We start from the raw sequence: 114,981 nt of genomic DNA, 5'->3' as shown, positions 1-114,981 counted from the left end.
TTCCACTGCGCCAGCATCAACTCGGACTTGCGCACCAGGGTCATCAGGATCAACTGGAAGGCGATCTTGAACTGGCGGCGGATGTTGGAGGTCTGCATGGCGCGCAGGAACTGCCGGATCTCGTCCGGCGTCAGCGCCCGGTCGCGGGCTGCTGCGCGGTAGACGTGCCGCATCGGCAGGGCCATGACCGGGTTGGCCTGGATCAGGCCGCAGGTCAGTGCGTAGTCGAACATGCGCTTGAGCAGGCCGCGCACCTGGCCGGCGGCGGCATCGAAGCCTTGTTCCTTCTTGCGCCAGATGACGCTGCGTACGTCCTCGGCGGTGATGTCCCGGATCGGCTTGCTGCCGATATGCGGCAGGATGTCCTTTTACAGGTAGCGGCGGGGCATGGTCACGTTCTTGCGGTCGCGTGACTGGATGTCCTTGAAGAAGCGTTCGGCGAAGTCGGCCACGGTGGCGTCTTCTGCGCCTGCCACCTTCTTCTGCTGCTTCTTCTTTGCCGGTGACTCTCCCATCGCCACCTGGTGGGCTGCCTCGTCCCGCTTCAGGCGTGCGTTCTTCAGCGTCAGCGCGGGGTACTTACCCAGCGTCAGCTTCTCGTACTTGCCATTCAGCCGGTAGCGGTAGCGCCAGACGACGCCCCCGGTCGGGAAGACCTCCACATACAGCCCCCTGTCATCGGTAACCGTATAGGTCTTGTCCCTGGGCTTGAGTGCCTTGAGCACGGTATCGGTCAGTGCCATCTCATTCTCCGCATGTCCAAGTAGAGGGATGGAGAGCATATATCCCACTACTTGGTGTCAAACTTGGACATATCAGTGAGTGGCTTCGACTGTATCACCGAATTCGTCAGTAGACAAAGATTCCTTTATATACGCTGATTTAAAGCCAATCTGAAGACGTCAGTGGATGTCATTGGACACCATCTCACTTCCCGATGCAGAAGCTCGAGAAGATCTGACCCAGCAACTCGTCGGCGCTCATCTTGCCGGTGATCTCGCCCAGTGCTGCATGCGCCAAGCGCAGTTCTTCGGCGGCCAGTTCGAGTTGTTCGAAGCCCAGTTCCAGGTCGGCGGCATCGGCGTGTTGTTCGGCGCGGCGCAGCGCTTCCACATGGCGGGTGCGTGCGGAGAATTCACCATCCGCGCTGTCGCTTGCATCGCCAAGTGCCAAGTCGCGTAGCCGGGTGTGTAATTGCTCCAGCCCGTGCCCGGTGATGGCCGAAACCGCAATCGCATCGCTGCCCAACGGCGTGCTGTCGGCCAGCAGATCGCATTTGTTGTGGATCCACAGCTGGCGTGGCACGGCATCGATGGCATCGCCGATCGCCTCATGCGCAGCCTGCGGGTCGCGCGCATCCAGCACCACCAGTGCCAGATCGGCACGTTCGAGCTCGGCGCGCGCGCGGCGCATGCCTTCGCGCTCGATCGCATCGCCGCCGTCGCGCAGGCCGGCGGTATCGACCAGGGTCAGTTCGAAGCCATCGAGCTGGATGGCTTCATGCAGGGTGTCGCGGGTGGTGCCGGCGACATCGGTGACGATCGCACGGTCGCTGCCGGCCAATGCATTGAGCAGCGAACTCTTGCCGGCATTGGGTGGGCCGATCAGCACCGCATGCAGGCCATCGCGCAACTTGCGTCCGCGTTCTGCGTCACGCAGCAGCTGCGCCAGCACTGTCCGCGCCTGTCGGAGCCCGTCGCGTACCTGCGAGCCACCCAGGGTATCGAGCGGCTCGTCGGCGAAATCGATCGCCGCCTCCACATGCACGCGCAGTCGCGTCAGCTGCTCGCTCACCGCCTCGATGCGGCGCGAAAACACGCCATCCAGCGAACGCCGCGCGGCACGTGCGGCACGCACGTCGCCAGCGGCGATCAGGTCGGCGATCGCCTCGGCCTGGGCCAGGTCGAGCTTGCCGTTGAGGAAGGCGCGCTCACTGAACTCACCCGCTCGTGCCTGGCGTGCGCCCAGCGCAACGCAGCGCGCGACCAACTGACGCAACAACACTGGGCTGCCATGGCCCTGCAGCTCCACCACGTCTTCACCGGTAAAACTGCGTGGCGCCTTGAACCACAGGGCGATGCCATCGTCGATGACCTGGCCCTGCGCGTCACGAAAGCGCGCGTACTGCGCCTGCCGTGGTTGCATCGGCGCAATGCCCAGTCCCGCCGCGATCTGCATCGCCTGCGGCCCGGACAGGCGCACGATTCCTACGCCACCGGCTCCGGCGGCACTGGCGATGGCAACGATGGTGGACGTGGAAGACGACATGGGCACTGCTCTGACGTGGATTGAAGAAGACGGCCGCGGTGACGCATCGACCGCGCGGCCGGCGGCGGCCTCCAGCCGATGCGCGTCCTTGGCGTATCACGCCTCCATCCCAGGGCGCGTTCTGCTGACAAGCTTCGCTGCAATGCGTCAGCCGTATGGAATCACAGCGCCTGCAGCTGGGTACGCGCCTGCTCTGCACCGCTGCCTTGCGGCTGCAGTTCCAGATAGGTGGAGTACGCCGTGCGCGCCTTCTCGCGATCGCCGGCCTTGGCATGGGCATCGCCAAGATTGAGATAGGCCACTGCACGCGAGGGGTCGATCTTCACGGTGTTTTCCAGCCAACGCGCCGCTTCGGCATAACGTTGCTGACGGTAGTACACAAAGCCCAGGTTGTTGGCAGCCAGCGCGAAGTCCGGACGCAGCTTCAATGCCTCGGCAAATTGTTCGGCGGCGTCGGCATAGCGTTTTTCCTTGTACAGCTGCAGGCCTCGTTCGTTGGCCAGCTGCGCGCGCTGGCGGTCGCTGCTCTTCACCGCCGTCGGCAGCACCAGCCTGGCTTCGCCGCCTTGCAGCGTCTTCACCGTGACCGGCGCCGCAGGGGCAGCGGTACCGGCCGGGGCCGGCGCGGGACGTGCAGCATCCACGCGCCCGTTGAGCGCAATCGCATCGGCCGACAGCTGCGCGGTATCGGCAGTGAGAAATTCTTCGCCGCTGGGCACCTTGAACACGAACTCGCCGCCCTGCGAACCCGGCAGACTGCCGAACGCCGGTGTCTGCGCCGAGACTGCCGACACTGACGGTGCCACATACGCCGCCAGCTCGGTGCCGGTGATCAGGCCATCGCCATTGAGATCGCCCTTGCCGGCCAATGCCTGCAACAACACCCAGGTAAACACCGAATGCCCATTCGGCCCGCTATCGGCCACTTGTTGATCGGCACCGCCGGCGGTCAACATCTGGCGTGCGGTACGCCGCGCGTTCTCGCGCAGATACGCGCTGGAACTTGGCCCGCCGCGTGTCAATCCCTGCCCGCTGTAACACGCATCCATCACGAACAAGACGTGCTTGGCCTGCAGGCTTTCGGCAATGTTCTGCAGATCGCTCATCGCGATTGCATCGCTGGCCAGATGCTCTGGATGCGAATCGACCGGAATGATGTAGCCCAGGTCGCGCCCGGAGGCGAGCCGGCGCGTGGCGCCATGCCCGGCAAAGAACACGAACACGCGGTCGTTGGTCTGCGCGCGGCCTTCACCAAGGCGGTCGTGGAACGCGGCAAGGATGTTGTTGCGCGTGGCCTGCGCGTTCTTGAGCACGATCACCTGCGAAGACGGAAACCCCAACGGCCCGGTCAAGGTGCTGGCGATCGCCTGCGCATCGTTGGCCGCATATTCCAGCTTGGGCCAGAGCGCGTAATCGTCGATGCCGATCACGATCGCCCAGGATTTCGCGTAGCCGGTGGTCACCGTGGCATCGACCACCGCGCTGGGCGCACGCGCCACGGAAAATTCGCGGCCATTCCAGCCGGCAAACTGGTAACCATCAGCGATAAGACGATCCAGAATCTGCGGCAGCGCTTTGACTGCGCGGTCGTGGATGTCATGGAACAACACGATGCCGCGCTGCTCCTTGTTCACCTGGTCGAGCACGCGCTGCACGATCGATTCCGGCACCGGGTCGGCCCAGTCCAGCGAATCGATGTTCCACATGATCGATTTCAAACCCGCTTCGCCCAGCAGCTGCAAGCCCTCTGCATTACGTGCGCCATACGGAAACCGGAACAGCGGCGCGCGCTTGTCGTCCACCGCACGCAGCAAGGTGTCGGTATCCAGCACCTGGCTGCGCAGCGCATCGCCGGTGGTCTTGGACAACTGCGCATGGGTCAGGCTGTGGTTGCCCACGGCATAGCCTTCTTCCATCAGCGTGTGGCTGATCTTGGACAGCGGCGCGAGTTTGGGTGTGCCAGCAGCATCCAGGCTGCCGAGATTGCGCCCTACTTCGAAGAACACCCCGGGCACGTCGTAGCGTTTGAGAATCGCTACGATCTCTTCGGTATAGGCTTTGTGCGGACCATCGTCGAAGGTCAGCACCACCGTCTTGGGCGGCAGGTCGCGGCCGAACACTTCGCTCTCGTTGTCGCGCGCCGAGAATGGATACGGCTCCACCACGCCATGGTCGCGCAGGATTTTTTCGCGTGTGTAGAGCGTGCGCAGATGCGCCACGTAGTCGTCCCACTTCTCGCGCTTGGGCGCGATGGCGCGGCTGCGGTCGAAGCGGCTGAAGATCTGCGTCAGCTCGGTGTTGTAGCTGCGCTCGATCTCATCCAGCGCTTCCAGATCCTCACCGATGCGCTGGTGCAGTTTCACCGCCGGCAATGCAGAGTCGCGACCGATGCGCGCATGCAGATCGCGCAGCACTTCGCGAAACGCCAGGCGGTCGGCATCGTACAGATCCGGCGCCGATTCCACTTCGTCCAGCACCGTGGCAATGGTGGTCAAGCGGGTTGGGTCCTTGGATGCCAGAACCGTGTCGACGCGTGCGGCGATGCGTTCGCGCTGTTCCAGATTTTCATGGAACAACTGCTGCCCCACGCTGCTGGACGTGGCGCGATCGCGCGGGCTTTGCTTGGCCTCATCGGCCAGCAGCACGATGATGCGGCGATGCCGATCCAGCTGCTCGCGCAGCTGCGCAATCAGTGCGCGTGCGTCGTCGTTGTCGGTTTCGGCTGGCGCGCCATTGGCGGCAGGCGCAGCGGTGCTGGCAGCAGACGCTGCCTCGCCGGCGGTCTGCTTGCCGCAGCCGGCCATCGCCAGCATTCCGGCACAACCGGCGCACAGCAACAGGCGATACAGCGGCGATGACATCACGACGGCGTCCTTGGCGTTGAAGACAACAGGGCAGACAGCAACTGCGGCGGCATGCAGAAAGCCCGCCTTGCGGCGGGCTCTGTGCAACTGCGCTTACTTGGCGTTGGCCTGGATGATCTTGCTCGGCTTCTCGCCGTGCTGGCGGATCATCCACCACTGGATCAGCAGACCCAGGCCGCCGTTGACCACCCAGTACAGCACCAGGCCGGCCGGCATGAAGGCCATCATGACGCCGAACACCAGCGGCATGAACTGCATCATCTTGGCCTGCATCGGGTCCATACCCGGGGTCGGGGTCAGCTTCTGCGTCGCCCACATGATGGCGATGTTGAGCACCGGCAGGATGAAATACGGGTCGCGCGCGGTCAGGTCCTGGATCCAGCCCAGCCACGGCGCCTGGCGCAATTCCACCGATTCCACCAGCACCCAGTACAGCGCGAAGAAGATCGGCATCTGGATCAGCAGCGGCAGGCAGCCGCCCATCGGGTTGATCTTTTCCTTCTTGAACAGCTCCATCGTCGCCTGCTGGTACTTGACGCGATCGTCGCCGTAACGCTCCTTGAGCTGCGCCAGGCGCGGCTGGAAGCGGCGCATCTTGGCACCGGATTTGTACTGCGCGGCCGACAGCGGATACAGCGCCAGACGCAGCAGCACCACCAGGCCGATGATGGCCCAGCCCCAGTTGTGCAGGAAGCTGTGCAGATGGCTCAGCACCCAGAACAGACCCTGGCCGATGATGGCCATGATCGAGAAGCGGCTGTAGTCGACCACACGGTCCAAGCCCTTCACGTCTTCCTTGGCGATCAGGCTGACCAGCTTCGGGCCCACCCACAGGCGCGCTTCGGTGCTGGCGGTCTGGCCCGGCGCCACGGTGAACGCCGGGCCACGCAGTTCGGCCACGTCACGTGGACCGTCCTGATTGAGCACGTACAGCGAGGCTTGATCCTTCTGCGGAATCCACGCGGTGAAGAAGTGGTGCTGCAGCAGCGCCACCCAGCCGCCGGTGATCTGGCGATTCAGGCCACCGTCGTCCATGTAGTCCTTGAACGCACGACGCTCGTAGCCTTCCTGTGGGCTGTACCAGGTCGCCCCGTTGAAGCTGAAGGAATCCGGGTTGGTCATGCCGCGGCTGAGGATGGTCGGCACCCGGCCCAGCTTGCGGAATACGTAGCCGTTCCACGGCGCGCCGCTCTTGTTGATCACCTCGTCCTTGATCGAGATCGCGTAGCGACCGCGCTCCAAAGTGAAGGTGCGGCGGATCGACACGCCGTTGGGGCCATTCCAGATAAACGGCACCACCAGGGTGTTCTGGCCCTTGGCCAGTTCGAATGCGGTGCCCGGCTGCTCGGCACGGAAGCCGCCCACGCCCGGTACCGGCGAATGCTCGCTGGCCCAACCGCTGGTGGCGTTATAGGGGTGCGCGGCATCTTCGGTCAGCAGGCTGACCGGCGCGGTGCCGTCCTTGGTCTGCGGGAACTGCAGCAGTTCGGCATCGAGCACGCTGCGGCCATCCAGCTTCAGGCGCAGTACGTCCGAGGTCAGGGTGATGACCGGCGCAGGGCCGGCAGCGGTCGGCATCGCGGCAGTCGTGCTGGTCGCCGGTACAGCGGCCGGCACGCCCGCCTGCGGAAGGGCCTGGGCCGCCGGCACATTGGCCGACGGTGCCGCAGCATCCAGATCGCGCGCAGCCGGTACCGATTGCGTGGCGACTGCGGGAGGTGCATTCGCCGCCGCCTTGTCCTTGCCCCACTCCATCCACAGCAGCGCCGCGACCATCAGCCAGGCAAAAATCAGGAAAACGCGGGTCTGGTTCATCGGGCAGCAACTCGCTCAGTCGGAACTACAGTTCCGGCTCTATCGGGGAAAGGGAGGATGGGTGCATCGTCCTGGCGGGCGGCATTGTGCCGGGCGCGGCAGGCAGGGGCAATGCGCCGGCACGGCGCAGCAGACGCACAAAGGCGTCGCGAATCTGTGGATTGGTCGCCTTGGCGGCTGCCGAACGCGCGACAATCACGTAGTCGCCGCCGGCCAGCTCGGGCAGCAGGTGGCGCATCGCATCGCGCAGGACGCGCTTGATGCGGTTACGACCGACCGCACGGGTATCGACCTTGCGCGACACGGCCATCCCCAGGCGCGGCGGCGTATCGCCAGTGCGCCAATGCAGGCTGAGCAGCGGATCGGAGGTCCGACGCGCGGTGTCGAAGACAACCGTATATTGCGCACGCGTACGAACCCGCGCAGAGCGCGGAAATCGCCTGCACGGGTTCGATACGTTCACGGGTGGGACTGCCTCGGCCGCAGCGAGCGGCGCGGCAATCAAGCGCTCAGGCGCTTGCGGCCCTTGGCGCGGCGGCGAGCCAGGATCTTGCGGCCGTCGGCGGTTGCCATACGTGCGCGGAAGCCATGGTCGCGTGCTCGCTTCAGGTTGCTGGGTTGGAAAGTACGCTTGGTGGCCATGGGGCCCTCTGCATGAATGGAAACGGTGAACCGGCAATTTTATAGGACCGCATCGGGCCGGGTCAACTCCCGTGGTGCTTTGACCATCGCGAACAGACCTGCATCCTGTGGATGGACCTGTGAATAAGTCTGGGAAAAGCCGGCCTGCGGTGCTAGTCTGGTCCATCCTCTTTTCACTTCCGGGCTGCGTGCACGGCGCCTTGCTGCGCGCCGCAGCCAGCAACAGATGATCACACTTTGATGGATGCTTGGCCCCGCTGTCTGGAACGTCTCGAAGCCGAATTCCCGCCCGAAGATGTCCACACCTGGTTGAAACCCCTGCAAGCCGAAGATCGCGGCGACAGCATCGTGCTGTACGCCCCGAACGCCTTCATCGTCGACCAGGTCCGCGAACGCTACCTGCCACGCATCCGCGAGCTGCTGGCCTATTTCGCCGGCAACGGCGAGGTGGCACTGGCGGTGGGGTCGCGGCCGCGTGCGCCGGAACCGTTGCCCGCACCGTCAGCGGCGCCCAGTGCGCCGATCGCCGCGCCGATCGTGCCGTTCGCGGGCAACCTGGACTCACACTACACCTTCGCCAATTTCGTCGAAGGCCGCAGCAACCAGCTCGGCCTGGCAGCGGCGATCCAGGCTGCGCAGAAACCCGGCGACCGTGCGCACAACCCGCTGCTGCTGTACGGCAGCACCGGTCTGGGCAAGACCCACCTGATGTTTGCCGCCGGCAACGCGCTGCGCCAGGCCAATCCGGCCGCCAAGGTGATGTACCTGCGCTCGGAGCAGTTCTTCAGCGCGATGATCCGGGCGTTGCAGGACAAGGCGATGGACCAGTTCAAGCGCCAGTTCCAGCAGATCGATGCGCTGCTGATCGACGACATCCAGTTCTTTGCCGGCAAGGACCGCACGCAGGAGGAGTTCTTCCACACCTTCAACGCGCTGTTCGATGGCCGCCAGCAGATCATCCTGACCTGCGATCGCTACCCGCGCGAAGTCGAGGGCCTGGAGCCGCGGCTCAAGTCGCGTCTGGCCTGGGGCCTGTCGGTGGCGATCGACCCCCCGGATTTCGAGACCCGCGCCGCCATCGTGCTGGCCAAGGCACGCGAACGCGGCGCCGATATTCCGGATGACGTGGCGTTCCTGATTGCCAAGAAGATGCGCTCCAACGTGCGCGACCTGGAAGGCGCGCTCAACACGCTGGTGGCACGCGCCAACTTCACCGGACGCGCCATCACGGTGGAATTTGCCCAGGAAACCCTGCGCGACCTGCTGCGCGCGCAGCAACAGGCGATCGGCATCCCCAACATCCAGAAGACCGTGGCCGACTACTACGGTCTGCAGATGAAGGACCTGCTGTCCAAGCGCCGTACCCGCTCGCTGGCGCGCCCGCGTCAGGTGGCGATGGCGCTGGCCAAGGAACTCACCGAACACAGCCTGCCCGAGATCGGCGATGCCTTTGCCGGCCGCGACCACACCACCGTGCTGCATGCCTGCCGGCAGATCCGCACCCTGATGGAGGCCGACGGCAAGCTGCGCGAGGACTGGGAAAAGCTGATCCGCAAGCTCAGCGAGTGAGGGTTTGCTGCGCTTTTCGCCATGTTTGGAAAAAAGCGTGGATGAGTTGGGGTCAAATGCGGGAGAATCTGTGGATAACGTTGCGCCGCGGTTCGTACGAAAAACTATCCACAGGTTTTACCTCGACCCCAGGGGCAGTAGTCCAATGGCTTTCGGGTGCTGAAGTTCTTTTAGAAACAAGGCGTTAGGATGGTTATCCGCTAAAAACGGCTCTACCATCACCACCAAGCTTTTGATTTATCCATTATCTTTAAAGCATAGGGGCACGGAACCACATGCGTTTTACACTGCAGCGCGAAGCCTTCCTCAAACCGTTGGCCCAAGTGGTCAATGTGGTCGAACGCCGTCAAACCTTGCCGGTCCTGGCAAACCTGCTGGTGCAGGTGAAGGATGGCCAGGTCTCGTTGACCGGTACGGACCTGGAAGTGGAAATGATCTCGCGCACGATGGTGGAAGACGCGCAGGATGGTGAAACCACGATCCCGGCGCGCAAGCTGTTCGACATCCTGCGTGCCCTGCCCGACGGCAGCCGCGCCACCATCTCGCAGACCGGCGACAAGGTGACGGTGCAGGCAGGACGCAGCCGGTTCACGCTGGCCACCCTTCCCGCCAACGACTTCCCGTCGGTCGACGAAGTCGAAGCCACCGAGCGCGTCGCCGTGCCGGAAGCGGGCTTGAAGGAGTTGATCGAGCGCACTGCGTTCGCGATGGCGCAGCAGGATGTGCGTTATTACCTCAACGGCCTGCTGTTCGACCTGCGCGATGGCTTGCTGCGTTGCGTAGCCACCGACGGACACAGGCTGGCCCTGTGCGAAACCGAGCTGGAAAATTCCGGCGGTGCCAAGCGCCAGATCATCGTGCCGCGCAAGGGCGTGACCGAGCTGCTGCGCTTGCTGGAGGCGGCTGATCGCGAGGTAGAGCTGGAAGTCGGTCGGAGCCATATCCGCGTCAAGCGCGGCGATGTCACTTTCACCTCCAAGCTGATCGACGGGCGCTTCCCGGATTACGAGGCAGTGATTCCGATTGGCGCCGATCGCGAGGTCAAGGTGGATCGCGAAGCCCTGCGTGCCGCGCTACAGCGTGCGGCAATTCTGTCGAACGAGAAGTATCGCGGCGTGCGCGTGGAAGTGTCGCCGGGTCAGCTGAAGATCAGCGCCCACAACCCCGAACAGGAAGAAGCCCAGGAAGAAATCGAGGCAGACACCAAGGTCGATGACCTGGCCATCGGCTTCAACGTGAATTACCTGCTGGATGCGCTGTCCGCGCTGCGCGACGAGCACGTCGTCATCCAGCTGCGCGATGCAAACTCGTCTGCACTGGTGCGTGAGGCCAGCAGCGAGAAGTCGCGTCATGTCGTAATGCCCTTGCGTCTCTGACGTTGCGTTCCACGTGGAACACGGAAGCCCGGCGAGATCCGGGCTTTTTTGTGGGCGGGGCTTCAAAAAAAGGGATTCTTGAAGACAAAGCCGAGCTCGGACAACGGAAGACGTCCTGAGATCGATCGTATCTGCAGTCATGCATTGATGCATCCAGACAGCAGTAACTTGATGTCTGAAGATTAGATTTCCCGGCAGCGACCAATAGTGAAGTCGTTTGACAAGTGCAGTTATCGCCTGCACCCATTCGATCGCATCACACGACGGCCAATCTGCACCCAAGAGAATAGAAAACCGAGACAAGTCTCCGTTGCTAACTTGCCTGGGCAAATGATTAGCCAACATGAAACGACGGGCGGAGGGGTTGATCGGGCCCAACCAAGTCTCACAAGCATGGGAGACAGGGCCTCCGACCCCGTGTCAGCTGACACGGGGGCATTGGATTGAGGATCCACCCGCGGTCTGCCTGGCCGTCTCAAGAAGTGGTCAGGGTTGACTTATGCACATCTGCATTTGCTTTTAAATCTATAAATAACTTAAGAGCTTTGTGGTGTTGGTAGGAACAAATTTCACCTAAAAGTAGGTCAAGTAGCTGTTTTTCAACCACTTTTAGGTCACGAAACCCTGTGCTTCAAGCCCGATTTTCGGCCTGATAGCTTGTGGACAACTACTGTGAGGGTCTCTGGCTGTTTTTTTGTCCCCAGGTTATCCCCGGCCCATCCCCTGACAATCGCCAGCCCTGGCTGCGCGTAACCTGTCCAATCACGTATCCTCCGCTGCGACCGGAAGCGCCGGATCACAGCCCGGAGTACACCGATCGATGCACATAGTGCGCTTGTCCATCCACCGACTTCGTCGATTCGAGACGGTTGAGCTCTACCCTGCCAGCTCGCTGAACCTGTTGACTGGCGACAACGGTGCAGGCAAGACCAGCGTGCTCGAGGCACTTCACCTGATGGCCTACGGCCGTAGCTTCCGTGGCCGGGTACGCGATGGATTGATCCAGCAGGGCGCCAGCGATCTGGAGGTTTTCGTCGAATGGCGCGAGGACAGCGGCACGGCACAGGACCGCACGCGGCGTGCAGGCCTTCGCCATAGCGGACAGGAATGGACCGGTCGGCTCGACGGGGAGGATGTTGCCCAGCTCGGCACCCTCTGCGCTGCGCTTGCCGTGGTGACGTTCGAGCCGGGGAGCCATGTCCTGATCAGCGGTGGCGGCGAACCGCGTCGGCGTTTTCTGGATTGGGGGTTGTTCCACGTGGAACCTGACTTCCTTTCGCTATGGCGCCGCTACGCGCGTGCACTCAAGCAGCGCAACGCCCTGCTCAAACAGGGGGCGCAGCCTCGAATGCTGGACGCCTGGGACCATGAGCTTGCCGAGTCCGGAGAAACACTCACCTCCAGGCGACTGCGCTACCTCGAACGACTGCAGGAACGCCTGATTCCGGTCGTGACTGCCATCGCCCCGTCTCTCGACCTGTCTGCGCTGAACTTCTCTCCGGGGTGGAAACGTCACGAGGTGTCACTGGCAGATGCCCTGCTGCTGGCGCGCGAGCGCGATCGCCAGAACGGCTATACCTCGCAAGGGCCACACCGCGCCGACTGGGCGCCGCACTTCAATGTGCTTCCCGGCAAGGATGCGCTGTCGCGCGGCCAGGCCAAGCTGACTGCCCTGGCTTGCCTGCTTGCTCAGGCGGAAGACTTTGCCCAGGAACGTAGGGAATGGCCGGTGATCGCGCTGGACGACCTTGGGTCGGAGCTGGATCGACACCATCAGGCCAGGGTGCTGCAGAGACTGGCGCAGGCCCCGGCACAGGTACTGATCACGGCAACGGAGACGCCGCCAGGGCTGGCTGAGGCCGGGGGGGTATTGCACCGGTTCCACGTGGAACACGGTGCGCTCCTCCAGCACGCGGCCCTGCAGTGAGCCAACGGCCGATGCGGGCCGACTGGTATAATTTCCGGGCTATCCCCCTTTTCCCACGGTGCAAAGCGGCTCTTGCCGTCCGCGCCCGTGTTGTGGAGCCAACGGCACGCGCATGACCGACGAACAGAACACCCCGACGACCCCCAATGGCACTTACGACTCCAGCAAGATCACCGTGCTGCGAGGCCTGGAAGCCGTCCGCAAGCGGCCCGGCATGTACATCGGCGATGTCCACGACGGCACCGGTTTGCACCACATGGTCTTCGAGGTGGTCGACAACTCGGTCGACGAAGCCCTGGCCGGCCACGCCGACGATATCGTGGTGAAAATCCTGGTCGATGGCTCGGTGTCGGTGTCCGACAACGGCCGCGGCGTGCCGGTCGACATCCACAAGGAAGAAGGCGTCTCCGCGGCCGAGGTGATCCTCACCGTGCTCCATGCCGGCGGCAAGTTCGACGACAACAGCTACAAGGTGTCCGGCGGCCTGCACGGCGTCGGCGTGTCGGTGGTCAATGCGCTGTCCGAGCGCCTGTGGCTGGATATCTGGCGCGATGGCTTCCACTACCAGCAGGAATACGCGCTGGGCGAGCCGCAGTACCCGCTCAAGCAGCTGGAAGCCTCGACCAAACGCGGTACCACGCTGCGCTTCAAGCCCGCGGTGGAGATCTTCAGCGACGTCGAGTTCCATTACGACATCCTGGCCCGCCGCCTGCGCGAACTGTCCTTCCTCAACTCCGGCGTCAAGATCACCCTGATCGATGAGCGTGGTGAAGGTCGACGCGACGATTTCCACTATGAGGGCGGTATCCGCAGTTTCGTGGAGCATCTGGCCCAGCTCAAGACCCCGCTGCACCCGAACGTGATCTCGGTAACCGGCGAGCACAACGGCATCGTGGTCGACGTCGCCCTGCAATGGACCGACGCCTACCAGGAAACCATGTACTGCTTCACCAACAACATTCCGCAGAAGGACGGCGGCACTCACCTGGCCGGCTTCCGCGGTGCGCTGACCCGTGTGTTGAGCAACTACATCGAGCAGAACGGCATCGCCAAGCAGGCCAAGGTCTCGCTGACCGGCGACGACATGCGCGAAGGCATGATCGCGGTGCTGTCGGTGAAGGTGCCCGACCCCAGCTTCTCGTCGCAGACCAAGGAAAAGCTGGTCAGCTCGGACGTGCGCCCGGCGGTGGAAAACGCCTTTGGTGCACGTCTGCAGGAGTTCCTGCAGGAGAACCCGAACGAAGCCAAGGCCATCACGGGCAAGATCGTCGACGCTGCGCGCGCGCGCGAAGCCGCCCGAAAGGCGCGCGACCTGACCCGCCGCAAGGGCGCGCTGGACATCGCCGGCCTGCCCGGCAAGCTCGCCGACTGCCAGGAAAAGGATCCGGCGCTGTCGGAACTGTTCATCGTCGAGGGTGACTCGGCAGGCGGCTCGGCCAAGCAGGGCCGCAACCGCAAGAACCAGGCGGTGCTGCCGCTGCGCGGCAAGATCCTCAACGTCGAACGCGCCCGCTTCGACCGCATGCTGGCCTCCGACCAGGTCGGCACGCTGATCACTGCGCTGGGCACCGGCATCGGCCGCGATGAGTACAACCCGGACAAGCTGCGTTACCACCGCATCATCCTGATGACCGACGCCGACGTCGACGGTTCGCACATCCGTACCCTGCTGTTGACGTTCTTCTACCGGCAGATGCCGGAGCTGATCGAGCGCGGCTACATCTACATCGGCCTGCCGCCGCTGTACAAGCTCAAGCAGGGCAAGAGCGAGCTGTACCTGAAGGACGATGCCGCGCTCAATGCCTATCTGGCCAGCAGCGCGGTCGAAGGTGCGGTGCTGATTCCGGCGGCCGATGAGCCGCCGATCACCGGCGAGGCGCTGGAAAAACTGCTGCTGCTGTTCGCCGGTGCCAACGATGCGATCGCCCGCAATGCGCATCGCTACGATCCGGCCCTGCTCACCGCGCTGATCGACCTGCCGCCGCTGGACGTGGCCCAGCTGCAGGCCGAAGGCGACGTCCATCCCAGCCTGGATGCGCTGCAGGCCGTGCTCAATCGCGGCACCCTGGGCACGGCGCGCTACCAGCTGCGCTTCGATCCGGCCACAGACAACACTGCGGCAACGCTGGTGGCGATCCGTCGCCATATGGGCGAGGAATTCACCCAGGTGTTGCCGATGGGTGCGTTCGAGAGCGGCGAGCTGCGTCCGCTGCGCGAGGTGGCGCTGGCGCTGCACGGTCTGGTCCGCGAGGGCGCGCAGATCGTGCGCGGCAACAAGTCCCACCCAATCACCAGCTTCGGCCAGGCGCAGGCCTGGCTGCTGGAAGAGGCCAAGAAGGGCCGCCAGGTGCAGCGCTTCAAGGGCCTGGGCGAAATGAACGCCGAGCAGCTGTGGGAAACTACGGTCAACCCCGATACGCGCCGGCTGTTGCAGGTGCGCATCGAGGATGCGGTGGCCGCCGACCAGATCTTCAGCACCCTGATGGGCGATGTGGTGGAACCACGCCGCGACTTCATCGAGGACAACGCGCTGAAGGTCTCCAACTTGGATATCTGAGCCGCCGTGGTCGTAGCGGCGCAGCGCTACGGTGCTGCGTCGGCTAGGCGGCGTTCGCAGGATGACGATGCGCACAGATCTCCCCCCTTCCCCGACGCCGTCCGGCGCCGCAGACAGGCCGCCGCTGCTGCCGGTGTTGCTCGGGTTCGGCATCGATGCGCTGATCGCCATCGGCCTGTTGCTGAGCCTGAGCGTGGCCGGTTTCGCGTTATGGGGCGCGTTCCGCGGCATTGCCCATGTGCAGGCAGCCAAGGCGCAGGGCCTGACGCCCTCGCCGGCCGAGGTCATGGCGGCGATCGGCCAGCCTGGAGTGATGGCGCAATTGCTCACCGCACTGCTCAGCACGGCCACGCCGGCGGTGTTGCTGTATTACTGGCGCCGCCGCGCCAGCGCGAGCGAGCAGGCAGCCTCGCGCGCAGCGGTGCGCCAGACCTCTACCTGGGGCTGGACAGCATTGATCGCAGCGGCGGTTTTCCTGGTCAGCAACCTGGTCAGCGTGGCGGCCTCGGCACTGGGCATCAAGCCGGTGCCGACCAACCTGCCGCTGATGGAAGAAGCCATCAAGCAATGGCCACTGGCGCTGACGGTCTTTGCAGTGCTGATCGCACCGGCGTACGAAGAACTGCTGTTCCGGCGGGTGCTGTTCGGCCGCCTGCTGGCCGCCGGTCACCCCTGGCTGGGCGTCGTGCTCAGTGGCGTGTTGTTCGCGCTGGTGCATGAAGTGCCGGGTATCAGCGGCAATGGCCCGGCGGCCATCGCCCAGCTGTGGCTGGTCTACGGCAGCATGGGCGCGGCATTTGCGTGGTTGTACTGGCGCACCGGTACCTTGTGGGCGCCCATCGCCGCCCACGGCATCAACAATGCCACGGCCTTAGCTGCGCTGTATTTCTTCGGCTTCGGCTGAGCGTGGCGAACCAAATGGCCGCGCCACCGGTCTGCGGGCGCGTCGGGGTCCGGACATCCTCAGGACGGGTCATCGCTCCGGATCCCGTGAGTCGTCTACCCCATTTCGACAATCGCCCACGACGATCTCGCCGCCGCCGGTCAGCCCATCGCCTTAGCCGTTATCCAACCGTCCTGTGCTGGCGTTGGCCGGCACGGAAGCACAGCCTACATGCGCCGTTCTGGCGCGTCAGCGGTATGCGCTGGGCTCTTGTTGACTATGTCTTTACGGGCATTCCAGCGCGCTTGACGAAAAGTTAAGACGAGCCTGCCAAAATGGCCCCAGGGTTACAGGGGGATCGAATGAAAGCCAAGCTGTTGATCGTTGTTGCCGTCCTCGCATTGACGGCGTGCGCCACCACGACCTCGCCAACCGGCCGTCGCCAGGTCGTGGGAGGCGTGTCGCAGGAACAGCTTGACCAGTTAGGCGCGCAGTCGTTCGCGCAGACCAAGGCCAAGGAGAAGGTCAGCACCGATGGCAGGCAGAACGCCTATGTCCAGTGCGTGGTCGATGCGCTGGTGGCGCAACTGCCGCCCCAGTGGCGTGAGACCAAATGGGAAACCGCGCTGTTCGTTGATGACGAAGCCAACGCATTCGCCCTGCCCGGCGGCAAGGTCGGGGTCAACACCGGCATCTTCACCGTGGCCAAGACCCAGGACCAGCTGGCAGCCGTGCTCGGGCATGAAATAGGCCACGTCATTTCGCGGCATCACGAAGAACGCATCACCCGCCAGCTCGGCGCGCAGACCGGGCTGGGGATCATCGGTGCCCTGGCCGGTGCGGCGTACGGCGACGGTGCGGCCAGTGCGGTCAATCAGGTCGGCGGCATGACGGCGCAGACAGTGTTCCTATTACCCGGCTCGCGCACCCAGGAAAGCGAGGCTGACGTCGTCGGGCAGCGGCTGATGGCGCAGGCCGGCTTCGATCCGGCCCAGGCGGTCAACCTGTGGCAGAACATGATGGCGGCCAGCGGCAATCGTCAGCCGCAATGGCTGTCCACGCACCCCGATCCGGCCAACCGCATCCGCGAGCTGCAGGTCGACGTCAACCAGCTCAAGCCCGTCTACCAGCAGGCGCAGCAAGCCGGGCGCAGGCCGAAGTGCGGCTGATCGCCCGACCCGGGCGGGCGGCTCGGCAGCACCTACAGTACCGGCGGGCGCGACTCGCTCTCCGTGGGTCGGCTCACGTCGCTGCAACCACGCGCTCACTGCCGATGACGTGGCGTTAGTGCTCCTAAGCAAGTGCCGTTCATCCTGTTTTCCGCACCACAACATGGAAACCGTTTTCGGGAACTGGGACTTTCTGCTAAGTTTGCCGGCTCAGATTTTTCGTACAGCTTCCATTCCGCTTTTCGCACCGCCCGACGGCGGCTCGTCCGAGGTGAAACATGAAACTGCTCAACCGCAAGCAAGCCCTGTTGTCCCTGTTCATCGCAGCGTCCCTGGGCGGGGCTGTCATCACCGATGCGGTCGCGCAGTCGGACCGCTCCTCCGAGCGCGCCAACCGTAAGTCCAAGAACAGCGGCAAGGCTGAAGAGCTGTATCCGCAGTCCACCCGCCAGGCGCCGACGATCAAGCCGTCGTCCAAGCTGAGCAGCAAGCTGCAGAAGCTGATCGAGACCTTCAACAAGGGTGAAGACTATGCTGCTGTCCGCAGCCAGGCTGACGAAATCCTCGCCAATGGCGCTGCTAACGAAGCTGACAAGGCGCTGGCCGCACAGCTGGCCGCGCAGGCTGCCTACAACCTGGACGACACTGCGGGCGCCAAGACCTACCTGCAGCAGGCCATCGGCCTGAATGCGCTGGACAACAATGGCCAGTTCCAGTCGATGCTGATGCTGGCCCAGCTGCAGATGCAGGACGACCAGCAGGCCGAGGGTCTGGCCACGCTGGACAAGTATCTGGACGAGAGCAAGTCGCAGCGTCCGGAAGACCTGATCCTCAAGGGTCAGGCGCTGTACCAGGCCGAGCGCTACAAGGAGGCGATTCCGGTGTTGAAGCAGGCCATCGCCGCCTCGCCCGAGCCGAAGGACACCTGGAACCAGCTGCTGATGGCGTCCTATGCCGAAGCCGGCCAGACCGGTGAAGCGGTCGCCGCAGCCGAAGCACTCGCCGCCAAGACGCCGAACGACAAGAAGGCCCAGCTCAATCTGGCCAGCATGTACATGCAGGCCGACCAGATGGACAAGGCCGCGGGCGTGATGGACAAGCTGCGTGCCGCCGGGCAGTTGACCGAAGAGAAGGAATACAAGCAGTTGTATTCCATTTACGCCAACACCGAGAACAAGGAAAAGGACGTCATCGCGGTGATCAATGAGGGTATGCAAAAAGGCATCCTCAAGCCTGATTATCAGACATACCTCGCGCTGGCCCAGTCGTATTACTACAGCGAGGACGTGCCGAAGGCGATCGAGAACTGGCAGAAGGCCGCACCGCTTTCCAAGGACGGCGAGACCTATCTGAATCTGGCCAAGGTGCTGCATTCGGAAGGTCGCATCCCGGAGGCCAAGCAGGCCGCGCAGCAGGCAATCGCCAAGGGCGTCAAAAAACCCGAAGACGCCAAGAAGATCATCAACCTGAAGTAAAAAAGAAAATAAACCCCCGAAATCCCTGTGTTTTTAGTGGTTACAGGACTCGGGATTGGTATAAGCTTGGGAGTTCCTGCGGTGTCAAAGCCGTCCGAAAACCTGGGGATCATCACAGTGATCCGGGCCCCCACTGAAAGAGCCATTGGCGCATGACGGAACAACTCGTTATCCACAGGCATGACTATGATGCCGGGAACCAGGGTCTGAGCTGGGCCCGCATTATCGGTATTGCTTTTGTAATTGCCCTGCACCTCACTGCACTGATGATGTTGCTGATCCCTGCAGTGGCGCCGAAGGCTCCGGCAGAGAAGGAGCGCACCACCATGGTGACCCTGGTGGATGCACCGCCTCCTCCCCCGCCGCCGCCGCCGCCGCCGCCGCCGGAAGACAAGCCGCCACCGCCGGTCAAGAATCTGTCGCCGCCGAAGCCGTCACCGGTTCCGCCGCCGCCGGAAGCACCGGTCGTCGATGTTCCCGAACCGCGTCCGAGCGATATCGTCACGCCGCCGAGCCCGCCGTCTCCGCCGCAACCGCCGAGTGACATCGGCGCCAGTGTCGATATCTCGTCCAAGAACATGAACCCGCCGAAGTACCCGCCGGCAGCATTCCGTGCCGGTGTACAAGGTGAGGTCATCCTGATCGTGGATGTGGATGCCAGCGGCAACGTGACCAACGTGTCGGTCGAAAAGTCCAGCCGCAACCGCGACCTTGACCGTGCCGCGATGGACGCAGCACGCAAGTGGAAGTTCAACGCCTCCACCGTCAACGGGCAGAAAGCCGCCGGACGCGTCCGCGTCCCGGTCAACTTTGCTCTGAACTGATCCCACGGGCCGGCTTCGGCTGGCCCAGGATCCTGTCTTCCTTTCGCTCCACCCTTCATCACCACACACAACAAAGGTAAGCGTCATGCTGCAGGAATTTTTTATCGCCGCCGCTGCAGGGGGCTCCAATCCGTCGGCCGCTCTGTCGCAGATGGGCTTCGAGCACTTGATCACCGAAATGACCTCCAGCCCCGGCGACTTCGCCGTGTCCTGGGTCGTGTTGATCACCCTGATCGCCATGTCCGCTGCCTCCTGGTACTGGACCGTCATCAACATCTTCCGCGCCACCCGCCTGAAGAGCGCGGCTGACCGCGTGACCACCGCGTTCTGGGATGCCCCGAATGCACAGGACGCCATCCGCGCCATGGAAGAACAGCCGGCTTCCGAGCCGTTCTCTAAGATCGCACTGGATGCTGCCCAGGCAGCTGCGCACCACCAGCGCGCCGAAGGCAACACCGGTGGCCTGGGCGAGAGCCTGAGCCGTTCGGAGTTCGTCGACCGCGCCCTGCGTCAGGCCGTGACCCGCGAAAGCACCAAGCTGCAGTCGGGCATGACCTTGCTGGCCACCGTCGGTGCGACCGCGCCGTTCGTCGGTCTGCTCGGTACGGTGTGGGGCATCTACGGCGCACTGATCAAGATCGGTGCAACCGGTTCGGCCTCCATCGACGCCGTTGCCGGCCCGGTGGGTGAAGCGCTGATCATGACCGCGATCGGTCTGTTCGTCGCCATCCCGGCGGTGTTCGCGTTCAACTTCTTCTCCAAGGTCAACAGCTCGGTGATCGCCAAGTTCGACACCTTTGCCCACGACCTGCACGACTTCTTCGCCACCGGTTCGCGCGTTCGCTAATCCGGTTGTAAAGAACGCCTTCGCAACGATTTAGACGGAGCCCGTTATGGCCTTCAGTAGTGGAAACAGCGGCGGCCCAATGGCCGACATCAATGTGACGCCCCTTGTGGACGTCATGTTGGTGCTGCTGATCATCTTCATCATTACGGCACCGCTGATGTCCCACAAGGTCAAGGTGGAGCTGCCAGAGGCCAACTTGATCCAGAAGGAAGATGCGGAGAAACGCGCCGCGCCGATCACCCTGGCCGTCAAGGAAGACGGGTCGCTGTACTGGAACGACGAGCCGATCTCCAAGGAAGCCCTGGAGTCGCGCCTGTCCACCGCCGCGCAGCAGACCCCGCAGCCGCCGCTCAACCTGCGCGGCGACCGCACGACCAAAATGCGTACGATCAACGAGATCACCAAGATCGCGCAGGGTCAGGGTATGTTGGACGTCGGTTTCGTTGCAACCAAAGTCAAGGGGCAATAAGCCATGGCATTTAGTACTGGTGGCGGCCGTGGGCCGATGGCCGACATCAACGTCACGCCCCTGGTGGACGTGATGCTGGTGTTGCTGATCATCTTCATCGTCACTGCGCCGATCATGACCTACCCGATCGCCGTGGATCTGCCGCAGCGGGTGCTCAACCCGCCACCGCAGACGACCGAGCCGCCGCCGCCGATCGAGCTGCGTATCGACGCCAGCAACCAGGTGTTCTGGAACAACAGCCCGACGCCGGTGGATCAGCTGCAGCAGAAGATGGAAGAAGTGGTCCAGGCCGATCCGACCAATCAGCCCGAACTGCGCATCGATGCAAGTCAGGATGCGGAGTACGAAGTGATGGCGAAGGTGCTGGCCGCTGCGAAGAACGCGCAGATGAAGAAAATCGGCTTCATGCAGCAGTAAAAACGTATCTGCAAGACCGCAACACAACAGTCATGACGCGACTGCAACGCCACCGGAAACGGTGGCGTTTTTTTATGCGTGTCATCTGGGCGATCGGGCTGCGATATCGGTGGCCGCCATGCGATGGATGGCGGGGACGAAGCAGAAGTGGTTGTGGGTGGGCGGCCTATCGCGCGCGGTGGGCTCGTTGCACATCAGTCCGATGCCACTGCCATATCAAAGCAGGCGATGACTCTTGCCCCATGTGTTCAGAGATAATGGCGAGCTCGTGCGGACTGCCTGCGACGGCAAATCAACAGAGACCTGTTGCGATCGCAGGAGACGAAGCCAACCCAACCTGCCTTCGACACGCATACAAGCCGATGTGCGAATTGCTGGTTGGGCACGGTGGGTCTTCATCGCAGACCGCTGTGGCCCAAGACCTCGCATTGCCATCTGCCCCTTTCTGCAAGCATGGATCTTCTATGCGGACATCGACGCGTGCCGCATGCCGGAACGCGCAAGTGGCGGGTGCCCGTCTTTCCGCTGGTGAGTTGCGGGAAACCACGGTGTATCTGTTCGACCACGGACTGGCAATCCAAACTCACCTTACCGATACACGCCACCACAAGCGGACGTGTCCGCACTCGTGGGCGCCCCTCCAGCCCCCTTCCCTATTGCTGCAGCAAGCGTATGCTCGGTCGTGCAGCACCCACGATCACAGAACCGGAGGCAGTCATGGCTTTCAGTACGACAGGGAATCGGGGACCGTTGGCGGAGATCATGACCGACACGATGCGCGAGACGGCGGGCAATCAGCCTGAGCTGCGTATCGCTGCCAACCAGGATGCCGAGTACGCGGTCCTTGCCGAGGTGCTTGCCGCTGCCAAGAACGCACAGGTGCAACGCATCGCGTTTGTGCAATGAACTTGCACGGATGGCGCAGGCAGTTACCGCGATACCTGGATCATTGACTGCTTACGCTGCGGTGGTTTCAGCCACCGCAGCGCTTTCTGGGCTGCATCGCTGCGTTGTTCATCACCCGCCGTGCCCCATGCCTGTAAATCAACACGTAGTGGATCGGTCGCGCGACCGGCACCTATGTGGCCACTCTGTTTGACAATTCGCCGCTTCTAGTACGTTGTCGAATTGACCAAATACATAGTCCGTACGCGGTCGTCATAGAATCTTTCGGAGCGTTCGTATTTGCTCGCTCACGCTACGCGGCTGGCTGGTCACCGCTCAAAACGCCGGTACCGGGCATGGCGAACAAGACGGCGAATGTGCCCGATTGCGAATCCAAGACGACTTTGCTCACTTCGGAGCGTGGCGATCAACCCCTCAGGTGGATGTGAGCTGCGCACAGCAACCAGGCGCACAGAAGCACTTAAAGAGCACGGGTACAGGCCACGATCGCCCGGCCGCGACACAAGTGTTTTGTCAGCCACTTTCAGGCAATAGCGCAAACCATCAACCAGTGCAGCCCAGGCGTTATGCCTGCGCGCTTGCCCTGCGTAGCAGCTGCACATACGCGCGCACCGTGGCATCCAGTCCCTGGTACAGCGCCTCGCCGATCAAGGCGTGGCCGATCGAGACCTCCAGCACGCCCGGCACGGTGGCGAGAAACTCGCCGAGGTTGGCTTGCGATAGATCGTGCCCGGCATTGATCCCCAGGCCATGCCCTGCGGCGCGACGCGCGGCGTCCGCGAACTCGGCCAACGCATCGGCTGGCTGTCCGTCGGCATGCGCTTGTGCATAGGGACCGGTGTACAACTCGATGCGGTCCGCACCCAGCGCCGCCGCCTGGCCGATCTGCGCATTGCCGGCATCGATGAACAGGCTGACGCGGCTGCCCAGCGCCTTGAATGCGGCGATCAATTCGCCAAGCAGGGCGGTGTCCTGTGCGAAATCGAAGCCGTGGTCGGAGGTGAGCTGGCCGTCGCCGTCGGGCACCAACGTCACCTGCTCCGGACGCGTGGCACGGCACAGCTCCAGCAAACCCGGGTAACCGGGACGCTGTGGCGCGAACGGATTGCCCTCGATATTGAATTCGACCCCGCGCTCGCGGGTCAGCGCACCCAGCGCCAGCACGTCGTCGGCGCGGATATGCCGCTGGTCCGGACGCGGATGGACGGTGATGCCGTGCGCACCGGCAGCGATGCAGGCCCGTGCGGCCTCCACCACGTCCGGGTCGTGGCCACCGCGCGAGTTGCGCAGCACCGCGATCTTGTTGACGTTGACGCTGAGCCGGGTGGTCATGGGCGCGCTCAGGCCTGCGGCTCGCCGTCGCGCGCCGCGGCCAGCGCCGCCGCCTTGCGGGCTTCGGCCACTTCGCGCAGGCGGCGCAGCTCGGCCGGGTCGATCATGCTGCTGGTGTCGCGCTGGGTATCGCCCATGCGCGAGGCAAACCAGCCGCGCGTCCACAGCAGCAACAGCACCAGCGCCACCAGCAGCGAGACTACCAGCAACCACACGTGCGGCGTGCTGAAGGCCAGCACCAGCGCACCCAGTGCCATAAGCAGAAACAGCCAGTGCATGACGAGCTCCCCGTTGAGTGGCGGCAGTGTAGCGCTGCGCCTGGTCTGGTTCCACGTGGGCCGGCGTGGGCTCACAGCAGCGGCGACAACAGCCGTGCGAAGGCTTCGGGCAGGCGCGAGCGCCACAACGGGCGCAGGCGCACGAAACGGACTTCCTGCGCGTGTTGCAGATCGGTGCCGATCATGCCGGCCAGCTCGGCGGCCACCGCCTGGTCGCGGAACAGCATCGATAACTCGAAATTGAGGCGGAAGCTGCGGCTGTCGAAATTGGCGCTGCCGACGACGCAGACCTCGTCGTCGGCCAGCAGCGCCTTGGTATGCAGCATGCGCGGACCGTATTCGTAGATGCGTACGCCGGCTTCCAGCAGCTCGTCGAAATACGAGCGTGCCGCGTAGGTGACCAGGCGCGAATCGCTGACCCGCGGCACCAGCAGGCGCACGTCCAGCCCGCCCAGGGCGGCCGAGGTCAATGCCATCCGGGCCGCCTCGCCGGGCACGAAGTAGGGGGTGACCAGCCAGACGCGGTGCTTGGCCTCATGGATGGCGGCCACCATCAGCCGGTGAATCGCCTCCCACGACGAATCCGGCCCGGACACCAGCACCTGCGCATCGACCGTGCCCTGCGCGCGGGTCGGCACATCCTCCGGCCACAGCTGCTGGCCGTGGAAGGCGGGGCGGCCCTGGCCGGTGGCATACAGCCAGTCTTCCAGGAACACCAGCTGCAGGCTGCGCACCACGTGGCCCTGCAGGCGGACATGCAGGTCGCGGTAGGCATCGGCACGCACCTGCTCGTTCTCCTCGTCGGTGACGTTGATGCCGCCGGTGAAGCCGACCCGGCCGTCGACCACCAGCAGCTTGCGGTGGGTGCGCAGGTTGAGCCAGGGCCGCTTGAATGGCTTGAGGAACTGGGACGGATGGAACCAGGCAGTTTCCACGCCGGCCTCGCGCAGCGTGCGCAGGGCGCGCCGGGTCATCGCCGAGGAGCCGATCGCATCCAGCAGCAGCCGCACCTTGACCCCGGCGCGGGCGCGCTCCATCAGCGCATCGCAGATCGCGGTGCCGCTGTGGTCGGGCTGGAAGATGTAGTACTCCAGATGGATATGGTCCCGTGCGCTCCGGATCGCTTCGATGATGGCGGCGTAGGTGGCAGCGCCGTCCACCAGCCAGTGCACCTCGGTGGCGCTGCTGGGCGCCAGCCCGGTGGTGGACTGGGCGATCTTGGCCAGCTCGGTGCAGTCGGCATCCGGCGGACACACGCTGCTGTAGCTCTCCATGCCCGAACGCGAGCGCCCGCGCCGCAGCCGCTGCCGCTTCACCTTCTGCGGGCCCAGCCAGTAGTAGATCAGCAACCCCAGATACGGCAGCGCCGCCAGCGACAGCACCCAGCTCAGCGTGGCCACCGGCTCGCGCTTCTGCAGCACGATCCAGCCGGCGATCCACAGCAGATACAACACGTAGGCGGCGAGGAGGAGCGCTTCGAGGTGGGGAAGGTTGGCCAGCCAATCCCACGCGCCCTGAGCAAATGCGAGCATGCGCGGATTCTACGGGCCGCACGCGCCGCTGCGATGACCGCGTGGCCAACGCGGCGGCGCGGCAGCGGTCTGAAAGCTTCATCGGGTTGAATGCGCGGTCGCGGCGGATGAGACGGCGCGGCCGTACGATGACGCGATGGCAAGTGCGATCAAGGGCCGTGGTGCGACCGGCCATCTGCCCGGGCGATTCGAGGTCACCACCCAGCAGGCGGTGGACGATGGCTGGTACACCGACGACAGCGAAGAGTTCGCCGCCCCGTCGTTGCGCACCCAGGTGACCGACGAAACCGCGCGCAGCATCATCAGCCGCAACCAATCGCCGGATATCGGGTTCTCGCAATCGGTCAATCCGTATCGCGGTTGCGAACACGGCTGCAGTTATTGCTTCGCGCGGCCCTCGCACGCGTATCTCAATCTCTCGCCGGGGCTGGATTTCGAAACCAGGTTGTTTGCCAAGACCAATGCGCCGGAACTGTTGCGTCGCGAGTTGGCGCGGCCGGGTTATGTGCCCAGCCCGATCGCACTGGGCATCAACACCGATGCGTATCAGCCGATCGAGCGCAAGCGGGCCCTGACGCGCCGGCTGATCGAGGTGCTATGGGAGACACGGCACCCGTTTACGCTGATCACCAAGAATGCGCTGGTGACGCGCGACCTGGACCTGCTCGCGCCGCTGGCACGCGAGGGTCTGGTCAGCGTGCATTTTTCGGTGACCACTCTCGACCCGCATCTGTCGGCAAGGCTCGAACCACGCGCCTCCGCCCCGCATGCACGCCTGCGCGCGATGCGTGCCCTGCACGCTGCCGGTGTGCCGGTCGGGGTCATGGCGGCGCCGGTGATCCCCTGGATCAACGACCACGAACTGGAAGCGATCTTGCAGGCCGCCGCCGAGGCCGGCGCACGCAGCGCCGGTTATGTACTGCTGCGTTTGCCGCACGAAGTGGCACCGTTGTTTCGCGACTGGTTGCAGACCCATCACCCGCAGCGCGCCGAGCACGTGATGAGCACGATCCAGCAACTGCGCGGTGGCAAGGATTACGACAGTGCCTTCGGCACCCGCCTGCGCGGCCAGGGGGTGTATGCGGACCTGTTGGCGCGCCGCTTCGCCCTCGCCCATCGCCGCGCCGGCTTCGATGCACGCACCATGGCACCGCTGGACTGCAGCGCGTTCCGCCGCCCGGCCCCACCGGCCAAGCCGGTGCCTGCGTCGCCGCAGGGGGTGCTGTTTTAGGTCGGGGAATAGTGAATCGGGAGTGGGGAATCGCAACAGCAACAGCAACGCGCTGCCCTTGCGTTTCCCTATTCTCCATTCCCGATTCCCGATTCCCCGCCGTATAGCGCCTGCGCCGATTGAAACAGAATCCAGCTGGTGGCAATGAACTTGTCGCCGCCGACCGGGCGGTTGCCGCGGTGGGTGTGGGTGAAGGCGGTGGGAGCGATCAGCAGGCTGCTGGTGCGTGGGCGGGCCTTGCGTTGCTGGAACAGGAATTCGGTTTCGCCCTGCTCGAATTCCTCGTTGAGATACAGCGTCCACAACAAATGCCGGTGCAGCGTGTCGGCGCTGGCATCGCGCGGATACAGCTCGCAATGCCAGTACGGGTAGCCACCCTGATCGGCGGTGTACCACTGCAGATTGATCGCGCCCGGGCGCAGGCAGGTGCGCGCCAGATCGCCCAGCGCCTGGTCGCTCATCTGCACGATGTCCTCGGCCACCAGACGATGCGGCGTGCCGTCGGCGGTGGTGACCTGCAGCATCAGCGGTGAGATCAGCGCCTGCGGATACTGCCGCAGATAGGTGAGCACGCCGTCGAACACGGCCTGTTGCAGGCGGCTTTCCACCGCAGCCCATTCGGCCACGCCACTGATGCGCAGGTCGCGGCTATGCTTGAGGTCGGGAAACACGCCGCCACCGATGCGGCCCGGATGCAGCTGCTGGCTGTCGCGCATGCGTTGCACGATGGCCGAGCAATCGCTGGCCGGGATGGCGTTGTCGGTGATCTGGATGAAGTCGGGTTGGCTCATGCGCACGACCATAGCAATCTGGCGCGCCGCCTGCAGCGTTCGCCATGTATGGCGAATGGGTTGGATCAGCGCGCGAGGTTGTAGACATCACCAGTGCATGGCGACGTGGCAAAACACCGCGCACGGTGGTGACGGCGCTGACACGCGTTGTGTGCCTGCCTGGCGTGTTGCCGGTTGGGCGTGCTGCGTGTCGGGCGTGCGAAGCAGCACAGAAAAACCCCGCCGGAGCGGGGTTTTCGTCAAACAACGTGTGCGGCGGCGATCAGAACTTGTAATTGATCGACGCGGCCAGCACGTCACCCTTCACGTTGTAGCTGCCGGCCAGGCGGTCGCCGGTGGCGCTGCGGGTGTCGCTGGTCGGGTCGCTGGTGAACAGGTGGGTGTAACCGAAGTTGTATTCGGCCTGCTGCGACGGACGCCAGCTCAGACCCAGCGACACCCACTTGCGGCTCGCATCGGGCACGCGCACGTCGCGGTGCTCGGAGGTGGTCGGGGTCTGGTCGTAGGCCAGGCCACCACGCAGGGTCAGCGTGTCGCTCATGCGGTAGTCGGCACCGATCGAGGCGAAGGTGGTGTCGCGGTAGGAGAAGTCCAGCACGCTGTCGGGCTGGTTGGAGGCAAAGTCCACCGTCACCTGGTCGAACTTGCTCCAGGCGGTGCGGGTGACGTCGGCCATGATCGACCACTGCTCGTTCACGTTGTGGGTGAAGCTGGCGGTGGCGCTGGCCGGCAGCTTGACGGTGGCGCGGCCCTTGGTGTCGACAAAGGTGCCCGGCGCGGCCACGCCCAACACGGCGGCAGCACTGCCCGGCACGGTGAAGTCGGCATCGCCATCGGTGATCTTGTGCTCCACTTCCGAGCGGTAGCTGAAGCCGATGTGGGTGTTCTCGTCGATGCTGAACAAGCCACCCAGGGTGAAGCCCACTTCGGTGCTGTCGCCCTTGATGCGCGAATAGCCATCGGCGCTGCCCGGCGCGAAGCCCGGCACGCGGCGCGCGGCCAGCACGCTGCCGAAGTCGACCGCGTTGGCCAGGTCGATATCCAGGCGCTCGGCGAACACCGAAGCGCCGAACGACACGTACGGGTTCACGTCGTAGGAGAACGCGACGTTGAAGTCGATCGCCTGCAGCTCGGTCTTGGTGCCGTGGTAGCGGCCAACCCAGTCGCGGTCGTATTCGGTCTTGAAGCCGAACGGCACGGTCAGCGACGTGCCCAGGTGCATGTTGTCGTTCTCGCCGAACGGCACGTGGAAGTACATCGCCGGGACCGGCGCGATCATGCCGGCATCGCCGCCATTGCCGCCGGAGACCGGCGCGCCGTTGGCGTAGTTGGCGACTTCGGGATCGAACTTGGCCGAGAAGCTGATGGCGCTGACGTCGGCCTGAAACAGGCGACCGTCCAGCTGGCGCATGCCGGCCGGGTTGTTGGCGATGATCGAGGCGTCATCCGGGGCGCTGCCCGAACCTGCGAACGCACGGCCGAGGCCCTTGGCGCTGTTTTCCTTCAGCTGGAATGCGGCGCCGTGCGCCTGGCCAACGGCCAGCACACCGGCGATACCAACGGCCAGCAGGGTGGCGCGGCTGAGAGTGGAAGCGGTAGACATAAGTTGTAGCTCTCCGGATAAAGAGTGCAATGGTCGGTTCAGCGCCCGCGCCCAGCACCAATCCAGTGCCTGGAGCGCGCCGGAGACCCCCCCCGACATACGACGCCGTACGCAGTATACCCACCCCGATTAACCGAACAATAACGACCTCGGTCCTGAACGCGCGGCTGGGTTGGGGCTGGGTTCAGGCCCGTGGACCGGCTATTGTGCCTGTCCGATGTTCGTCTCCCTCCCCTCCCGCAAGAAACCCGCCCGGCGCTGGGCGGTGCCGTTGCTGTTCGCCACGGTGTGGCTGGCCTACCTGTGGTCGATCAGCCGGCCGGGCGAGGCGCGCAATACGCTGTGGCTGGACTGGGGCGCGCTGTCCAGCGGCGTGTCCAATCTGGGCGACTGGTGGGCGACCCTGCGCGACGGCAGCGTGCTGCGGCTGTTCACCGCGCTGTTCCTGCACGCCGATTGGTCGCACCTGCTCGGCAACCTGGTGTTCCTGCTGATCTTCGGGTTGCCGGCCGAACGCATCCTGGGGCCCTGGCGACTGTTGCTGCTGTTTCTGGTGGGCGGCGCGGCATCCAACCTGGCGGCGATCTTCGCCATCGGCACGCCGGACCGGGTGATCATCGGTGCCTCGGGCGCGGTGTCCGCCTTGATCGGCACCTACCTGGCACTGTTTCCCGGTGCCAAGCTCGGAGTGGTGCTGCCGCTGGGGGTGTTTCTGGAATTCATCCGGGTGCCGGCGCCGCTGCTGATCGGCGCGTGGGCACTGCTGCAGGTGGTGTTCGCCTATATCGGCCCGGCCTTCGGCATGGTGGCGTGGTCGGCGCATATCGCCGGCTTCGTGTTCGGCATCGTCTATGGGCTGTATGTGCGCGCGGCGATCGCCCGGCGTCTGCGCAAGCGGCACGGGTTCTAGCGCGGCGCGCGCTGCGTCCATTGCACTGGCGCGCCTATAATCGGCGCATGGCCAAGCCTTTGTACAAAGTCACCTTCCTCAATCACGGCAAGGTGTATGAGCTCTACGCACGCGAAGTGACCGGCAGCCATCTGTGGGGCTTCAACCAGATCGGCGAGCTGGTGTTCGATGTGCACGATGGACTGGTGGTAGACCCCACCGAAGAACGCTTGCGCGAGGAGTTCGGCAATACCCGAACCCTGCACCTGCCGATGCAGAGCATCGTGCGCATCGAAGAGGTGGAAAAGAAGGGCCAGTCGGTGATCCGCGATGCGGCCACCGGCGACAAGGTGGTTACCCCCTTCCCGTTGCCGGGCAAGCCACGCTGATGCGCATCGTGGTGCCCGACGATTACCAGGGCGCCGTGCGTCAGCTGCACTGCCTGCAGCGCCTGCAGGGACATGACGTACAGGTCCTCGGCGCGCTGGCCACCGATCCCAACGCATGGGCCGAGCGTCTGGTCGAAGCCGATGCGCTGGTGCTGATCCGCGAGCGCACGCGCGTGGATGCCACGCTGCTGCGGCGGCTGCCACGGCTCAGGTTGATCAGCCAGACCGGGCGCGTCGGCGCGCATGTGGACGTGGCCGCCTGCACGCAATTCGGCGTGGCGGTGGCCGAAGGCGTCGGCTCGCCGGTGGCGCCGGCCGAACTGACCTGGGCCTTGATCCTGTCGGCCAGCCGGCGCCTGGGCGAGTACCAGCGCGCGCTGCACCAGGGCCGCTGGCAGGCGCTGGGCGATCCCGGCCTGGGCCGCGTACTGCATGGGCGCACGTTGGGCATCTGGAGTTACGGGCGCATCGGCCAGCGCATGGCGCAATTCGGGCGCGCATTCGGCATGCAGGTGCTGGTGTGGGGCGGCGAAGAATCGTGCGCGCAGGCGGCGCGCGATGGGTTCGCCATCGCCGACAGCCGCGAGGCTTTGTTCGAACGCAGCGATGTGCTGTCGCTGCATCGCCGGCTGACCGCGCAGACCCGCCACCAGGTCACCGCGCAGGATCTGGCGCGCATGCGCCCCGATGCCTTGCTGGTCAACACCAGCCGCGCCGAACTGATCGCTCCCGGCGCCATGCTGGCCGCGCTGGATGCGGGCCGGCCGGCACAGGCGGCGGTGGATGTATTCGAACGCGAGCCGGTGCTGGATCCGCGTGACCCGCTGCTGCAGCATCCGCGCGTGCTGGCGACGCAGCATCTGGGCTACGTGGAGAGCGACAGCTATGCGCTGTACTTCGAAGCGGCGTTCGACAATGTGCTGGCATTTGCCGCCGGTGCGCCGCGCAACCTGGTCAATCCCGAGGCGTTGGCGATTACGCGATAGCGCGTGGTTGACGCGGCGATCGTGCGATTGGGGAGGCTTGTCGCGACCGGGGTCGCTCCTACGAACGCCTCGGGGTCCAAACCCGCCGGCGCTGTGGCCGGATTACTTGGCCGGTTCGGCCGGCGCAGGCGCGGCCGGTTCCACCGGCGGCGCGGGCTTGGGCTTGTCGGCTGCTGCCGGGCGCGCGGGCGCCGGCCTGGGCTCGGCTGCGGTCTTGGCGGCCTTGGCCTTCTGCGCTGCCTGTGCCTTGGCCTTGAGCGCGGCCTGCGCCTTGGCCGCCGAGCCGGGCTGCTTGAGCTCGGCCAGCGCGGAGGCGATCGGGCCATCGCCCGGCAGCACGTCGCCGGCTGCATAGCCCTCCTCGCCTTCGGCATCGCCACGCAGATGGCCCGGCAGCGTGGCTTCGCTGAAGTCGGCCAGGCTGGCCGGCACGTCGGCATCGCCGGGCTGCGGTTCGGGGGTGAGCAGCACTTCCGGCACGATGCCGCTGGCCTGGATCGACTTGCCACTGGGCGTGTAATAGCGCGCGGTGGTGAGCTTGACCGAGTCGCCGTTGTCCAGCGGCAGCACGGTCTGCACCGAGCCCTTGCCGAAGGTGCGGCTGCCGATGATGCGCGCGCGCTGGTTGTCGCGCAGCGCGCCGGCCAGCACTTCCGAGGCACTGGCTGAGCCGGCGTCCACCAGCACCACCACCGGCGCGCCGCCGAGCAGATCGCCCGGGGTGGCGTCGAACTTGGCATCGCTGATGGAGATGCGCCCGCGCGTACTGACGATGTTGCCCTTGTCGAGCAGGTCGTCGGCCACCTGCACCGCCGAGGTCAGCAGGCCGCCCGGATTGCTGCGCAGATCCAGCACCAGACCGCGCAGCTTGCCGCCGGCCTGCAGCTGCTTGAGGTTCTTCTGGAAATCCGCGCCGGTGTCGGCCTGGAAGGTGCTGATGCGGATGTAGCCATAGCCCGGTTCCAGCAGCTTGCTGCGCACGCTGGCCACGCGGATGGTCTGGCGTTGCAGGGTCACATCGAACGGCTTGGGCGCCTTGTCGCGCACGATGGTCAAGGTGACTTTGCTGCCGGATTCGCCGCGCAGCGGTTCCATCGCCTTGCTGGCGTCGATCGGCTTGCCGTCGATGGCCACGATGACGTCGCCGGCGCGGATGCCGGCACGTGCGGCCGGGGTGTCGTCGATCGGCGCGATCACCCTGAGCGTGTTGTCCTGCTGCTGCAGCAATTCCACGCCGATGCCGTCGTAGGCGCCGCTGGCCTGCTCGTCGAAGGCTTCGGCGTCTTCCTTGTCGAAATAGGTGCTGTGCGGGTCCAAGTCCGAGAGCAGGCCGCGCACGGCGGCATGCATCAGCTTCTTGTCCTCGACCGGGTCGACGTAGGCCTGCTTGACCGCGTTGTACACCGCCACGAAGCGGCGGATCTCGTCCAGCGGCACCTTGGAGACGGCGGCTTCGTTGGCTTCCGGATCGTCCGCGGTGGCCTGGGCGGCGGCGGGGCCGGCCTTTTGTGCCCAACCGGGCGACGCGAACAGGGCCAGCGACAGGGCAACGGACAGGACGGCTACGCGCATGAAGCACTCCGACGAAGAGATAAGGCGCCCCGCAGCGCGGGGCTCAGGGATTATGCGCGAAGCAGCGGTAAATCCGCGTTGAATCGCGGGCGCTGCGCTCAGCGGCGTTGCAGCCAGCTGGATGGATCCACCGGTTGCCCATTGCGACGCAATTCGAAGTACAGCGCCGGCACGCCCTGCCCGCCCGAGCTGCCGACCTTGGCCACCGCCTCGCCGCGCTTGATCGCCGCGCCGGCATCGCGTAGCAAGGTGTCGTTGTGCGCATACAGGCTCATGTAGCCGTTGCCGTGGTCCACGATCAGAATCATGCCGTAGCCGGTCATCCAGTCGGAAAACACCACCGTGCCATCGGCCACTGCGGTGACGGTGGTGCCCTTGGGCGCACCGATCAACACGCCCTTGCTGGTGTGGCCATCGGGCAAGGTGGCGTTGAAGCGGGCCAGCAGATTGCCCGACACCGGCCAGCCGAGCCCTCCCACCTTGGGCGCTGGCGCGCTGGCCACGACCTTGGGCGGCGTCTTGCCGGCACGCTCGGGGCGCTCGGACTTGCCGCGTTTGGCCTGCGCGGCGGCTTCGGCGGCGGCGCGTTTGGCCGCGGCGCGTCGTTCGGCTTCGGCCTTGGCGGCAGCGGCACGCAGATTGGCGAGCAGCTGCTCCAGCGCCTTGGCGTCCTGGCCCAGGGCCTTTTCGCGTTCGGCGCGCTGTTTGTAGCGGTCATCCAATTGCGCGACGGTGGCGGCCTGTTGCGAGCGATCCTTCTGCAGGGCCGCTGCCTGCGCCTTCTGCTGTGCGCGTGCGGCATCCAGCGCCTGGCGCCGACTGGCGATGTCCTGTTCCACCTTGGCCAATACGTCCAGCTGGGTGGTCAGGGCCTGGATCTGCTGCGCGCGCGCGTTCTGCACATAGCGGTGGTCGGCCAGCATGCGCGTGGCATCGCCCACGGTGTCCTGCGACAGCAATACCTTCAGCGGCGCGTTGCGACCAACCTGGTCGGCGGCGCGCAGCAACGCGGCCAGCTGCGCGCGCTGGCCCTGCAGGCCACGCTGCAGGCGCGCGCGGTCTTGCTGCAGCGTGGACAGGTGCTGCTGCTGCGTCTGCATCGCCGCTTCGGTTTCGCTGAGCGCGCGCGCGGTTCTGGCAACCTTTTCGTCGGCTTGGCGCAGCTGTTGGGCGGCGGTGCCGCGCTTGCCTTCCAGGTCGCGTCGATCGGCGCTGATGGTCTTGAGTTCATCGCGCAGCTGCCGCAGTTTGCGCTCGGTCTCGCGCTGGCTTTGCGCCGCCACGCCGGTGCTGCCCAGCAGCGAGCACGCCAACGCGGCAGCGGCCAGCCACGCGCGGCCACGGCCGGTGGCGAAGGCAAATGGCGGGCGTGGCAGCAGTGCGGACGAGGAGGCCAACGAACGATCCAGTGACTTCAGGCAGGTGCGCGATTGTAGCCACCCATGGTGTGATCGCCGCCACGTCCCAGACTGCCGCCACTGCGCGAGGTTCAGCATGAAGCCCCACGTTCTTCTTCTGACATTGTCCCTGGCCTGCGCGAGCGCCTGGGCCGACGACGACATCAGCAAGGTCAATGGCCGCATCAGTGCCGAAGCCGGCAAGGCGTATGGCGGCCTGGAGACCGTCAACGGGTCCATCGAGGTCGGCGCCGGTGCGCAGACCAAGGACGTGGAAACCGTCAACGGCGGCATCCAGATCGGCAACGGCGCACGCACCGGCGGTGTGTCCACGGTCAACGGCGCGATCTCCCTGGGCCAGAAAGTGACCGTGTCCGGCGGGTTGGAAACCGTCAACGGCAGCGTGCTGGTGGAGCGCGGCAGCCAGGTCAGTGGCGGCGTGGAAACCGTCAACGGCAGTGTCGGCCTGGTAGAAACCGAGCTCGGCAAAGGCATCGAGACGGTCAATGGCGACATCACCGTCGGGGTGGGCTCGCACGTGCATGGCGGCATCACGGTGACCAAGCCGAGCTTCGGTTTTTCGTTCAAGCCGGCGCGCAAGCCGCGCGTGGTGATCGGCCCCAAGGCGGTGATCGACGGCCCGTTGCGTTTCGAACGCGAGGTGGACCTGTACGTGCACCGCAGCGCCAAGACCGGTGCGGTCAGCGGAGCCACCGCCCGCAGCTTCGACAGCGACGTGGCGCCCAAGGACTGACGCTCACCGCACGGACGCACTAAGATCGGAACTCCGTTGCACGAGGAGTTCCGATGCCCCGCAGGATCCTGTTGTGCCTGGCTGCGACCCTGGCCGTGGCCGGTTGCAAGCGCGAATCGGCCCAGGCGCCGGCCACCCCGGTGACGCAGACGCCAGCCGATGGCGCGCCCAACGCTCCGGGCAGCCGGCATGCGTTCTCGCCGGAGCTGACCAGCGGCGACTTCGCCGAGTTGGTCAAGACGCTGGCCTCGGATGCGTTCGAAGGTCGCGGCCCGGGCACGCCCGGCGAGGAAAAGACCGTCACCTACATCCGCGACCAGATGCAGCGTATCGGCTTGCAGCCGGGCAATGGCGATAGCTGGTTCCAGGACGTGCCGATGGTGGAAACCACCGCCGATGCCGCCACCGCGCCCAGCCTGCGCAGCGGCGAGCAGACCCGCATCCTCGCCTTCGGCACCGACATCGTGGTGGGCACGCGCACCGGCCAGCCGGAGGTCAAGCTGGACAACAGCGAGCTGGTGTTCGTCGGCTACGGCGTGGATGCGCCCGAGCAGCAGTGGAACGATTACGCTGGCCAGGACTGGAAGGGCAAGACGGTGGTGATGTTCGTCAACGACCCCGGCTTCCACAGCAATGACCCCAAGCTGTTCGACGGCAAGCGCATGACCTACTACGGGCGCTGGACCTACAAGTTCGAGGAGGCCGCGCGCAAGGGTGCGGCCGCGGCGTTGATCGTGCACGACACCCCTGGCGCCAGCTATGGGTGGGATGTGGTCAAGAATTCCTGGTCCGGCCCGCAATACGATCTGCCGGCCAAGGACGACCCGGATCCGCGCGTGCCGGTGCAGGGCTGGATCAGCGCCGACACCGCCAAGCAGCTGTTTGCCAATGCCGGGCTGGACCTGGCGCAGGCGTACAAGTATGCCGGCAAGCGCGGCTTCAAGCCGGTGCCGTTGAAGGCCAGCTGGTCGGTGGACCTGAAGAGCAGCATTGCCGAAAAGACCTCGCGCAACGTGGTCGGCGTGCTGCCGGGCACCAGTCATGCCGACGAGGCGGTGCTGTACATGGCGCACTGGGATCACCTGGGCAAGCACCCGGGCGAGCGCGGCGACAACATCTACAACGGCGCCGTGGACAACGCCACCGGCGTGGCCGGCATCCTGGAAATCGCCGACGCGTTCGCGCATCAGGACCCCAAGCCGGAGCGGTCGGTGGTGTTCGTGGCGGTGACCCTGGAAGAATCCGGCCTGCTCGGCTCCAAGTACTACGTCGCCAACCCGAGCTTCCCGCTGGACAAGATCGCCGCGGTGATCAACATCGATGCGATGTCGGTGGCCGGCCGCGCGCGCGACATGACCGTGGTGGGCATGGGCAGTTCGGAGCTGGAAGACATCCTCAAGCCGATCGCCGCGATCCAGGGCCGCACCCTGCATGCCGAGGCCACCCCGGAAAGCGGCGCGTATTTCCGCTCGGATCACTTCAACTTCGCCAAGGCCGGCGTGCCGGCGCTGTATGCCGACGGCGGGGAAGACCTGCGCGAAGGCGGTACCGCGGCCGGGCGTGCGGCGGCCGAGGACTACGGCCGCCATCGCTACCATGCACCCGGCGACCAATACGATGCGGCCACCTGGAAACTGGACGGCACCATCGAAGACCTGCAGGCGATGTATGGCGTGGGCAAGGAAGTGGCGGTGGGTGGACGCTGGCCGAACTGGTACGCCGGCAATCCGTTCAGGGCCGCGCGCGACCGCATGATGGCCGGCAAACCAGCCGCGAATATGACCACGGCGCAGGCGCAGCCGGCCGACGGCGAGTCCGGCGCAACCAATGGCAAGGCTGTGGAAACGAAGAAGGCCTCATCCGCGCGCTGACGCTTGCGGCTGCGCCGCCACTGTGGCGGCGCAGCCCCGAAACGAGTTCGCGCGGCGGGCGATGAGATGTGGATGCGTCACGCAACGGGCCTCCGGTTGGAGGCCCTTTGCGTTGCTGGGGTGGTGTGACCACAGCCGCGCATGAATCAAGCGCATCGCGGCAGGTCGATCGCAGTACCTGAGCGTTAGCAATGATGCTTCACGCACTCGGCGTCCGGGCACGATCCCGTGGCGCTCAATCGCCGTCGACGCTGACCACATGGCCATCGTCCGGATCGACATGCAGCTCGACCCTCTGTCCGTTGCGCTTGGCATCGGCCTTCCATAATCCGTCCTTGAACTTGAGGTCGTGCACGTCGCTATAGCCGCCGGTGGACAGCGCTGCGCGCACATCGGCCTCGCTCAAGCGCGAGGTGGTCTGATCGCCGTACACGCGGCCGGTCACCGGATCGATGTGCACGTCCACATCCTTGCCGTCGCCACTGCGCGCATCGGCAGTCCACACGCCATGCTCGAACGCGACGTCGTGCACCTTGGTGTAGCCCTTGGCGGTCAGCATGCTGGTGACGTCGGTGGAGGTCAGCGCCTTTGCCGGCTTGGCTGCGTCCTGTGCGAATGCGCCGTGAGAGACCAGCGTCAACGCGCCGATCACTGCGGTGGTCATCATGCGATGTGCCATGAGAGGCTCCTGCTGTTGAAGTGGAGCCATGCTGGCCGCGCCAGTATCGTCAAAGGGTGAAGAAATCGCCGGGGCGGCAACCAGAGTTCAGCTAACTGAAGGCGCCGTGCACCCGGCGGCCGCTGTCCATCGGGGATTCGCCCTGTACGTCGCGGCACGTTGTCACACCAGTGGATGCACTGAGTATCACCAGATGCCAACAAGCCGCCTTTCGGCGGCTTGTTCAATGCACTCGGCGGGACGCTCTCAGCGGGTTTTTGCAGCGGCAAGTGCACGTGTCGCGCGCGTGGCCTGCGGTGACAGGATGGTCATCTGTGGCTTGTCGGTGCCGTCTTTGTTCGGATGCACGTTGTAGGCATACGACAGGTTCCACCATGAACCCGCCGCCCAACATGTCCAGCCCATCCACACATCGGCATTGCTTTCCATATAGCTCAGCATGCCTTGCAGCGCGGTATTGCAGACCGCGTTGTGCGCCGTGCCGAACTCACCGAGAAAGCCACGCTTGCGATTGATGCGCAGCCATTCGGTGAAGTTGCGCAGGCGCTCCGCGCCGATGGTGGCGCTGACGCAAACGCTGCTGGTACCGCTGGAATCGGCATCCAGATACTGATGCACCTCGAACGCGTAGCGGTTGAGCGGGTCGTTGATCGATGCCAGCGCGGTGGCGTTGGACTGACCATCGCTGGTGGGCGAATACCAGCTGTGCGCACCGGTCCACAGCGCGCCGGGCACCAGGATCAGATTGTTGGCACCGGTCCTGCGGATTGCATCGATGGCGGCCTGCGCAGTTGCGGCCCATTCGCTGGAGGAGATGTTGTTGGGCTCATTCATTAGCCCGAAAATCACCGCATTGTCGCTATTGAATGCCAATGCAAGGCGACGCCAGAGATCGGTAAACGTGGCGACCGGGACTTCCGGTCCGCCGATCCTGTAGCCGTAGTACTTGGCATAGTTATGGATATCGATCACCAGATACATACCGGAGGCCTTGGCACGCGCCACCGCCTGTTGCAGCAATGCCAGCTGCGCAGGATCCAGCTCGCCACGCGCACTGGGCTGCAGGCGCTCCCAGAGGATGGGCAGGCGGATGGTGTTCATGCCAACGCCGGCGAAATAGATGTAATCGCTCGCCGAGGCGTACATGTAATCCTTGTTGAGCACGCCGGGTTTTTTCGAGGATGCGAATTCGGCACCGGAGAGATTGACGCCGGCATAGGTGAGCGCGCGCGTCTGTGCGTGGGCGGGCGACTGCCCGGCCAGCGACAGCACGCACAAGACGCATGCGGCGAGATGGCGCAGTAAAAAAGAAAGACGTGACATGACGCAACTCCTGGACAGGGAAGATGCATCGCCGCCCCGTTGGCGTGCGATCGGCGCAAGCTGCGCTGCATCTGCCCGTTGCAATGCATCACGTGTGCCAAAGGGCACTACGGTGATGAACTGCCTCAGAAGTACAATCCACCGCACACTTACGGCGGTTGAGCACGTTCATCTGGGCCTATCACGTCTTTCTCAAAAGCTGCGTGATTCCAGCGACATGCCGAATGCGCCGACCTGCTGGCGTCGCCGGTCACTGTGCCGATTAAGTGGCGCCATTCCGGTGGCGTATCGGTCGCGCACTCCTAAAAAAAAGCGATGCCGTCGCACGACGGCATCGCGGGGACATCTGGAGTTGTGTGGATCAGCGCGTGATACGGCGCGCGTGCGCACTCAGAATGGACAGCTGCGGTTTGTCGCGTCCGTTTGCATCGGGCTGTAGCGTGAATGGGTAGTCCGCGCGCGACCACGCACCGGCCGCCCACACGCTGGAGCCCACCCAGACATCGCGATTGGCTTCCAGGTAGCGCAGCATGTTGTCCAGTGCACGCATGCACGTGGGGTTGCTGGAGGCGCCGAATTCACCGAGAAACCCACGCTTGCGCTGGCTACGCAGCCAGCCGGTGAAACTGCGCAGACGTTCCGAGCCGATGGTGGCACTGACGCATCCGGCGCTGGTGCCGCTGGAATCGGTATCCAGGTACTGGTGCACTTCGATGGCGTAGCGGTTGAGCGGATCTCGAAGAGTGGCTAGCGCAACGGCATTGGATTGACCGGCAATGGTGGAGTACCAACTATGTGCGCCGGACCAGAGCGCGCCGGGCACGAGGATGAGGTTGTTGGCACCGGTGGCGCGAATGCTGTCGATCGACGCCTGCGCGGCGGCGGCCCAGTTTTGCGGAGCGATGTCGTAGGGCTCGTTCATCAGCCCGAACATCACCGCGTTATCGCTCTTGAAGGCTGCGGCCAGGCGCCGCCAGAGATCGGTGAAGGTCTTGATCGGCACGCGCGAGGTCCCGATCTTGTGGCCGTAATACTTCGCGTAGTTATGGATATCCAGGATCAACACCATCCTGGCAGCCTTGGCATTGGCCACTGCCTGCCGAATCAATGCCAGCTGCGCGGTATCGAGTTCGCCCTGGGCCTTGGGTTGCAGGCGTTCCCATGCGATGGGCAAACGCACCACGTTCATGCCGGTATCGGCGAAGTGCTGGTACTCGCTGGCGGCGGGATAGCGATAGTCGACATTGATGATGCCAGGGAGTTTGGCCGAGGCGATTTCTGCGCCGGAAAGATTGATGCCTGCATAGCGCAGTGCACCGCTTTGGGCCTGCGCCTGCGGAAGCGCGGCCACGAACAACAGCAACAGCGCACAGCACGGCAGCTGGCGCGGCCAGGTGGGGGAGGGGAACATGGGAGACTCCTGAAGCATCTGCGGGGAAGCTGCGTTGCAGCTGCCTTTCGCTCGGCAACACAACGCATCGCCATCAGCGTACGCGCATATGTCAGGCACAACTACGCATGCGAGGTGTCACTGGATCAAGTTGTGCCCGTCTTCGCAGTCCGGATTGGCCGTGGTCGATGCAATACGTGTATCGCAAACGACGGACATGTGGATATTGTCTGCTGCAACTGTCGCGTCGCGCATTGCATGCAATGCACTGCAGGTGATCGCTGGCTTTGGTAAGTGCCAGCCGGTGGGCCTGCACGTCAGCACGCGAGCGCACCAGCAAGGAGGGCGAAGGGACGCTGCAATGCACTGCGCGCACGACATCTCTGAAAGAATGGCGGTGCGGCCTGATGCCTGCAGGCGGCGTGGGTGCGGATCCTGCCACGCATGCCTACGCCTGCCCATGAATGCAGTGCAGCTGATCCGGTACACCGATGGTAAGTGTGGGACCGACAACATTGCGGTCATCGGCAGAGGTGGAATGCAATTGTTGCGATACCCGAGCGAGAACGGGTTCGCCTGTCCCGGTGTAGTGCCGATGAAAATAACAGCGGCGCGCTAACGATGTGCCTGAGCGCCGAAGCGTTGAAAGGTTACCCAGCGTGTGTTGCCGCGCGACGACAGCTGCATCGGTGATCTGGTGTGCCAAGGCCGCGCCATGAAACGCCTGCATAGCAGGGTTGCCGGCAAATACCACGGTGCGGGCAATCGCCACAGTATTGCCCGCATCGTGCCTGCAACTTCATGGATGTCAGTTCTTGCCGGCGCGCCGCGCGTACTTGCTCAGGATGCGCATCTGCGGCTTGTCGCTGCCATCCTTGCCCGGCTGCACGGTGAAGGGGTAGTCGGGCTTCCACCATGCGCCGGCAGCCCACCAGGTCCAGCCCAGCCACACGTCGCTGTTCTTTTCCATGTAGCTCAGCATGCCTTCCAGCGCCTTGTTGCAGACCGGATTGTCGGCAGTGGCGAATTCGCCCAAGAAGCCCTTCTGCTTGTTCTCGCGCAGCCAGGCGGTGAAGCCACGCAGTTTCTCCTCGCCCACGCTGTCGCTGGTGCATACCGGCTTGGTGCCGCTGTAGTCGCTGTCCAGATACTGGTGCGCTTCGAATGCCAGATGGTTGCCGGGATCCTTGAGTACCTGCAGCGCCTTGGCGTTGGAGACCCCGTAGCTGCTGCTGCGCCAGCTGTGCGCGCCGGTATAGGCGGTGCCGGGCACCAGGATCAGGTTGTTCGCGCCGGTCTTGCGGATGGCGTTGATCGCCGCCTGTGCGGCGTTGGCCCACTCCGGCGCGGAGATGCCATTGGGCTCGTTCATCAGCCCGAAGACCACCGCCTTTTCGTCCTTGAACTCCAGCGCCAGCCGGCGCCACAGGTCCGCCAGGGCAGTGGCCGGCGCCTCGTCGGTGCCGATGCGCTTGCCGTTGTACTTGGCGTAGTTGTGCAGATCCAGGATCAGGAACTGCTTGTTGGCCTTGGCAGCTGCCAGCGACTTTTTGATCAGGCCGAGCTGGGTCGCATCCAGATCGCCGTTGAGCTCGGGCTGCAGACGCTCCCACAGGAACGGCAGCCGCATCGTATTCATGCCCTTGCCGGCGAAATAGCTGAAGTCCGAGGCGGCAGGGTAGGTGTAGTCCTTGAACAACACGCCAGGTCTCTTGCGCGCGTTGAATTCTGCGCCGGACAGATTGACGCCGACGTATTTCAAACCGGCAGAGGCCTTGTGCGGGTCGCCCGGCTCCTTGGCGTAGGCCAGCGGTACCGCTGCAAGCAGGGAAAGCGCCAGCGCCGCAGTACGCAGGCGGGCAAGCTGTGGGGGAGTGCGGAACATGGAAGCCTCCTTCGGCATCGACGTGGTGGCCGCGGGGGAGGGTACGGCCGGAGGGGATGGTGCAGGGCGACAGGTGACCCGACGAGACTAGAAGTTCTCGCGTTAGCGCGCCATTCACGCGTGCAACACCGCGTTGATCGCGCAAAAACACCTGCATGGCGCATGCTGTGCCAACGGTAGCGTTCGCAAGAGGACAGGGGAGACGCGCTGTCGCACGAGCGCGACGCGTCGCTGTCTTGAGCTACCAGGCCTGTTTTCCCGTCGTTCGCACCTCATGCGCACGGCCCAATGCCCCCGGAGTCTCCCATGAGCCAAGCCCACGCCTTTGCCGCCCAGGCCGCCGACCAGCCGCTTGTCCCGTTCGTGCTCGAACGGCGCCCGCCCGGCCCCAACGACGTGCAGATCAACATCGCCTACTGCGGTGTCTGCCACTCGGACCTGCACACCGCGCGCAACGAATGGCACAACACCCGGTATCCGTCCGTCCCAGGCCACGAGATCGTCGGCCGCGTGACCGCCGTCGGCACTGCGGTGACCGGCTTCAAGGTCGGCAACCTGGCCGGTGTCGGCTGCATGGTCGACAGCTGCCGCAGCTGCGCCTCCTGCCAGGAAGGCGAGGAGCAGTACTGCGAAGCCGGCTTCACTGGCACCTATAACGGCCCGATGTTCGGTGGCGGCGCGAATACCTATGGCGGCTACTCCGACCATATCGTGGTCGATCAGAAATACGTGCTGCGTATTTCGCACACCGACAACCTGGCCGCGGTGGCGCCGCTGCTGTGCGCCGGCATCACCACCTATTCGCCGCTGGCGCACTGGAAGGTGGGCCCGGGTCAGAAGGTGGGGGTGGTCGGTCTCGGCGGCCTGGGCCATATGGCGGTGAAGATCGCCAAGGCGATGGGCGCCACCGTGGTGCTGTTCACCACCTCCGAAAGCAAGCGCGCCGATGCGCTGCGCCTGGGCGCCAGCGAAGTGGTGATCTCCAAGGACGAAGCGCAGATGGCCGCGCAGTACAACACCCTGGATTTCATCCTCAACACGGTGGCCGCACCGCACAACCTGGACCCGTTCCTCAACGCGCTCAAGCGTGATGGCGCCATGGTGCTGGTCGGCGTACCCGAGCAGTCGCATCCGTCGCCGGCCGTGTTCAACCTGGTGATGAAGCGTCGCACCCTGGCCGGCTCGCTGATCGGCGGTATCCGCCAGACCCAGGAAATGCTGGATTTCTGCGCCAAGCACAATATCGTGTCGGACATCGAAACCATCCGCGCCGACCAGATCAACGAGGCCTACGAGCGCATGCTCAAGAGCGACGTGAAGTACCGCTTCGTGATCGATATGGCGACGTTGTTGGATAAGGCGGCCTGATGCGTTATTGCTGAGCAGTCCAGCAAGAGTCCTGCCAGATCCCGGGCAACGGAACCTCACGATTTGAGGTGCGCGGCTCGCTGAACGACCATTGACGAAGCGGCTTCATACCGAACTGTCTGTTGCAGGTATCCAGCCGCGCGTTGGGATGGCGCAGCCGCAGCGATAGTTTGTGCCGGCACGATGGTACTTGCTTTCCAGTCATCGAGTTGCGCGCCTCACGCCGCAGCCGGTTCCTGGACCTGCGCGTTCACCCCGAGCAGCTGCACGATGCTGCCGGCCGCGTCGCGGCCTTCGGCCACTGCGGTGACCACCAGGTCGGCGCCGCGTACGCAGTCGCCGCCGGCGAACAGGCGCGGGTTGCTGGTCTGGTAGGGCAGGCGGCCATTGCCGTCGGCCGGGGCGACGATGCGGCCGTTGCTGCCGGCTTCCACGCCCTGCGAGGACAACCAGTCGGGCAGGGTGGGCGAGAAGCCGAAGGCGATGATCACCACGTCCGCCTCCAGCAGCGATTCGCTGCCTTCCACCGGCACCGCGTTGCGGCGGCCGCTGGCATCGGGCTCGCCTAATTTGGTTTCCACCACGGTCACGCCGATGGCTTCGTCGTCGGCGCCGGATTCGATCGACAGCGGCTGGCGGTTGAACAAAAAGCGCACGCCTTCTTCGCGGGCGTTGGCGACTTCGCGTGCGGAGCCGGGCATGCTCGCTTCGTCGCGGCGATAGGCGCAGGTGACCTTGGCCGCGCCCAGGCGAATGGCGCTGCGCACGCAGTCCATGCCGGTGTCGCCACCGCCCAGCACCACCACGCGCTTGCCGTTGAGATCGGGCAGGGCGAGCTGGTCTTCCCAGCCGGCGATCGGCCGGCCGTGCGGGTCGTTGCCGCTGACGATGCGGCTGTTCTGCACCAGGAACGGCAGGGCCGGCAGCACGTTCTTGAGGTCCTGCCCGGGCAGGCCGCCGTCGGTGTAGCGATAGGCGCCGGTGCCCAGGAACACCGCGTCGTATTCGCCCAGCAACTGCTCGATGCTGATGTCGCGACCGATCTCCACGCCCAGGCGGAACTGCACGCCCATGCCTTCGAGGATGTCGCGGCGCTTGCCGATCACCGACTTGTCCAGCTTGAAGCTGGGGATGCCGAACTGCAGCAGCCCGCCGATCTGCTCGTAACGGTCGTAGACCACCGCTTCGATGCCGGCACGTGCCAGGCGATCGGCACATGCCAGACCTGCAGGGCCTGCGCCGATCACCGCCACGCGGTGGCCGCTCGGCTGCACGTTGCCCAGGTCCGGGCGCCAGCCCATCTTGAAGGCGGTATCGACAATGTATTTCTCCACCGCACCGATGGTGACCGCGCCGAATTCCTCCAGCGTGCAGCTGCCTTCGCACAGGCGGTCCTGCGGACACACCCGCCCGCACACTTCCGGCAGCGGGTTGGTGGAGTGGCACAGCGCAGCGGCTTCTTCGAGGCGGTTTTCCTGCACCAGCTGCAGCCACTGCGGGATGGCGTTGTGCACCGGGCATTTCCAGCTGCAATACGGGTTGCCGCAGTCCAGGCAACGGCCGGACTGGTACTGCGCATCGGCCTTGTCGAACTTGCCGTACAGCTCGCCCCAGTCGCCGGACGTACGCAGTTCCACCGGAATGCGCGTGGGCATGGTCCGGGGCAGGTCGAGGAATTGGAAGGCTTGCTTGCGGCTCATAGGGCTGGGATTCGGGAGTTGGGATTGGGGATTCGCAACAGCGGGCGACGGGGGGCGGACGCGGTGCGAATCTCGAACAAACAATCACGACGCTGGAAGGCCGGGAGTGGAGATTCGGGAATCGGGATTCGCATAGCTTGAGCGAATCCCCAATCCCGACTCCCCAATCCCGTCACTCAGGCGGCACGCCTGAGCGACTCTGTCAGCGACTCGATGCTGGCGGCCTTGGGTTTGACCAGCCAGAACTTGCCGATGTAGTCGCGGAACTCGTCCAGGATCTGCTGCGCCCAGATGCTGCCGGTGAGCTCGCGGTGGCGGCTGATCAGGGTATGCAGGTGCTGGCGATGGTTCTCGAACCCTTCCGCGGAGACACGGTGGATGTCGATCAGTTCGTGGTTGTAGCGGTCCACGAAGTCGCGTTCGATATCCAACACGTAGGCCAGGCCGCCGGTGAAGCCGGCGCCGAAGTTCAGGCCCACCTTGCCCAGCACCAGCACCACGCCGTCGGTCATGTATTCGCAGCAGTGGTCGCCGGCGCCTTCCACCACAGCCAGCGCGCCGGAGTTGCGCACCGCAAAGCGTTCGCCCGCGCGGCCAGCGGCGAACAGTTCGCCGCCGGTGGCGCCGTACAGGCAGGTGTTACCCACAATGGGGGTGCTGCGGGCCTCGAAGCGCGCACCGCGCGGCGGACGCACCACCAACCGGCCGCCGGCCATGCCCTTGCCGACGTAGTCGTTGGCTTCGCCTTCCAGTTCCAGCTGCAGGCCGCCGGCGTTGAACGCGCCGAAACTCTGCCCGGCGGTGCCGCGGAAGCGCAGGTTCAACGGCGCATCGCTCATGCCGTGGTTGCCGTGCGCGCGTGCGATGGCACCGGACAGGCGCGCACCGATCGAGCGGTCGGTGTTGTGGATCAGGAAGCGATGGTCGCCGCCGGTCTTGTGGGCGATGGCACCGGCCAGCAAGCCGTCCATCTGCGTGGCCAGGCTGTCCGGCGATTCGTACAGGCGCTGGGCGGCGCAATGGCTGCCGTCGTAGCGGGCATGCGTCAGCAGGCGCGACAGGTCGACCTTGACCCCGGCACGCGGCGAGACGTCCAGCTGTTCGAGCAGGTCGGTACGGCCGACGATGTCGTCCAGCGAACGCACGCCCAGATACGCCAGCCACTGGCGCACCTCTTCGGCCAGCAGGCGGAAGAAATGCTCCACGCGCTCCGGCAGGCCGGTGAAGTAGCCGGCACGCAGGCGCTCGTCCTGGGTGGCCACGCCGGTGGCGCAGTTGTTGAGGTGGCAGATGCGCAGATACTTGCAGCCCAGCACGATCATCGGCGCGGTGCCGAAGCCGAAGCTGTCGGCGCCCAGCAGCGCGGCCTTGACCACGTCCAGGCCGGTCTTCAGGCCGCCGTCGGTCTGCAGGATGGTGCGCTCGCGCAGGTCGTTGGCCACCAGCGCCTGGTGCGACTCGGCCACGCCCAGTTCCCACGGCACGCCGGCATAACGGATCGAGCTGACCGGGCTGGCGCCGGTGCCGCCGTCGTGGCCGGACACGGTGATCAGATCGGCGCCGGCCTTGACCACGCCGGCGGCAATGGTGCCGACACCGGCATGGGCCACCAGCTTCACCGACACCAGCGCGGTCGGATTGACCTGCTTGAGATCGTAGATCAGCTGGGCCAGATCCTCGATCGAATAGATGTCGTGGTGCGGCGGCGGGCTGATCAGGCCGATGCCGGGCTTGGCGTAGCGCAGCCGCGCGATCAGCTCGTTGACCTTGTGGCCGGGCAGCTGTCCGCCTTCGCCGGGCTTGGCGCCCTGGGCGACCTTGATCTGCAGCACTTCGGCGTTGACCAGATATTCCGGCGTCACACCGAAGCGGCCGGAGGCCACCTGCTTGATCTTGGAGCGTTTCTCGGTGCCATAGCGGGCCGGGTCTTCGCCGCCTTCGCCGGAATTGCTGCGCCCGCCCAGGCGGTTCATCGCAATGGCCAGCGCTTCGTGCGCCTCGGGCGACAACGCGCCCAGGCTGATCGCGGCGGTGTCGAAGCGACGCAGCACATCTTCGGCCGGGGCTACCTCGTCCAGCGGGGTCGGGGTGTCGGCGCGCTTGAGCTGGACCAGATCGCGCAGCGTGGAGGCCGGGCGCGCATGCACCGCATCGACGTACTTCTGCCAGTCGCCGGCATCGCCGGTGCGGGTGGCGCGCTGCAGCGTCATGACCACGTCGGGGTTGTACATGTGGTACTCGCCGCCGTGCACGTACTTGAGCAGCCCGCCCACTTCCGGCTTGAGCTGGTCGTTCCAGGCGCGTGCGGTGAGCTCGCGCGCCTCGGTATCCAGGCGCGACAGGCCCACGCCGCCGATGCGCGCGGGTGTCTCGGCAAAGCACAGCTCCACCACGTCCGGGTCCAGCCCGACGATCTCGAACAACTGCGCGCCGCGGTAGCTGGCGATGGTGCAGATGCCCATCTTGGAAATGATCTTGGACAGGCCCTTGTAGATGCCCTTGCGGTAGCGGCGGCCGATCTGCGACTGCTCGCCGCCCTTGCTCAGCTGCAGGATGCCGCGCCTGCCCAGGTCGAACAGGGTCTGGTAGGCCAGATACGGATACACCGCCGTGGCGCCGAAGCCAAGCAGGCAGGCCATGTGGTGCGCATCGCGCGCGGTGCCGGTTTCGATGATCAGGTTGACGTCGCAGCGCAGGCCCACCTTGCACAGGTGGTGATGCACCGCGCCGGTGGCCAGCAGCGCATGCGCCATCGGCCGGTCCGGCACCGGGTAACGGTCCGACAGCAGCAGCATCACCGCGCCGTCGCGGGCGGCGGCTTCCACCTCCTGGCAGATGCGTTCCAGCCCGGCCTTGAGGCCTTCTTCCACGCTGTAGGACAGGTCGATCAGGCGGTTGCGCGCGACGTACTGCTCCATCTTCAGCAGCTGACGCAGCTTGCGCTGGCTGAGCACCGGCGAGTTGAGGATGACGTGGTTCACCGTCTCCGCACCGGCATGGAAGATGTTGGTCTCCTTGCCGAGCTGGGTGGTGAGCGACATCGCGATGCCTTCGCGCAGCGGGTCGATCGGCGGGTTGGTGACCTGCGCGAAGGCCTGGCGGAAGTAGTCGTACAACGGCCGGGTCTGGCGGCTGAGCACCGCCATCGGGGTGTCGTCGCCCATCGAGCCGGTGGCTTCCTGCTCGGTCTCGGCCAGCGGGCGCAGGATCTGCTCCACTTCCTCGGTGCTGAGCTGGAACAGCTTGTGGTAGCTGCGCAGGGTCTGCTCGCTGAAGGGTTCTTCCACCAGCGAGGGGTCGATCAGTTCGGTCTGCAGGTAGGTCACGCCCTGCTGCAGCCATTGCTTGTACGGGGCGCGTGCGCGGTTGATGCGGTCGATCGCGTCCGAGTCCAGCAGGTCGCCGCGCTTGAGATCGATGGCCATCATCTCGCCCGGGCCCAGCTTGCCCTTGCGGGTGATGCGCTCGGCCGGCAGCTCCCATACGCCGGCTTCGGAGGCCACCAGGAAGTGGCGGTCGGAGGTCAGCATCCAGCGCGCCGGGCGCAGGCCGTTGCGGTCGAGCATGCAGGCGGCATAGCGGCTGTCGCAAGCGACGATGCCGGCCGGGCCGTCCCACGGCTCGGTGTTGAGGCCGTAGAACTCGTAGAACGCGGCCAGGTCGGCGTCCTTGAACTCCAGCGACTGGGTCGCCGGCGGCACCAGGATGCGCAATGCCTGCAGCAGATCCATGCCGCCGGCGATCAGCAGCTCCAGCATGTTGTCCAGGCTCTGCGAATCGGAGCCGTGCATGGAGATCACCGGGTCGAACTGCGCGATATCGAAGCGCGGGGTCTGCCACACCTTGCTGCGCGCCTGCGCCCAGCGGCGGTTACCCTCGATGGTGTTGATTTCGCCGTTATGGGCGAGCAACCGGAACGGGTGCGCCAGCGGCCAGCGCGGCAGCGTGTTGGTGGAAAAGCGCTGGTGAAAGACGATCGCGCTGGAGGACAGGTTGCTGCGCTGCAGGTCCGGATAGAACGTGCTCAGCTTGTCCGGCAGCACCATGCCCTTGTAGCTGATGCCATTGGGCGAGAGCGTGGTGACATAGAAGTCCTGCACGCCCTGCAGCTGCTGCTCGGCGCGGCGGCGCGCCAGGAACAGCGCCAGGGTGAAGGCGTCTTCGGTCTGCTCCGCACCGGCATCGACGAACACCTGTTCGATGCGCGGCAACGTATCGCGCGCCAGCTGGCCGCACACGCTGTCGTCGGTGGGCACCACGCGCCAGCCGCGGAAGTGCACGCCGGCGCTGTGCAGCTGGGTTTCCAGTTCGGCGCGACAGCGCGCGGCATCGCTTTCGTCCAGCGGCAGGAACACCACACCGGCCGCGTAGCGCGTCCCCAGCGCAATGCCGGCATCGCGCGCCAGCCCGCGCAGGAATGCATCGGGTTTGCGAATCAATAAGCCGCAGCCATCGCCGGTGAGCCCGTCGGCGGCCACGCCGCCACGGTGGGTCATGCGCGAGAGCGCTGCAATCGCGGTATCGACCAGCGAACGGGAAGGCTGGTCGTCCAGCTGGGCGACCATGCCAAAGCCACAGGCGTCGCGTTCGTCGCGCACGCTGTTGTAGAGACCGTCGTCGTTGAGCCCTTGGCGAGTGCGGGGGGCCATGTCTGCCTCTTAGCGATCTTGGAAGAGCGGCGACGACGTTGCAGCGCTCGATCCGTGGAGCGTTTCGAAGAGGTCACCGGATGATCGACTAGACCACAGTTGATGCGGTGCCGCAATACACCGTTACAGCTGCAACGAGAACCGCGCAAATCCCTTGCGGCAGCTGGCTTGGCGCAGCTCCTGCAAGCGCTGCCAAGCGCTGCTCAGCCGCAGCGCACCGAGGTGACGAGGTTCTTGGCATCCACTTCCAGATTCAGCCGCTCGCCGTTGAATTCCATGGTCACCATCTGACCAGGCTTGAGTACGCGCACCGACTTGGCGCCGGCATCGCTGCGCGCCTGTTCGCTCACTGCATCGGTCACCGGCTGGCCCACCAGCGACTGCACCTGAGTGGCGTCGCAGTTGCCGATCGGCGGCGCGTCGGGGGCCGCGTCGGGTGCAGGCGCGGAGGCCTGTTCGGCCGCGTGCTGGGCCTTGGCTGCGACGGCTTCCTGCTCGTCGGGTTGTGGCTTGTTGCAGGCGCTCAACGCAGCCAGTACGACCAGGGTGCAAGTCAGACGGGCAATAGGCAGGACAGCGCGCATCGACGACTCCAGCAAAGGGGGAGGCCCAAGCATAAGCACAATTTGCACAACCGGCATGGCTTGCGCACACGCCGTTGTCATTGCGTTGACGTGGCCTAGTCCTGCCCGGCCCAACAATCGACCGACCACCTTCGATGTGCATGCAATGAAAGCCAAACGCGTCCTTCGCAATGCCGCCGTCGCGGCCAGTACTGCCGGCAAGCTCGCGGCTGTCGCCACCGGTGCAGCGGTGGCCACGGCCGCGGTCGCCACCGCTGCCGCCGTTGCACAGGCCAAGGTCACCGCGCGCGCCGCAGGGCTGACCTACGTCAACGACCAGCAACCCGGCATCAGCCGGCGCAGGGCCGGCAAGAGCTTCAGCTACCGCAGTGCGGATGGGCAGCGCATTGCCGATGCCGATACCTTGCAGCGCATCCGTGCGCTGGCCATTCCACCGGCCTATACCGAGGTGTGGATCTGCGCCAAGCCCAACGGCCATCTGCAGGCCACCGGGCGCGATGCGCGACGGCGCAAGCAGTACCGCTATCACGTCGACTGGGCGCAGGTGCGCGGCGAAGGCAAGTTCGAGCGCGTGATCGCCTTCGGCACCGCATTGCCGAAACTGCGCCGCCGCCTGCGTCGCGACCTGGGTTTACCGGACTTCCCGCGCGAAAAGGTCCTGGGCATCGTGGTGGCGTTGCTGGCCGACACCCTGGTGCGCGTGGGCAATGCCGAGTACGCGCGCAGCAACCGTTCGTACGGGTTGACCACGCTACGCAACCGGCACATGGAATTTCTCAAGGGCGGCCGCGCCCGGCTGAAATTCCGCGGCAAGAGCGGGCAGGAGCACGACATCGAGGTGGACGACAAGCAGCTGGTCAAGCTGATTCGGCAGTGCCAACAACTGCCGGGGCAATCGTTGTTCCAATACCGTGACGACGATGGCCAGCTGCAGCCGGTGGACTCGGGCGAGGTCAACGACTACCTACGCGAGGCGATGGGCGAGGACTTCACGGCCAAGGATTTCCGTACCTGGGGCGGCACGTTGGCCGCATTGCAACGCCTGGCCCGGCTGCCGTTACCCGAGCGCAGCAGCGAACGTGCGCTCAAGCAGGTGCAGAACGACGTCATCCGCGAGGTGGCCGACGCCCTGGGCAATACGCCCTCGGTGTGCCGCAAGGCCTATATCGACCCCTGCGTGTTCGAGGGCTGGCGTGCCGGCGAACTGCAGGCGATGGCCACCGGCGTGCGCGGCGAGCGCCAGTGGGAGGCAGCCACGCTGAAGTTCCTCACTGCCTCGCGTGCCAAGCTAAAGACGACCACCAAGAGCAATTCGAAACGCAAGTGAATGGGCTGGATCGGGAACCGAAAAGCCGCGATGCTTTTCGAATCCCGAATCCCGAATCCCGAATCCCGAATCCCGAATCCCGAATCCCGAATCCCGAATCCCGAATCCCGATTCTTAGCCGCAATACACCGCAGTGATGTTGTTGTTCGGCCCGGTCTCGATGGTGAGGTGTTCGCCGCCGCTGGCACTGGCACCCTGCGCCGGATCGGCCAGCCCGCTGGCGGTGGTGCCGCCGGTGGCGCGTTCGCCCGGACGCACGCTCACCTGCAGGCTGTCGCTGTCCACACGCGCGCGCTCCACGGTCTGCCTGGCCGCAGCCAGGCCCACGATGCCGCGCACGCTGTCGATATGGCATTGGCCGGAGATCACGCCGTCGATCGGCTGCACCTGTGCCACCTGATTGGAGGCGCAGGCCGACAACAATACGGTAGCTGCAAGAGAAACAACAAGACGGATCACAAGGCGCTCCCAAGGTGAAGATCCAGTGCAGCGTGCGTGGAGTGACGTCGCCGTGGCATGAAGATTGCCTAATTTTGCGGCGTCGCCTGGATCGTTGACGGCGGGTAGGCCTGAATCATCCACAGCGGGTAGACTGAGTCGGTCGCCACGAGGAGCATGGAATGGGTCGATGCCAGTCGCTGTATCCCGATACCGGCAGGCAGCTGATGGCACTGTGTGCCCCAGCCACCTGCAATGTCGTCCTCCCGCGGTCCTGATCGCCGCCACGCGTCGTGCGCATCATCCTGGCTACCGAATCGATTCGTCACCCGCTCACCGGCGTAGGACGTTATACGCAGGAGCTTGCCGTGCATCTGGCGCGCTTGCCGCAGATCGAGTCGTTGCAGTACCTGCACGGGCGACGCTTGGTGCAGCAACGCCCCGACCCAGGATCGGCATCCACGGTGACACCGTGGATGCGCGATCGTTTCTCGCGCATCGAGGTTGCCACGGATGCCTACCGACGTCTCAATAACCTGGCCAAGGCGCGTGCCCTGCGCGGGCAGAAGGCGTTGTTTCATGGGTGCAACTACTACGTCCCTGCGTATGCAGGTCCGAGCATCGCGACGTTCCACGACATTTCGGTCTATCGCTGGCCGCAGTGTCACCGTGCCGACCGGGTGCGCTACATGCGCAAGGAGCTGGCGCTGGCGGTGCGACGCGCACAGCTGATCGTGACGGTGTCCGAGTTCTCGCGGCAGGAGATCGCCGCACATTTCCGGTTGCCGCTCGAGCGTGTTCGCGCGATTCCATTGGCGGCAGATGCGGCATTCCGCCCGCATGCCCCGGCCGAGCTGGCTGCGCCGCTGCAAGCACTGGGCCTGGAGACCGATGCGTACTGCTTATGCGTGAGTACCATCGAACCGCGGAAGAACATCGACATCCTGCTGACAGCATATGCTGCCTTGCCCGCCGCATTGCGCGTTCGCTACCCGTTGGTGATCGCTGGCCACAGCGGCTGGTCGAGCGAGTCTCTGCATGCGCGCATGCAACGTGCCGAACAGGCCGGTTGGCTGCGCTATCTCGGTTATGTCCCACAAGACAGCTTGCCGGCGCTGGTGGCCGGTGCGCGCCTGTTCGTGTTTCCCTCGCTCTACGAAGGCTTCGGTCTTCCGGTACTGGAGGCAATGGCCAGCGGCACGCCGGTCCTTTGTTCGTCCGCGTCGGCATTACCGGAAGTGGCTGCCGATGCCGCGGCACTGTTCGATCCTGCAGACAGCACTGCCTTGGCCCAATTGCTGGCGAGAGGTATCGACGATGCGGTCTGGCGCCAGGCCGCGAGTCGGGCCGGGCTGCAGCGCGCCGCCCAGTTCAGCTGGCAGCGTTGCGCTGCAGCGACGGCCGACGTCTACCGACACGTGTTGGCCGCTTGAGCCCCGCATCCTCTCCGCTGCGGGTGCTGCACGTCTACAAGACCAGCTTGCCCGAGACGATGGGCGGAACCGAACAGGTCATACGCACGCTCGCCATGCAATCGCACCGGTATGCCGTGCACAGCGAAGTGGCGACTCTCTGTGCCGATGACCGTCTGGCGGGGATCAGCGCGCAGGGGCCCTACACGTTGCATCGCTTTCAACGCGACTTCGAAGTGGCCTCGATGCCGGTGTCGATGCGCTTGCTGCGGCACTTCGCGCGCCTGGCCCGGCGCTTCGACCTGATCCACTACCATTATCCTTGGCCGTTCATGGATCTGCTGCACCTGGCGGGCGCAGCCCGAACGCCCTCGGTGCTGACGTATCACTCCGACATCGTGCGGCAACGACACCTGCTGCGCCTGTATCGGCCGCTGCAACGACGATTTCTCGACCGCGTTGACCATATCGTTGCGACGTCGCCGAATTACCGCGCCACCAGCCCGGTCCTGGCCGGTTATCAGCCCAAGCTGAGCGTGATACCGATCGGACTGGACCAATCCAGCCACCACACTCCGGACACCGAACGCGCGCAGCGCTGGCGCACGCGGCTGGGCCCGCGGTTTTTTCTGTTCGTCGGCGTCCTGCGTTATTACAAGGGTCTGCAATACCTGCTGCAGGCCGTTCGCGAGACGCAGATCCCGGTGGCCATCGTTGGAGACGGGCCGGAAGGCGCACGTTTGCGCCAGCAGGCGCGGCAACTCGGCTTGACCGATGTCCACTTTCTGGGCGTGCTTGACGAGGCCGACAAGCATGCCTTGCTGTCGCTTTGCGAAGGGCTGGTGTTTCCCTCGCATCTGCGTTCGGAAGCGTTCGGAATTACCTTGCTGGAGGCGGCGATGCATGCCAAACCGATGATTTCCTGTGAAATCGGCACAGGAACCAGTTTTGTGAATGTCGCTGGGCAGACCGGCCTGGTGGTGGCGCCGGCCGATCCGGTGGCCTTACGCGATGCAATGCGTTATCTATGGAACCATCCGCAGGTGGCCAGCGCGTTGGGGCGGGAGGCGTTGAGCCGCTATCGGCAGCACTTTACCGGTGCGGCGATGGTGCACTCCTATGCTGCGCTCTATCGGCAGGTGCACGCTTCCGCCGGTTAGGCCGTCATGTTGAAGAACGCCAAGGATGAAGGGAGAGGGATGCTGATCAATTCATGCGCATGCTGGCTAGTCCACCGCAGGGCCGCGACAGCCGGATGAGCTCGCTCGACCCACTGCTGCCACGTGCCGCCGCTGCCCCCAGGCTATCCAATGATCTGCTGGGGTCGGTTGCCGCCCTGGTGAAAGTCGCCGACATGGTCGTTGTGGCAGGCAGCGGGCTGCTCGCCTATGCCCTGCGTGTCGATCAACTGGCGTTGCCGGAGGCCCCTCGCTACACCTATGCGCTGCTCGCCGCAGCGGCGCTCACGCTGCTGGTGTTCGGGCGCCTGTCGCTCTATCGCCAAGGACCGCAGCTGGCGCCGACGATGGTAGCGGGGCGCGTGTTGACGGGGTGGGCGATCGTGCTGAGCGTGTTGATGTCGATCAGCTTTCTGAGCGCAACCGGCGCGGCTTTCTCGCGTTTACTGGGCGGGATGCGGCGGTGTCGGTCTGCTGGGCGTGCGACAAGCCATGAAGGGGACGCTTGCCTGGTTGTATCGCCACAACATCGGGCGGCGGCGTATCGCCCTGCTCGGTCCGCCCGAGCGCACCGCCGAGCTGGCGACGAGGATCCAGCAGCAGCCGTGCACCGGGATTGAATTGCTCCAGGTACCGTCTGACCTTGCGCTCGGCAGCATGGCTGGATTGTCGTGCTGGCTGGAAGCCCGGCATGTCCGAGACGTGTGGGTCACCTGGCCGATGCGCGAAGAGGCGCGGCTTCGTCAGAGCATCGCCCAACTGGATGCGTGCTGCGTGGACGCACGCTGGATTCCGGATCTGTCCGCGGTTTATCCGGGTCAGTCGTGCCTGGAAGACGTGACCGGCCTGCCGATGATGTCACTGTCGGTACGTCCGCTGACGGGTATGTCGCGCATGCTGAAGGAGGCGACCGACCGCGTGTTGGCCACGGCGGTCGTGCTGACCAGCGCCCCGCTCATGCTGGCCCTGGCCGCGGGCGTCAGGCTTTCCGGCCCCGGACCGGTGCTGTTCCGGCAGATGCGGCATGGATGGGACGGGCGCCCGTTCCAATTATGGAAGTTTCGCAGCATGCAGGTGCACGATGCGGCAAGCGCAGCGCCGCAGACCTGCCGGGGAGACCCTCGGGTCACCCGCTTCGGAGCGTTTCTGCGGCGCACCAGCCTCGACGAATTGCCGCAGTTCCTCAATGTCCTGCAAGGACACATGGCCATCGTCGGACCGCGACCGCATGCGGTTGCTCACAACGCGCAATATCAGCAATTGGTGCCGAACTATCTGCAGCGTCAGCGGGTCAAGCCGGGCATCACCGGTTGGGCCCAGGTCAACGGCCTACGCGGCGAGACCGACACCGTGGAAAAAATGCGCCAACGCGTCCAACACGATCTTTCCTACATCCAGCATTGGTCGCTCTGGCTGGATCTGAGCATCATCGCGCAGACCTGCGTGATCGTGCTGTTTGACCGCGACGCCTATTGAACACGGATCGGGAGTCCCATGCACATCACCTATGTTCTCGGCACCCGCCCGGAAATCATCAAACTGGCATCGCTGATCGCGGCCAGTTTGCGCGATGGGCTGCATTTTTCGATCGTCCATACCAACCAGCACTACGACGAAGCGATGGACCGGGTGTTCTTCGACGAGCTGGGTCTGCCTCCGGCCGACTACAATCTCGGCGTAGGCTCCGCGCCGCATGGCGTGCAGATCGGACGGATGTTATGCGGAATCGAACCGGTGCTGGCGAAGCTGCAGCCGGATGTCGTGGTGGTGCAGGGCGACACCAATAGCGCCTTGGCAGGCGCCATGGCTGCCAACAAACTGGAGATTGCCGTTGCCCATGTCGAGGCCGGTCTGCGCAGTCGCGATCGCAGCATGCCCGAGGAAGTCAATCGCGTTCTGATCGACCACTTGTCCGATTACCTGTTCTGCCCAACCGCGCTGCAGGCGCAGATCCTGCACGACGAAGGCCTGACCGGTGCACGCATCCGCATCACCGGTAACACCGTCGCCGATGCGACGCTGGCGCACGCCCAGACCGCACTGCGACGGTCGACGATCCTGCAACGCCTGGGGCTACCTGAAGGCGGCTATCACCTGCTCACCTGCCACCGCCGGTCCAATACCGAAGACCCCGTGCATTTTGCTGCCCTGATGCAGGCAGTTACCTCGATCTCCGAGGCCGAAGGCCTGCCATTGGTGTTTCCGATGCACCCGCGCCTGGATGCGCTGGGAAGCGCTGCGGCCCAGCGGCATCGGACGTTGCGCGCGATTGGGCCGGTCGGTTATCTGGATATGCTGGCACTCCAGCAGGGTGCGGCCCTGATCATGACCGATAGCGGCGGGATCCAGGAGGAGGCGTGCATCCTGCAGCGCAAATGTCTGGTGCTGCGCACCAATACCGAGCGGCCGGAGACCTTGCAGATCGGTGGGGCAGAGCTCCCCCATAGCCTGGACGAGGTTGCGCTGCGCTCTGCCGCCGATCGTCTGCTGGGACGCTCGGTGACATGGCGCAACCCGTTCGGTGATGGGCATGCGTTTCGCTGCATTCTCGATACGCTGCTGGCGCGGGACGAACGGGCCTACGTCCCGCGTCAACGCCTGCAGCACGCCTGAGCTCGTCGCGTCGATGGCACTGACTGCGCAAGCCGATTACAACAACCCCAATTCGCTCAGTGCGCGTCTGCGTGCACGGCGCTTGCGCTTGTTCCTGGAGATGGTACGCGCCTGCCATAAGCGCCAAGGTCATTGCCGGGTGATCGACGTCGGCGGCACGCTCGCCTACTGGGCGCACGTGCCGGACGCCTTCTTCGCCGAATATGCCTGCGAAGTGACGGTGGTCAATCTCGACGACTCCGCGCAGCCCACCGCACGACCGTTTCTGCGTTCGCAGCAGGGCGACGGCTGTGCGTTGGCCTTTGCCGACAATGCGTTCGACATCGCCCACTCCAATTCGGTGATCGAGCACGTGGGCGATGCCGCGCGCATGCACGCATTCGCAGACGAAATCCGTCGCGTGGCCACGCAGTACTACGTGCAGACGCCCAATTACTGGTTTCCGATTGAGCCACATTATCTGGCGCCCGGCGTCCAATTCCTGCCACGCGCCTGGCAGGCAGAGTTGTTGTACCGGGTTCCCCTGGGCCGCATCGATCGTCCGCAGACGCGGGCGCAGGCGCGTTGTTTCGTGGACGATATTCGCCTGCTGCGTAAGCGCGACATGGCGCGTCTATTCCCGGACGCTACGCTGATCGCCGAGCGCTGGTACGGCCTCAACAAGTCCTGGATTGCGGTGCGTCGCTGAGCACGCAGTGGCGGGCGTACAGCAGGGCGAGGGCCAATGCCGCATGCAGGGAAAAAGGATAGAACAACAGATAGAAGTCGAACACGTTCAAGCCAGCCAGGAACAACAACCAGATCAGCGCCCAGCCGCGTTCGGCAGGAGTGCGTAGTAGCGGGACCCAGAGCGTCCACAGCAGGCACAGACAGGCCAGTAATCCGCACAGGCCGGTTTCCGACAACACCGCCAGCAGACCGTTGTGCGCATGCAGTTCGCCGCGATCGAAGCGGCCACCGGTGTAATCGGGAACCAGAAACTGAAAGACGCCCGCACCGAGCCCGAACCATGGATGGCTGCGCCATGCCTTGATCGCACCGGACCATAGATAGGTGCGTCCCAGCGAGAGCGCGGTCAGCGTGGTTTCGTGCATCGCGCCGGTCATCTCCGCGTAGCGTTGGCGCAGGACGAAGCCGGCAACGGCCAGCAGGCCGAGCGAGGCGATCCAGGCCGTGCGGCGGACAGGACGTGGCCCGCCGCGCCGCGACCATGCCCACCAGAGGATCAACGCGGCCACCGGCAACAACGGGTTGCGCGCCTCACTCAATGCCAGCGCCGCGACGGCAGCCAGTACTGCCGCAGCCAGCTGCTTGCGACCGACCTCGTTGCGCTGGTACAGCTGGATCGTCAGCAACGCGACGATGACGGAGGTTGCCGCCAGCAGTGCCGGATGGTCGTACATGCCTGATACCCGCGGCAGGTACTTGAAGCTGTCCTGCGCATGGAAGGCCAGCGACCACTCCAGTGCCGGCGGCCACTGCAGCCGCACGGCCATGCCCAGCGCGAGATTGATCCACACCGCGATCAACGCGGCCAGTGTTGCGGCGCGTGGCCAACGTGGCGAAGCCACCGCCAGATTGAGCAATGCCCATAGCCACAGCAAGGCGGTGGCGTAACGCACGGCATACTTGAATGCCAATGCCGGATGATCGGACGCCAGGACCGATGCGGCCAGCGCGGCCATGCACAGCAGAATCGACAGCAATGGCCAGCGCAGGCATGCGGGAACGCCATGCCGCCACAGCGCCCATGCGCCCAGGCCGAGCGCGGCGCCGCGGATAGCCATCGATCCCAACGACAGACCGACCCCGAAGTAGCGTCCGGTCAGCACGACTTGCTGCAGACAGAACAGCAGATAGATGCCCAGGCAGATGGTCACCAGCCCGGCCTGCGCTGGCCGCTTAGCAGCCGCGCCCGCTGTCATGTGCGCCAGGTCGTGAGCGCCTGCGCCCGGTAGCGTCTGCTGAGACGCGCGCGCACCAACAGCAACAGATACGCTCCATTGGTGCGCAGATAGCGCCAGGCCAGGCGGCGTGGTTCCAGCGCGAGCCGAAACAGCCACTCCATGCCAAACCGCTGCATCAGTCGCGGTGCCCGCGGCAACATCCCCGACAGCACGTCGAACGAGCCGCCCACCCCCATGGCCACCGGGACACCCAAGGTCTGCCAGTGTTTTTCCAGGAACAGCTCCTTCTTTGGCGAGCTGATGCCGATGAAGAGGTAGCGCACACCGGACTGACGGATCGCCGCGATGACCGATGGTTCTTCTGCATCGCTGAAATAGCCATCGCGCACGCCGGCAATATGCAGCCCGGGCCACGCCGTGCGCAGGCGCTCGGCGGCGGCGGCCACTACCGCCGGACGGGCGCCGAGCAGATAGACGCCGGCGCCGCTGCTGGCAGCCTGACTGCACATGTCCTGCATCAGATCGATACCGGCCCTGCGCGCCGGCACGTCCGCCCCGAACCAGTGCAGGCCCAGGCTGATGCCTGCGCCATCGATGTGCACCACTTCGGCCTGCTCCAGCGCCTGGCGCAGCGGCGCCTGTGCGCGCGCATCGATCAGCTTGGCCACGTTCAAGCCCTCCACCCGGATCGGCGCGCCGCCTTCGGCGGCATGCTGTGCACGCAGCAGAATCTGCGCGGGGGAAACGAGGTCCAACGGACATCCGAAAAAGGACAGGCGAGCAGGTGGTCTGTTCACGTTGCGGGTTCCTGTGCGGCCTGTCCATCGTACAGCGTCAGCACCTGCGCTCGCAGGCCTTCCCAGGTGAAGTCCGCCTGGACGTGCGCCATACGCTCCGGCCCGATGCGCTGCTGTCGCTGCACGCCGATGCAGGCGGCCAGCGCTGCGCTGTCGCCGAGCCGGTGCAATGCCGCCTGCAGGCCGATCTGGGCAAGGATCGAGCGATTGCCGGGAATATCGCTGGCAACCACCGGGCAACCGAGCAACAGCATTTCGATCAGCACGGTCGGCATGCCTTCCACCGCCGATGGCAGCACGAAGACATCGGCCAGCGCCGCCATCGTCGCCACCTCGGCATCGCTGACGAAACCGTAGAAGTGCACGCGTGCGGAAACACCCAACGCCACTGCACAGGCCTCCAGCCGTGCCCGATCCGGTCCGCGACCCACCACGTGCAGCACTGCCGCATCCATGGTCGGCTCGGTGAGCGCTGCGATCGCATCCTGCAGCCGTTTGACCGCATCCAGCCGACCGACCGACAACAGCGCAGGCGTGCCGCCCAGTGGTGGGCGTGCCGTCGCGGGCAGGCACTGCTCGGCAGCCAGCACGGCATTGGGTAGCAGCAGGGCCCGTCTGGGCGACAGTCGACGTCGCGAGAGATAGTTCAGCCAATAGGCGGATAACAGCACGGTCGGTTGCGCGCTTCGCAGCAGCGGCTTCTCGATGAGGTGGTCCCAGCACCATTTGCGCACGCGCTTGCTCATCGCAGGGTCGTCGTCGTAATAGCAGTGCGGGGTGTAGATCAGACGCTTGCCGCGCAGCCGGGCCACTGCGGCGGCGGCGGCGGCAATGGGTGTGCGCGCACCATGCACATGCACCACATCGGCCCAGCCGACGTGGTGCCACAGTTGCCAGGCCGTCGCGCGGACCACCGCGTAGCCCTGCGGCCAGACGCCGCTGTCGCTCAGCGGTGCCAGGATCCGCACCGTATGGCCGGCCTGCGTCAGGATCACCGCCAGCCCATGGATATGGCGCGCCACCCCACCGCCACCGCCATGGGGTGCGAAATCCTTGTAGACGTGCAAGACGCGCATCGCTTAGCCCGCGGCCATGTCGGCGGCAGGTCCGGCCTGCGTTGCATTGCCCCTGTATGTGCGCCCGAGCGGCCGTCGGGACAGCAGCAGGCAGTGGCAGTGACGCAAGGCACCTCCGAGCAGTAGCCAGAAACCGCCGGCGCCGGACACGGTCATCGCGTTGTCGGAGGAGATCAAGGTCGTCGCCATGCCAACCAGCAGCCAGAACATCGCCAACGCCAGATGGTCGTCGTGTTGGCGATAGGCGCGCCACAGGACGTGCAGGCTCCAGCCGATAAAGGCCAGGAACAACAGCGCTGCCGGTAGCCCCATCTGATACGCGATGGTGAACACGGCGCCTTCGCCGCCGCCCAGGTCGGTCAGCGCCTGGCGTGCGGCCACCGCACCCTGCCGGCCCAACCCACCGCCCCAGAGCACGACCTGGTGCAGATCAGCCAGATTGCGCTGCAGCGCCCACCAGTGGCCGATGGTGGAGCCGTCGCGAAAGTTCACGGCAGTGACCACGATGCCGTAGGACGCGGCGGCCAGCATCAGCGCGACGCCACTTACCAGCAGCAGCCGTGCCCATGCCGATCGCACCAGTCCGCGTGAACTGACCAGATAGCCCAGCACCCCCACGATGCCAGCCAGCATGGCCCCGCGCGTGCCCGACATCCACACGCCCGCCAGCAACGCCAGGCACACCAGCAGGGCGCGCCACGGCCAGCGCCGCTGCCACAGACCCAGTGCGGTCAGTGCCGCAGTGACGAGGAACTGCCCTTGCGCCAACGGGGCGGCCACCAGCCCGCCGGCCCGGCGGGAGTCATCCTCGCCGCCAAAAAAGTTCCATGGCAGCCGGGTGTCCGGATCGGTGTCCTTGGGAAGCACGCCTTTCACCTGCGCCAGGTAGTCCGGCAACCGCACCGTATGCACCCAGAAATCGGTGTGTGCCAGGTCCCATATACCGAACAAGGCACTGACGATGCCCAACCAGACCAACCAGCGGGCTGCTTGTCGGAAGTCCGCCCGATGCGGCATGCACCAGTAACCGGCGAGCACCAGCAACATCGGTAGCAGGAGCGTTCCAAGCGAGCCGATGACGATGCCGAGCGGCAATCCATGCGCGTATCCGACCGGTGCATAGGCGAGCGCGATCAGCCCGAACATCAGGATCATTGTCAACAACGCACGTGGCATGCGCACCGTCACCAGCGCGATGCCGGCCAGCACGATGAGCGTGCCATCCCGCAACGGCCGCAGCATGGCGGCAGCCGGCAGCGCGCCGCCGTGGTAAAGCCACGCGACCAGCAGATCCCCCAGGTGGACCCATAACAGCACCGCCAGCAGCAGGTACGCACGCTTCATGATGCCGCTGCCAGGCGTTGCGGCCACCGGGCATCGGCGACGAAGGTCTGCTGCAACCAGTGCCGTTGCTGCGCAGCGAATCGCACCCGCGCACCCGCATCGCGGCGCAGCGCACCGATCAGCGCGAACAGCGCGTCGGCATCGGCGGCCTGTTGCAGCGGCCGCCCGACCGCCAACGCATCATGGGAGGCGGACGCGGGCCAGGCCATGCCGATCACATAGTGGCCGCGGCAGGCGGCGTGCAGCAACGCGGTCGAGCAGAAACCCACCACCAGCGCCGGAGGCCCACCGGATTGCAGGATCGCGTGCGGCGGAGGTTGGCAGCGCTGGCGCAGCGGCTGGTCTGCATAGGGATGCATGCCGCGCACTTCCTCCGGGTGCAGCAGGATCCGCACGGCCACGCCGTCGGCCTCCAGCGGCAGCAGATCGCGTGCCAGGGCCAGCAGCTGCGTGGCGAGGGTGGGCCCGTAGATCGGCGTGTGGCTTTGCGACATCAGATACAGCGTTGTCGGTGCCGTAGCGGTATCGAGATCGGTCAGCGCGAGGGCCGGTCCGAAGCCGATGGCCGCCGGAGCGACGCCATGCCGGCCATAGACCTGCGCGCTGCTGGGCCCCCACAGCAGATGATGCCGGGCCCGGACCGGGAAGAACTCGTCGGTCGGCAGGCCATGCTGGACACAAACGCTACGCCAGCCGTCCCCGGCGGCCTGTACCGCCGCGGCGGCGTACATGTCGAAATCGTTGTGCAGCAGCAGCGTGGCTCCGGTGGATGGCGCGCGAAGCGTGCGTTGCCAGGCACCATGCCAGAGGCGCTGCCGGAATACGCAGGCGCGCACGATCCAGAGCGAGGCCACTGCCGGTCCGGTCGTCTTGCGGGGCAGGGCCAGCGCCCGCACCGCCGACCGCCAGCTGGCCCAGGTGGGCCGCGCAGGCAGCTGACCATCGATGCTGCCCCGTAGCCGGGGATGGATCAGCACCGTGCACTCCAAACCCTGCTGGTGCAGATCGGCCAGATAGGGAGCCAGCGCGCCCCAGCCATTGCTGCCCGGCAGTGTCGCCAGCGCTGTCCAGGCGGACAGGGCCGGCGCATCGTGCGGCAGCTGCAGGCACAGCCAGATATCGCGCAGCACGGCCAGCGCGGCACGCAGCCACGCGCCGCGACGGCGACGGGCCAGGAAGTAGATTTCATGACGTACCGAGGCAGCCTCGGCGCCGAACTGGGCATGCACGGCCTGCTGGAACTCAGCGAAGCGCATCGTTTGCCTGGTCCTTGCAAAGCTGGCGGTATCCGCGCCAGCGCTGCAGCTCACCGAACAGGCCTCTGCCGAGCACGCCCATCAGGCCGTGCTTGAGCCGCCGCTGCAGTCGATCCCGACCGCTCCATCCCACCTGGTCCAGGCGTGCGTCGACCGTGGCAACTTCGTGCGGATCTGCCATCGCCAATGGCGCAGCGCTGCGCCGCTGTGCGGGTTGCCGCAGCTGTAGCCAGATGTTGCCGGCCAGGACACCGCGATTGGAATACGGACCGCAGGACACGACCTCCAGGCCTGCCGCCTCGACCAGTCGCCGCAGCAATGGCACTGAAAAATAGCTCAGATGGGCTGGGTGGACGTAGGTGCGCGAGCGCCATCCGCTTATCAGGTCCGGGACTTCGATCCACGCCTGTCCCTCGGGCACCAGGATGCGCGCCAATGCCGCCAGAAACGCGCGCGGATCGGTCAGGTGCTCGAGGACATGGAAGGCGACAACGGCGTCGAACTGCCCATCGGCGACCGCGTCCAGTGCGGGCAGGAACCTCACCGCTGCGCCGTCGAGCAATCCATCGCGATGCGCAGCATCCGGTTCGCAGGCAGACAAGTGCAGGTCCGGACGCAGGACGGCAGCGGCGCCGAGGAAGGCACCGAAGCCGGAGCCGACCTCCAGCACCCTGGCTGCCGGCGCGAGCGCCGGCGCGATCTGCTGCAGCCGGCTGCGCGCGATCCAGCGATCGCCGCGCCAGGCGAAGAAACGCGCTTGGCTACCCCAAGGGATTTCTGCGGGAAACAGCCGGCGATAGTCGTGAACATAGAAATGCTGCAACGCCGCCTCGGTGAGGTCTGGTGCCAGATACACCGCTGCACATGCGCCGCAGCGGCGCAGTTCCTGGCCGGTTCCGACATAGACCTCTGCCCAGACCGTGCGTTGCGCCTGCGTACCGCCACAACAGCGGCAATGCCCATGGTCGGGCGTCCAGGAGTCCTGCGATGTCGGCAGCGCGCTACGCATACACGCTCCGATACCACAGCGCGACCGAGACGGCGAACCACAGCGTGCTGTGGGACCTGCCGCTGGCAAGCTCCTTGCGGAGCCGCGCCACATCCAGCAGCGTGTTCACCCCTGCCGGCAGCGTTGCCAGCGCCTGCTGCAACGGCATGCGGTCGACCAGGAATTGCTCGGCATGCCCGAAGCCGGTGCTCTTGCGCTGCGTGGTCACGCGCGCCGGCAAGCGATCAGCGAACGCGTGTCGCAACATCGCCTTGCCGTGATAGTCGCCCATCCGCTGCAGCGCTGGCGTCGACAGCGCGCGCTCGACCAGGCGATAGTCCAGGAACGGTGCACGGACCTCCACGCCGGCGGACATGCTGTTGCGGTCGGTCATGCGCAACACCATCGGAAGATTGGTCGACAGCACGTCGCTGCGCAGGCGCGCCTGGACGTCCGCTCGCCGATCGACCTGCAGTAGTCGCAACCGTGCCGCCTGGTCGTGCCACAACGCCGAGGACATGCAGGCCACACTTGGCCGATGCCGGCGCAGCAATGCGCCCAGCGGGCCGACCGGCAGATCCCACGCAAGGCGGTTGAGCAGCAGGCGCGGGTCCGCAGCACCGGTGGACAGCAGCCGGATGGCGGTCGGCAGCCGTGCCTGGTGTAGCGCACTGCGTGCGCTCAGGGCCAGGTACAGGCGCACGTATCCACCGAACAGCTCATCGGCGCCCTCGCCATTGAGCACCACCTTGTAACCGGCGGCGCGGATGGCGCGATACATGCGGAAACTCGCCAGTATCGACGGCGTACAGAATGGCTCTTCCTGCGCGGCCACCAGTGCCAGCAGCTCCTCCTCGTCCGGAATCGCGCGGACGCGATGAAGGAAGTGACGCTCGCTCCGCCCCAGCGTGCGCATCAGGCTTGCCGCGGCGTCGGTTTCGTCGAAACCGGCTTGCTCGGCATCGTCGTAGCCGTAGGTGAAGGCGCCGGCGAAGCAGGTACGTGGCAGCGCACCGGCCTGCACGCTGAGAGTGGTCAGGATCGAGCTGTCCAATCCACCCGACAGCAGCGAGACGGTGGGAGCATCCGAGCGCAGACGCAGGCGGGTAGAGTCCTCGAGCAGTTCCACAGTGGCCTGCGCATCCAGCGGTGCAACTGCGCCGGGCAGGGGCCACTGGTGGTATGGCGTGCGCCGGCTGTGACCAGTGGGCGACACCCGGTACAGCCAGCCTGGCGGGACGGCGCGGATGCCTGCGTAAAAGGTCTCGCCGGTGTGGTCGGACAGACCGGTGACCAGGAAGTCGAACACCGCCGCCGGATTGGGGGGCGGGTAACCCCCCAAGCAGGCAGCGATGGCACGGATCTCGCTGGCCAGCACCAGTTGCCGGCCGTCGTGGTGCAGATACAAGGGTTTGACACCCATCCGGTCGCGGCAATAGATCAGATCGCCGCTCGCCTGATCCAGTAGCACCAGGGCCCACATGCCGTTGCAACGTGGGAACAGGTCCTCGCCCCAGGCGCGCCAGCCGTGCAGGATCACCTCGGTGTCGCTGTCGGTGCGGAACGCGTGACCCAACGCCTCCAGTTCGCGGCGCAACTCGAGGAAGTTGTAGATCTCGCCATTGAAGACCACCGTGTTGCCGGTCTCGGTGCAGCGCATCGGCTGGGTGGCGGCGTCGGTCAGGTCCAGGATCGCCAAGCGACGGTGGCCCAACGCAGTGGGCACCGGCTGCTCCAGGCACAGCAGCCCCTGCGCGTCCGGACCGCGGCGGGACAAGGCATCCAGCGCGCGTTCGGCGCGTGCCTGCAACGGCGTTTCCGCCACGAAGCTACGCAGCGCGACTATGCCGCACATGGTGGCCTCCGATTCTGGTGGCTGGACATCTCAATCAAGGTGCAACCAGGCATCACGCGCGCGCCGGCAAGATGGTGCGCAGCAGGCTGCGACATCGCCACACCATCCACGCCACCGGCACCAGCAGCAGCGCCGCCAGGGTCATGGCCACCGGACCGCCACCGAGCGAGACCGCCAGCACTGCCGACAGCAGCGCCGCATAGCCGCCGGCGTTCAAGCGTAATCCGCACAGGTGCAGGCTCGCCGCCGCGATGGCGAGCACGCACAGGAATCGCAGCCATAGCAGCCATTGCGGCGCATGCGCCGCCGCTGCCGCGACTTGCAGCAGCGCGCTGCAAGTCGCGCCGCCCAACAACAACGGAACCAGCATCGCTTCGCGATGGCGTCCGATCAACAGGGCCGACAGCACGCTGCCGAGCAATGTGGTCGCGCCTGCGGCCAGTACCGGGGTGACCCATGGCAGCCACGCGCGTTGCTCGGCACTGCCCCAGGCGGCGGCCGCCAACAGCAGCGCCAACGCACCCACGGCGGCTGCGCCAAGCACCAACGAAACCAGCGTGCCGGCCCAATGATCCCCGGCCGGGCCGCGCGCTTCGGCCACCAACAGGCGGTTGAACTGGTTGAACACACCGCTTGCCCCATTGAGCAGATAGTTCAGGAACAAATACACAGGCAGGAATGCCGGCGCGATCGATGCCAGCAGGAACGGCGTCAATCGATCGTGCAAGGTGCCGGCGATGCTCAGCAACGACAATTGCAGCGCCGGGCGCAGCATGCGCCGACCGCCACCGCGGCGCGGCCACAGCAACGGCAGCGATGCGCCGAACACGGCAATGTTGACCAGTGCCTGCAGCAGATACCCCAGGCTGACCGCCAGCCCGGCGCCGAACCCGCCGTTCCAGCCTGGCAGCCGTTGCAACACCAGCCAAACGAGGATCGTCGCCGGCATCGCCACCTGCTGCACCAGGAATCCCGGCAGCCGCCGTCCTTGCGCAAGCAGCGGTGCCGAATAGCCCACCAGCCCGAACACCGTTGCCGGAAGCGCCGCCAGCAGATAGTGAAACCCCTCGCCCTGTCCGCGGCTCCGCCACCAGGCGCCGGCGATCCACAGCAGGTCCAGCAGCACGGTGGCGAGCAGGCGGTGCCAGAGCGCCTGGCGCCAGCGTTCGTTCCAGCCCGCGGCGTCGGGGTCCTCGCGCAGGAACAGCGAGGCATAGCCCAGATCGGCCAGGAACAGCAGGGTCAGCAGGCCAAGGTGTGCCAGCCCCACCTCGCCATAGCCCTGCAAGCCGAACCGGCGTAGCAACAGCCACTGGAACAACAGGGCGCAGCCCTGACCCAGCGCGTACAGCGTCGCGCCGGCAACGAATCCCGCGCGCATGCGCTGCGCGGCGGTCATGGCTGCGGGGCAGGTGCAAGCGTCGGAACATGGCACAGGAAGGCACGCGAGGCGGCGGCATAGGCGAACCAGGGTTCGAACGCGATGCCGAAGCGAGCGGCGCATTCCTGCAGCGCCCGGCGCTCGCCCTGTTGGTGGTCGGCGCGAAACAGATCGTAGTCGTCGCACAGCATGACGCTGCCCTGCACAAGACGCGGTGCGATCAGGGTCAGGGCGTCGTGCGCCGAGCTGTAGAGATCGCAATCCATATGCACGATCGCCGCAGGCGTGCGGCCAATGGCTTGCGCATTGTCGGTGAACAATCCAGGCACCAGTTGCAGATCCGGCGCCTTCAGACCGACCGCCGCACAGCGCGCTTGCGCCTGCGCCTGCGTGGCAAAAAAGCTGCCGGCAGCCAGGCTGTCTTCGCCTTCCAGATTTGCCGGCATCCCGACAAACGTGTCGAAGCCGTAGAAGCGTGGGCGCTGCGCCAGAAACGCCGACACCGTCCCCTTCCTGCGGTAGGGCAGCCGCGCGCAGTGCTCCAGATGCCGCCGATGATGGCGATAGCTCAACCACGCGTGGGCGAGGCTGTTGCCGCGATACACGCCAAATTCGTAGTAGTCGCCGGCCAGCTGGGTCGCATGCACGTAAGCCCATGCACGAAACAGTGCGCCGAGTGCATCGTTACGATGCAGGTTCGCTCCCCCACGCAACCGATGGTAGGCGAACTTGAGGCGTTCGATGGTCGTCACAGACAAGCCAGGCACCTTCGCAGGAACGGGGGAACCAGCCGATAGGAGTATCCGTGCTGGGCGCGCGCCAACGCAATGGTCAACCTTGCGCTCACCATGGAGACGGTGGATCGCGTCTGGCCGGCGCCAGATGCTGGACGCGGCGCGGCTCGGTTCCTCTGCAAACCTCGTCTTTGAGGAAGTGCGCAGCAGGCATCGCGGGCAGATCGGCGGCAGACAGCGTGACCGCCTTGAGCAGGCTCACGTGCGCTGTCCGGTGGACGCGTCGGTAGCCGCCAACACGCGCTGCAATGCCTCGCGCAAATTCCAGCGTGCGCGCCACCCCAGCACGCGGGCCGCCTTGCCTGGATCGCCCAGCTGGTGAAGACGGTCGATTCGCCGCCGACGTTGCGGGTCCACCTCCGGGCGCGGTGATCGCCCAAGCAGCGCACCGATCTGTCCCACCAGCTCGGCAACCGAATGCTCCACCCCGGAACATAGATTGAATACATCGAAGGCCGGGTCGGGCCGCTCATCATCAAGCAGCGCGATCAATCCTGCTGCGGCGTCGTCTGCATGGATGTAGTCCCGGCACGGCTGCAGGTTGCCCAGCCGCAGGCGCGGCGTTTCTGCCGGGTCGGCGGCCAGCTGCGCCAGCACGTCCGGTATCAGGTGCGCGTTGGGATCGTCGTGGGCAATCGTGTTGAACAGACGGGCGGCGCGCCCGCGTCGGCCAGTGTGGGCCGTGCACCACAGCCGCAGTTGTGTTTCGTTGCAGAGCTTGGACAGCGCGTAGTTGTCGCGCGCTTCGGTTGCACTGTCGTGTTCGTCCAGCGCGCCGTCACCCCAGGCGTAGACCGCACCGCTGGAGGCGATCACCACGTGTCCCACGGTCGCGTCGCTGGCAGCGTGCAGCACGCTTTCGGTGCCGACGACGTTCGCCTGCAGGCAGCGTATGCGTTGCGTCTCGCAGGTAGGGATGTGATGGATGGCAGCCAGATGGACCAGCGCATCGGCACGGAACTCACGCAGTGCGGCAGCGACCGTCTCGCGTTGGTCGACGTCGGCGACGATCGCCGCATGCAGGTCTTCCGGAAACCGCATGCCGCTGGATAGATCGTCCAACCCCGCCACCGCATCGCCACGCTGCAGCAACGCGCCAGCAACGCGTCGCCCGATCATCCCGGCCGCGCCGGTGACCAGCACCCGCTTCATCCAGGCCCCTGCATGCGTGCCCCTGCGCGACCAAGCAAGCTGCGCCGTGCGCGTTGCGGCAACCAGGCGAACAACGGATCGTCATGCGCCGACCATGGCGCGTGACGGTCGCCGTGGCGCCGCGCAATCACGTAGACCGACAGCGCCATGGATGAGAGCACCAGCACTCCCAGGAACACCGCCAGCCCGACCAGCACCGGGTGGCGAGAGGGTATCGGCGCCGGCGACAACGCGGGAATGGCGCGGTAGCGCACCAGTTGTGCGCGCCAGCGCTGTTGCAACAGCGCCAGGTCGATTTCGCTGGCGACCTGCGAAAGCGACGGGCTGGACGGAGTGCCGGTCCCGAACACGGCCACCCGGCAGCTCTGCACCCAATCTGCCAGCGCGCGGCCCAGACGCAGCGCCTGCGCGCGCTGATCCACCCGCGTCAGGAAGCGCTGCTTGCCATCCAGCCGTTCCAGTTCGCGCTCTACCTGACGCAACTTGGTACGGGTCTCGGCGATGGTGGACTGCAATGCGACGATTTGCGCCAGCGGCGAAAGGTAGCGTCCGCCACCATCACCGACCGACACGACCGTGTTCACTTCGTTGCGCCGCAGTTCCGGATAACGCTCCAGCAACTGCTGCATGTCGGCCGCCTGTCGCTCCATCTGTTCGATCGCAAAGCGCTGCTGAACCTGGTCGATCTGCAGTCGCGGGCGTTGTTCGAGCGCCTGCTGACGCAGGCTGTCCAGATAATCGCGCAGCCCGACCCACAGCACGACCTGACGCACATGCTGCGCAATGGCGTCCAGCTGTTGGTTCGCGGCTGCATCGTCGCGCGCGTACAGCGACACTTCCAAGCCCAGCGCGCCGACGCTCTTGACATCGATGTTGACCTGTTGGCGGATGTCGTCGCGTTCGACCGCACTGCGGTAGGTCACGCGCGTGTCCCAGTAGGTCCTGCGCACGAACGCGCGTTGCAAACGTTCGCGTTGCTCGGCCGGTAGATCGGTCATGCCCGCGAGAGACGCCGCCACCAGTTGTCGGTCGGCCAGCATGGGCTGCAGCTTGCGCCATTGCTCCAACGTCATCTGCGGCGTTTCCAGCAACGCCGTGAGCGCATGCAAGGGCCGCACGGCGACAAGCACACCGGCCAACAGGCCGAACAGCAACGCCACCGGGATCAGCAGGCGGCCAAACTCTCGGTAGAAGCGCAGTATCTCCAGCAGCAGATCGCCTAGGGAGACCTCGTCGCGGCGTTCAGGGATCTCGTCTATTCCCGGCATTAGGTCTTCGCTGCTGTTCAAGGAGACATGGGAGCGCCACGCCGCACCGGCAGCACTGTGCCACAGCGATTGCAACGGCGGCAACGCACCTACGCGTGGGCGCGGCCGCGCCCCGCAATGCGCAACCCGCACCATAACGTGGCGGTCAGCGTCGCTTCGGTGGCGATCACGGCGATGGCTGCCCCGTGCACACCGTACTGACGGGTGAGCAGCAGGTTCAGCGCGATGTTGACCACCGCCGCCAGACCGGCGCCGAGCACGTACCAACGCTGCCGGTCGCTGGCGATGGCGGCCTGGGTCAGCACATAGTTCGGCAGGACGAACACGAACGCGGCGAACAGCCAGCCGAGCACCTGCCCCGCCACTACGCGATACGCCGCTCCGTACAACAGTTCCATCAGCAAGGTACCGAACCAGGCACCGGTCGCCGCCAGCGCCAGCCCTGCCGCACCGGCCAGCCACAGCGCGCGATCTTCCAGGCGGCGCGCACGTGTGGCCTGCGTGCGTTGCAGCCGCAACTGGCGGAACAGCAATAAGGCGACAGGCATCGCCAGTAGCAGCACGCCATCGAACACGCGATACGCCGCGGCGTACTGCCCAAGCTCCGCCGCAGGCACCATGTGCTGCAGGATCACCACGTCGCTGCGACGGTACAGGCCGGTGGCCGTGTCGATCCAGAAGAAGCCGGCTGCCGCGCGGTAGGCCAGCGGCTGCGGCCGCCATTGCGGTCGATCCCGCAGGCCTCTCCCCAGCCAGAGATAGGCAAGCACCAGACCGCATCCCCAGGCAGCGAAGACCACGCCGGGGTCGTAACCAAGCAGCAGGACGGCCATCACCACCAGCACCGCGCTGAGCGCACGCGCACCCGCCAGCCAGCTGGCGTCGCGTTGCCAGAGGCCCGCCGCCTTCAACTGGGCGGAGACCAACTGGGTCAGCGTCACCGCACCGAAGCACAGCACCGCCCAGACCAGTGCGGGATCGCCGCCGGCGTGGCGCGCTGCCAGGCTGGCGGCGGCCAGCAACAGCGTGGACCACAGCAAGTGCCCGCGTGCCAGCCCAGGCAGCGCGCGCGCCATCGGTGCGGGGATGCCGGCGGCAACCCCTTCGCGCAGCACCAGGGTACGCATGCCGGCATCCTGCAGCAGCGCCAGCAAGGTCGCCAGATTGAGCAGGTAGGCATAGCGCCCGAAGCCGGCCGGTCCCATACCGCGCGCCAGCCATACCGACAGCGCCAGTGAGACGGCGGCGGCGAACAGGATCGACCCCCACTGCGCCGACACTCCACGTACCAGGTTGCGCCAGTCAGGCGGCAGACGCGGTTTCACCGTGCGCCGATCCAGACCGGCGCCACCACCTGCCATGGGCCCTGCGCGACCAGCCGCCCTTGGTCCAGGACCAGGACGGTATCGGCCTGGTCCAGCAACGCCAGCCGATGGCCGATGAGCAGCACGGTCACGTCGCCATGGAGGCGCTGGATGGCGCTGCGGATGCGTGTCTCGTTCTCGTGGTCCAGCGCGCTGGTGGCTTCGTCCAGGATCAACAACGCCGGACGTTGCAACAGCGCCCTGGCCAGGGCCAGGCGCTGGCGTTCGCCTCCGGACAGCGGCATGCCGCCATCGCCGACCGGTGTGTCCCAACCCTGCGGCAGCGCATGCACAAACTGGGCTGCGGCCTGCTCCAAGGCCGCGTGTAAGGCCGCCTCACTGGCATGCGGGCAAACCATCAACAGGTTGTTGCGCACGCTGTCGTTGAGCAGGAACGCGTCCTGCGACACGTAGGCCACCGAGCGGCGCCAACTGCGCCGGGCGGCCGCATCCAGCACCACGCCATCGATCTCCAGCGCCCCCCCATCCGGGCTCAGCAAGCCGCTCAGGACGTCGGCCAGCGTACTCTTGCCGGCACCGGAGGCACCGACCACGGCCGTGGTGGTACGCGCCGGTAATAGCAGTGACAGATCCTGCAGCGCGGGCGTGTCGCGTCCAGCGTACTGGACCCGGACCGTGGACAGCGCGAGCGAGGTGGTCAGCTGGAGCGGTGGTGCGGCGTCAGGCGGCGCCGGCTCGGTCCACTCCCTGCTTTCCTGTAGCCGGCGTTCGATTTCGGCGAACGCCGACGCCGCATGCAGGCAGTACTGGCGCTGTTGCTGCACTGTCGTCAACAGCGGGACCAGGCGAGCGAAGATCGCCACCAGGACGAGCAGCTCGGCCATGCCCATGTGCAGGAAGTGCAGGCCGAGGTAGGTAAAGAACGCCAGCAGGATCGCACCGGCGCTCTGCAGCCAGGCCTTGGACACGCTCAAACCCCGCGCAAACCGCAGTTGCTGGTTGCGCACGGTCCGGGCCGTGCGTTCGAATGCCGCCAGATACGCCGTTTCGGCCCCAAGGATCTTGGCCAGGCGCAGGCCGGACAGGCGGTCGTGCAGGCCCGCGTGCAAGCCCTGGTGTGCCTGCGTCAACTGGCGTCCAAGCAGCGCCACCTCGTGACGCTGGCTGCCTACCAACAACAGCAACGCAATCCCGCTCAGCGTGGCGACCAGCGCCAGCACCCAGGACAGCGCGAAGGCGGCCAGCAGGTAGAGCGCGGCGGTGACCGCCGTGGAGGCCATCGCAAGACCGTGTCCCAGCCCGACTTCGGCGCGGCTCACATCACTCAGGATGAGACTGGCATGGTCGCCAGTGCGCTGGCCCGCCAGCCAACGCCATTGCGCACCGAGCAGGGCAGCGAAACTGCTGATGCGCAGCCGTTCGCCCACGTCCTGCTGCAGTCGCGCGGCAAGCTGTTCGCGGCCGAACTGGATCGCGCTGCGCAGCAGCAGTGCCAGACAGAACAGAAGCAACAACGGGATCGGCGAGCTCGCCCGGACACCAAGCGCCGCGAGCAGACGCAACAGCTGGTGTGCCGCTCCCGTCGCGACGGCGTCGCCCTGCAGTGCACTCAGCAAGGGCACCAGCAACAGCACGCCGATGCCTTCTGTCGCAGCGGCCAGCACCATCAGCATCAACAGCCCGATGCGCTGACCGCGCGGTGCCCAACGCAACACGCCGGTGACGAAACGGAAGACCGTCACTGGGGCGGCCATACGTAGGGCACGAAGCAACCCACCCGGGTAAAGCGGTCGGTACCGTGCCCACCGGTCACGTGCTGGCTGCCGGCGACGACCCAGGCATGCGCTTGCAGCGCCGCCCCGTCTGCACTGCGCGCGACTCCCAGGCAGAGCACATGAGCGACCCGGAAGACCACCAGCAGGCAATGCGAAGCCAGCGCTTGCGCCAGGCAGTTGGATCGCCAGGGCGTATGGCGAGCAGCCAGTCTCACCGTCCGGCCGATCTGCAGGGCGCGACGTTGCGCGCGCTCGTCCAGGCGCGGCAGGGCAGGCGGCACCGCCATCTGGTGGCCCACCCAGCGGGCCAGGTGGCGGAAGCCTATCCACCGCACGGCGCCACGTGCCGCGCCCAGCAGCAGCCAGGTCGGCACCAGCAGCAGGCGTTCGAAACGAGGCAGGCGGGTGAACGCCAGCAGACTTTGGCGCACGCCGGCGACAGCACGAGAACCGATCATCGCCCGCCCTGCCCCCGACAGCGGGTGGGCCGCTGCGGGAATGCCTGGCGGTTGCAGCGCGTGCTGGCGCTGGAACATGACGTTGTCCGCTGTCGCACGTACAGGACCCACCGCAGAAGGAGCATGGCAGAGGACACGTGTCGGAGGACTGGCGGTCTGCACGACCAAACCCATGCCGGCACCCAAACCCGTACCGGCATGCCGTGGCCGGTGGCTGCTAGCCTAGCAAAGGCGTGCGTCGGCGTGCCGGTGTCGACAGGATCGAATGTAGTGCGCTCACGGCGCACCGAGCGCATGACCAGGCGATCGACTGCCGGCAACGATCAGCTGCCGCCGCGTTCGTGCCAGGCCAGGAATCGGCCGGTCTGCAGACCGAACACCAGCATCTGCAGATAGGCCTCGCGTCTGGATTCGGCCGCTTGCGCATCATGTGGCCAATCGTCCATCAATGCCTGCAGGCGTGGCAGGTCAAGCACGCGGCGGGCGAGCGCCGAATCGCGTAGTGCATGGAGTTGCGCCTGCATGGCCGCGCGCTGTGCGGTGAGATGCGCAAACCAGTCGCCATGCTGCACGCCGACCTGCCGGTTGGCGAAGATCTCCGGCGGAGCGCCACGTGCGGCAAGCAAGCGCCGCGGCAACGAGCGGGTGACACCATCGCGCAGGAACTGGTCCAGCGGCAGGCTGCCGAAGAACTCGATGACGCGCCGGTCGGCGAGCGGCATGCGGAAGTCAACGCCGGAGATCGCCCGCAGCGTGCCCCAACCATCCATCGCCGCTGCATGGCCGAGCAACCATTCGCGCAGGGCATGCGCAGAGCGATGGCGTCCGCCGAGTCGGATCCGGTAGCGATCCCGGTCCAGCTGACGGTGCATGCGAAGCTTGCGTGCCAAATCCGGATGCAACGCTGCGTATTGCATCCAGGGCGCGGCCGGCAAGCCGTGCCAATACCGCAGCGCCACCACTGGCGCGAAGGGGCGCAAGACAAACCGCTGCAGCGCTTTACGCGAACTCAACCCCTGATTCCGGGCAAGCGCGCGCGTCTGCGTCAGCAGCGTGCGCCACTGGCGGGCGCATAGCAGTTCCGGCAGATGCACCAGACCGTCGTAACTGAAGAAGGCGTTCCCCATCTCGCCTCCGATCAACACATTTCCACCGCGCGCGTGCAGGAATCGGTGCAGCGGAAAGAACCAGGCCATGTTCAAGGGCGAGCGCATCGGTTGACCATTGACCTGCCACCAGCGTTCGGCATCGTACTCACCCCAGTCGCCGTCATCGTCGCCGACCATGTGCCAATCGATCCCCGGATGGCTGGCGGCCAGAAGACGGGCGCGCGGAGATTCGTCGTAACAATGGGTGGCGTTCGCCGCAGCCGTGGTTGCTTGCGGCACCCGCGTGAGGGTGAGCAATGGGACCGGCGCCGATTGGCGCGCGGCCGAGAGCACGACCGAGCCGCTATCGAGTCCGCCGGTGAGGCAGGCGGCTGCCGGCTTGCTGGCGCGCAAGGCATCGGCGACCGCGCGATCGAGCACGTCGGCCGCGGCGGCTTCCACATCGGCATCGCTGCCCAGTTGCAATGAGCCTGCCTCGGGCAGTGACCACCAGCGCCTGGTGCAGGTCACCTCCGGTGTCAGTTGCATGGTATGCCCGGCAGGCACCCGGTCGATTGCGCGGTAGACCGTGCGCTGCGGCCGGCTGCGGTCCATCACGAGCTGGTCGGCCAAGCTCTGCTCGTCCAGGTCCCTGGGAACACCCGGCAGCGTCAGCAAGGCCGGCAATCGGGTCGAGAAGGCAATCAGCCGTGGTCCACGGTGCACGAACAGCGACCGCTGGCCGACCGGATCGCGCGCCAGCAACAGCCGACGTTGGTCCGGTCGATACAGTGCCAAGGCGTAGCTGCCGTGCAGCCGCGGTAACGCGGCCGTATCCCAGCGTTGCAGAGCCTCGAGCAATAGCTCGCCGTCCGCCTGCGCGGGCAAGGTCGACCAGCCCAGTGCGTGCACGAGCTCGCGACGGCCTACAAGCGAACTGTCGGCGACCAGTAACGCCCCGGATGCGCCGATGCGAGGTAATCTCTCGTCATCGTCTTCGGGAGTGAAGACATGCTGGCGATGCACCACCGCGAACTCGCCCGCGTTCCAGATTCTGGCAGGGCCAATGCCACGCGCCTGTAGCGCGTTCCCTAGTCGCTGGATTGCGTCCGGTTCGACCGGGCGGCCATCCAGATGCCAGATACCGGCAAAATCGCTCATCGATCTCCCGATCGACCCGCACGATGTCGGGCCAGATGGACTCAGGAGCCGGTGGTCGGACCTAGGCCATCGTTGCCGCTAGTCGCGTTGTTGGCGGTCTCGTCGATGGAGAGGAACGAAACCACCGGCGTGGACCATACCTTGTGGCCTGGCTGCGGGGTGAGCCGGTCGGAAACTGCCGATTCGTTGGCGTTCATACGATGTCCTCGCGCAGAGAGCCGCAGCGGCTGCTGCGGGGATCTAGGCTTCGTATCATAAGCTGCATGACCATGCACGTCACGGTCACCTGTCGCCAAGTCCAATCCGCCGCTTCCGGGTGCGTTTACCGTGCCTGCCGCTGCAGACATGACCAACGCCGGATTTGCCCGGGAGCGCCTGCATGAGCTCGCCACGAATGCCCTGGCATCGCCTGCTGACCCGGACCGGCCTGCGATTACTGTATCGGGCGGCGCGCAACCGCGAAGGGCGGGGGTACGCCCGGCTGCAGCTCACGGCGCGGGCGCCCCTGTTCCAGGACTATGGCACCACGTCGTTGGATCGCTATCCGTCGCTGTTTAGCTACGTGCAAGGCGCGCTCGCCGGATTACCTGCGCCGCGCTTGCTGTCCTTCGGCTGCTCGACGGGCGAAGAAGTGATCAGCCTGCGCCATTACTTCCCGGATGCGGAGATCATTGGGCTGGATATCCATCCCGGCCATATCGCGCTGTGCCGACAGTGGCTTGGGACGCACCCGGATGCCGGCCTGCGGTTCGCGGTGGCGGGCAATACGGTGGAAGAGGGCCAGGCGAGCTACGACGCCATTTTCTGTCTGGCGGTTCTGCGACGCGGCGACCTGGCGCGGCATCGCGGCGCGCGGTGCGATCACCTGATCCGGTTCCGGGACGTCGAGGCGCAACTGCAGGACTTCGCCCGTTGCCTGCGTCCAGGCGGGTTGCTGGTGGTGCGTCACGCCAATTTCCGTCTGCGCGATACCCAGGCGGCGCGTTGGTTCGAACCGGTACTGACCATGCCAACCCCGGCGCGCGCGGACACGCCGCTGTTCGGCCCCGACAACCGACGCCTGCCGGTGCAGTCTGACGACCAGGCCGTGTTCCGCCGCCGTGCAGTTCCCCACGATTGAGCGTCCGTCGAAACCGCGCCGGCTTTCCAGTCACCGCGCTTCCCAGGTAAGGTTTCGTTTCCCACGCTATCGGCCCTGTCATGCGCATCGCTCCGACGACTCTGATCGCACAAGCCCCGGGGTGTCTTACCGCTGAAATGGGCGAAGAACTGGTGATCATGAGTACCGAGCGCGGCCTGTACTTCTCGCTCGACCCGGTCGGCAAGGATGTCTGGATGCAGATTGCTTCGCCGCGCACCCTCGGCGATCTATGCGATCGACTCAGCGCGCAATACGCCACGGCCAGATCCATCATCGAGGCAGACGTGATCGCGCTGCTGGAAACGTTGCACGGCGCCGGTGCGGTCGAGATCCGCGCTTGATCCAGGGCCACCCTCGCGCAGCTGTGTCTACCTCCAGGCAGGTCCGGCATGACTATGTGCTGTGTGGCTGGCGGGTCCGGAGCACGCTGGCACTTCCCGAGCTTGCTCCCTGGTCGGGAACGAATCTGGCAGACGACGGGGATGGCGTGGATGTGACCATCGAGGAAGCGGCAGTGCCTGACCGGCTCGATCCGGCACAGCTGCCCGGGTCGTGGTTCGAGGTCGGTCGCGACGGTTCGGTGCTGCTGCAGATTCCGGAGCTGGTCCGCCTCCACGTGCAGGCAGGCAGATCGATCCGTGTGCAACGTTTGAACCTGCGCGATGAGGGGTGGCGGCTGTTCTTGCTGGGGTCGGCGCTGGGCTATCTGTCCCTGCAACGCGGACTGTTTCCGCTGCATGCCGCGTGCGTGCGCATCGGCGGGAAGACCGTGGCCATCGCCGGCCACAGTGGTGCCGGCAAATCCACGCTATCTGCGGCCTTGCTCAAGCGCGGCCATGGCCTTTTCAGCGACGATCTGACCGTCCTCCGTTGCGACGAGCGCAGCATCGAGGTGCTGCCGGCTTTCCCGCGGCTGAAACTGTGGCACGACACGCTGCATGCTCTGCATCTCCCCAGCGACGGCTTGTCGCGGGTGCGTCTGGGCATGGACAAGTTCGATCTGCGCCCGCACGCAGGGTTCGATGCCACGCCAGCACGGTTGGATGCGATCCTGCTGCTTCAGGACGCGCCGGACCCGCAGTTGCAACGATGCAGTCCCGCAGCCGCGCTGCCTCTGCTGCACGCCAATCTGGCGCGACCGCAGGCCGCTGCGCGCATGGGGCTGCGTGCAACCACATTCGCGCAGGCGGCGGCGATCGCCCGCCAGGTGCCGACCTGGCGTCTACAGCGGCCGCGCCGTTTCGATGCGCTGGCCGCCACCGCCGAACTCATCGAAAGCGGCCTGGTGTGAACGAGCGCGGTATCGTCTGGCTCGCGTCCTATCCCAAATCGGGCAACACCTGGGTGCGTTGCCTGATCTCCAGCTTGCAGAGCGGCGCGTCACATGTCGATCTCGCCAACCTAGGGCAGGCGATGCCCAACGCCGCCTCGCGGACCTGGCTTGAACGCTACGTCGAGGTGGATAACGGCGATCTGCTCCCGGCAGAACTGGAGCGCCTACGTGCCAGCGCCTACCGATGTTGCGCGGCGCAGGGCAGCGCCTTGCTCAAGGTGCACGATCGTTACGACGCGCGTCTGTTCCCGGCAGCGGCGACCCTGGGGACGGTGTACATCGTGCGCGATCCGCGCGATGTCGCGCCGTCGTGGGCCGATCACATGCGCGTCGACGTGGACACCGCAATCGCGCAGATGGGTGATGCGGACCTACTGATGAGCAGGGGCTCGGCCGGCTATCAGCCACAGACCCCGCAGCGCTACAGCGCCTGGTCCAGCCACGTGGTGTCGTGGCTGCAGGAAGCACCGGGGCCCCATCTGCTGCTGCGCTATGAGGCCTTGCTGGCACATCCATTGCGCGAAGCGGCGCGGCTGGCCGCATTCCTCGGCCTGCCCACCGCCCCGGCACGGATCGCGCGTGCTGTCGCCGCGTGCCGTTTCGACGCGCTACGCGACGCCGAGGAACGCGATGGCTTCAGCGAGCGCCGCCGCGGCCAGCAGCGGTTCTTTCGCCAAGGCCAGGCCGGTGCCTGGCATGCTGCCCTGGATGCCGCACAGGTCGCGCGCTTGCGCGCAGACCATGGTGTGGTAATGGCCTGGCTGGGCTACCACTAGCTAGCCCTGCGTCGTCGCCGCGGACCACGCCATGCGCCAGCTGGTATCCGTGTCGCCCACCGCCGCGAAGCCCAGCCTGCGGTAAAGCCCGGCCGCCGGATTGCCTTTGTCGACTTCCAGCAACACGCGCCGGCCTGCTGTCGCGGCCTGATCCTGGACCGCCGCCAGCAGCGCTGTGCCGACGCCACGGTTGCGATGGTCCGGCGACAACAGGATGTCCAGCACGCAGAGATCCCCGGCCGCGCTGTCGCCCAGATAGAGCCGGCCTGCCAGTCGCTCCCGGTCCAGCAGCACCAGGAACTGTCGGTGCGCGTAAGCACTGGTGTAGTGGCGCTGCTGCGCGTCGAACTGCTGGTCGAGCAAGGCCTGTTTCGCCGCATCGTCCCACGGCAGCATGGCGAATTCCGCCCAGCGCTGCGTGCTGAACAGCGTACGCAGCGCCGGCAGGTCCATCGCGCACTCCGGTCGCACCGTCATGCCCCGTGCCAGCAATGGCCCAGGGCAGGCGAACTGCGGCGGCATCATGGTCGGGGTGGGAAGATGCCGTCGGTGGCGCAGATGCAGTAGCGAAACGTCGCGAACGGCTGGCGATTCTCGTGCGCTTGCGTCTGCGCCGGACTGGATGGAAACGGCGTCAGCGCGTTCGGCGCCAATGGCGTCAGCGGCGTAGTCGAGTTCGGCGCGAAAGCGGCGGTGGTGACCGGCGGCGAAGGGGTCGGGTTGAGCAATCGCGACAGGTAGGCGTTGGCACTCGGTGTACTGGACGATGCACCCGGGGCAGTGCCAGGCGGCATGAACTTGCTGGTGATGGTGTGGGTGTGCGCCGGCAGTTGCGACACCGAGGTCAACGCGACGCTGTCTGCGCCCTGCAACTGGCCGATCGTATGGTTGCTCAAGCCCGGCCCCTGACCCTGGCCCAGCACGGCCCGACCACGCAGATCGGGCAAGCCGAACGTTGCGCGGTTGTCCCCGCCGTAGGTGAACCCGATGACCCCGAACAGCGCCTAGTATTGCTGCACGCTGACCGTCTGCCCCATGCAATCGAGCCAGCCCTCCGGCGCGAAATTGTAGGGAAACGCGCGGATTTCACCAATGAAACTGTTGGACATGTCGAACTCCTTTGCGATGGCCGATCACGGCCGATCCGGGAACAATCCGTTCAGGCAGATCAAGTAGTTCAGCGTCTGTGTCGCCATGCGGTTGTCATGCGCCTGACCGGCGCCGCTGGAGCTCACCGCGTTGGTCGCCAAGGTGTTGACCGCAGGCGCGCTTCCGCTGGGCGGGGTGAAGTACGACGCATCGCCGTTCTGCGCAATGGCGGGCAACTGGCCGGCGGGCGTCAATGCGGTAGCTGGTGTGTTGAGTGCCTGCAAGGTATGCCGGTGCGCGGGCATTTCTGCCAGTTGCAAGGACACCGTCTCGGTGCCCACCTGCTGCGCCAGCACCCGTGCGGTCAATTGCGGTGCCGGTGCACGCGCCACGCCCTGACCCTGGCCGATCGCCAACCGGCCGCGCAAATCCGGCAGATTGAACGTGGTTCTGGCATCGCCGCCGTAGGTGGCGCCGATCAGCGCGTATAGGGCCGGGTAATCGTTGATCAACAACTGGCGTCCGTCGCAAAACGCCCAACCCTCAGGCTGGTAGTTGCCGGCGAACACAATGATCTGACCGATATAAGCGTCCATGATGTTGTTCCTTTTATCGCCGCGTCAGGGGTGCTGCGGATAGAGACCCATCGTGCAGATGCAGAAATTCAGCACCAGCGACGGCTGTACGTTGTTGTGCGCGGCGCCTGCACCCTCTTGGCTCACCGAATCGGCGGCCAGTCCCACCGTTGATCCGCCTGGCGCATACAGGGTGTGCGGTGCGGGGGTCTGGGCGAGCAGTAAGTTGGAGGCGGTCACGACCGCGGCAGTGGTCGCGGGTGCATTGACCGCATTCACGCCATGCGTATGCGGAGGAATCTGCGCGGCGGTCAATGCCACACTTTCCAGGCCGCCGTAACTGCCGACGGCATAGGTCACCGGCGGCGTGGTCGATGGATTGATGCCCTGGCTGACCGGGACGCGGCCGCGCAGGTCCGGCAGATTGAAGTTGGTCCTGCCGTCGCCGCCGTACTGGGCACCGAGCAGCGACGCCAGCGCCTGGTTGCCCTGGATCGTCAGCGTTCGACCGTCGCAAGGTAGCCATCCCCGCGGGGTCCAATCAAACGGGAACAAGCGAATTTCGCCAAGATATGCATCTGTCATCCGTGCACTCCTTCTGATGTGAAAACCACGACGACGCACGTCACGCATACGAGGCGCGTGACACTGCGGATGGGGCGCCTGCGCAACGGCCGGCGCCGCGAACGCTATGCTATTAATGTGCAGGCGTGCGCCACAGAACGTCCTTGGCGGGACGCCGACAAAGCCAGTTGTCAGGCACACGACGATGTGGATGAATCAGGACTTGACTCAGTTTCCCCGCAATCTGCAGATGCAGAAATGACCCCTGACAGCGAACGTAGCACATGTCGCAGATGCCCTAGGGTGAGCATGTTCACCACTTGCGATTCTCGTGCGGGCGCACGTTGAGGCGCACTGCGCCGTGACGGTCGAGAGCGCTTGTGCGGCGTGGTCCCCCGCATTCGGTTACGTGCTTTCGTTGTGGCGACACCACGCGGGTGCGGCTGCAGGACGGCCACTGCCGGCCGCGCCGTCCGATGCGGCCGCGTTCGAACGCGTGCTTGCACAGCACCGGATGGCGTTGGCGTTGCCCGCTGCCGACACCCTGACCTCGAGTGTTCCTGTTGCAGTGCGCGATGGATTGCGGCGGCGGCAGCAACGCATGCTGCTGCAGTCGCTGCAACAGACTGCTGCCATCCGTGAGATGGTCGCGGCGCTGCAGCAGGCGGACATCCGCTGCTGCCTGCTCAAGGGCCTGGGATATGCGGCACAGTTCGGTCAACTGCACCGCCGCGAGGCATGCGATATCGATCTGCTGATCGAGCCGCATGCCACCCAGGACGCGCTCTCTGCGCTGAGCGTGCTGGGCTACGCACTGCAACCGGAGGCCGCGCTCGATCCGGTGAAATACTGCCGCCACAACCATGCCTTGCCATTGCACCACCACGCGACCGGCGTGGTGCTGGAGCTGCATCTGCGGCTGGCCAACCATGAGCGCCAGTTTCCGCTGACCCAACAGGTCTGGCGCGATCATCTCAGCACTGTCGTGGTGGCCGGGATGCAGGTACCCACGCTGTCGCCGCCAGCGGCCGTGGTCTATGCCGCCTTCCACGGCACCAAGCATCACTGGCATCGTGCCTTCTGGCTGGTGGACATGGCGCAGGCACTGCGCAGCGCGCAAGTGGATTGGGAGGCGGTCCTCGCGTTGGCATGTCGGCTTGGGGTGGAACGACAGCTGGCGCTGAGTGCGCTGCTGGCAGAAGCGAGCCTGGGCATCGCTTTGCCGGCCGCGCTACAGCGGCAGCCTGCGTTGCTGCAAAAGGCCAGGCCGGCCGCCGCCGCGTTGCTGCCGTGCATGGATGCGCTCGGATCCGACCGCGGTGCGGATCTGGCGGTACGGCTGGGAGTGTTTGCCTACATCAGGCACCTGTTATCGCTGCAATCGACCTGGCGCGGCCGCGTGCAACTGCTGCCCGTCCTGCTCGCTCCGACCGACATGGATCGCCAGGCCGTACCGTTGCCAGGCGCATTGCATTGGGCCTACGTTGGCGTGCGCATCATCCGGTTGGCCAGGCAGCATTTGCTCAAGCGCAGGCACCTGCAGACCTAGCGTGCCGGCTTCAACAATGCCGCTGCTGCCTGGTGTGCAGCGTTGAACACCAGCGAACATTGAGTGCTGTGTCCGGAAGCTGCCCGGGGCAGACGAGCATCCTCGATGCGAGTCGGCAGCATCATGGGACGAACCGCGCCGCTCTGAAATTCCCAATCGTTGCCAGTAGCGCGCCAAATACTCGATGTAAAGTCGCAGGAAACCCGTTGCTCCAGCGATCGGCGCTCGTGGTGGCACTGTTGGCCGATACGCCAGTGCGCGTGGGCAACGCCGAAGCTGCATGTGCGCCGGAGCGTCGTCGTCGCCGGGTAACCGGCGCTGATGGCGCGTGTTGCGGAGCAGCCATGGCACGCAGCGGCACCGCTGCGTCTCCGCAGGAGCACGTGAGGAGCACGTTCGCCCAAGATCGCGTGCACCACCGGGCTGCTGGGCAGACTTGATTGCCTTCATTGGAGCGATGCCAGATGACCACACCACGGCGGCGCGGAACATCCCGACATCTACACGCAATGCATGCCGAGCGCCCACCCACCGAGCGGTTGATCGAATGAGGCGCGCTGCTCACGCGCGCGCTGCAGGCGTGGTTGCACGCCGACTGCCACTGATGCGATCTGCAGGCCGCGGAACCTGTCGGCGGGTCAATCCACCACGACGTCTCCAGACGCCCGGCCCGGGCATCTGCCTCACCTTGGTGGTGTAAAGTGGGCGCGGAACATGGAGACGTGCAGCGGCCATGTGCCACGAGCGGTGCGCTTGCCCAGACCCTGCAGTGTGATCTGCCTGGCATCTCGTCGTCAGATGGATGACACGCACGTCATCGCCCTGCGTAGCTGCAGCCGAGGTTCGGCCGCTGCGTGGCGCCTCAGCGATAGCGCGATAGATCCGGTGCCTTGATCGTCGGTGTCATCAGTTTCGCGCCCAGCGTCTGCACGCCGGGTTGGCTGGCCAGTTTCAGTGCGCCATGCAGCAACTGGATGCCGAGCCGGCTGTGGGGATTCATCAGGCGCGCGCCGATCTTGGGCACGCCCTGCGCCTGCTCCACCATCGGGCGCATGGCCGCTGCGTAGCGTGCGAAGGCCTGCTGCAGATCATCTTGCAGGGCCAGTTCACCAGCCAGCACATAGGCGCCGGTCACCGCCAGAGTGGTGCCGATTCCGGCCAGTGGCGTGGCGCACCAGGCCGCATCGCCGGTGAGCACCACGCGGCCGCGATGCCAGCGCGGCATGCGCACCTGGCGCAAGGCGTCGAAGTAGAAGTCGTCGGTGGTGTCCATGCCCGCCAGTACGCGCGGCGCTTCACACCCGGCATCGGCAAACACGTCGTGCAGATACTGCTTTTGCCGCTCTACGCTCCACTCCTGCTCGCCCGCGGCGGGTGTCTGGATTGACAGCATCGCGCGCATGCTGCCGTGCGGATCCGGCCGTAGCGATACGCTGCGCCCGCCGGTGGTGTGGTACCAGCGCCACAGCTGGTCGTCGCCGGGCACGCGTGCAATGGTGAAGTATGCAATGGTCAGGTCCATCCAGCGCGGTGCGTTTTCCTCCGGAAACAGCAGCTCGCGGGTGGTCGAGCCCACGCCTTCGGCCACGATCACCGCGTCGAACTGTTCGCGCCGCCCGCTGGCGAAGGTGACGGTTGCGCCGCTGCCGTCTTCCTCGATGCCGGCGATCCGGTCGTCGAAACGGTAGTGGGCGCGATCACGCGCGGCCTCGTACAACAGGCGGGCCAGATCGCCGCGCAGGATTTCCAGCTCCGCAGTGGGGCCATCGCCGTCAAGGGCCTCGGTGCGGAAGGTGGCGGCTGCCTCGCCATGCGCATCGATCCAAGCGGTGCCTTCTTCGCCGGTGCCGTGGTCCAGTGCGGCCTGCTCCAGCCCCATGCGCTGCAGCACCTCGCGGCCGACCCCGCGAACATCGACGTTCTGGCCGCCGTCCCTGAACGTGGCCGCCTGCTCCAGCACGGTGACGTCCATGCCGTGGCCGGCCAGCGCCCAGGCGGCAGTGTTGCCGGCGATGCTGGCGCCGGTGATGAGGAAGCGACGGGCCATCGGAACCACCTGAAGAGTGAAATATCAGGAGTGATATTACAGGCTCTGGCCATGCTGCTCCAGGTTGGCGATCAGCCGCTGCATCAACAACACGGTCTGCTGTGCCTCCTCGGCAGAAAACCCCTGCAATGCCTGCGCATTGAGATCGATCAGCACCTTGCCGCCCAGGGTGGCGATCCTGCGTCCCCGCGCGGTCAGCGCCACCAGCGCCGCACGCCGGTCCTGCGGGGTGGGCGTCCGTTTGATCAGGCCCAGTCCCTCCAGCTTGTCCAGCAGCGCCACCATGGCCGGTTGTTTGATCGCCGAGGCGATGACCATATCCCGCTGCAGCATTGGCCCTTTCCAGGACAGCAGCATGATCGGCCCGATCAGCGCCAGCGACACGCCGTGCGGCCGCAACTGCGCATCCACCAGGCGGTTGAACACGCGTGCCGCGTGGTTGGCCAGATACCCCGGCGCCACTACGGCCTGGGGATGAATCAACGCGTCTTGGTCGTGCATCTGCATCAAAACCGAAAGTGGTGCCACATGGCCGTGTGCAGATGGTATCGGGCATGCGGGCCAGGCGTGGCTGTGTGGCGTCACGGGTGGTGGCATGCGGCCCGGTCTGCCTGCAGTGGTAACGGTCGGATGCAAGACCCGGCGGCTGTACGGCGACAGGCCGTGCAGCACCCTGCCATCCGACCTATTGACGACAGCTGTAGTCAGGCCTAGGGTAGCGACAACTGTAGTCAGGAGACCGCCATGCGCGGCAAGACCATCGGGGACCAGGAGCTGGCCCTGTTGCAATACGTCGAAGAACAGCGGCACGCCAGCGTGGGCGAAGTGGCGGCCGCGTTTGGCGAACCGCGTGGGCTGGCGCGCTCGACCGTGCTGACCATGATGGAGCGGCTGCGCACCAAGGGGTTCTTGCGACGCAAGCAGGTCGAGGGGGTGTATCGCTACAGCGCCACCGCCGGGCAGGACGATGTGGTGCGCTCGGCGGTGGGGCAGTTCGTGGAAAAGACGCTGCAGGGTTCGGTGTCGCCCTTCGTGGCGTGGATGTCGCAGCGTGCCGAGGTCAGCGATACCGAGCTGGCCGAACTGGAAGCGTTGGTCGCCAAGCTGCAGTCGCAGCGCAAGGAGGATTGAGCCATGTCGCTGCTGATCGAATCGATGCTGTGGAAACTCGGTGCCACCAGTGTGCAGACCGCCGCGCTGGTGTTGGTGGTGTGGGGGCTGTGCCGCGGTCTGCGGCGTCTGCCGGCCGCCACCCAGACCTGGCTGTGGTGGCTGGTGGGGGTGCAGGCGGTGGTTGGCCTGCTGTGGATCACTCCGGTGCGCTTGCAGGTGCTGCCGGCGCAAGCGCCTGCCGCGGCGCTGGATTCGGCCGCCAGCCTGGCGCCGATGGCGACGACAGCCACCGCCGTGCAGGCCGGTGCCTCCGCCATTGGCGCGGCGTCCGGGCCGTCGTGGATGCTGGCGGTGTTGGCGCTCTGGGCCGCCGGGGTGCTGGTGCTGGCCGCCGGCACAGTGCGCGCCTACCTGCGTAGCCGTGCGTTGGTGCGCGCGGCGGCACCCTGCACCGACCGCGCGCTGGTCCAGGCCCTGCAGATGGCGGCCGAAGCGCATGGCCTGTCGCGCCCGCCTGCGTTGCGGCTGTCTGCGCGGATCGATTCGCCACAATTGATCGGCCCGTGGCGGCCGGTGCTGCTGTTGCCCGCCGCGCGCCTGCCGCAGATGGCCGACGACGACCTGGACATGGCGCTGACCCACGAGCTGATCCACCTGCGCCGCGGCGACCTGTGGTGGGGACTGCTGCCGGCGCTGGCCCAGCACCTGTTCTTCTTCCATCCGCTGGTGCATCTGGCCGCGCGCGAGTACGCGATTGCCCGCGAGGCGGCCTGCGACGCGGCAGTGGTCGCCGGGCACCGCCATTGCCGTCACCACTACGGGCGGCTGCTGCTGCAACTGGGCGTGGCGCCGCGTCCGCACGGTGGCGTGGCAAGCGCGTCACCCTCGTTCCTCAGCCTGAAGCGCCGCTTGTCGATGTTGCAGGACACCCGCACGTGTCCGCGGCTGGCCGCTGCGATGATCCTGGCACTGGTCGCTGTGTGCGGTGTGCTGCCGCTGCGTCTGGTCGCCATGCCGGTGCCGGTGGCTTCGCCCGGCCTGCAGCCGATCGTGGTGAGCGCGCCGGCCATCGCGGCGCGCCCGGCACACGGCGCGGCGGCGGCCGAACCGATGCGCGCGTTGCCGGCACCGGCGCAGCCGGCCATGCCTGCGGCCGCAGCGGCACCTGGCACGCAGGGCGTCATTGCCAAGGTGCTCGACATGGCGTTGCCCTCCGACAGCGCGGCGGGCGTGTCGTCCGCGGACTGGGATGCCTATGTGGAGCGGGTCACCCAGGAGGCATTGGCCTCGGCCATACCGCAGGCGCGTGCCGCGCTGCAGGAAGTATTGGCCACCGGCAACCGCGATGTCGAACTGCAGCAGGAACACATGCAGGAGGCGCAGGACGCATTGCAGGAAGCCCGCGAACAACTGGCTGCGCTCGGCCCTGCGCTGGCGCAGGCCAGGCAGGACGCGCAGCAGCAGCGCAACGCCCAATACGCCTATGCCGCAGCGGTACGCCATGCAGCCGAGCAGGCCCGGCACCAGGCCGAGATGGGCAGACAGGCCGCACGTCAGGCCAGCGTCGAGGCTGCGCGCGGGCAACAGGAAGCGGCGCAAGCGCAACGGGAGGCGGAGCGTGCGCAGGCGCAAGCCGAACAAGCGCAGGCAGAGGCAGAACAGGCGCAGAACAACTAGGAGCCATCAACGACGCGACTGCGCTCAGTGTCAGGCGGCAGCGGCCGGTGCCTGGAGCCGGCATGGGCCACGTGCACGCTCCGGTCCTGGGCGTGGCCTCGGCTGAGCGCATCCTCCGCACCGGTTGACGGCCGGCCGCACCGTTGTGCAGATCGCCGCAGGTACCGAACAGATGCAACGACCGAACATCGAGAGCCAACCTGCGCGGGCGGGCTGCCGACCACACGTCAGGCCAGCCGTGGTCTCTGGCGCACGCACAGCGGCACTGTGCGGGATGCGGCCTCACTCCACTTTCGGCCGCGTACGGTCGGTAGACACACGACCGCAGTAGGCACGTCCTGACCCACACACCTGCCGGCGCACTGCGCTGGTTGTGTCAGGGACAGGCAGCACCTGCATCACCACGGGCCCGCCACAGCCCTGTACTCCTGCGTGACGACGCCTGCAGCGTCGGCAATGCCGTGGCCGCGTCATCGCTGTCCCCGGCCTGTGTGTCCTGCACAGGCGGTATCCCTTGCCCTGTGCCCTTTGTGGAGATCTCCCATGATCCAGACCACGTGTCCTTCGTCGTGCCTGCGTCAGGCGCTGTTGCTGACGCTTGCTGCTGTCGCCGCCCCATCGTCGATCGTCAGTGCCTGCGCGTCGGCGCAGTTGGTACCGATGGTTGCCGCCGTGTCGCCAGTGGTCCCGGCGCAGCCGGCGGCAGTTGCCTCGCCAATCGCACCGATCGCACCGGCAGCGTCTGTGGCGCCCCGCGCACCTGGTCTGCCTGGTGCACCGGTCGCACCCATCGCGCCCGTCAGACCCATCGCACCTTTGCCGCCGATGGCTCCGGCCGCACCGACGCGCACACGCTCCGTGGCCTTGGCCGGGGCGGGCCGGCACTGCGGTAAGGCGGCTGCGCCCGACACTGCCGCACCTGCAACCGAGGGCGATGCCTATGTACTGGTCCAGGGCGACCGCCAGGCAATGCACGGTTCGCTCAGCGACCTGCAGACCGCGCGTCGCCATGTACGCAAGGGCGAGCAGCTGCTGTGGTTCCGTGCCGATGGGGTGGACTACGTGGTACGCGACCCCACGCTGCTGCATCGCATGGCGGTGGCGCATGCGCCACTGCGGCAGCTGGGCCGGGCGCAAACCGCATTGGCCGCGCGCCAGCAGGTCCTGAGCGAGCAGCACGCCGCCCTGGCCGCGCAGCTGTCTGCGCAAGCACGACCGCGCGTGCTGCAGGCATCCACCGGCACACCGGCTGCACCCGGCTCCGCGGACGGTTCATCGGGCATGGCGCCGGCGGCGCTGCAGGCACTGGCCGGCCAGCAGCGCGCATTGGCCAACCGGCAGGCCACCTTGACCCGCAAGCAAACCGCCGCGCAGGCGCGCGCCACACGCCAGGCGCTGCAGGTGCTGCGCGATGCGCTGAAAAGCGGGCTGGCCACGCAGGTCGCCGGCGCGTTGCACTGAGCCCAGCTCAGCGCTGCATGGCGCCAATGCCGCCGTGCTCGCCGATACTGTGCGGCAGGCAGACGGCGAGCAGGCGATGACGTACCGGGTGGTGGTATTGGGGGGCTTCGGGCATTTCGGTGCGCGCATTGTGCGGGCGCTGGCGGCCATGCCGCAGATACACGTGATTGCGGCTGGCCGGCATCCCGGTGAGGTCGCCGTGCACTGGCCGGACGCCGCACCGGGCCGTCTTTCGACGTGCCGGCTGGATATCGATGCCGCCGATTTCACGACGCGGCTGGCGGCCACCGGCGCCGATGCGGTGGTACACACGGCCGGGCCATTTCAGGGGCAAGCCTATGCGGTGGCCTGCAGCTGCCTGCAGGCCGGCATGCATTACATCGATCTGGCCGATGGCCGCGCCTTCGTGCGCGACTTTGCAGCCGCCCTGGACGCGCCTGCACGTCAGGCGCAGCGCGTCGCCGTCAGCGGCGCCAGCACCTTGCCGGCGCTCTCCAGCGCGGTGATCGATGCGTTGCTGCCGCGCTTTTCCGCCTTGCACGAGATCCGCATGGTGATCGCGCCTGCGCAGGGCACGCCGCTGGGGCTGGCCACCGTGCGTGCGGTGCTGTCGTATTGCGGCACGCCGTTTACGTGGTGGAGCCAGGGCCGTTGGCAGGCCGTGGTGGGCTGGGCAGCGCCGCAGCGCGTGCAGTTCGCACAGTTGGCACCGCGGCTGGCATCGCCCTGCGATGTGCCCGACCACGACCTGCTGCCGCAGCGTTATCCCGGCGTGCGGACCGTGCAGTTTCGCGCCGCGCTGGAAGTGCCCTTCCTGCAGCGTTGCCTGGCGGCCATCGCCTGGTTGCGCCAGCACGAAGTACCGCTGCCGATGGCGCGCCTGGCCACGGTCCTTGCGCGCGCCGGGCGCTGGTTCGACCGCTTCGGCACCGACCTGGGCGGCATGCGCGTGGAACTGGCCGGCGAGCGCGATGGCCAGCCGCTCACCGTGCGCTGGGATCTCACCGCGGCGATGCTGCACGGACCGGAGATCCCCTGTTTCGCCGCGATCCTGCTGGTGCGCAAACTTGCGGCAGGGCAGCGGATGCCGAGCGGCGCGCACGCCTGCATGGGGCTGCTGACCCTGGCCGAGTTCGAACAGGAATTTGCTGTGTGGCAGATGCAGACGCAGCTGGCAGAAGTGCCGGCGTAACCGGCGCCGTGGCGGTCACGGCAGCGCTGCGGGCCGGGTTTGCGATACGCGGGTGTACGAACGCCCACAAGGCACATGAATGGACATTCGTAGCGCAGACAACGGGCGGGAAATCAGCAAGTACCTCCAAAACGACACCTGAGCTACGCACTTTCCTGCAGAGAACTGTAGCGATAAGGCCGGGCCGCATACGCTGGCTGTTGGATCTCTGGGCACTGAGGCCGGCCAGGGGGACACGGCCGCGTCCCGTCCTGGCGCACTACGCCGGCTTGGGATGAGCGGACGTGTGGGGTTGCGTCGCTGCGCGTGCGAACAGGCTGTGGCGCAGGCCGATCAGCCCGAGTAGCGCATCGCGCTGTGGCCCAGCCGCACTCTGGCCGACGCGCGACAACGAAGCATCCAGGCGATCGCGCAATACCGCCGGGGCCGGCAACACCCGCTTGTCGGCAACTTGCTGCCGGTAATGCGCGGCGACCGCGGCCAGGATCGCGTCCACCGCTTCCACCCTGGCGTGTGGCAGGTCATGACGTGCGTTGCGCAGCTGCAGGATGTTCAAGCCCACACGCACGTCGTTGAGCATGTCCACCGAGGCCAGCTCGCTGCCTTCCGGCGCCAGTGCCAGCCGCGGTGCGAGCAAGCCGAGCAGATCCAGCATGCGCGCGGCAAAGAGCTGCCGGTCCTGCGTGCCGCGGCCGTCGGCGGCGTCGGCCAGCGTGCGCCAGCCCTGGCGCACCAGCCGGCGCGCGCTCCATTCGGCACTCACCGAGCGGAACAGTCGCGTCAGCACCACGGCAAATCCAATGCCCAGGACCATCGCCACCGCTGCATTGACGAAACTCTGGATGTTGGCGTTGTAGGTGTTCTGCAGGCTCAGCAACGCGGTGAGGTTCACCACCAGCGGCAGCGCGATCAGCATGGTCCTGGGACGATGCAGCAGCGCGCCCAGGGGCAGGAACACCGCCGCCAGGACCAGCACCAGCATCTGGAAATCGTGGATGGCCGGGAAGATGCCGAACAGGTAGATGCCGGCGACCACGCTGGCGACCCCGGCCCAGGTGAGGAACGACAGCATGCTGGGCGCCGGGTCGTCCTGGGCCGCGAAAAAGGCCGCCGTCACCGCCGCCATCATCGCGCCATTGCCGCCGCCTTCCCAACCGATACCGATCCACAGCACGCAGTAGGCCATCAGCGCACTGCCGGCGCTCAGTGCGGAGAACCCGGCCATGCCCAGGTCGAGATGGCGGGCGTTGGAGGCGCCGGGCGCACGCGTGGTCACTGCGGTGGCAGCGCTGCGTCGCCAGGGCAGGCGTTGCCGCCCGGAGCCGTGCATGGCATTGCCTGCACTGCGCCCAACAGATGAGGCGGCGTGCGGCCCACCTGTCGGCGCTGCGGCGTGGGGCTGCACCGCATCGCTGTCTGCCTGTCGGCTGGCCGCGTGGGATGCTGCGGCAGCAGGGTTGACGCGTGCGTCCGGCGGCCAGGTCGTCGCAGAGGCGGCACCGTCGGGCGCCGGGGTGGTGGCGTCGTGCAACAACCCGTGCTCCAGCGCGCGGCACTGTTGCCACAGCTCCAGCAGCTCCTGCAGGCGCAGCAACAGGCTGTTGCGTAGCAGGCGCTGCAGGTCGTCGTCCACGGCCGGGCGCAGGGCGGCGATGCGCGCGTGCAGGTCGGCGAGGGCGGCGGCGCTGTCGGCGTCCTGGCCCTGTTCGATCCAGGCGCCGATGTCGTCCAGCAGCTGCGGCAGCGCAGGCGAACCGGTGCCGTGCACGTCATGCACGGCCTGCAGCTGGTCGGTGATCGACGACAGCACCGGCAACAGCAGCACCATGCGTGCGCGCAGCTGCTCCATTGCCGGCACCGCACCGGTATGGCGCGGGTCGTCGTGACGGACGAAGGCGATCAAGGCATCGAACTGCACCAGGTCGGCCGCCAGCCGGTTGCGCGGGGCGTGTGCAGGACCGCGCTGCAGCACCTGCCGGCACCATTGCGCGGCATCCTGCATCCAGGTGCCGATGCGTGCATGGAGCATCGGCCGCACCGAGGCCGGGAACACCAGCGAGGCGAACAATACCGCCATCACCGTGCCCAGGATGATCTCTTCGCTGCGGGCCACCACGGTGTCGAAGATGCCTTCGGGCGAGGTCACCGCCGGAAAGCCGATGAAGGCGGCGGTGTAGCCGGCCAGCAGGAAGGCATAGCCGCGCGGGCCGCGGTTGAGCAGCGCCAGGAACAGGCAGACCGACAGCCATAGCGCCATCGCCGCGCTCAGCAGCAGCGGCGTTTCCACCAGGTTCGGCAGCATGACCAAGGTGGCGGCGCCGGCCAGCAAGGTGCCGAGCACGCGGTATACACCCTTGGCGCGGGTCGGGCCGAGCAGTGGTTGCGAGACGATGTAGACCGTGGCCATGGCCCAATACGGCCGCGACAGATTGCCGGCCAGCGCCACGTACAGCGCCGCGATCGAGGCGGCGAAGGTCTTGACCGAAAACAGCCAGGCCTGGCGATCGCGCAGCAGGGCGTTCATCGCGCGGCAGTCGGGTCGGTGCGGCCGGCGGTCGCTTCCCAGCCGCCCCCCAGGGCCAGGAACACCTGCAGCTGATCCTGCGAGACCTGCGCCTGCGCATTGGCCAGGGTCATGTCGGCGGTGGCCAGGGTACGTTCGGCATCCAGGCTGGACAGATACGGCGTGCGGCCACCCTGGTACAGGCGGCGGTTCTGCGCCGACGCCAGATCGGCCTGCTGCTGCGCCTGTTCGAGCAGGTGCAGGCGGTCCAGATCCTGCGCGTAGCGCGACAATGCGGTCTGCACCTCGCGCAAGGCCTGCAGCACGGTGTGGTCGAACTGCGCCAGCGTCGCGTCGGCACCGGCTTCGGTGGCGCGCACGCGGGCATGCGCACCGGCCGAGGGCAGCGTCCAGGAGATCAGCGGGCCGAACGACCACGCGTGCGTGGCCGGCTCGCCGAAGTCCGCCAACAAACCGGTGGCGCCGATCGAACCGCCCAGGCGGATGTCCGGGTACAGCTCGGCGGTGGCCACGCCGATGCGCGCGGTGGCTGCGGCCAGCCGGCGTTCGGCCTGGCGCACATCCGGCCGGCGCGCCAGCAATGCGCGTCCGTCGCCAACGGGAATCGGCTGCTGCAGCGCGGGCGGCTGGTCGCAGCGGTCCACGCCGGCCGGCAGCTCGCCGGGCGTCTTGCCGAGCAGCGCCGCCAATCGGTAACCGGCGGCCTGGCGGCGCGCGCGCAGCGGCGGCAGCGCCGCTTCCAGCATCGCCACCTGCGCGGTGGCGCGCGCCAGGTCGGGCGGTGTGCCGCGGCCGGCGGCGATCAGGCGCTGGGTCATGTCGCGGCTGCGCTGCTGCAGCTGCAGCGAATGCTCGGCCACGTGCAGCTCGTGGTTGGCGTGGCAGATCTCCACGTAACTGCCGGCGACCTGCGCCGCTACCGTCACCCGCGCCAGATCGATGGCGGCCTGTGCCACCTGGGTGTCGGCATGCGCCGCCTCGGCGCCGCGTTGCAGCTTGCCGAACAGATCGAACTGATACGACACGCCGAGCTTGCCGTCGGCCAGGTTGAACACCGGCAGCGCTTCTTCCTGCAGGAACGCTTCGGCCGAGACCTGCGCGCGGCTGACGCCGGCGTCCACCTCGTAATCGAAACCGCCCGCGTCCAGCGCCTGTTCGTAGACCGCCGCGGCGCGACGCAGGTTGGCGCCGGCCACCTTCAGCTCGACGTTGTCGCGCAGGGCCTGTTCGATCAGGCCGTCCAGCATCGGGTCCTGGTATAGCGCCCACCAGCGTGCCGGCAGCGCTGCGCCGGGCTGCACCTGGGCATTGCCGGAGTCCAGGAACGGCGCGTTGGCCGCCGGGCGGTTGTAGGCGGCATCGGGTGGCAGTGCATAGTCGGGGCCCACCGTGCTGCAGGCGGCCATGCTGGCGATGACGATGCTCAGACCGAGCAGGCGCAGGGCGTTCATGGCGCCGCCTTGGCCTGCGCAGAGGCAGGCGCTGCCATTGTCGGCGCGGTAGACGCCGCATCGGGCAGGATCGCCACCGTGGCGGTGCGCCCGGCGATCAGCTGCACGTGCGTGGGCACCTCATCGAGCGCAATGCGCACCGGGATGCGCTGTGCCAGCCGCACCCAGTCGAACGCGGGCGTGACGTTGGGCAAGGCGCCTGCATTGCCGCTGCGGTAACGGTCCTCGATACCGGCGGCGATGCTTTGCACATGCCCGTGCAAGGTCATCGGCTCGCCCATCAGGTGCACCTCCACGCGCTGGCCGGCATGCACGCCCCGCAGGCGGGTTTCTTCGAAATAGCCATCGACACGGAACGAGCCGGTATCCAGCACCGCCACCACCGGGCGCCCGGCGCTGACGTAATCGCCCACGCGCACGGTGCGGTCGCTGACATGGCCATCGGCCGGGCTGCGCACCTGCGTGCGGTCCAGATTGAGCTGGGCCAGATCCACTGCCGACTGCGCGGTGGCCACGGCGGCCTGCGCCTTGTGTACGTTCGAGCGGTGCACCTCGGCATCTTCGGCGGCCACCAGGTCCTGCAGACTGCGGTCACGCGCAATCTCGCGGCGCAGCTGGCTCAGCGTGGCCTGCCGCTCGGCCAGCGCCGCCTGCGCCTGTTCCAGCGCAATCGCATAGCGCGCGCGGTCCACCACAAACAGCAGCTGCCCACGCCGGACGTGCTGGTTGTCGGCCACTGCCACCGACTCCACCAGCCCGGAGACGTCCGGCGCCACCTGCACCACATCGGCACCCACGTGCGCATCGCGCGTCCACGGCGCCTCCATGTAGTATTGCCACAGGTGCTGCAGCACCAGCGCGGCCATCACCACCATTGCCAGGGTCAGCAGCGCCGGCCCCGCGGTCTTGATCAGCTTTTTCACGATTGCATCCAACGCATGAGAGAAAACAAACCGCCCAGCAGCGCGACGTACAGCGCCAGGTTGAACAGCGCCGGGTGCCAGATGTGGCGATACGCGCCGGCGCGGGTCAGCAGCGCAGCGAGCGCGCTGTTGAGCAGATAGGCCAGCGTCATCAACGCCAGCAGGGTGGGAACGAACACACCGTAGAGACTGAACTCGCCGTACATCGGGATTTCCTGCTTATAAAAGGCACCACCACCCGGCAGCACCTGTGAGTGGCCATTGGCACGCGCACCGCGCATGCCGAGCCACAGACCTGCTGCGTCGCCGCCGGGCCGGCGCGCAGGGGTCAGATGCGGCGGGTACTCGGTGCCGTCCATGCCTGCCGGACAGCCGCGCCCGTCGCTCCGTTAGCCGCTCGGCTCGGACTGGCCCAGCCGCGCATACGCCTGCGCGATCTGCTCCCACAGCGTCAGCACCACGTGCACCTGCGCCTCGCTGAGCGTGCCGAAGACCTCGGTCCGCAACGCATCCAGCCGGGCCTCGATCCGCACCACCAGCGCCTGGCCCTCGTCGGTGAGCCATAACTGGTTGGCGCGGCGGTCACTGCTGTCGGCCTCGCGCCGGACCAGCCCCTGCGCGGCCAGCTTGTCCAGCAGCCGTACCAGCGATGGGCCTTCCATGCCCAATTGCTGGGCCAGCGCCACCTGGCGGATACCGCCGCCGGAGCGACCAACCATCAGCAAGGGCCCGGTGCAGGCGCTGGACAGGCCAAACGCTTCGAAGGCCTGGTCGGCCAGCCGCTGCCATTGCCGGGCGGCCACCAGCAGGCCGGAGCTGAGCTGGGCGCGGGGAGCGAAAAGTGTGCTCGTCATAATAGTAAGGATGCTATCAATTCAACAATGAATCAATAGTCACTGAACCCGCGGCAGCAGCCGCAACCGCCACTGGGGCCGCCGGCCCGTCCTCGGGTACCATGCTCGCCCCCTTTGGGTGTACCTGCGCATGAGCCAGTCCGACCAGCCCGATTCCACCGTCACCCAGGCCCAGGCCGAAGACGCCGTGCGCACCCTGCTGCGCTGGGCCGGCGAAGACCCCGCCCGCGAAGGCCTGCTGGACACCCCGCGCCGGGTGGCCGAAGCCTACGGCGACTGGTTCAGCGGCTACCGCGAGGAACCGCGCGAATACCTGGAGCGCACCTTCGAGGAAGTGGCCGGCTACGACGAACTGATCGTGCTGCGCGACATCTCCTACGAAAGCCATTGCGAACACCACATGGCGCCGATCATCGGCAAGGTGCACGTGGGCTACCTGCCGCGCGGCAAGGTGGTGGGCATCAGCAAGCTGGCCCGGGTGGTGGAAAGCTACGCGCGCCGCTTCCAGGTGCAGGAAAAGATGACCGCCCAGATCGCCCAGTGCATCCAGGACGTGCTGCAGCCGCGCGGTGTGGGCGTCGTGGTGGAAGGCGCGCACGAATGCATGACCACCCGTGGCATCCACAAGCGCGGCGTCAGCATGGTGACCTCCAAGATGCTGGGCAGCTTCCGCGAAGACGCGCGCACCCGCGCCGAATTCCTGCAGTTCCTCGAAGTGGGCAGCAAGCGTTGAGGCAGCTGTTGCCGTCGCCATGAAGCACCAGGCACGCATTGCCGGCTACCGCCAATTGCGCGAGCGGCCGGTGTGGAAACTGCTGGCCGCCGATCATGCTCCGGAGCTGATCGGCCTGCTGCAGACGGTGTTGATGGATGGCGAACGCCGGTTGCCGTCGGCGGCGCTGCACGCGCGCCTGCAGCGCCAGCTGGACGCGCTGCGCGGCGATGAACTCTCGCGCGAACTGCCGCGCACCGCGCAGGCCTATCTGGCGCACTGGCTGGCGCAGGGCTGGCTGGAACGCCGCCTGCCCGAGGGGGCGGCCGAAGAGGAATACGAACTCTCGCGCGCGGCCACCCAGGCGATCCGCTTCATCGCCGGCCTGCGCGAGAGCGGCAGCAGCGCCACCGAAAGCCGGCTGTCGCTGGTGATCCAGCAGCTGGTGCAGCTGGCCGGCCAGACCGAAGACGACCCGGAGGTGCGGCTGGCCGCCCTGCGCGACGAACGTGCCCGCATCGATGCCGAAATCGAACGGGTGGCCTCTGGCCGCGTTGCTGCGCTGGATGGCAAGCGCGCGCTGGAACGTGCCCGCGACCTGATTCATCTCTCCGACGAGCTGGCGGAGGATTTCCATCGCGTCCGCGACGACTTCGAGCAGCTCAACCGCCAGTTCCGCGAGCGCATCATCGATGACGAAGGCGCGCGCGGCGATGTGCTGGAGCAGCTGTTCAACGGCGTGGACGTGATCGCCGACAGCGAGGCCGGGCGCACCTTCGAGGCGTTCTGGAGCCTGCTCAACGACACCCAGCAAAGCAGCCAGCTGGACCAGGCGCTGGACGCCCTGCTCGCACGCGGGTTCGCGCGCAAGCTGGATCGTCGCGAACGCGCCTTTCTGCGCGGGCTCACCGGCACGCTGCTGGAGCGCGGTGGCGAAGTGCACACGGTGATGCAGCACTTCGCACGCAGCCTGCGCGGGTTCGTGCAGAGCCGCGGCTATCTGGAACAGCGCAGGCTCAACCAGTTGCTCAAGCAGGCCCAGGGCGAAGCCCTGCAGCTGCGCGACAGCCTGCACGCCACCGCTGCCACCGGCTACACCCAGGCGCTGAGCAGCAGCCGGCTGCGCTCGCTGTCGCAATGGCGGTTGCACGACCCGCGGCTGACCCAGGTCGATGGCCGCGTGTACGCGGCCGATGCGGCGGACATCTCGCTGGACAGCGTGGGCGACCTGGTCGCGCAGTCGGAGATCGATGTGCGCACCCTGCGCAACGATCTGTACGTGCTGCTTGGGCAACAGCCGCGGCTCACCATCGGCGATGCCCTGCAGCAACGCCCGGCCGCGCAGGGGCTGGGCAGCGTGATCGGCTATCTGTCGCTGGGCACGCGCCACGGCATGGTGATCGACGGCCAGATGGAGACGGTGCAATGGGAAGGCGGCGACGGCGCGGTGCGCCGCGCGCGCATTCCCTTGGTGTGGTTTACCCGGGAGAAACGCAATGAACTGGTCTGAGCAGGCGCGGTCCGACATGCATGAGGACGACGGGGGCGCTGCCGACAGAGCCACCCCGCTGCGCGCCAGCGATGCCGCCGGCGACGCACCGGACGGTGCGCTGTTCCTGGGCGACACCGGCACGTTGCCGTTCGAGGCGCGCCGCGCGCTGTGCCAGTTGCTGGCCGGGCCCAGCATCGATGCGCAGCGGCATGGCGCGTTATGGCCGGCGCTGCTGCGCAATGAAGCGGCCATCCGCCAGATGTTGTGCGAGCTGTTCCTGGAACTGGTGCTGGACCGCGAGGGCGGGGTGGCGTTTACCCGCCAGGCCGACACCGCCGAGCTGGAATCGCCCACCTTGCTGCGCAGCGCGCCGCTGACCTTCATCGAGTCGGTGCTGCTGTTGTTTCTGCGCCAGCAGCTGGCCGAGGCCGATACGCGCGGCGAGCGCGCGGTGGTGGACGAGGCGCAGTTGGTGGAGGCGTTGTCGGTGTACGAAAAGAACGTCTCCACCGACAAGGCCGGGTTCACGCGGCGGGTGATGACGGCCATCGGCAAGATGCGCGACAACCAGTTGCTGTCGCGGCTGCGCGGCAGCGAGGAGCGATATGAGGTGTCGCCGGTGTTGAAGCTGTTGTTCTCGGCAGAGGATGTGCAGGCGTTGGTGGTGGCGTATCGGGAACTGCGTGAGGGGGAGGTCGCGCTGGATTGATGCCTCTTGCATCTTCCTTCTCCCTCCGGGAGAAGGAGGCCGAAGGGCGGATGAGGGTGCGATGTCACGCAGCGCTTGAAGTGTTACGGGTTGTTTTTGGTAGGGCAGAGCTTTCACGCCCTTTCGGGCGCAAGTCACTTTTCTTTGCTTGTGCAAGAAGCGCTCTACGGCAGCCGCAGGCTGACCAAAGTAACCAAAAAGAAAGCACACCCCGTCCTCGCGCCCTCCGCGTCTGCGGCGCTGCGGGTGCGCAAGTCCGGCAAACGACGCGCATCCATGCGCGCCGCCCTACGGGTTGTATCTGCCGGCCTTGCCGCCGCGGTGTGGGGCCCCGAAATGCAAACTGCGGAAGCAACAGCAACAGCAACAGCACGGGCTGCATTGGCAGCATGCGGCTGAAAGCAGCAAAGCAGAGATGTCGTGATGTAATAACGAGGAAGGAGCAATGGCGGTCGCGATCGGCCGATCTGGACGAGGTTGGTGGTGCAGATGTTTAAAAACCCGCAGTTTTTTTTGTCGCACTGGTGCAACCTCCACGCCAGCTGGTTCAAAGAATCTGCTTCGTTGTAGGAGCGCCCCCGGGCGCGAAGCCGTCCACGCATTCCATCCGCCTGCTCAAACTCGACCCGCACCTCGCATCCCCGCACCGCAAAAAAGCTTCACCGTTCGTAATGTCCTGGCGTCCCTGTCGTTCTGTTTTGGTGAGTGAGCAATGAATTCCCAGTCCAATCTGTCGCCGGCGTCGCCGGGTGCTTCCTTGTTTGCCGAGACGCTGGCCGAGCAGCGTGCGCAGCAGTTCCGTATGCGGCGCCTGCAGGTGCACAACTGGGGCACGTTCAACGGCTTGACCGAGGTGCCGATCGCCGAGCAGGGGTTTCTGTTCGTCGGGCGCTCGGGTTCGGGCAAGTCCACCTTGCTGGATGCGATGTCGGCACTGCTGACACCGCCAAGCATCGTCGATTTCAACGCGGCTGCGCGCGAGGCCGAGCGCAGTGGGCGCGACCGCAGCCTGGTGTCGTATGTGCGTGGCGCCTGGGCCGATCAGCAGGACAGCGCCTCGGGCGAGATCGCCACGCAATACCTGCGCAAGGGCGCCACCTGGACGGCGCTGGTGCTGGAATACCGCAACGCGCAGGGCGAGGCGGTGAGCCTGATTCGCCTGTTCTGGATCGTCGGCAGTGGCAACGCCGCGGCTGATGTGCGCCGCCACTACATGGTGGCGCCGCGCAGCTTCGATGTGGCCAGCGAGCTGGACGGCTTCGATCTTGACCTGCGCAAGCTCAAGGCGCGATTGGGTGAGGAAGTTGCGCATTTCGATGGCTTTGCCGGCTATGCCGAACGTTTCCGGCATGCGCTGGGCATCGGCAACGAGATGGCGCTGCGACTGCTGCACAAGACCCAGTCGGCCAAGAATCTGGGCGACCTCAACGCGTTCCTGCGTGGCTTCATGCTGGACGAGCCGCGCACCTTCGAAGCGGCCGATCGGCTGGTGGAGGATTTTGCCGAGCTCGATGGTGCGCACCATGCGGTGGTCACCGCGCGGCGCCAGGTGGAAACGCTGACCCCCGCGCGCGCGCACCATGCGGCGCTGATGACGTTGCGCCACAGCGTCAGCGAGTTGCGCGAGCTGCAGCTGGGCGTGGACAGCTACCGCGAGCAGCAGCGGCTGGCCTTGCTGGACGAGCGCTTGCAGGAGCTGGACAACCAGGACCGCGGGCTGGCCGGCGAAGAAGGCCAGCGCCGCGAATCGCTGGACAACCACGAACAGAAGCTGGCCGGGCTGGAACGCGAGCAGCGCGCCGCCGGCGGCGAACAGATCGAAGAACTGGAACGCGAGCGCGCGCGCGTGGAGCGCGAGCGCGACGAACGCCTGCGCCGCCGCGCGCAGATCGAACAGGCCTGCCGCCAGCTCGGTACCGCCCTGGCGGCCGGGGCCAGCGGCTTTGCCGCGCAGATCGCGCATGCGCAAACCGTGCTGGATAACGGCAAGCACGACGCCAGCGCGCTCGACGACGCGATCGCCGAGCGCATGGGTGCACGCCGCGACGACGAACGCCGCTTTGCCGAGATCCGCGCCGAACTGGATGCGCTGAAGCGCGCGCCATCGAGCATGCCCGCACCGATGCAGGCCCTGCGCGCGCGGCTGTGCGAAGACACCGGCATCGCCGAGGCTTCGCTGCCGTTCGTTGGCGAGCTGGTGCAGGTACGTGATGACCAGATGGTCTGGCGCGGTGCGATCGAGCGGGTGCTGCACGGCTTTGCACAGTCGCTGCTGGTGGACGAGCGGCATTACGCGCAGGTCAGCGAATGGGTCAACCGTACCCACATCGGCACGCGCCTGGTGTACTTCCGTGTGCGCCGCAACGACGAGCTGCACTCGCGGCGGGTCTATCCCGACGCGCTGCCGGGCAAGCTGCAGCTGCGCGATCACGCCTTCACCGAGTGGCTGCGCAACGAGCTCACCCGCCGCTTCGATTACGCCTGCGTGGACAACGCCACCGCGCTGCGCAACGCCGATCGCGCCATCACCCGCGAGGGCCAGGTCAAGCACCCCGGCGATCGCTATGAAAAGGACGACCGCCACGCGGTCAATGACCGCAAGCGCTGGCTGCTCGGCCACGACAACCGCGACAAGCTCAAGGTGTTCGAGCGCGAAGCGCAGGCGCTGGCGCAGCGCATCGCCAGCTGCGATGCCGATGTCGCAGCGCTGCGCAAGCAGCGCGAACAGGACCAGGGACGCCAACTCGCTGCGCACACGCTGGTGGAGCGCGACTGGGACGAGATCGACGTCGGCCCCAAGCTGCAGCGCCTGAGCGATATCGACGAGCAGCTGGTGCAGCTGCGCGAAGGCAACAGTGGTTTGCGCGCACTCGGCCAGGCCATCGATACCGCACGCACCTTGCGCGACCAGGCCAAGCGCACCTATGACGATGTGCGGCTGGAGCGCGCGCAACTGGCGCGCGAGCGTGTGCGGCTCGAGCAGCAGCACGCGGCGTGCGCGGGCCGCGCCGGCACCGCCACGCTCACGCCCACCCAGTTGCAGGGGTTGCGGGAACGTCTTGCCGCATTGACGCCGCTGTCGCTGGATAATCTGGAGGCGCATTTCCGCGTGGTCGAACGGGGTCTGGCCGAGCAGCTGGCCGAAAGCCAGGGCCGCGACAGCCGGCTCAGCGCGCAACTGCTGGAATGCTTCCGCAAGTATTGCCAGCAGTGGCCCGAAGACAGCGGCGACTTCACCGTGAGTCTTTCCAGTGCCGACGATTTCCTCGCGCGTCTGGACCGGCTGGAAAGCGATGGCCTGCCGCGTCACGAGCACCGCTTCTTCGATTTGCTGCAGACCCAGAGCAAGAACAATTTGCTCGCCCTGCAGCGCCACACCGCCGAGGCCCACAAGGGCATCAAACAACGCATGGACGAGGTCAATGCCAGCCTGGAGCAGGTGCCGTTCAACCGCGACACCATCCTGACCATCGAGGTCAGCGACCGCCGCCTGACCGAAGTGCAGGAATTCCAGCAGCAGTTGCGCGCGGTGTTGTCGCATCAACAGACCGAAGACCGTGCCCTGGCCGAGGCGCAGTTTTCCACCTTGCGTGCGCTGGTGGCGCGGCTGGGCGCGCAGGAGCCGGAGGCGCGACGCTGGCGCGAACAGGTGCTGGACGTGCGCCTGCATGTGGAATTCATCGGCGTGGAACTGGACGCGCAGACACGCGCGCAGGTGGAGATCTACCGCAGCGGCGCCGGCAAGTCCGGCGGGCAACGGCAGAAACTGGCCACCACCTGTCTGGCGGCCGCGCTGCGCTATCAGCTCGGTGGCGAAGATGGCGAACTGCCGCGCTACTGCGCGGTGGTGCTGGACGAAGCCTTCGACAAGGCCGACAACGAGTTCACCGCATTGGCGATGAACATCTTCGAGAACTTCGGCTTCCAGATGGTGGTGGCCACGCCGCTGAAGTCGGTGATGACGCTGGAGCCCTTCATCGGCGGCGCATGTTTTGTGGAGATCAGCGGCCGCCATAATTCCGGTGTGCTGTTGATCGAATATGACGAGCAAGCGCAGCGGTTGAAGTTGCCGGAACGCTCGCGTGGCGATGAGCCAGCGGTTGCCGATGCTACGGACGCTGCGCCATCGATCACGGTTACGAACGGGCCTGCAGCAGATGGCAGGGCAACGGATGGCGTTCCAGCGCACCCCACATTGCCGGCGGCGGACGAGACGTTGCCCGCAGCAAAGAACGCGCGCAGCAACAAGCGCAAACAGTCGCTGGCGACGGCGAACAAGCAGAGCAAGAACACCAGAACCGCATCGCCTACGCGCGCTGCGGCACAGGTTCAAGCAAAAAAGACGCGCACATCGCCATCGCGCACATCGTCCGTGACCAGCGAGCCGGCATCGGACAAACGCGCAAGGGATAGGTCGCACGCACAGGCGGTGTCGTCGTCAGCAACTGCGTCCGCGCCCAATCCGGTCAAGCCCGCACGGTCTTCAAAAACGGGCAAGCCGATCGCGGCGACAGGCACATCCAACGCCACATCGAAGAAGGCCGCCACTGCATCTGCGGCAGTGAAAGCCACCACCGCCAAGCCGCGTGCAACAGCCGTGTCGACGGGGCGGCCAGCACGTGGTACCGGCAAGACGCCCTCGGCACGCGCGGCGACGAAACCGCTGCCAGCCAAAAAGCGCGGCGTCAAGGCGGGCACCCCGCACACACGCGGCAAGCGCTGACACAGTGCACGGTTGACGCTACCTGCCCGGGTGGCGTCACCGGCTTCGATCACGTCGCCCTGGCAGCGGGTTTCCAAGGCTAGTGAAGAAGCGGATGAACAGGAAGATCAGAAAGCTGCCCGTGCCCGTGCCGAAGAACCCGTCGTAGAAGCCGATCGCCGCCCCCATCGCCAATGCGATCGCCAGTTCGCGACGGCCGATCTGGCGTGGCCGGTGCAGCGCACCGAAATCCTTCTTGATCAACGTGTAGATCAGCATCGCGACCAGCAGCACCAGGATCAGCGGCCGCACCGCGTGCCTGGGCATCAGGCTGACCGCGGTCGCGCCCAGGAACGAAAACGTGAATGCTGCCGCCGTTGCATACGGCACCGGCCGCCACGGGAAGCGCACCGTGCGCGCATACCGCCATGCCGACGCCCCGGTGCCGAACATTGCGCTGAACTTGTTGGTGCCCAGGATCAACGATGGCGCCTGCTGCGGCAATGTTGCGAACAGGCCCGGCAACTGGATCAATCCACCGCCGCCGACCGCCGCATCCACCAGCCCGGCGACGAACGCAATGCACGCCAGCCACGGCAATTCGGTGGGAATCACCCCAGCACGGCCACGCTCCGCACGACGAGGGCGACAGCATAGCCGCCGCTCATCCCTCCCCGTTCCCCAATCCCCAGTCCCATCCCGCACAATCCCCGCATGCCGACCTCCACACCTACCGACCCCTGTCCCTGCGGCCGCCCCGCCGATTACGCACGGTGTTGCGGCCCGTATCACGCCGGTGCCGCTGCGCCCCATGCCGAAACCCTGATGCGCGCGCGCTACAGCGCGTATGTACGCCGCGATGTTGCGTACCTGCTGTCCAGCTGGCACCCATCCACCCGCCCGGCCGACCTGGCCCTGGACGACGGTGGCCGCACCACCTGGCTCGGCCTCGCTGTCCAGCGTGCCCTCACCACCGGGGAGGACACCGCCGAGGTGGTGTTCCTGGCGCGCTACCGCATCGGCGGCGGCAGCGCGGTCCGCATGACCGAGCACAGCCGCTTCGTGCGCGAAGACGGCCACTGGTACTACCTCGACGCCCGCTAGCCTGCCGTTCCCACCACTGAGTGCAGCGCGGATCTGCAATCGCACAGGTCCATGCGCGTGCCGTCTCCTCGCGGAAGAACCTGCCCGGCGCGCGGATGAGGCAGAAGCAGCCCGATCTTCCAAACGCCGCACACCCTCGGCCCACCGGCCCGGAACGCACTCACACCCTTGGCCGTCAGCGCCGCCGCGGCGGCTGGTAATGACCAGGCACCCCTCGCGCTGCTGCATCCCGCCATTCATCCGACCAACGGCAGGTGGCGGCGGCGTTTGTCGACATGGCGTTCGCAGCCGATCCGGGAAGCTTGCCGCGCCGGCGGAGCTCGCCGCGGGGTGGGATAGCGATCATGGCAACCTTCAATTTCTGGCAATGGGTGCTTGTGGCGGTGGTGGTCTTCGCGGTCGTGCTGCCGGCAGTGCTGGCAACCGCCATGGTCCGCTTCGGGCCGCGCCACGATGCGCCGCCACGCGCACGCTCCCGCCGCAACGCCGAGGGCAGCCCGTCCACCCCCACGCTGTCGTTGCTGACCGGCATCACCGGCGACGGCAATTGAGCCGGCGGTAGGGTGCCTTGGAATCAGAGCGGACGAATACCGTCGTCCCTGACCTTGCGTACCGCCAGCAGTCGGCGCGACCAAGACGACACCACCAGGAAGACAGACGCGGCCCAGCGCAGATGGCGCAGGGGCAGCCGGTGTCCGAATGCCGGTCTCCGTGCGCCATGCCGTGCGGCTGTCCGGGGCGTGGTGGGCGACACCCGCATCATGCATCTGGAGCGGCCGTGGCTGCTGCCGGTGGACCACTCCCACGCTGAAAGGACGCGCTGCCCTCAGGGCAAGCAGAAATGCACCCGCCCATCCGGGCAGCGCCTCACCCCCCTGCACCCAGGACCCAGCCAGGTTGGCTATCCTCGCCGGATCGAATGCCGCAGGAGCGCTCCATCGCATGACCGCCGCCCATATGTCGGCCACCGCGCCATGACGCCGTTCCGGCGCGCCTTGCCAGTCCTGCTTGGATTGGTGCCGCTGGCTGCCTGGGCCGATCCGGGGTTCGACCGCTGTCTGGCTGGCCTGCAGACCCAGGCCGCTGCCAAGGGCGTGGATGCCGCCAGTTTCCAGCGTTTCACCGCCGGCCTGGCGCCCGATCCCAGCGTGCTGCCGCTGCTGGACGCGCAACCGGAGTTCACCACCCCCATCTGGGACTACCTCGCCAGCCTGGTCGACAGCCAGCGCGTCAGCGACGGCCAGGCCATGCTGGTCACCCACCGCGCGCTGTTGACCCGGTTATCCGAGCAGACCGGCGTGGACCCGGCCACCATCGTGGCGGTCTGGGGCGTGGAGAGCGACTACGGCCGGGTCACCGGCAAGCGCCCGCTGCTGGTGTCGCTGGCCACGCTGTCGTGCGCAGGCCGCCGCCAGCCGTTCTTCCGTGGTGAATTCCTTGCCTTGCTCGGCCTGCTGCAGCAGGGCGACCTGTCGCCGGAGGGCTTGACCGGCTCCTGGGCCGGCGCCTTCGGGCAGACCCAGTTCATGCCCTCGACCTACGCGCGTATCGCGGTCGATGGGGATGACGATGGCCGCCGCGATCTGGTCGCCAGCATTCCCGACGCGCTGGCCTCCACCGCCAACTATCTGGTCAAGGCCGGCTGGGAGCGCGCCCGCCCCTGGGGCATGGAAGTGCGCCTGCCGCCGGGCTTCGATGCCAGCAAGGTCGGCCGCACCCGCCGCCAGCCGTTGCAGGCCTGGCAAACCGCCGGTCTGCTCGGCACCGATGGCAACGCCCTGGCGCCGACCGGTCTGCCTGCAGACACCCCGGCCGCCCTGCTGTTGCCGGCCGGCGCGGCCGGCCCGGCGTTCCTGGTGTTCCGCAACTACGACGCGATCTACGCCTACAACGCCGCCGAAAGCTATGCGCTGTCGATCGCGCTGCTGGCCGACCGGCTGCGTGGCGGCCCCGGCCTGGCGGCCGCCTGGCCCACCGACGATCCCGGCCTGGGCCGCCCGGAACGGCGCGACCTGCAACAGTTGCTGCTCGCCCGTGGTCACCAGATCGGCGAGGCCGACGGCATGGTCGGCAGCGCTACCCGCCGCGCCATCCAGGTCGAGCAGACCCGCCTGGGGCTGCAGCCGGCCGACGGCCGCCCGGGCCAGCGCATCCTCACCGCCCTGCGCGCCGCGCCGCCGCTCGCCGGCATGGCCGCCGTGCGCGGCACCGCCTTCAAACTGCCGGCCGCCTATCCCGCATTCGCCCAATCTCCCAGCGTCCACAAGGCATCCCCCATGTCCGACACCACCGGCCTGACCACAGGCGATTTCCACGGCTTCCCCTCGCTGTTGATCGACACCCCGTTCTCCACTGCCGCCATCAGCCTGTTCGGCGGGCAGTTGCTCTCGTTCGTGCCCAAGGGCGGTCAGGACGTGATGTGGCTGTCGCCGCTCGCCAAGCAGCCGCCCACCCCGATCCGCGGCGGCGCGCCGGTGTGTTGGCCGTATTTCGGTCGCCAGGACCAGACCGGCGAGGTGCCCGCGCACGGCTTCGTGCGCACCGCGCCGTGGCAGCTCACCGAGAGCCACCGCGAAGCCGATGGCACCGTGGTGCTCACCCTGACCCCGCCGGTGTTCGACGACCTGGCGTTGCGCCTGCGCATGACGCTGCGGATCGGCCGCACCCTGGAGCAGCGCCTGATCACCGAGAACACCAGCGCCGCTCCGGTGCGCTTCACCCAGGCACTGCACAACTATTTCCGTGTCGGCGATGCCCTGAAGGTCAGCGTGCAGGGCCTGGATGGCCTGGACTACCTGGACAAATACGAGAACTACGCCACCGCCCATCGCCAGCAAGGCGACTGGAGCCTGCGCGACCCGCGCGATCCCGGCCGCAGCGACCGCATCTACGTCAACGCCGGCGGCCGCTACACGCTCACCGACCCGGTGCTCGGCCGTCGCATCGTCATCGCCACCGAAGGCAGCCGCTCGCTGGTGGCCTGGAACCCGGGCGAAGAGGCCGGCAAGAAGATGGCCGACGTGGGCGAGGGCTGGCGCGACTACGTTTGCCTGGAAGCCGCCAACGCCGGGCCGGACGTGATCGAACTGGCCCCCGGCACCAGCCATACCCTGACCCAGACCATCAGCGTCGAGTAACCGCCACACCTCTCACTGCCACAAGCGAGCAGTGGCGCGCGGACGCAGGTCCAACCCTTCTCCCCTCTGGGAGAAGGTGCCCCGAAGGGGCGGGTGAGGATCCGGGCGCAACCCGAACGACGCCAGGTTTCCCAGCAACCAGGCGCCACCAGCATCAACCACCCAATCCACCGCTACACTCGCCGCTTCGCCCAACTGCGCCGCGCGATGACTCTCCCACCCGATTCCGCTCCCGCCCCGGGCCGGCGCCGCGCTGCACTGATCTTCATCTTCATCACCGTCCTGATCGACGTGCTGTCCTTCGGCGTGATCATTCCGGTGCTGCCGGACCTGGTGCGGCACTTTACCGGTGGCGATTACGTGCAGGCCGCCGGCTGGATCGGCTGGTTCGGCTTCCTGTTCGCCGCCATCCAATTCGCCTGCTCGCCGCTGCAGGGCGCGCTGTCGGACCGTTTCGGCCGCCGCCCGGTGATCCTGCTGTCGTGCCTGGGGCTGGGGCTGGACTTCATCCTGATGGCCATCGCCCACAGCCTGCCGATGCTGCTGCTGGCGCGGGTGATCTCCGGCATGTGCTCGGCCAGTTTTTCCACCGCCAACGCCTACATCGCCGACGTTACCCCGGCCGACAAGCGCGCCGCTGCGTTCGGCATGCTTGGCGCTGCATTCGGTATTGGTTTTGTCGCCGGCCCGCTGATCGGCGGCTGGCTGGGCAGCATCGGCCTGCGCTGGCCGTTCTGGTTTGCCGCAGGATTGGCCTTGTTGAACGTGCTGTACGGCTGGTTGGTGCTGCCCGAATCGCTGCCTGCCGAACGCCGCACGGCGCGCCTGGAGTGGTCGCAGGCCAACCCGCTCGGCGCGCTCACGCTGCTGCGCCGCTATCCGCAGGTCTTCGGCCTGGCCGCGGTGGTGTTCCTGGCCAACCTGGCGCATTACGTCTACCCCAGCATCTTCGTGCTGTTCGCCGGCTACCAATACCACTGGGGCCCGCGCGAAGTGAGCTGGGTGCTGGCCGGGGTGGGGGTCTGCAGCATCATCGTCAATGCCTTGCTGGTCGGCCGGCTGGTGCGCTGGCTGGGCGAGCGCCGCGCCCTGCTGCTGGGGTTGGGCTGCGGGGTGGTCGGCTTTGTCATCTACGGCTTCGCCGACAGCGGCCGCATGTTCCTGATCGGGGTGCCGATCAGCGCGCTTTGGGCCATCGCCGCCCCGGCGGCGCAGGCCTTGATCACCCGCGATGTCGGCGCCGATGCGCAGGGCCGCGTGCAGGGCGCGCTGACCAGCCTGGTCAGCCTGGCCGGCATCGCCGGTCCGCTGCTGTTCGCCAACGTGTTCGCCCGGTTCATCGGTCGTGGCGCACCACTGCATCTGCCCGGTGCGCCGTGGCTGCTGGCCGGCGTGCTGCTCGCCACCGGCTGGTTGATGGCGTGGGCGAGGGCGGGGCGCAGCCGTGGCGTGGCCACTGCCACCGGCGGTTGATGCCAACGCATTCATCTGACGCTCGCGCCCGCTTTTTCTGATTCGTGCCGGCACTGCTAGGCTGGTGTCTTCCGTGCCCCGGCACCGCCTCGACTTCCTATGCGTTCCGACACCCTGGCCGTTCCCACCTCGGCCGCACGCGCGCTGCGCCATGCCACCCAGGACACGCATCGCCTGGTCGAAGCGGTCCCGCTGATGCAGGCGCTTGGGCAAGGGCAGGTCGATCGCGCGCGCTATGCGCTGATCCTGCGCCGGCACCATGCCTTGCTGGCCGGTTTCGAAGAGCGCTTCGGCGACTGGCTGAGCACCCTGGTCGGCAACGGCTGGCACTATCGTCGCCGGGTTCCCGCCTTGCGCGCGGATCTACGCACGCTCGATCAACTGCCGGATGCACCGCTTGCCCCACCGGCCGGCACCGACGCCGCCGCGCGCTGGGGCATGCTGTATGTGATCGAAGGCGCGCAGCTGGGCGGGCGGGTGATTGCCCGTGGCCTGCGCCGCCAGCAACCTGCATTGGCCGACGCGCTGCAGTATTTCGAGCTGGCCGACGAAGACCCCGCCGGTTGGCGCCGTTTCCAGGCCGTGCTCGATCACTGTCTGGACACCCCCCGCGCACGCGCTGCCGCCATTGACGGTGCGCAGGCCATGTTCGCCCACTTCCACAGCTGTCTTGCAGCGGAGCCGCACGCGTGACCCAGACCACCGAACCCCTGGACATGGATGTGCGCGCGCGCGAGCCGATCCACATCCCCGGCCTGATCCAGCCCTATGGCGTGCTGTTGGTGATCGAACCGGCCGATGGCCGCATCGTGCAGGCCAGCAGCACCGCCGCCGATCTGCTCGGTGTGCCGCAGGAGTCGCTGCTGGGGATGCCCTACACCCAGGTGCTGGAGATCCCCGAGACGCAGCCTTTCGCGGTGGACGAGCAGGCGCAGCACCTGCTGCATGCCGAGGCGCGCTTCCCCGCGCGTGCCACGCCGCCCGATCACCCCTGGGTGGCCGCCTGGCATCTGTATCCGGAGCAATGGCTGGTCGAGATCGAGCCGCGCGACGCGCGCCTGATGGATGTCACCCTGCGCGAAGCCTTGCCGCTGTTGCGCAGCATCGAGCGCGACCCGGGCATCGACGAGGCCGCCGTGCGTGCGGCCAAGGGCCTGCGCAGCATGATCGGCTTCGACCGGGTCATGGTGTACCGCTTCGACGAAGAGTGGAACGGCGATGTCATCGCCGAAGCCCGCCAGCCCGAGCTGGAAGCCTACCTGGGCTTGCATTACCCGGCCAGCGACATCCCCGCGCAGGCGCGCGCGCTATACCTGCGCAACCGCGTGCGCCAGATCGCCGATGTGCGGTATCAGCCGTCGCCGATCCAGCCCACCCTGCATCCGCGCCTGGGCACGCCGGTGGACCTGAGCGATGTCAGCCTGCGCAGCGTCTCGCCGGTGCACCTGGAATACCTGGCCAACATGGGCGTCACCGCCACCCTGGTGTCCTCGATCGTCGTCAACGACGCGCTGTGGGGGCTGATCGCCTGCCACCACTACAGCCGGCACTTCACCAGCCACGCCATGCGCGATGCCACCGATGCAGTCACCCGCGCGCTGGCCGGGCGCATCGGCGCCTTGCAGGCAGTGGCGCGTGCACGGCTGGAATCGGTATTGCTGACGATCCGCGAAAAGCTGATCACCGATTTCAACGACGCCGAGCACATGACCGTCGACATGCTGGCGGACATGGCGCCGGACCTGATGGACGTAGTGGACGCCGACGGCGTGGCGATCTTCCACGGCAACGACATCAGCCGTCATGGCAGCGCGCCGGATGTGGATGCGCTACGCCGCATCCGCGACCACATCGAATCGGCACACCACGACGCACTGCGCGAGGATGCGGTGGGCGCGCTGCATGTGGATGCGATCGGCGAGGTCTTTCCGCACCTGGCCGACCTGGCGCCATTGGCGGCCGGATTCATCTTCGTCCCGCTGATGCCGCAATCGCGCAGCGCCCTGCTATGGACCCGCCGTGAGCAGGTGCAGCAGATCAAGTGGGCCGGCAACCCGCAGCTGGCCAAGCTGCAGGACATCCCCAACTCGCGGCTGTCGCCACGCAAGAGCTTCGACCTGTGGCAGCAGACGGTGCGCGGGCGTGCCCGCCCGTGGGCACCGCTGCATCTGGAATCGGCGCGCAGCCTGCGGGTGCTGATCGAACTGATGGAGCGTAAGCGCTTCCAGCAGGACTTCACCCTGCTCGAAGCCTCGCTGTCGCGTCTGCGCGACGGCGTGGCCATCATCGAGCGCGGCGCCCAGGCCGGCGTGCACCGGCTGATGTTCGTCAACCCGGCGTTTGCCGACCTGAGCCAGACCGAGGTCGCCGAATTGATCGGCTGCGACATCCTCGCGCTGCTGGCCGACGATGCCGCCAAGGCCAAGGTCGAACTGCTCGAAGAGGCGCTGCGGCTGGGACGCGCGGCCTATGTCACCTTGCCGCTGCGTACCCATGACGGCGCGCCGGTGTATCGCCAGTTCCATCTCGAACCCTTGCCCAGCCCCAGCGGCGTCACCGCGCACTGGCTGCTGCAGTTGCGCGACCCGGAATAAGCGCCGCCTACAAGGACGCAGCGCCGCAGCCGCCACTGCGGTGCCGTTGTGGCCGTGATGCAGCGCATCGCATCGAAGGGCAGGGTGCCGGGTGGCGAGCAAGGCTCGCGCGCGACGCAGTGGCTGTGACCGTGCCACATGCCTGACGGGCTCCTGCCTCAGGCAGCGCATTGCTGATGCACGGCCCCGATCTGCTCAACCCATCGGCGAGGCGCTGCACGGCGCTCGATGGGGTGACCGCGAGCCCGTGGCCCATCCGTATTGTCCGCCGCCACATCACACTGCAGCAGTGAGCAGGTGCGCTAAAGCAATGTCCTGGGCCGCAAGGCCACTAAGGTGAGCGTGCCGGCCACCAGGCCCCAGAAGGCCGCGCCGATCCCGCCCAGCGTCAGCCCGGAGGCGGTGACCAGAAAGGTGATCAAGGCCGCCTCGCGTTCGCCGTCTTCGCGCAGGGCCGCCGCCAGGCTGTTTCCGATCGTGCCCAGCAGTGCGATTCCGGCAAGGGCCATCACCAGCTCGCGCGGAAACGCCGCCAGCACCGCCGCCACGGTCGCCCCGAACAGGCCGATCACCCCATAGAACACGCCCGCGCTCACGGCCGCGGCATAGCGCCGCGTCGGGTCTTCATGCGCCTCTCGGCCCATGCAGATCGCCGCGGTGATCGCGGCCAGGTTCAAGGCATAGCCCCCGAACGGCGCCAGCAGCGTATTGACCACGCCAATCCAGCCAATCGTCGGTGAAATCGGCACCGTGTAGCCGCAGGCACGGATCACCGCCACGCCAGGGACGTTCTGTGAGGCCATGGTGACCACGAACAACGGAAGCGCCAGCCCGACCACCGCCGCCCACGATAGCGATGGCATCACCCACACAGGGCGGGCCAGTTCCAGCTGCACCGTCTCCCAGTGCATCGATCCGCGGCTGGCTGCGATCGCAACGCCCACCAGCAAGGTCGCAATCACTGCGTACCGCCCAAACCAGCGCCGTCCCGCCAGGTAGGTTGCCAGCATCGCCAATGCCAGCGCCACCTGGCTTTGCATGGCCACGAACAGGTCCAGTCCGAAGCGCAGCAACACGCCAGCCAGCATGCCCGACGCCAGCGAGACCGGAATCCTGCGGATCGCCCGTTCGAACACCCCGGTGAATCCGGCAGCCATACCCAACACCGCCGCCACCACGAACGCGCCAATCGCCTCTCGCAGCGGAACTCCGGCCGCGCTTCCGACCAACATCGCTGCCCCCGGCGTCGACCACGCGGTGACCACCGGTACCCGATAGCGCAGCGACAAGCCGATGCAGGTCACGCCCATCCCGAAGCCGAGTGCCCACATCCACGAGGCGACCTGTGCCTGGTCCGCACCCATATGCCGCGCCGCCTCGAAAACGATCACCGCCGAACTGGCGAATCCGACCAGGACAGTGACAACGCCGGCGGCAATCGCAGGCAGGGACAGGTCGCGGAACAGGCTGCGGGCTGGCGGCATTGGGTCACTCCCTTTCAGCTGGTCATTCTCTCCGAGCCACTGCCCAGCGGTATTGCTTGCCGTCTGGATACCGCCCTCTGTATCGCCTGACTCTGGTTGCCGCGCCTGCATGTCGCGCATGGGTGCAGCACCTCACCAGTAGGCCAAGTCCCCTTTAGACAAGTCCCCTATAGATGCGCGCCATATGCAGTGAGTCCAATGGGCCCATGGCAGATCCGTCGCGATGCAACCGCGTGGAGGCATGGGCCGGCCACCTCTTTGCCGGCCGAGACAGGCAGATGTCATGACAGTGTCAAAAAGTACTTGCACTTCTGCACAGGCTCGATAAACTGCGCGACCTCGCTCAGGACGGCGGCGCTTCTCCAAGCACCGCAGCGACGAACGAGGGGTTTCGAAAAACATCACAAGGTGTTGACGAAACGCAAAAGCCGGCTATGATGGGCGGCTCGCTACATGGAAAGACGCTACGGCGGATTGAGGTGCGGCGGCGGCAACTTCCTC

General features: G+C 66.4%; 94 protein-coding genes and 3 pseudogenes (1 of these 97 cut by a window edge). 44 read left to right on the top strand and 53 right to left on the bottom strand.

Annotated features, from left to right (window positions below):
• The 7 genes from XCSCFBP4642_RS29780 to rpmH form a co-directional block, all read right to left on the bottom strand.
• On the bottom strand, nucleotides 1-326 hold the start of the coding sequence (locus XCSCFBP4642_RS29780) for a tyrosine-type recombinase/integrase (protein WP_425480179.1). Its footprint begins 463 nt before the window's first position; 326 of the gene's 789 nt are visible here — the first part of the coding sequence; it begins with the start codon at nucleotides 324-326; its stop codon lies beyond the left edge, outside the window.
• A gap of 42 nt (nucleotides 327-368) precedes the next feature.
• On the bottom strand, nucleotides 369-743 hold the full coding sequence (locus XCSCFBP4642_RS29775) for an Arm DNA-binding domain-containing protein (RefSeq protein WP_228325654.1): 375 nt from the start codon (nucleotides 741-743) through the stop codon (nucleotides 369-371).
• A gap of 184 nt (nucleotides 744-927) precedes the next feature.
• Nucleotides 928-2,268, bottom strand: coding sequence for a tRNA uridine-5-carboxymethylaminomethyl(34) synthesis GTPase MnmE (mnmE, locus tag XCSCFBP4642_RS0100955; protein ID WP_029218146.1), 1,341 nt, complete (start codon nucleotides 2,266-2,268; stop codon nucleotides 928-930).
• Nucleotides 2,269-2,429: 161 nt separating this feature from the next.
• Nucleotides 2,430-5,132, bottom strand: a complete 2,703-nt coding sequence (locus tag XCSCFBP4642_RS0100950; RefSeq protein ID WP_029218145.1) for a polysaccharide deacetylase family protein — start codon at nucleotides 5,130-5,132, stop codon at nucleotides 2,430-2,432.
• Between the two features lie 93 nt (nucleotides 5,133-5,225).
• A complete protein-coding gene (yidC, locus tag XCSCFBP4642_RS0100945) occupies nucleotides 5,226-6,947 on the bottom strand; it encodes a membrane protein insertase YidC (protein ID WP_029218144.1) in 1,722 nt (573 codons plus the stop codon).
• 25 nt (nucleotides 6,948-6,972) lie between these two features.
• A complete protein-coding gene (gene rnpA / locus XCSCFBP4642_RS0100940) occupies nucleotides 6,973-7,410 on the bottom strand; it encodes a ribonuclease P protein component (RefSeq protein ID WP_029218143.1) in 438 nt (145 codons plus the stop codon).
• A gap of 38 nt (nucleotides 7,411-7,448) precedes the next feature.
• Nucleotides 7,449-7,589: a 50S ribosomal protein L34 gene (gene rpmH, locus XCSCFBP4642_RS0100935; protein WP_002805908.1), complete on the bottom strand. Its 141-nt coding sequence runs from the start codon at nucleotides 7,587-7,589 to the stop codon at nucleotides 7,449-7,451.
• A gap of 240 nt (nucleotides 7,590-7,829) precedes the next feature.
• On the opposite strand from rpmH, the gene dnaA reads away from it, so the two are divergent.
• From dnaA to XCSCFBP4642_RS26085, 12 genes and pseudogenes are all read left to right on the top strand, one after another.
• Nucleotides 7,830-9,158 carry a chromosomal replication initiator protein DnaA gene (gene dnaA, locus XCSCFBP4642_RS0100930; protein ID WP_029218142.1) on the top strand — a complete coding sequence of 443 codons (1,329 nt, stop codon included), beginning with the start codon at nucleotides 7,830-7,832 and terminating at the stop codon, nucleotides 9,156-9,158.
• Between the two features lie 275 nt (nucleotides 9,159-9,433).
• A complete protein-coding gene (gene dnaN, locus XCSCFBP4642_RS0100925; RefSeq protein ID WP_029218141.1) occupies nucleotides 9,434-10,534 on the top strand; it encodes a DNA polymerase III subunit beta in 1,101 nt (366 codons plus the stop codon).
• Between the two features lie 820 nt (nucleotides 10,535-11,354).
• Nucleotides 11,355-12,461: a DNA replication/repair protein RecF gene (gene recF / locus XCSCFBP4642_RS0100920; protein WP_029218140.1), complete on the top strand. Its 1,107-nt coding sequence runs from the start codon at nucleotides 11,355-11,357 to the stop codon at nucleotides 12,459-12,461.
• A 112-nt stretch (nucleotides 12,462-12,573) separates the two neighbouring features.
• Nucleotides 12,574-15,018 carry a DNA topoisomerase (ATP-hydrolyzing) subunit B gene (gyrB, locus tag XCSCFBP4642_RS0100915; protein WP_029218139.1) on the top strand — a complete coding sequence of 815 codons (2,445 nt, stop codon included), beginning with the start codon at nucleotides 12,574-12,576 and terminating at the stop codon, nucleotides 15,016-15,018.
• Between the two features lie 67 nt (nucleotides 15,019-15,085).
• Nucleotides 15,086-15,922: a CPBP family intramembrane glutamic endopeptidase gene (locus XCSCFBP4642_RS0100910; RefSeq protein ID WP_029218138.1), complete on the top strand. Its 837-nt coding sequence runs from the start codon at nucleotides 15,086-15,088 to the stop codon at nucleotides 15,920-15,922.
• 341 nt (nucleotides 15,923-16,263) lie between these two features.
• Complete coding sequence (locus XCSCFBP4642_RS0100905) at nucleotides 16,264-17,070, top strand: M48 family metallopeptidase (protein ID WP_029218137.1); 807 nt, start codon at nucleotides 16,264-16,266, stop codon at nucleotides 17,068-17,070.
• Nucleotides 17,071-17,348: 278 nt separating this feature from the next.
• Complete coding sequence (locus XCSCFBP4642_RS0100900; RefSeq protein ID WP_029218136.1) at nucleotides 17,349-18,545, top strand: tetratricopeptide repeat protein; 1,197 nt, start codon at nucleotides 17,349-17,351, stop codon at nucleotides 18,543-18,545.
• Between the two features lie 152 nt (nucleotides 18,546-18,697).
• Nucleotides 18,698-19,369, top strand: a complete 672-nt coding sequence (locus XCSCFBP4642_RS0100895; protein WP_033897859.1) for an energy transducer TonB — start codon at nucleotides 18,698-18,700, stop codon at nucleotides 19,367-19,369.
• A gap of 85 nt (nucleotides 19,370-19,454) precedes the next feature.
• A complete protein-coding gene (exbB, locus tag XCSCFBP4642_RS0100890) occupies nucleotides 19,455-20,216 on the top strand; it encodes a TonB-system energizer ExbB (RefSeq protein ID WP_029218134.1) in 762 nt (253 codons plus the stop codon).
• A gap of 46 nt (nucleotides 20,217-20,262) precedes the next feature.
• Entirely contained in the window at nucleotides 20,263-20,685 is a 423-nt protein-coding gene (locus XCSCFBP4642_RS0100885; protein ID WP_005912447.1) for an ExbD/TolR family protein, read from the top strand.
• Nucleotides 20,686-20,688: 3 nt separating this feature from the next.
• On the top strand, nucleotides 20,689-21,102 hold the full coding sequence (locus XCSCFBP4642_RS0100880) for an ExbD/TolR family protein (RefSeq protein ID WP_029218133.1): 414 nt from the start codon (nucleotides 20,689-20,691) through the stop codon (nucleotides 21,100-21,102).
• A gap of 774 nt (nucleotides 21,103-21,876) precedes the next feature.
• Nucleotides 21,877-22,008: pseudogene (locus XCSCFBP4642_RS26085) on the top strand (biopolymer transporter ExbD); the annotation flags it as partial.
• A 564-nt stretch (nucleotides 22,009-22,572) separates the two neighbouring features.
• On the opposite strand, the gene XCSCFBP4642_RS0100870 reads toward XCSCFBP4642_RS26085, so the two are convergent.
• The 3 genes from XCSCFBP4642_RS0100870 to cls form a co-directional block, all read right to left on the bottom strand.
• Nucleotides 22,573-23,340: a pyridoxine 5'-phosphate synthase gene (locus XCSCFBP4642_RS0100870; protein WP_029218132.1), complete on the bottom strand. Its 768-nt coding sequence runs from the start codon at nucleotides 23,338-23,340 to the stop codon at nucleotides 22,573-22,575.
• 8 nt (nucleotides 23,341-23,348) lie between these two features.
• Nucleotides 23,349-23,618, bottom strand: coding sequence for a hypothetical protein (locus tag XCSCFBP4642_RS0100865; protein ID WP_029218131.1), 270 nt, complete (start codon nucleotides 23,616-23,618; stop codon nucleotides 23,349-23,351).
• A gap of 71 nt (nucleotides 23,619-23,689) precedes the next feature.
• Nucleotides 23,690-25,150: a cardiolipin synthase gene (gene cls / locus XCSCFBP4642_RS0100860; RefSeq protein WP_029218130.1), complete on the bottom strand. Its 1,461-nt coding sequence runs from the start codon at nucleotides 25,148-25,150 to the stop codon at nucleotides 23,690-23,692.
• Between the two features lie 136 nt (nucleotides 25,151-25,286).
• On the opposite strand from cls, the gene XCSCFBP4642_RS0100855 reads away from it, so the two are divergent.
• The gene (locus XCSCFBP4642_RS0100855; protein WP_029218129.1) at nucleotides 25,287-26,381 is read left to right on the top strand and encodes a PA0069 family radical SAM protein; all 1,095 of its coding nucleotides are present in this window, start codon (nucleotides 25,287-25,289) and stop codon (nucleotides 26,379-26,381) included.
• Nucleotides 26,382-26,449: 68 nt separating this feature from the next.
• On the opposite strand, the gene XCSCFBP4642_RS0100850 is transcribed toward XCSCFBP4642_RS0100855, so the two are convergent.
• On the bottom strand, nucleotides 26,450-27,172 hold the full coding sequence (locus XCSCFBP4642_RS0100850) for a 2OG-Fe(II) oxygenase (protein ID WP_029218128.1): 723 nt from the start codon (nucleotides 27,170-27,172) through the stop codon (nucleotides 26,450-26,452).
• Between the two features lie 262 nt (nucleotides 27,173-27,434).
• Complete coding sequence (locus tag XCSCFBP4642_RS0100845; RefSeq protein WP_029218127.1) at nucleotides 27,435-28,775, bottom strand: outer membrane protein transport protein; 1,341 nt, start codon at nucleotides 28,773-28,775, stop codon at nucleotides 27,435-27,437.
• 217 nt (nucleotides 28,776-28,992) lie between these two features.
• On the opposite strand from XCSCFBP4642_RS0100845, the gene XCSCFBP4642_RS0100840 reads away from it, so the two are divergent.
• Genes XCSCFBP4642_RS0100840 through XCSCFBP4642_RS0100830 form a run of 3 tightly spaced genes read left to right on the top strand, consistent with a single transcriptional unit; the run spans nucleotide 28,993 to nucleotide 31,039 of the window.
• Complete coding sequence (locus tag XCSCFBP4642_RS0100840) at nucleotides 28,993-29,685, top strand: rhomboid family intramembrane serine protease (RefSeq protein WP_029218126.1); 693 nt, start codon at nucleotides 28,993-28,995, stop codon at nucleotides 29,683-29,685.
• Nucleotides 29,686-29,732: 47 nt separating this feature from the next.
• The gene (locus XCSCFBP4642_RS0100835) at nucleotides 29,733-30,053 is read left to right on the top strand and encodes a DUF1820 family protein (protein WP_029218125.1); all 321 of its coding nucleotides are present in this window, start codon (nucleotides 29,733-29,735) and stop codon (nucleotides 30,051-30,053) included.
• Entirely contained in the window at nucleotides 30,053-31,039 is a 987-nt protein-coding gene (locus XCSCFBP4642_RS0100830) for a D-2-hydroxyacid dehydrogenase family protein (RefSeq protein WP_029218124.1), read from the top strand. Before XCSCFBP4642_RS0100835 ends, XCSCFBP4642_RS0100830 begins: the two co-directional genes overlap by 1 nt.
• A 102-nt stretch (nucleotides 31,040-31,141) precedes the next feature.
• Here XCSCFBP4642_RS0100830 and XCSCFBP4642_RS0100825 read toward each other — a convergent pair whose 3' ends face one another.
• Both XCSCFBP4642_RS0100825 and XCSCFBP4642_RS0100820 read right to left on the bottom strand, forming a co-directional pair.
• A complete protein-coding gene (locus XCSCFBP4642_RS0100825) occupies nucleotides 31,142-32,611 on the bottom strand; it encodes a S41 family peptidase (RefSeq protein WP_029218123.1) in 1,470 nt (489 codons plus the stop codon).
• A 98-nt stretch (nucleotides 32,612-32,709) separates the two neighbouring features.
• Nucleotides 32,710-34,107 (bottom strand): murein hydrolase activator EnvC family protein, encoded by a 1,398-nt coding sequence (locus tag XCSCFBP4642_RS0100820; protein ID WP_425480163.1) that lies wholly within the window; start codon nucleotides 34,105-34,107, stop codon nucleotides 32,710-32,712.
• On the opposite strand from XCSCFBP4642_RS0100820, the gene XCSCFBP4642_RS0100815 reads away from it, so the two are divergent.
• The gene (locus XCSCFBP4642_RS0100815; protein ID WP_029218121.1) at nucleotides 34,106-34,762 is read left to right on the top strand and encodes a hypothetical protein; all 657 of its coding nucleotides are present in this window, start codon (nucleotides 34,106-34,108) and stop codon (nucleotides 34,760-34,762) included. The genes XCSCFBP4642_RS0100820 and XCSCFBP4642_RS0100815 overlap by 2 nt on opposite strands.
• 53 nt (nucleotides 34,763-34,815) lie before the next feature.
• Nucleotides 34,816-36,633 (top strand): M28 family metallopeptidase, encoded by a 1,818-nt coding sequence (locus XCSCFBP4642_RS0100810; RefSeq protein ID WP_029218120.1) that lies wholly within the window; start codon nucleotides 34,816-34,818, stop codon nucleotides 36,631-36,633.
• A 235-nt stretch (nucleotides 36,634-36,868) separates the two neighbouring features.
• Here XCSCFBP4642_RS0100810 and XCSCFBP4642_RS0100805 read toward each other — a convergent pair whose 3' ends face one another.
• The 4 genes from XCSCFBP4642_RS0100805 to XCSCFBP4642_RS0100790 form a co-directional block, all read right to left on the bottom strand.
• A complete protein-coding gene (locus XCSCFBP4642_RS0100805) occupies nucleotides 36,869-37,312 on the bottom strand; it encodes a PepSY domain-containing protein (RefSeq protein ID WP_029218119.1) in 444 nt (147 codons plus the stop codon).
• Between the two features lie 246 nt (nucleotides 37,313-37,558).
• Nucleotides 37,559-38,635 carry a glycoside hydrolase family 5 protein gene (locus XCSCFBP4642_RS0100800; RefSeq protein WP_029218118.1) on the bottom strand — a complete coding sequence of 359 codons (1,077 nt, stop codon included), beginning with the start codon at nucleotides 38,633-38,635 and terminating at the stop codon, nucleotides 37,559-37,561.
• A 361-nt stretch (nucleotides 38,636-38,996) separates the two neighbouring features.
• Nucleotides 38,997-40,046, bottom strand: coding sequence for a glycoside hydrolase family 5 protein (locus XCSCFBP4642_RS0100795; RefSeq protein ID WP_033897855.1), 1,050 nt, complete (start codon nucleotides 40,044-40,046; stop codon nucleotides 38,997-38,999).
• Nucleotides 40,047-40,833: 787 nt separating this feature from the next.
• The gene (locus tag XCSCFBP4642_RS0100790) at nucleotides 40,834-41,910 is read right to left on the bottom strand and encodes a glycoside hydrolase family 5 protein (protein WP_033897853.1); all 1,077 of its coding nucleotides are present in this window, start codon (nucleotides 41,908-41,910) and stop codon (nucleotides 40,834-40,836) included.
• A 306-nt stretch (nucleotides 41,911-42,216) separates the two neighbouring features.
• On the opposite strand from XCSCFBP4642_RS0100790, the gene XCSCFBP4642_RS0100785 reads away from it, so the two are divergent.
• Nucleotides 42,217-43,278 (top strand): NAD(P)-dependent alcohol dehydrogenase, encoded by a 1,062-nt coding sequence (locus XCSCFBP4642_RS0100785; protein ID WP_029218115.1) that lies wholly within the window; start codon nucleotides 42,217-42,219, stop codon nucleotides 43,276-43,278.
• Nucleotides 43,279-43,496: 218 nt separating this feature from the next.
• Here XCSCFBP4642_RS0100785 and XCSCFBP4642_RS0100780 read toward each other — a convergent pair whose 3' ends face one another.
• From XCSCFBP4642_RS0100780 to XCSCFBP4642_RS0100770, 3 genes are all read right to left on the bottom strand, one after another.
• Nucleotides 43,497-44,978, bottom strand: a complete 1,482-nt coding sequence (locus XCSCFBP4642_RS0100780; RefSeq protein WP_029218114.1) for an FAD-dependent oxidoreductase — start codon at nucleotides 44,976-44,978, stop codon at nucleotides 43,497-43,499.
• Between the two features lie 176 nt (nucleotides 44,979-45,154).
• Nucleotides 45,155-49,627, bottom strand: a complete 4,473-nt coding sequence (gene gltB / locus XCSCFBP4642_RS0100775; protein ID WP_029218113.1) for a glutamate synthase large subunit — start codon at nucleotides 49,625-49,627, stop codon at nucleotides 45,155-45,157.
• A gap of 203 nt (nucleotides 49,628-49,830) precedes the next feature.
• A complete protein-coding gene (locus tag XCSCFBP4642_RS0100770) occupies nucleotides 49,831-50,211 on the bottom strand; it encodes an I78 family peptidase inhibitor (protein WP_029218112.1) in 381 nt (126 codons plus the stop codon).
• Nucleotides 50,212-50,266: 55 nt separating this feature from the next.
• On the opposite strand from XCSCFBP4642_RS0100770, the gene XCSCFBP4642_RS0100765 reads away from it, so the two are divergent.
• A complete protein-coding gene (locus XCSCFBP4642_RS0100765; RefSeq protein WP_029218111.1) occupies nucleotides 50,267-51,538 on the top strand; it encodes a DNA topoisomerase IB in 1,272 nt (423 codons plus the stop codon).
• A gap of 114 nt (nucleotides 51,539-51,652) precedes the next feature.
• Here the strand turns inward: XCSCFBP4642_RS0100765 and XCSCFBP4642_RS0100760 are convergent, their stop codons facing one another.
• Nucleotides 51,653-51,997 (bottom strand): hypothetical protein, encoded by a 345-nt coding sequence (locus tag XCSCFBP4642_RS0100760; RefSeq protein ID WP_029218110.1) that lies wholly within the window; start codon nucleotides 51,995-51,997, stop codon nucleotides 51,653-51,655.
• 272 nt (nucleotides 51,998-52,269) lie between these two features.
• On the opposite strand from XCSCFBP4642_RS0100760, the gene XCSCFBP4642_RS0100755 reads away from it, so the two are divergent.
• The 5 genes from XCSCFBP4642_RS0100755 to XCSCFBP4642_RS0100735 all read left to right on the top strand — a co-directional run bounded on the left by XCSCFBP4642_RS0100755 (nucleotide 52,270) and on the right by XCSCFBP4642_RS0100735 (nucleotide 57,867).
• Nucleotides 52,270-53,409: a glycosyltransferase family 4 protein gene (locus tag XCSCFBP4642_RS0100755; RefSeq protein ID WP_029218109.1), complete on the top strand. Its 1,140-nt coding sequence runs from the start codon at nucleotides 52,270-52,272 to the stop codon at nucleotides 53,407-53,409.
• Nucleotides 53,406-54,548 carry a glycosyltransferase gene (locus XCSCFBP4642_RS23640; RefSeq protein ID WP_323134660.1) on the top strand — a complete coding sequence of 381 codons (1,143 nt, stop codon included), beginning with the start codon at nucleotides 53,406-53,408 and terminating at the stop codon, nucleotides 54,546-54,548. The genes XCSCFBP4642_RS0100755 and XCSCFBP4642_RS23640 overlap by 4 nt, the downstream gene beginning before the upstream one ends.
• Nucleotides 54,549-55,046: 498 nt before the next feature.
• A complete protein-coding gene (locus XCSCFBP4642_RS23635) occupies nucleotides 55,047-56,042 on the top strand; it encodes an undecaprenyl-phosphate glucose phosphotransferase (RefSeq protein WP_235048250.1) in 996 nt (331 codons plus the stop codon).
• 18 nt (nucleotides 56,043-56,060) lie between these two features.
• Entirely contained in the window at nucleotides 56,061-57,179 is a 1,119-nt protein-coding gene (gene wecB / locus XCSCFBP4642_RS0100740) for a non-hydrolyzing UDP-N-acetylglucosamine 2-epimerase (protein WP_029218108.1), read from the top strand.
• A gap of 13 nt (nucleotides 57,180-57,192) precedes the next feature.
• The gene (locus XCSCFBP4642_RS0100735) at nucleotides 57,193-57,867 is read left to right on the top strand and encodes a methyltransferase domain-containing protein (protein WP_029218107.1); all 675 of its coding nucleotides are present in this window, start codon (nucleotides 57,193-57,195) and stop codon (nucleotides 57,865-57,867) included.
• Here the strand turns inward: XCSCFBP4642_RS0100735 and XCSCFBP4642_RS0100730 are convergent.
• From XCSCFBP4642_RS0100730 to XCSCFBP4642_RS29325, 17 genes are all read right to left on the bottom strand, one after another.
• The gene (locus XCSCFBP4642_RS0100730) at nucleotides 57,836-59,104 is read right to left on the bottom strand and encodes an O-antigen ligase family protein (RefSeq protein WP_029218106.1); all 1,269 of its coding nucleotides are present in this window, start codon (nucleotides 59,102-59,104) and stop codon (nucleotides 57,836-57,838) included. The genes XCSCFBP4642_RS0100735 and XCSCFBP4642_RS0100730 overlap by 32 nt on opposite strands.
• A complete protein-coding gene (locus XCSCFBP4642_RS0100725) occupies nucleotides 59,101-59,841 on the bottom strand; it encodes a WecB/TagA/CpsF family glycosyltransferase (RefSeq protein WP_200859723.1) in 741 nt (246 codons plus the stop codon). The genes XCSCFBP4642_RS0100730 and XCSCFBP4642_RS0100725 overlap by 4 nt, the downstream gene beginning before the upstream one ends.
• A 38-nt stretch (nucleotides 59,842-59,879) precedes the next feature.
• Nucleotides 59,880-60,959: a glycosyltransferase family 4 protein gene (locus tag XCSCFBP4642_RS0100720; RefSeq protein WP_029218104.1), complete on the bottom strand. Its 1,080-nt coding sequence runs from the start codon at nucleotides 60,957-60,959 to the stop codon at nucleotides 59,880-59,882.
• 3 nt (nucleotides 60,960-60,962) lie between these two features.
• Complete coding sequence (locus XCSCFBP4642_RS0100715; protein WP_029218103.1) at nucleotides 60,963-62,303, bottom strand: O-antigen ligase family protein; 1,341 nt, start codon at nucleotides 62,301-62,303, stop codon at nucleotides 60,963-60,965.
• Nucleotides 62,300-63,559 carry a hypothetical protein gene (locus XCSCFBP4642_RS0100710; RefSeq protein WP_029218102.1) on the bottom strand — a complete coding sequence of 420 codons (1,260 nt, stop codon included), beginning with the start codon at nucleotides 63,557-63,559 and terminating at the stop codon, nucleotides 62,300-62,302. The genes XCSCFBP4642_RS0100715 and XCSCFBP4642_RS0100710 overlap by 4 nt, the downstream gene beginning before the upstream one ends.
• Nucleotides 63,546-64,568 carry a class I SAM-dependent methyltransferase gene (locus XCSCFBP4642_RS0100705; RefSeq protein WP_029218101.1) on the bottom strand — a complete coding sequence of 341 codons (1,023 nt, stop codon included), beginning with the start codon at nucleotides 64,566-64,568 and terminating at the stop codon, nucleotides 63,546-63,548. The genes XCSCFBP4642_RS0100710 and XCSCFBP4642_RS0100705 overlap by 14 nt, the downstream gene beginning before the upstream one ends.
• Nucleotides 64,561-66,402 (bottom strand): asparagine synthase (glutamine-hydrolyzing), encoded by a 1,842-nt coding sequence (gene asnB / locus XCSCFBP4642_RS0100700; protein WP_029218100.1) that lies wholly within the window; start codon nucleotides 66,400-66,402, stop codon nucleotides 64,561-64,563. The genes XCSCFBP4642_RS0100705 and asnB overlap by 8 nt, the downstream gene beginning before the upstream one ends.
• Before the next feature lie 52 nt (nucleotides 66,403-66,454).
• A complete protein-coding gene (locus XCSCFBP4642_RS0100695; RefSeq protein ID WP_029218099.1) occupies nucleotides 66,455-67,801 on the bottom strand; it encodes a hypothetical protein in 1,347 nt (448 codons plus the stop codon).
• Nucleotides 67,798-68,535, bottom strand: a complete 738-nt coding sequence (locus XCSCFBP4642_RS0100690) for a TylF/MycF family methyltransferase (RefSeq protein WP_228325663.1) — start codon at nucleotides 68,533-68,535, stop codon at nucleotides 67,798-67,800. Before XCSCFBP4642_RS0100690 ends, XCSCFBP4642_RS0100695 begins: the two co-directional genes overlap by 4 nt.
• Before the next feature lie 91 nt (nucleotides 68,536-68,626).
• The gene (locus XCSCFBP4642_RS29080) at nucleotides 68,627-68,779 is read right to left on the bottom strand and encodes a hypothetical protein (protein ID WP_160170346.1); all 153 of its coding nucleotides are present in this window, start codon (nucleotides 68,777-68,779) and stop codon (nucleotides 68,627-68,629) included.
• The gene (locus XCSCFBP4642_RS0100685) at nucleotides 68,776-69,729 is read right to left on the bottom strand and encodes an NAD-dependent epimerase/dehydratase family protein (RefSeq protein ID WP_029218097.1); all 954 of its coding nucleotides are present in this window, start codon (nucleotides 69,727-69,729) and stop codon (nucleotides 68,776-68,778) included. The genes XCSCFBP4642_RS29080 and XCSCFBP4642_RS0100685 overlap by 4 nt, the downstream gene beginning before the upstream one ends.
• Nucleotides 69,726-71,018 (bottom strand): hypothetical protein, encoded by a 1,293-nt coding sequence (locus XCSCFBP4642_RS0100680; protein WP_029218096.1) that lies wholly within the window; start codon nucleotides 71,016-71,018, stop codon nucleotides 69,726-69,728. Before XCSCFBP4642_RS0100680 ends, XCSCFBP4642_RS0100685 begins: the two co-directional genes overlap by 4 nt.
• Before the next feature lie 68 nt (nucleotides 71,019-71,086).
• Entirely contained in the window at nucleotides 71,087-72,322 is a 1,236-nt protein-coding gene (locus XCSCFBP4642_RS0100675) for a lipopolysaccharide biosynthesis protein (protein WP_033898786.1), read from the bottom strand.
• A complete protein-coding gene (locus XCSCFBP4642_RS0100670; RefSeq protein ID WP_029218094.1) occupies nucleotides 72,319-74,076 on the bottom strand; it encodes an ABC transporter ATP-binding protein in 1,758 nt (585 codons plus the stop codon). Before XCSCFBP4642_RS0100670 ends, XCSCFBP4642_RS0100675 begins: the two co-directional genes overlap by 4 nt.
• Complete coding sequence (locus XCSCFBP4642_RS0100665) at nucleotides 74,061-74,633, bottom strand: lasso peptide biosynthesis B2 protein (protein ID WP_228325657.1); 573 nt, start codon at nucleotides 74,631-74,633, stop codon at nucleotides 74,061-74,063. Before XCSCFBP4642_RS0100665 ends, XCSCFBP4642_RS0100670 begins: the two co-directional genes overlap by 16 nt.
• A 245-nt stretch (nucleotides 74,634-74,878) precedes the next feature.
• Nucleotides 74,879-76,804: an asparagine synthetase B family protein gene (locus XCSCFBP4642_RS0100660; protein WP_029218092.1), complete on the bottom strand. Its 1,926-nt coding sequence runs from the start codon at nucleotides 76,802-76,804 to the stop codon at nucleotides 74,879-74,881.
• Between the two features lie 41 nt (nucleotides 76,805-76,845).
• Nucleotides 76,846-77,001 carry a hypothetical protein gene (locus XCSCFBP4642_RS29325; protein WP_167331376.1) on the bottom strand — a complete coding sequence of 52 codons (156 nt, stop codon included), beginning with the start codon at nucleotides 76,999-77,001 and terminating at the stop codon, nucleotides 76,846-76,848.
• 182 nt (nucleotides 77,002-77,183) lie between these two features.
• Between XCSCFBP4642_RS29325 and XCSCFBP4642_RS0100650 the strand changes: the two genes are divergently transcribed.
• The 4 genes from XCSCFBP4642_RS0100650 (at nucleotide 77,184) to XCSCFBP4642_RS0100635 (ending at nucleotide 80,054) form a co-directional block, all read left to right on the top strand.
• Entirely contained in the window at nucleotides 77,184-77,924 is a 741-nt protein-coding gene (locus XCSCFBP4642_RS0100650; protein ID WP_029218091.1) for a class I SAM-dependent methyltransferase, read from the top strand.
• Nucleotides 77,925-78,004: 80 nt separating this feature from the next.
• Entirely contained in the window at nucleotides 78,005-78,286 is a 282-nt protein-coding gene (locus tag XCSCFBP4642_RS23630; protein WP_033897834.1) for a PqqD family protein, read from the top strand.
• Nucleotides 78,287-78,432: 146 nt separating this feature from the next.
• Nucleotides 78,433-79,236 (top strand): hypothetical protein, encoded by an 804-nt coding sequence (locus XCSCFBP4642_RS0100640; RefSeq protein ID WP_228325658.1) that lies wholly within the window; start codon nucleotides 78,433-78,435, stop codon nucleotides 79,234-79,236.
• Entirely contained in the window at nucleotides 79,233-80,054 is an 822-nt protein-coding gene (locus tag XCSCFBP4642_RS0100635; RefSeq protein ID WP_029218088.1) for a sulfotransferase domain-containing protein, read from the top strand. The genes XCSCFBP4642_RS0100640 and XCSCFBP4642_RS0100635 overlap by 4 nt, the downstream gene beginning before the upstream one ends.
• Here the strand turns inward: XCSCFBP4642_RS0100635 and XCSCFBP4642_RS0100630 are convergent, their stop codons facing one another.
• The 5 genes and pseudogenes from XCSCFBP4642_RS0100630 to XCSCFBP4642_RS0100615 all read right to left on the bottom strand — a co-directional run bounded on the left by XCSCFBP4642_RS0100630 (nucleotide 80,055) and on the right by XCSCFBP4642_RS0100615 (nucleotide 82,351).
• A complete protein-coding gene (locus XCSCFBP4642_RS0100630) occupies nucleotides 80,055-80,507 on the bottom strand; it encodes a GNAT family N-acetyltransferase (protein WP_235048249.1) in 453 nt (150 codons plus the stop codon).
• A 68-nt stretch (nucleotides 80,508-80,575) separates the two neighbouring features.
• A complete protein-coding gene (locus tag XCSCFBP4642_RS29770) occupies nucleotides 80,576-80,950 on the bottom strand; it encodes a phage tail protein (protein WP_228325664.1) in 375 nt (124 codons plus the stop codon).
• Between the two features lie 87 nt (nucleotides 80,951-81,037).
• A pseudogene (locus tag XCSCFBP4642_RS30595) lies at nucleotides 81,038-81,163 on the bottom strand (tail fiber protein); the annotation flags it as partial.
• A gap of 24 nt (nucleotides 81,164-81,187) precedes the next feature.
• A complete protein-coding gene (locus XCSCFBP4642_RS0100620) occupies nucleotides 81,188-81,739 on the bottom strand; it encodes a phage tail protein (protein WP_029218086.1) in 552 nt (183 codons plus the stop codon).
• Between the two features lie 24 nt (nucleotides 81,740-81,763).
• Nucleotides 81,764-82,351, bottom strand: a complete 588-nt coding sequence (locus XCSCFBP4642_RS0100615) for a phage tail protein (RefSeq protein WP_228325660.1) — start codon at nucleotides 82,349-82,351, stop codon at nucleotides 81,764-81,766.
• A gap of 427 nt (nucleotides 82,352-82,778) precedes the next feature.
• On the opposite strand from XCSCFBP4642_RS0100615, the gene XCSCFBP4642_RS0100610 reads away from it, so the two are divergent.
• A complete protein-coding gene (locus XCSCFBP4642_RS0100610) occupies nucleotides 82,779-83,831 on the top strand; it encodes a nucleotidyltransferase family protein (protein ID WP_235048248.1) in 1,053 nt (350 codons plus the stop codon).
• Between the two features lie 862 nt (nucleotides 83,832-84,693).
• Here XCSCFBP4642_RS0100610 and XCSCFBP4642_RS0100605 read toward each other — a convergent pair.
• Nucleotides 84,694-85,878 carry an FAD-dependent monooxygenase gene (locus tag XCSCFBP4642_RS0100605; protein WP_029218083.1) on the bottom strand — a complete coding sequence of 395 codons (1,185 nt, stop codon included), beginning with the start codon at nucleotides 85,876-85,878 and terminating at the stop codon, nucleotides 84,694-84,696.
• 36 nt (nucleotides 85,879-85,914) lie between these two features.
• Complete coding sequence (locus XCSCFBP4642_RS0100600) at nucleotides 85,915-86,379, bottom strand: MarR family winged helix-turn-helix transcriptional regulator (protein WP_029218082.1); 465 nt, start codon at nucleotides 86,377-86,379, stop codon at nucleotides 85,915-85,917.
• 243 nt (nucleotides 86,380-86,622) lie between these two features.
• On the opposite strand from XCSCFBP4642_RS0100600, the gene XCSCFBP4642_RS0100595 reads away from it, so the two are divergent.
• From XCSCFBP4642_RS0100595 to XCSCFBP4642_RS23615, 4 genes are all read left to right on the top strand, one after another.
• Nucleotides 86,623-87,009, top strand: coding sequence for a BlaI/MecI/CopY family transcriptional regulator (locus XCSCFBP4642_RS0100595; protein ID WP_029218081.1), 387 nt, complete (start codon nucleotides 86,623-86,625; stop codon nucleotides 87,007-87,009).
• A 3-nt stretch (nucleotides 87,010-87,012) separates the two neighbouring features.
• Nucleotides 87,013-88,668: a M56 family metallopeptidase gene (locus tag XCSCFBP4642_RS0100590; protein WP_029218080.1), complete on the top strand. Its 1,656-nt coding sequence runs from the start codon at nucleotides 87,013-87,015 to the stop codon at nucleotides 88,666-88,668.
• 825 nt (nucleotides 88,669-89,493) lie between these two features.
• Nucleotides 89,494-90,129 carry a hypothetical protein gene (locus XCSCFBP4642_RS23620; protein ID WP_425480161.1) on the top strand — a complete coding sequence of 212 codons (636 nt, stop codon included), beginning with the start codon at nucleotides 89,494-89,496 and terminating at the stop codon, nucleotides 90,127-90,129.
• 76 nt (nucleotides 90,130-90,205) lie between these two features.
• Nucleotides 90,206-91,321, top strand: a complete 1,116-nt coding sequence (locus tag XCSCFBP4642_RS23615) for a saccharopine dehydrogenase family protein (protein WP_033898776.1) — start codon at nucleotides 90,206-90,208, stop codon at nucleotides 91,319-91,321.
• 259 nt (nucleotides 91,322-91,580) lie between these two features.
• Here the strand turns inward: XCSCFBP4642_RS23615 and XCSCFBP4642_RS0100570 are convergent, their stop codons facing one another.
• The 5 genes from XCSCFBP4642_RS0100570 to XCSCFBP4642_RS0100550 all read right to left on the bottom strand — a co-directional run bounded on the left by XCSCFBP4642_RS0100570 (nucleotide 91,581) and on the right by XCSCFBP4642_RS0100550 (nucleotide 97,073).
• Nucleotides 91,581-93,845 (bottom strand): FUSC family protein, encoded by a 2,265-nt coding sequence (locus XCSCFBP4642_RS0100570; RefSeq protein WP_029218079.1) that lies wholly within the window; start codon nucleotides 93,843-93,845, stop codon nucleotides 91,581-91,583.
• Nucleotides 93,842-95,296: an efflux transporter outer membrane subunit gene (locus XCSCFBP4642_RS0100565; RefSeq protein WP_029218078.1), complete on the bottom strand. Its 1,455-nt coding sequence runs from the start codon at nucleotides 95,294-95,296 to the stop codon at nucleotides 93,842-93,844. Before XCSCFBP4642_RS0100565 ends, XCSCFBP4642_RS0100570 begins: the two co-directional genes overlap by 4 nt.
• Nucleotides 95,293-96,219, bottom strand: a complete 927-nt coding sequence (locus XCSCFBP4642_RS0100560) for an efflux RND transporter periplasmic adaptor subunit (protein ID WP_029218077.1) — start codon at nucleotides 96,217-96,219, stop codon at nucleotides 95,293-95,295. The genes XCSCFBP4642_RS0100565 and XCSCFBP4642_RS0100560 overlap by 4 nt, the downstream gene beginning before the upstream one ends.
• Nucleotides 96,216-96,425, bottom strand: a complete 210-nt coding sequence (locus tag XCSCFBP4642_RS0100555) for a DUF1656 domain-containing protein (RefSeq protein WP_029218076.1) — start codon at nucleotides 96,423-96,425, stop codon at nucleotides 96,216-96,218. Before XCSCFBP4642_RS0100555 ends, XCSCFBP4642_RS0100560 begins: the two co-directional genes overlap by 4 nt.
• Nucleotides 96,426-96,608: 183 nt before the next feature.
• The gene (locus tag XCSCFBP4642_RS0100550; protein ID WP_029218075.1) at nucleotides 96,609-97,073 is read right to left on the bottom strand and encodes a MarR family winged helix-turn-helix transcriptional regulator; all 465 of its coding nucleotides are present in this window, start codon (nucleotides 97,071-97,073) and stop codon (nucleotides 96,609-96,611) included.
• Nucleotides 97,074-97,203: 130 nt separating this feature from the next.
• On the opposite strand from XCSCFBP4642_RS0100550, the gene folE reads away from it, so the two are divergent.
• From folE to XCSCFBP4642_RS0100530, 4 genes are all read left to right on the top strand, one after another.
• Entirely contained in the window at nucleotides 97,204-97,806 is a 603-nt protein-coding gene (folE, locus tag XCSCFBP4642_RS0100545; RefSeq protein ID WP_029218074.1) for a GTP cyclohydrolase I FolE, read from the top strand.
• 19 nt (nucleotides 97,807-97,825) lie between these two features.
• Complete coding sequence (locus tag XCSCFBP4642_RS0100540; RefSeq protein WP_029218073.1) at nucleotides 97,826-99,295, top strand: DUF3375 domain-containing protein; 1,470 nt, start codon at nucleotides 97,826-97,828, stop codon at nucleotides 99,293-99,295.
• Nucleotides 99,282-99,986 (top strand): DUF4194 domain-containing protein, encoded by a 705-nt coding sequence (locus XCSCFBP4642_RS0100535; RefSeq protein WP_029218072.1) that lies wholly within the window; start codon nucleotides 99,282-99,284, stop codon nucleotides 99,984-99,986. The genes XCSCFBP4642_RS0100540 and XCSCFBP4642_RS0100535 overlap by 14 nt, the downstream gene beginning before the upstream one ends.
• A 712-nt stretch (nucleotides 99,987-100,698) precedes the next feature.
• On the top strand, nucleotides 100,699-104,709 hold the full coding sequence (locus XCSCFBP4642_RS0100530) for an SbcC/MukB-like Walker B domain-containing protein (RefSeq protein ID WP_029218071.1): 4,011 nt from the start codon (nucleotides 100,699-100,701) through the stop codon (nucleotides 104,707-104,709).
• Nucleotides 104,710-104,793: 84 nt separating this feature from the next.
• Here the strand turns inward: XCSCFBP4642_RS0100530 and XCSCFBP4642_RS23610 are convergent.
• A pseudogene (locus XCSCFBP4642_RS23610) lies at nucleotides 104,794-105,356 on the bottom strand (sulfite exporter TauE/SafE family protein); the annotation flags it as partial.
• Nucleotides 105,357-105,402: 46 nt separating this feature from the next.
• On the opposite strand from XCSCFBP4642_RS23610, the gene XCSCFBP4642_RS0100520 reads away from it, so the two are divergent.
• The 6 genes from XCSCFBP4642_RS0100520 (at nucleotide 105,403) to bphP (ending at nucleotide 112,996) form a co-directional block, all read left to right on the top strand.
• A complete protein-coding gene (locus tag XCSCFBP4642_RS0100520) occupies nucleotides 105,403-105,792 on the top strand; it encodes a YchJ family protein (RefSeq protein ID WP_084624341.1) in 390 nt (129 codons plus the stop codon).
• Between the two features lie 344 nt (nucleotides 105,793-106,136).
• Nucleotides 106,137-106,343 carry a hypothetical protein gene (locus tag XCSCFBP4642_RS0100515; protein ID WP_029218069.1) on the top strand — a complete coding sequence of 69 codons (207 nt, stop codon included), beginning with the start codon at nucleotides 106,137-106,139 and terminating at the stop codon, nucleotides 106,341-106,343.
• 423 nt (nucleotides 106,344-106,766) lie between these two features.
• Nucleotides 106,767-108,929, top strand: a complete 2,163-nt coding sequence (locus tag XCSCFBP4642_RS0100510) for a lytic murein transglycosylase (protein WP_029218068.1) — start codon at nucleotides 106,767-106,769, stop codon at nucleotides 108,927-108,929.
• A 207-nt stretch (nucleotides 108,930-109,136) separates the two neighbouring features.
• Nucleotides 109,137-110,402: a TCR/Tet family MFS transporter gene (locus XCSCFBP4642_RS0100505; RefSeq protein ID WP_029218067.1), complete on the top strand. Its 1,266-nt coding sequence runs from the start codon at nucleotides 109,137-109,139 to the stop codon at nucleotides 110,400-110,402.
• Between the two features lie 99 nt (nucleotides 110,403-110,501).
• On the top strand, nucleotides 110,502-111,095 hold the full coding sequence (locus XCSCFBP4642_RS0100500; RefSeq protein ID WP_029218066.1) for a biliverdin-producing heme oxygenase: 594 nt from the start codon (nucleotides 110,502-110,504) through the stop codon (nucleotides 111,093-111,095).
• A complete protein-coding gene (bphP, locus tag XCSCFBP4642_RS0100495) occupies nucleotides 111,092-112,996 on the top strand; it encodes a bacteriophytochrome BphP (protein ID WP_029218065.1) in 1,905 nt (634 codons plus the stop codon). The genes XCSCFBP4642_RS0100500 and bphP overlap by 4 nt, the downstream gene beginning before the upstream one ends.
• A 302-nt stretch (nucleotides 112,997-113,298) precedes the next feature.
• Here the strand turns inward: bphP and XCSCFBP4642_RS0100485 are convergent, their stop codons facing one another.
• Complete coding sequence (locus tag XCSCFBP4642_RS0100485) at nucleotides 113,299-114,480, bottom strand: benzoate/H(+) symporter BenE family transporter (RefSeq protein ID WP_029218064.1); 1,182 nt, start codon at nucleotides 114,478-114,480, stop codon at nucleotides 113,299-113,301.
• Nucleotides 114,481-114,981: the final 501 nt, after the last annotated feature.

Source organism: Xanthomonas cassavae CFBP 4642 (assembly GCF_000454545.1).
GTDB lineage: Bacteria > Pseudomonadota > Gammaproteobacteria > Xanthomonadales > Xanthomonadaceae > Xanthomonas > Xanthomonas cassavae.
The sequence above is the reverse complement of the archived record's forward strand: the minus strand, read 5'-3'. Positions and strand labels throughout refer to the sequence as shown.

Coding starts and splice junctions, on each gene's coding strand:
- XCSCFBP4642_RS29775 (WP_228325654.1), bottom strand. CDS start 743: ATGGCACTGACCGATACCGTGCTCAAGGCACTCAAGCCCAGGGACAAG.
- mnmE (WP_029218146.1), bottom strand. CDS start 2,268: ATGTCGTCTTCCACGTCCACCATCGTTGCCATCGCCAGTGCCGCCGGA.
- yidC (WP_029218144.1), bottom strand. CDS start 6,947: ATGAACCAGACCCGCGTTTTCCTGATTTTTGCCTGGCTGATGGTCGCG.
- rpmH (WP_002805908.1), bottom strand. CDS start 7,589: ATGGCCACCAAGCGTACTTTCCAACCCAGCAACCTGAAGCGAGCACGC.
- dnaA (WP_029218142.1), top strand. CDS start 7,830: ATGGATGCTTGGCCCCGCTGTCTGGAACGTCTCGAAGCCGAATTCCCG.
- dnaN (WP_029218141.1), top strand. CDS start 9,434: ATGCGTTTTACACTGCAGCGCGAAGCCTTCCTCAAACCGTTGGCCCAA.
- recF (WP_029218140.1), top strand. CDS start 11,355: ATGCACATAGTGCGCTTGTCCATCCACCGACTTCGTCGATTCGAGACG.
- gyrB (WP_029218139.1), top strand. CDS start 12,574: ATGACCGACGAACAGAACACCCCGACGACCCCCAATGGCACTTACGAC.
- XCSCFBP4642_RS0100910 (WP_029218138.1), top strand. CDS start 15,086: ATGCGCACAGATCTCCCCCCTTCCCCGACGCCGTCCGGCGCCGCAGAC.
- XCSCFBP4642_RS0100905 (WP_029218137.1), top strand. CDS start 16,264: ATGAAAGCCAAGCTGTTGATCGTTGTTGCCGTCCTCGCATTGACGGCG.
- XCSCFBP4642_RS0100900 (WP_029218136.1), top strand. CDS start 17,349: ATGAAACTGCTCAACCGCAAGCAAGCCCTGTTGTCCCTGTTCATCGCA.
- XCSCFBP4642_RS0100895 (WP_033897859.1), top strand. CDS start 18,698: ATGACGGAACAACTCGTTATCCACAGGCATGACTATGATGCCGGGAAC.
- exbB (WP_029218134.1), top strand. CDS start 19,455: ATGCTGCAGGAATTTTTTATCGCCGCCGCTGCAGGGGGCTCCAATCCG.
- XCSCFBP4642_RS0100885 (WP_005912447.1), top strand. CDS start 20,263: ATGGCCTTCAGTAGTGGAAACAGCGGCGGCCCAATGGCCGACATCAAT.
- XCSCFBP4642_RS0100880 (WP_029218133.1), top strand. CDS start 20,689: ATGGCATTTAGTACTGGTGGCGGCCGTGGGCCGATGGCCGACATCAAC.
- XCSCFBP4642_RS0100870 (WP_029218132.1), bottom strand. CDS start 23,340: ATGACCACCCGGCTCAGCGTCAACGTCAACAAGATCGCGGTGCTGCGC.
- XCSCFBP4642_RS0100865 (WP_029218131.1), bottom strand. CDS start 23,618: ATGCACTGGCTGTTTCTGCTTATGGCACTGGGTGCGCTGGTGCTGGCC.
- cls (WP_029218130.1), bottom strand. CDS start 25,150: ATGCTCGCATTTGCTCAGGGCGCGTGGGATTGGCTGGCCAACCTTCCC.
- XCSCFBP4642_RS0100855 (WP_029218129.1), top strand. CDS start 25,287: ATGGCAAGTGCGATCAAGGGCCGTGGTGCGACCGGCCATCTGCCCGGG.
- XCSCFBP4642_RS0100850 (WP_029218128.1), bottom strand. CDS start 27,172: ATGAGCCAACCCGACTTCATCCAGATCACCGACAACGCCATCCCGGCC.
- XCSCFBP4642_RS0100845 (WP_029218127.1), bottom strand. CDS start 28,775: ATGTCTACCGCTTCCACTCTCAGCCGCGCCACCCTGCTGGCCGTTGGT.
- XCSCFBP4642_RS0100840 (WP_029218126.1), top strand. CDS start 28,993: ATGTTCGTCTCCCTCCCCTCCCGCAAGAAACCCGCCCGGCGCTGGGCG.
- XCSCFBP4642_RS0100835 (WP_029218125.1), top strand. CDS start 29,733: ATGGCCAAGCCTTTGTACAAAGTCACCTTCCTCAATCACGGCAAGGTG.
- XCSCFBP4642_RS0100830 (WP_029218124.1), top strand. CDS start 30,053: ATGCGCATCGTGGTGCCCGACGATTACCAGGGCGCCGTGCGTCAGCTG.
- XCSCFBP4642_RS0100825 (WP_029218123.1), bottom strand. CDS start 32,611: ATGCGCGTAGCCGTCCTGTCCGTTGCCCTGTCGCTGGCCCTGTTCGCG.
- XCSCFBP4642_RS0100815 (WP_029218121.1), top strand. CDS start 34,106: ATGAAGCCCCACGTTCTTCTTCTGACATTGTCCCTGGCCTGCGCGAGC.
- XCSCFBP4642_RS0100820 (WP_425480163.1), bottom strand. CDS start 34,107: ATGCTGAACCTCGCGCAGTGGCGGCAGTCTGGGACGTGGCGGCGATCA.
- XCSCFBP4642_RS0100810 (WP_029218120.1), top strand. CDS start 34,816: ATGCCCCGCAGGATCCTGTTGTGCCTGGCTGCGACCCTGGCCGTGGCC.
- XCSCFBP4642_RS0100805 (WP_029218119.1), bottom strand. CDS start 37,312: ATGGCACATCGCATGATGACCACCGCAGTGATCGGCGCGTTGACGCTG.
- XCSCFBP4642_RS0100800 (WP_029218118.1), bottom strand. CDS start 38,635: ATGTCACGTCTTTCTTTTTTACTGCGCCATCTCGCCGCATGCGTCTTG.
- XCSCFBP4642_RS0100795 (WP_033897855.1), bottom strand. CDS start 40,046: ATGTTCCCCTCCCCCACCTGGCCGCGCCAGCTGCCGTGCTGTGCGCTG.
- XCSCFBP4642_RS0100790 (WP_033897853.1), bottom strand. CDS start 41,910: ATGTTCCGCACTCCCCCACAGCTTGCCCGCCTGCGTACTGCGGCGCTG.
- XCSCFBP4642_RS0100785 (WP_029218115.1), top strand. CDS start 42,217: ATGAGCCAAGCCCACGCCTTTGCCGCCCAGGCCGCCGACCAGCCGCTT.
- XCSCFBP4642_RS0100780 (WP_029218114.1), bottom strand. CDS start 44,978: ATGAGCCGCAAGCAAGCCTTCCAATTCCTCGACCTGCCCCGGACCATG.
- gltB (WP_029218113.1), bottom strand. CDS start 49,627: ATGGCCCCCCGCACTCGCCAAGGGCTCAACGACGACGGTCTCTACAAC.
- XCSCFBP4642_RS0100770 (WP_029218112.1), bottom strand. CDS start 50,211: ATGCGCGCTGTCCTGCCTATTGCCCGTCTGACTTGCACCCTGGTCGTA.
- XCSCFBP4642_RS0100765 (WP_029218111.1), top strand. CDS start 50,267: ATGGCTTGCGCACACGCCGTTGTCATTGCGTTGACGTGGCCTAGTCCT.
- wecB (WP_029218108.1), top strand. CDS start 56,061: ATGCACATCACCTATGTTCTCGGCACCCGCCCGGAAATCATCAAACTG.
- XCSCFBP4642_RS0100735 (WP_029218107.1), top strand. CDS start 57,193: ATGGCACTGACTGCGCAAGCCGATTACAACAACCCCAATTCGCTCAGT.
- XCSCFBP4642_RS0100730 (WP_029218106.1), bottom strand. CDS start 59,104: ATGACAGCGGGCGCGGCTGCTAAGCGGCCAGCGCAGGCCGGGCTGGTG.
- XCSCFBP4642_RS0100720 (WP_029218104.1), bottom strand. CDS start 60,959: ATGCGCGTCTTGCACGTCTACAAGGATTTCGCACCCCATGGCGGTGGC.
- XCSCFBP4642_RS0100715 (WP_029218103.1), bottom strand. CDS start 62,303: ATGAAGCGTGCGTACCTGCTGCTGGCGGTGCTGTTATGGGTCCACCTG.
- XCSCFBP4642_RS0100710 (WP_029218102.1), bottom strand. CDS start 63,559: ATGCGCTTCGCTGAGTTCCAGCAGGCCGTGCATGCCCAGTTCGGCGCC.
- XCSCFBP4642_RS0100705 (WP_029218101.1), bottom strand. CDS start 64,568: ATGCGTAGCGCGCTGCCGACATCGCAGGACTCCTGGACGCCCGACCAT.
- asnB (WP_029218100.1), bottom strand. CDS start 66,402: ATGTGCGGCATAGTCGCGCTGCGTAGCTTCGTGGCGGAAACGCCGTTG.
- XCSCFBP4642_RS0100695 (WP_029218099.1), bottom strand. CDS start 67,801: ATGACCGCCGCGCAGCGCATGCGCGCGGGATTCGTTGCCGGCGCGACG.
- XCSCFBP4642_RS0100685 (WP_029218097.1), bottom strand. CDS start 69,729: ATGAAGCGGGTGCTGGTCACCGGCGCGGCCGGGATGATCGGGCGACGC.
- XCSCFBP4642_RS0100670 (WP_029218094.1), bottom strand. CDS start 74,076: ATGGCCGCCCCAGTGACGGTCTTCCGTTTCGTCACCGGCGTGTTGCGT.
- XCSCFBP4642_RS0100665 (WP_228325657.1), bottom strand. CDS start 74,633: ATGTTCCAGCGCCAGCACGCGCTGCAACCGCCAGGCATTCCCGCAGCG.
- XCSCFBP4642_RS0100660 (WP_029218092.1), bottom strand. CDS start 76,804: ATGAGCGATTTTGCCGGTATCTGGCATCTGGATGGCCGCCCGGTCGAA.
- XCSCFBP4642_RS29325 (WP_167331376.1), bottom strand. CDS start 77,001: ATGAACGCCAACGAATCGGCAGTTTCCGACCGGCTCACCCCGCAGCCA.
- XCSCFBP4642_RS0100650 (WP_029218091.1), top strand. CDS start 77,184: ATGAGCTCGCCACGAATGCCCTGGCATCGCCTGCTGACCCGGACCGGC.
- XCSCFBP4642_RS23630 (WP_033897834.1), top strand. CDS start 78,005: ATGCGCATCGCTCCGACGACTCTGATCGCACAAGCCCCGGGGTGTCTT.
- XCSCFBP4642_RS0100630 (WP_235048249.1), bottom strand. CDS start 80,507: ATGGACCTGCCGGCGCTGCGTACGCTGTTCAGCACGCAGCGCTGGGCG.
- XCSCFBP4642_RS0100620 (WP_029218086.1), bottom strand. CDS start 81,739: ATGGACGCTTATATCGGTCAGATCATTGTGTTCGCCGGCAACTACCAG.
- XCSCFBP4642_RS0100615 (WP_228325660.1), bottom strand. CDS start 82,351: ATGCGTGACGTGCGTCGTCGTGGTTTTCACATCAGAAGGAGTGCACGG.
- XCSCFBP4642_RS0100605 (WP_029218083.1), bottom strand. CDS start 85,878: ATGGCCCGTCGCTTCCTCATCACCGGCGCCAGCATCGCCGGCAACACT.
- XCSCFBP4642_RS0100600 (WP_029218082.1), bottom strand. CDS start 86,379: ATGCACGACCAAGACGCGTTGATTCATCCCCAGGCCGTAGTGGCGCCG.
- XCSCFBP4642_RS0100595 (WP_029218081.1), top strand. CDS start 86,623: ATGCGCGGCAAGACCATCGGGGACCAGGAGCTGGCCCTGTTGCAATAC.
- XCSCFBP4642_RS0100590 (WP_029218080.1), top strand. CDS start 87,013: ATGTCGCTGCTGATCGAATCGATGCTGTGGAAACTCGGTGCCACCAGT.
- XCSCFBP4642_RS23620 (WP_425480161.1), top strand. CDS start 89,494: ATGGCTCCGGCCGCACCGACGCGCACACGCTCCGTGGCCTTGGCCGGG.
- XCSCFBP4642_RS23615 (WP_033898776.1), top strand. CDS start 90,206: ATGACGTACCGGGTGGTGGTATTGGGGGGCTTCGGGCATTTCGGTGCG.
- XCSCFBP4642_RS0100570 (WP_029218079.1), bottom strand. CDS start 93,845: ATGAACGCCCTGCTGCGCGATCGCCAGGCCTGGCTGTTTTCGGTCAAG.
- XCSCFBP4642_RS0100565 (WP_029218078.1), bottom strand. CDS start 95,296: ATGAACGCCCTGCGCCTGCTCGGTCTGAGCATCGTCATCGCCAGCATG.
- XCSCFBP4642_RS0100555 (WP_029218076.1), bottom strand. CDS start 96,425: ATGTACGGCGAGTTCAGTCTCTACGGTGTGTTCGTTCCCACCCTGCTG.
- XCSCFBP4642_RS0100550 (WP_029218075.1), bottom strand. CDS start 97,073: ATGACGAGCACACTTTTCGCTCCCCGCGCCCAGCTCAGCTCCGGCCTG.
- folE (WP_029218074.1), top strand. CDS start 97,204: ATGAGCCAGTCCGACCAGCCCGATTCCACCGTCACCCAGGCCCAGGCC.
- XCSCFBP4642_RS0100540 (WP_029218073.1), top strand. CDS start 97,826: ATGAAGCACCAGGCACGCATTGCCGGCTACCGCCAATTGCGCGAGCGG.
- XCSCFBP4642_RS0100535 (WP_029218072.1), top strand. CDS start 99,282: ATGAACTGGTCTGAGCAGGCGCGGTCCGACATGCATGAGGACGACGGG.
- XCSCFBP4642_RS0100530 (WP_029218071.1), top strand. CDS start 100,699: ATGAATTCCCAGTCCAATCTGTCGCCGGCGTCGCCGGGTGCTTCCTTG.
- XCSCFBP4642_RS0100520 (WP_084624341.1), top strand. CDS start 105,403: ATGCCGACCTCCACACCTACCGACCCCTGTCCCTGCGGCCGCCCCGCC.
- XCSCFBP4642_RS0100515 (WP_029218069.1), top strand. CDS start 106,137: ATGGCAACCTTCAATTTCTGGCAATGGGTGCTTGTGGCGGTGGTGGTC.
- XCSCFBP4642_RS0100510 (WP_029218068.1), top strand. CDS start 106,767: ATGACGCCGTTCCGGCGCGCCTTGCCAGTCCTGCTTGGATTGGTGCCG.
- XCSCFBP4642_RS0100505 (WP_029218067.1), top strand. CDS start 109,137: ATGACTCTCCCACCCGATTCCGCTCCCGCCCCGGGCCGGCGCCGCGCT.
- XCSCFBP4642_RS0100500 (WP_029218066.1), top strand. CDS start 110,502: ATGCGTTCCGACACCCTGGCCGTTCCCACCTCGGCCGCACGCGCGCTG.
- XCSCFBP4642_RS0100485 (WP_029218064.1), bottom strand. CDS start 114,480: ATGCCGCCAGCCCGCAGCCTGTTCCGCGACCTGTCCCTGCCTGCGATT.